This window comes from Sulfitobacter sp. M22 (assembly GCF_021736025.1).
In the GTDB taxonomy this organism is placed as follows: domain Bacteria; phylum Pseudomonadota; class Alphaproteobacteria; order Rhodobacterales; family Rhodobacteraceae; genus Sulfitobacter; species Sulfitobacter litoralis.
On sequence record NZ_WMEC01000001.1, the window covers coordinates 1,868,642 to 1,983,394 of the forward strand.

Below are 114,753 nucleotides of genomic sequence, written 5' to 3' on the forward strand. Positions count from 1 at the left end.
GCGCTGTCGGGCTCGTCATACACCTCGTAGAAGTTCATGTCCGCCACGGCGCTTTGCTGGTCCAGCTCTGTCACAAGTGGCGGCACGGTGCCTGCGGCGGCAAGTGCGGCATAGGCCTTGGCGCGTCCGGCATCGGTATCCAGCTGTGAGGTAGGAATGCCCCCGACCCGCCCGCCAACGACATGAGCAGCCAAGGCCTCGCGGATTGCAGCGGCGGAAATAATGGTCGGTGCAAGACCCGCTGCCACAAGCTGGGCATAGGCATCAGCCTGTGAAAGATCATCGCCTGACGTCAGCACCCGCGCGACATTGCCAGAGGGCGTTTGAGACGGGGTTGCCGTCTTGGTCGACAATATCTGGTTCATCACGGCCCGCGCTTCGATTGAGGTATCGGTCGCCATTGATGTGATCGCCGCGATGCGCTCCTCGGGTGTGTCGCCAAAGCTGGCAGATAGGAAATTGGTCAACTGTATTTTCCGCGCCTTCAATGCCGCGTCCGGCTCTGCCTCTATCGATGCGCGCAGGGGACCAAGCTGGTCGGCCTCGGGTCGGCGGGCGATGGAATCGACAGCGCTTTGGCGGCGCGCAAGATCGGGATCGGTTAGCTGGAATTGCACCAAAGCCGTCCCGATCAGCCGGCGCACACCGCCATTGGGCTTTAACTGCGAAAAGCCATTTGTCGGTGCCGAGCTTTCCGCACCGGTGTCAATATCGCGCAAGGTCAGATCATCGCCTGTCTCGGTCCCGAAAAAGAACACACCGTCGGCCTCGCGCTGCCAGACCCCTTTGTCCTGCCACTGCTCAAGAAAAACACTGACCTGTGGCGCGCCAGAGGCGGCCAGATCGTCCAGCGCGACAGACACAGAGCTGCGCGAGGGTTTGGCGATTTCTTCGGCATGGGCTTGAAGCACGGGCTGCAAATCTTGCGCCTGTGCCGCGCCCACGATGCCCACCCAACAGAGGAGCATTAACAGGTGGCGGAACATAGGAGACCCTTGTGGTAAATCTAGGAAATATGGTGGTGGGGGCGGCCAGACATGCTGCCGCCCCGACGTTCAGGATCAGTAGTTAGAGGTCAACTGAACGCATGTTTCCGTTTCGGTGTTGTACATGCCGCATTCCAGCTCTTTCCAGTCGGACGTGAGCACAGCGCTTTCGGGCAGGAAATCTGTCCACGCGTCGCCTTCGACAGGATCGGTCTGGCTGATGATGTCGAACTGCCCGTCGGCTGTGATCTCGCCAATGAGGACGGGCTTGGACAGGTGGTGGTTCACCAGCATCTCGGCGGTGCCGCCTGTCAGGTTCGGGAAGGTCTGCCCGTACATGGCGCTGCGCACGGCATCGACATCGGTGGTCCCGGCTTGTTCAACCGCGTTCACCCACATGTTAAAGCCGATGTAATGCGCCTCCATCGGGTCGTTCGTCACGCGCTTGTCGTCGCCGATAGATGTTTTCCACTGTTGGATAAATTCGGCATTCGCGGGGGTATCTGCTGACATAAAGTAGTTCCACGCTGCCAGATGCCCGACAAGGTTTGACGTATCGAGACCTGACAGCTCTTCTTCGCCGACCGAGAACGCAACAACCGGAATATCGTCAGCCGACACATCCGCCGCGGCGAGTTCCTTGTAAAAGCCGATGTTCGCGTCGCCGTTGATGGTCGATACAACGCCGACCTGCTTGCCGTCCTCGCCCAGTGCCACAACATCGCCCACGATCGTTGCCCAATCGGATTGACCGAATGGTGTGTAGTTCACAAAGATGTCTTCTTCGGCAATGCCCTTGGACATCAGGTAGGATTTGAGGATGTTATTGGTGGTACGCGGGTACACATAGTCGGTGCCGAGCAGTGCGAATTTCTCGACGCCCAGTTCTTCGAGGAAGTAATCCACCGCAGGAATCGCCTGCTGGTTGGGGGCGGCACCGGTGTAGAACACGTTCTTGGACGATTCCTCACCCTCATATTGCACGGGGTAGAACAGCAGACCGTTCAGCTCTTCGATGACGGGCAGCACGGATTTGCGCGACACGGATGTCCAGTTGCCAAAGATCACGTCGACTTCGTTCACGGTCAGCAGCTCGCGTGCTTTCTCAGCAAACAATGGCCAGTCAGAGGCAGGGTCAACCACGACCGCCTCGATCTGACAGCCCAGTACGCCGCCTTTTTCGTTCTGCGCGTCGATCAACATCAGCATGGTGTCTTTCAACGTCGTCTCGGAAATCGCCATGGTCCCCGACAGCGAGTGCAGCACGCCGACCTTGACCGGATCGGCACAATCCTGCGCCATCACCAGCGAGGTGGAGCCCATCAGCGCGGCAGTCGCGCAGGCAGCGAGTTTGGTGAATGTTGTCATTTTCTATCCCCTGTTGGCGCTGCTACCCCTTGCGTCAGAACGCACTTTTCTGGGGCCCCCAAGCACGTTAAACAGGAGGCGCAGCATATTGTTGTGATCGTCGCATGGCTTGTTACATCTGCCAGGATTGCTGGCCGTGCGACGGTGTTGCCTTTCTCGGCACAGAGCCAAGATGCCTAGGGCAGCGGCAGAGTCGCTAGAAAAAATGGCATGTCACCAGACACACCACCGCTCGCGCCTTATTTTTTGGCGATAGAGGTCAGGAACGCTTAAAATATAGCCTACGGGCGCACGCAGGTGCGGGCGTAGATGGGGGCGCACGCAACCTGCGCGCGCCCGAGGGCCATTGGCTAGGGCGCGACGCGCGCGGCAGAGGTCGCCTGCCACGCGCGCATCATGGGCAGCGCACACAGGGCGGCACCAAGGATAAAGGACAGGCTATAGCCCAAGCCGGCCAGATCATTCTCAGGCATGGCAATCAGCACGCCACCAAAGAACAGCGCGATCCGCATCGGCAGCGCGGCGCGGCCCTCTATCGGACCGACAAGGCTGATGTAGCCCTGCAACGCCGCCGAGATCAGCGTCACGCCGATCATCGCACAGCTCAACGCGACGACGACCTCCCACGCGGGGGCTTGTCCGATTAACGCAGGGTTCAGCACGAAGAAGAAGGGCGCGATATAGATCACCCCGCCAAGGCGCATCGCTTCGAACCCCGTTGCAATCGGGTTCGACCCCGCCATGGTAGAGGCCGCAAAAGCCCCAAGGGCGACCGGCGGCGTGATGTAGCTGACCATACCCCAGTACAAGATGAACAGATGCACCGCCAACTGGTTCAACCCGCCTGCCTCAAGCGCAGGGGCAAGCACCACGGCGAGGAAGATATAACAGGCCGTGACCGTCATCCCCATGCCAAAGATAAACGCGGTGATCGCGCCCATCAGCAACAGGATCAACGTGCTGTCGCCGGCGAGAAACACCAGCTCGTTCACCAAAGTCCCCGCCAGCCCCGTGGCCGAAAAAGACCCGACAATGAGGCCAACACCCAGCAGGATCGCCGTCAGCTCTGACAGACCCATGCCGACACCGACGATCATATTGCCAAGTCGGCTAAAGTTCAGACGATGGCTGGCGCGGAACTGATTCACAACCAAGAGCAAAGCCGTGGCATAGAACGGGGCAGAGGATTCCTTGCGCAGGCCGATCATCATATAGAGCAGCAGCGCGAAGACGAAGATATAGGGCCAGCCTTCGATCATCACCTGACGCAGGCGCGGAAGGTCAGGCTTGGGCAAACCCCGCAGCCCGCGTTTCGCGGAATAGGCGTCGATCTGGGCAAACAGCCCCCAGTAGAACAATACGCTGGGGATGGCCGCGGCCAAGGCGATTTCGACATAAGGACGTGACAGAAAGGATGCCATGACAAAGGCGGTCGCCCCCATGATCGGCGGCATCAGCACCCCGCCGGTAGAGGCGCAGGCCTCTGTTGCGGCAGCGGTCTTGGCCGAAAATCCGGTCTTGCGCATCGCGGGAATGGAGACCGCCCCCGTGGTCAGCACGTTGGAAATGACAGAGCCGGACATGGAGCCCATAAAGCCGCTGGCAAAGATCGACACTTTCGCCGCCCCGCCGCGGTAGCCGCCTACAAGCCCAAGCGCCAGATCGTTGAAAAACTGCCCGCCGCCGGTCCGTTGCAGCACCGCGCCGAACAGGATGAACCCGATCACGACGCCGCCAAACGCCTTCATCGGAATGCCGAAAGAGCTTTCGGCCGAATAGATATGGTAAGGCACGGTTTGCAGGAACGTGCTTTGGAAGCCCGAGAAAGGGTCCGGCACGTGGCCCGCGAAGGTTGGATAGAACGCAAAGAGCGTGACAATCAGGAACAGCACCAGACCGCCTGCCCGCCGCGTTGCCTCCAGAATCAGAAAGAAGAAGACGACCGACACATATTGCGCCGTATCAGGGGCTGCATATTCCCACCCTTGCGACAGGTTCTGCTGCGCAGTTTGCGACAGATAGACAGTGGTCCCTACCGACGCTGCGAAAAACACCCAGTCTAGCAATGATGGCTCTCCGCCTTTGCCGCCCCTCGCCTGAAAAATCAGAAACGTAAGCGCCAGAAACATGCCCCCAAGGATATAGAGATACCGCCCGTCAATCAGGACGATCCCCATAATCTGAAGGTTGAACAGCTGGTTTACCACCAACACCAGCGACAGCAGCGTCGTGATGACCACAACCCAACGCGCCAGTCCCGAGATGCGCTCGGCCGGGGTGGCACCGTCGATCGCCACTTCCTCAAACTTTGACTGCGGGGCACGCGATGTGTCGGGATTCGTCATAAGAGGGCTCTCTCGTTTGGGGATACGGGCCTGCAATTGGCATAGCAGGAACGGGCCGACACATTGGTCAGCCCGCCCTTAGCTTTGGCAAGGTTTAGAAAACGACGGAGAACCCGCCATCTTTCAGCGCCTTGCGGCGTGCCTCGGACCAGGCGGCTTCCCAGTCAGAAGGGTTTGCCGCTTTGGTCGCTTCCCACGCAGCCGTCAGCGCTTCTTGGCGTTGCACAAGCTTGTCGTTATGCGCCTGCGCCGTATCGGACCACGCATCTACCTCTTTGAAGTAGCGGATCGCCCCTTCGTGGTAGGGCACCACCCATTCCATATTCTGTTTGTCCAGCGCCCAGCCACCGATACCGGGGGAATTGCCGTCGTATTTCGGGAACAGCTCTACCATCGCTTTGGTCATGTTATAAACCAGTCCTTCGTCCGTGGCCGCAATCGCGGTCAGCACGGGATAGGCATAGCCGGCCCCCTGATAGCCGTCGGTGCCGTCAATGGTGGCCCCGACCTTGGCTTTGTTGATATTAAAGAAGGGTGCGACCTCTTGCATACGGGCAAAGCCGTCGGTGTCTTCGGGATCAATCGGGGGCCAGAACAGCCCGCGCGGACCGGCTTCGGCCTCATAGGCTTTGCCTGAGTTGGTGGATGCAAAGGCCGCATCGACCTGCCCTTCGATCAGACCGGTCCAGCTGGCACCAAAGCCACCGAAATCAACCCGCTCCACATCGTCCCATGTCAGGCCGCCATAGGCCAGATAGGCTTCGGTGTTCACGTTCAAAGCAGGTGCGCCAACGATATAGGACACGCGTTTACCCTTGAGGTCAGCGTAGGTTTCGATCCCCAGATCGCCCGCGACACCAACCGCGAGGTTAATCGCGCCACCGTTGTTCGCCAGCAGCACGCGGATGGGCTGCGGGCCCCAGTTTTCGGCACCGAAATCAAACACACCTTCCTGCGCCATAAAGCTGCCGCCCACGCCCGTGGCCGAGAATTCAACCCGCCCCTGACGCAGCGGCTCTGTGCGCGACACGTCATTCTTGCCAGGCAGAACCCGCAGGTTGACCTCTGTCGCATCTTGCAGCGCGGCACCAATCGCCACCGCTTGGTTATAGCCTGCAGAACCGGTGTCATAGGCCGTCCAGCTCAGCTGTTTGGGCAGATCAAAATCCTGCGCGGCCGCGATAGAAGCCGTAAGACCAAAGGCCACGACCGTCGTTGTTAATACGTTCATATCTTCCTCCCAGAAAATCCTGCCGCGCAAACCATTCGCGTTTGCGGCAGGGTTAGCGGCCCGTTTTCTTGTGAAACGTGGTTCCGCCCTGTGGAAAAGGATACGAGTGCAGCTTTCGTCCTGTCAACAAAAGACCGCGTGAAAAACGCTGCCGCCGGGGTGATGTCAATCTGGGGTAGAGGAAAGATGCGCGGCCTCGGGAACCCCCGCCTTACGCGCCGCCTCCGACAGCTGCGCCAAAGTGCCCGCATCAAGCGGGATCCCGTTTGCCAACCGCTCTGCTGTGCTGCGCCGCTCAGGGTCCCCCGGAAACTGCACGCCGGATGTATCAGGTGCCGCCGGCGACGCCTTGACCCAATCGGTATAGCTGTCCACATCCACGCCAAAGCTCTCTGCCAGACCAAAGACATTCGGATCGATCAGGATCGCCATCATGTTATTCACAATTCGGTCCGGCACTTCGCGGGTCGGCGCATAGGCCCCGCCCCCGCTGAATGATCCACCCAAGATATCCCCCAGCAAGGCCAAGCCAAACCCCTTGTGCTGTCCAAATGCCGTCAGCGCCCCGCCCGCACCGTCAAACACCACCGACGGATCACGCGTCGGAGCACCCTGCGCATCGATCAACGCCCCCTCGGGTGCCGGCTTCCCACTTAGCTGCGCAACACGTGCCTTGCCCATGGCAATGGTGCTGGTCGCCATATCCAGCACAAACATCGGGTGCTTTTCGGTCGCAGGTATCGCGGTACAATAAGGATTGGTGACAAAACGTGCGTCACTACCGCCAAACGGCGCCACAAGAGGCCTCGAGGACTGAACATTCGCGTACAGAATGCAGATAAACCCCGCCTCTGCCGCCATGGTGCCCCAATCTCCCAGCCGACCCAGATGAAAGCTGTTGCGCAAGGACAGCACTGCAAAGTGGCTGCTGTGGGCGCGGTCAATCGCAAGCGCCATCGCCTGCTCTGCGATGATATGACCAAAGCCCCGATGGCCGTCCACCAGCAGGAATGGCCCTTTGTCCTGCACCAGTTCAATGTCAGCCAAAGGGTCTAGCTGCCCTGCAAGGATGCCATCCACATACGCAGGGATCATCCCGACACCGTGGCTATCATGCCCCGCCAGATTGGCACCAACCAACCGTGCGGCAACCTGCTTGGCCCTGTCTTTATCCTTCCCTGCATGCGCCAGAATTGCCGTGGCAAATTCTCTTAACTGATCTGCATCAACCGTCATCAAAATTCCCTCCCGTTTATACCCTCAGCCGCGCCGCTTCTCCCAAAGCGCGTAACCGACACTGACCTGCAACCTCGCGCCAAGGCGGATGAACTGCAAGGACTAGCGATGATGGGGATGCGCGGTTGTGTGCGGGGGTGGATACAGAAGCGGGCCGCTGAACTGCTTGGGAACTGCCAAGGGTTCTGTTTATGGAGGAATACCGCGCGGGTTATGTTTTTGCGCACGGACGCTGTAAAAACCTCAGGTATCGTCCCGGCAGATTAGTGTCCCAGTCGGGCAGCCGTCAAGTTGACCTTCAAATGACCCAGAAGATCATCGCGCAGCTCTTCACGCGCCAAGCCGAAAGACACGGTCGCCTGCAGGAAACCGGATTTGGAGCCGCAGTCGAAACGCTGGCCCTTGAAACGGTAGCCATAGACATCATTGCCTTGGGTCAGTTCTGCCGCGATGGCATCTGTCAGCTGGATTTCCCCGCCCGAGCCGGACTTCAGCTGGTTCAGGTTCTTCAGTACGTTTGGCGACAGGATATAGCGGCCGATCACGGCAAGGTTCGACGGTGCGTCTTCGGCTTTGGGCTTTTCGACCATGCCTTTGACCTTGACCAAGGCCCCGTCAGATGGACCGTCATCAATGTCCAACATACCGTAAGAAGAGGACTTTTCAGGGTTCACTTCCATCGCCGCAACCATGTTTCCACCGGTTTCATTGTAGGCTTCGATCATCTGTTGCAGGCAGGGCTTGTCGGCAGCGATCACGTCATCAGGCAGCATCACCGCAAAGGGTTCGTTGCCGATCAGACGACGGGCGCACCATACGGCGTGGCCCAGACCAAGTGCTTTGTGCTGGCGGATATAGGCGATGGCACCGCTGTCCATATTGGTGTCTTTAAGGATCTCCAACAGCTCTGTTTTGCCTTTGGAGCGCAGTTCCTGTTCCAGCACGGGAGAGTGGTCAAAGTAGTCCTCCAGCGCACCCTTGCCGCGGGATGTGACAAAGATGAATTCCTTGATTCCGGCCGCGCGAGCTTCGTCGATGGCGTATTGCACCAGCGGGCGATCGACCAGGGTCATGATCTCTTTGGGAACAGATTTCGTCGCGGGCAAAAACCGCGTTCCCAAACCAGCCACTGGAAAAATCGCTTTTGTTATTTTCTTAGCCATGCTCAGCCTCGTAAAATCTTAGTGTAAAATAGATGAAAAACGCTTGTCGTGCAGCAAATGAACCTCGCGAGCGATCGCCAACAGCCTTCCATAGAAGGCTTACCCAATCATGAAGCCAAACCTGGTCAAAAAGCGGACAGCAGGCGCGCCACTTGACCTGTCCGCAGCAAGGCACCATGCGCCCAAACCTATGAATTTCGGAAAAACCTATGACGAACAGGTGAATATTTAATTCATGAGAGCCTTGTTATTCTTGGCATGACGCTCGACCAAGCGCTTTACCCATGCTCCCTTTTCCGGGATGTGCCGCACCGGCAGCAACGCTGTGCGCGTTGCAATATCCGGGAATAGTTCAAGAATTTCAGCGCGCGCATCTTCGGTCACAGCTTTCAAAGCTTCGGGCCCAGTGAACAGGCTTTCCGTTGCGGCGCTGTTGGAAAAGATGATTTCGTGTTGATCGAACAGTATGTGAAAATACTCCACACTATCGGCGTCTTCGACCACTTCGATCCCCGGCAGTCCAACTAGTTTGATAGCGGCTACTAGAATTTCCTGCACATCGAACATGCGCTCTGCGATCACTGAACGCACAAGGATTCTATGCTGCCGCGAAACGACCAGATCTTTCATCGGCGTGCCGTTTCCAAGCGCCCCTGCGGAAATTCTGATAGGTTTCAGCTTGGGGCGTGCAGCGAGCTCTTGCGGGCCAAGCGCCCTGCTTCCGATCCAACGCACAGGCTGCATCCCCCGATCCATTGTCAGCACCTGAGCACCGACCGCTAGGTCTTCGACATTTACTGGACCTTCTGACGTTATTATTTCCGTACCCGCCGCAAAACAGATAATTTCAATCCCGCTAAAGGTAAGCGTTTCGCCAGTGTCGAAGTTCACGGTGCCCTTCAGCGCGCCGCTGTCTGATGTATCCTCGGTTGCATTGATGGTGTAGCTGCCGCGATCCAGAGCGCTAAGGTCGATGCGGTCTTGATCGGTCGTATCATCAGGGCCCGTCCCACCGATGACAACATCGCCCTGAGCATCAGCGGCAGACTGCACAACGAATGTATCGTCCCCTGAACCTCCGCTTAAAATATCTGCGCCCGCACCCCCATCGATGATATCATCGTCATCCCCGCCATCAATTTGATCGACGCCTGCACCGCCGTAGATTTCATCTGCGCCTGCCCCACCGGACAGCGTGTCGTCACCGTCCCCGCCATCAAGCATATCGTCGCCACCGCCGCCGGATAGCTCGTCGGTACCGCCTGCCCCCCAAAGCTTGTTGGCTTCGGAGTTCCCTATAAGGACGTTGTTCGCGTCATTCCCTCGGATGTTTTCAAAGTTGTATAGTTCGGTTTGGAAATCCGTTGCGCCAACGGTTGTATCCGCTGCAGATCCATCGTCTGTCAGCGCAACACCTAGGTCAAATGACGCGACTACGCTGGCGTCTAGCGCGATTGTGTCGCTTCCAGCTCCGCCATCGATCGATTCCGGGCCGACAGAGGGGGTAAAGAACCCAACCTCAGCGATATCATCGCCATCTTCTAAAGATACAGTATCGCTACCACTGTCTGTGCCATCTGCCAGCCAAGTATCATTCCCGTCGCCGCCATAAACAATGTCGTGACCCGTCCCACCCGAGATGACATCGTCGCCTTCGCCGCCCGAAATGCTATCATTGCCAGCCCCACCAAAGATCGTATCCTCACCAGCGCCACCCGATATAGTGTCATCGCCGGCTTCTCCGGACAGGTTATCGTTGCCGGTGCCGCCATCGATGATGTCATCGCCGCTACCGGCGCGAATGGTGTCATTGCCGCCATAGCCGTAGATTGTGTCATCGCCTGATTGATATCCGCCAAATATACTGCCGGCATCGTAGTCAGTAATTCGGTCACCATCGCCATCTTCGTAGTCGCCGGGCCCCTCATAGACATCCATATTGTCATCGCCACTTGTACCATCGACGATGCCGGGGTTGCTTGGCGATAGATCAAACGACGCGGACGTATCTATCGATATGGTGGTCGCAAGACCGCTCGCTACGGGGAACCCGTCGGGCGCGTACAAATATAAACCGCTCGACGTTTCGAAAACAGCGGCTTCCGTGGATCCAAGCAGCGTACCCAGCACCCCACCCAATAGGCCTGAATCGTAACCGTTAAAGGTAGCAGTACCGACATAAGTCGCTGTTTCGTCGGAACCGTCGATGGAGATCGTGGTAACTTCAGACGGCGCGAGTGTGCCGTCATCATCTGTGATACTTATATCCCCGGACACGTTTCCGAAATTAGGCAGAACTGCAACGTCGCCGAGTGATATTAAATCACCGCTATAGGAATATAGGTTACTAGTGACATCAAGCGTTACAGACATTCTTCTTATCCTCGAGTTAATTCAGAAGTAGCGTTATTCCGTCGGGATACGCCGGCCGTAAGTATTCCACCCCACTCAGATATCTGAATATGGCAGTGCGTTCTTTATTAGGGCATTCAATTACATCCGTATGGATGCAGTTGAACCAAACGCGCTTTAGCGCTGTGAGGTTAAGAGAGAAAAAAAGACTATTGAAACCATACCCCTACAACCCTACTGACTCATGCGCGGCATAGTTTGTGCATTTAAATAGTTCAGATCTGACTATGCACTCAATTGCCGCACTATAAGTATTGTAGGGTTCAATTGATCTGTCTCGCAAAAAACCACGCAAATTAACGGCGAAACACTAGTATATGCCGAATTGCGATAGTAGCGTCCATAATCTGATAATGGGCAGCCATGGGGAAGATATGAGCGGCTAATATCTACAGGCAAGGTTCACTGGCTTCAGGCTACGCCCTGTAGACCTTGTCGCGAAAATGCATATCGCGCGCGAAAGAAGCTAGGAACTCAGCAGAGTTTCAAAATGACCGGATACCGTGCAAATCTCTGGACATGGCTCTACCCTAACGCAAGCTGTCGAGACCGCAGCACTAACGGTTCCATTTCGACAGGCACGCCGAGTGCACTCCAGACCACCCGTGCTTTTCGGGCTGTTGTGGCTGGCCTAGGTGTCGCAACCACAAGCGTAAAGCCTGCACCGGTAACATCCTCGGCGCGCACATTGCCTGCACAGCCCGGGAACGAAAAATTTATATCCGGGGGTGCTGAAAATCTCGTGATGAAGCACACCGGAAAGCGAAATTCTTGTTTTATTGGCAGCGTACCGTCATCCAGCGCCGCGTGAATGCCAAGATCGACATTGCCTTCAAAACAAAGCTCGACGGAACCGTCTGGCCTAAGATGCTCCTCCTGAAGCCTATTTAAAACTTGGGAGACCTCGCTCCGCGCAAACCAAACCGTTCTACGGATCGTCGGCGCGTCCGCGCCTATCTGCCTATTACGCAAGCGTCGAAGAGACCGGATCACGCACCTAGCTCCGAGAAATCAGCGGGCGACCGTGGTTTCGCACGCTCACACAAAAGGCTGAAAAAAGAAAACAGGCTAGCATTGCGCGTTTCTCTTACAAATACCCTGTGACGCAAAAAACAGTTCGCCACTTCAGGCACACCCCTCTCGAAATACCCATCTATTTCGCCAATTCGACAGCTATATCCAATAGTTTGATCAATAATATTGGATGGTGCACTCATAAACTCCGACCACGAAGAAAACGAGCATTGCCGAACATATTCGAGCCTTACTGCCAATCTATTTTTAAAATCCAAACAGCATTTTTCTACTGCAGGCAAGCGATCGGCCAAAAAAACATACAAACCCAAAGCGCACGGACTCCTGTAATGACAGCCGATCATTCTCTGATCGGCTAGAAAATCATATCCGGCTAATCGAAACCACATATCGCAAAGAAGTCGCTGACATCGGAAAACGGCATCAGTTTTAAAGCTCAGTTTTCCCTCACTCTCCCTACAACAAGAAATTCTTCAATGCGCCTTGAAAGATATTAACAGGTTGTTACATACTACTGATACGTGTGTAATTGATCGGAAGCGTTAGAGTTCAGTTTAGGCTACCAGGCGAGAAGATGCCATCATTGCCTCCCCGAATGCCACCAGAAGGATTTCTTATTGTTTACTAACGGTTAGCGATTTAACAAGTGCGGGGTTGCATAGGTGAATAGAGCGTCATTATTAGATATTACGGATACGCTGATCCACAGCATGGACGAAGTGCAGCTAGATCGGTGGGATGATCTATCCGAATGGGCAAGCGACCGCGTCGCACCAGTCGATGCAGTTCCCTTGGAAAAACTGCAGCCCCCGAAGGCGAACCTATATTCAGCAAGTTTGGGCCGTATTGGGCTCATGCGAACCTCATACGGCACGTCGACCCAAATTAGTGCGGATGAACTTAGCGGCGCTCCTGTGGTCGCTGCAACGAATTTGCAAGGTTATTCGGTTCCGAGCCTTAGCCGCAGTACGGCGCACCTAAATAAGGTCGACGATAGCTTCCTCTTTGATCTTGCCAAAACGGGCCATAGCTCTCGACTAAGCGACGATGCTGTCCAGCTGCATCTCGCGTTCGATCAAAAGCTACTCAACGAAATTAGCTACTCTTGGTTTGGCAACTTACCTGAACGCAGCACATGGTGCCCTAAAACACCCTTCGGCGGCGATAATACCTTTTGGAACTCCAGCCTGCGCTACATAATGCGCTTGGTCGCCGAAACGTCACAGCCGATTTCGGCGCAGAACATCCGACACATAGAAGAAACCCTTTGCTCCAATTTGGTCCGAAGTTGGGCAGCCCAGTCAGGTATAGATATCAGCGCAGGAAAAAAAGTTGTTGTTCTGCGCATCGTACGCACCGCAGAAGAATATATAATTGAATACGCTGCCGATGCGCCAACATTGACCGAAATAGCCAGTGCGCTTGATATCAGCGTTCGAAACTTGACGCTGAACTTCAAAAAGTTTCGCGGCTGCACGCCGGGCCAGTTCATTCGCGAGCAAAGATTACAGGCAACCCGCAAAGCGCTCCTTGAAGCGGATCAAGATCAAACTGTCAGTCAGATTGCAGCGAGTTTCAGCTACATTCACATGGGCGAATTTGCCAAGATATATCGCAATCGATTTGGCGAACTACCTTCCGAAACTTTAAATCGCTCTAAGTAACCGTAGTCAATCAACCGCCGTCGCCCATAGCTCTCCCCTAACCCATACTTTTCCGAATTGGGTACACCACGCTACCGATAGTCGCGGCGATCCAGCGCATGTGAAAGTGTCCCGAGATTCCGTACATATCTACAATGGTACACCCAGTCGGCACCATCGGCTTCAACCACTTATTTGATGCCGCACTGACTGAGTTAGCATTCGTTAGCTGGCCTCTGTTGTACCTGGGGAAGGCGTGAACTTGGCCCGCTGCATGAAAGTAGATACGCTGAGCGGCCCATAGCGCCTTACCGACAAGGGGAATTTCCCGGGAGCTACCAGCCGTTTTGAGGCGTCTCCAGGGGTGCTCTCGGATGATGACTTTCTTACAGTCGCCTTCCACCACCAGATCGGTCAAAGCTAGCCCTGTCGCTTCAGCTAAGCGCATACCTGTGTCAGAAACCAACGCCACAAGCCAACGTAGGTCGTCATCCAGTGAAACGCACTCCGCCTGCACAGTGTCGATTACTTCTCCCGCTAGCGGCTCACGCTCTTGCACCCCAGCCTGACGGTCGAAGTATACCCCGCTGAAAGGGTTGTTGAACGACACCCCTGCCTCGCTTGCTGCGAAGTTAGTGACGGACCGGACGGTGCCGAAGATGCGGGTGATACTGCTCCCCGACAGCCCGCGCTTAATCAGCGCATCACGGAAGGCATTGGCGTCCTTCTTCGTATAGCCTCGAAGGTCTTTATCTCCCGCGACGTCGATCACGTACCCACAGGAACGCTCCGCAGCCCTGTGAAAGGTCACAGGACGCCCATGACCCTTTTGTTTAAGATAGATAGACACGGCCTCAGATAGAAGCACAGCGTCGCCTATCGCCACCTCTGGCGCTGCCTGTGCGGAACTCGAGGTCATCCGCAAGCGGTGCTTGCCGGGCAGCTCCGCATCCTTGCAACGGAGGTAGTACCAGTATTCGTCGAGTTGATCAGCCGCCCGCCTAGCCCGAGTTGTAGCTACCTGCGCGGACCTCGTTCTCAAAGAATATGAAATTTTCCGTGTGTCGTAATGCCTCAAGAGGTCCGTTGGGACACGTCTCTCGAAATAGAATATGCCGTTCTTTGTGAACGAGAAAGGCACCAAATTGTCATACACCATGTCCTACGCCCGCGCGTTTCTCAAAGAAACCGAGGTATATCAGCAGGTTATGATAAAAAATGGTGCCCAGGGGCGGAATCGAACCACCGACACGAGGATTTTCAATCCACTGCTCTACCCCTGAGCTACCCGGGCACCGGAGACCACCGTAGTGGTCGGGTGTGCGCGTTCTAGGATTTTGCGGCGGGGGTGTCCAGAGGCTTTCGCCATGTTTGGCAAAGGTTTTTTCGGAAAGTTCTAATGTGGCTTGTCCGGAGCGTTCAAAGCGGCCTCGCTGGCCTCGATTGCGGCCTCGACATCCTCGGGATCGCGGCTTGGCGTGGCGTAGCTGCCGTTTAGCCACTTTGCCAAATCCACGTCCGCGCAGCGCCCCGAACAGAAGGGACGATACTTGAGGGAGGTTTCGCCATTACAGATCGGGCAAGTCACTTTAGCACCTCTGCCAGGGGCATACGGGCGCGTTTGCGCTGCAGCTCGTAGTGCCCAAGCGGTGTCCAACCCACCAAAGTGGTTTCCACATCATCAGCGCGAAACGCCTGACGCAAGGCGGTCTCGAAGGGGCGGCGGTCTTTCTTGGGCATGGGTGCAAGATCCAGCGTGATCTGCCCCCCCAGACCGCGCAGACGCAAGGCACGGGGCAAGGCGCGGGCGCAGGCCATGTTGGCCTTGATACCAGCGGCGAGCGACACATCCGCACCGGTGTTCACGTCAACGGCGACCAAGGCGCGTGTGGGTTCAACGAACATGGAGGCACCGCCGTCAAGAGCGACGCGCGGCTGCGAAAGACTATCGACGGTATCCAAAACGCCATGGGTCTCGAACCCGCCGGGATCGGTCACAATGTCTGCCGGCTCTACCCAGTCGCGCCACGCTAAAATGTGTGGGCCGTCGCCTTCGGACAACAGCTCCATCTCGGTGGACGGGTCATCAAGCACCTTGTCAGCCAGCGTCAGCATCGCGTCGATATCATCAGCGATGTCATCCGCATCGGCACCAGCGCAAGAGGACCGCAGAATCAGCCCGTGCGTGGCCCCGTCTGCGGCCTCATGGGCGATCTCGAGCAGCCGGTCACGTTCTTCCTCGTCCCGAATGCTGCGCGAGATATTGGTGCCGGGCGCGCCGGGGGTCACGATAGCATAGCGGCTTTTGAACAATAGCTTTTGCGTCACCGGAATGGCTTTGCCCGGTTCGGCATAGCCCGAAACCTGCACGAGAATTGGCTGTCCGGGTGCCAGCCCCTTGATCTGGCGCAAGAACGCAGAGCCATCAGGCGTCTTGAGGAACATCCCCCCCTGCCCTTTGACCGGACGGTCCGCAATGGCGCGGTAGATCGTGCCAGGGCGCGGCCCGTCACTGTCGATCAAAAGATCATCCAGCTTGCCGTCCACGATCAGCGCAGCGGCTTCGGTGTCGCCAAAATGGTCCAGAACGATCGTACGGCCCTTCATGAGGTCTCTCCTGCGAAAACATATCCTGCAGCACGCAGCAGGTTTGCGGTTTCGGCCAATGGCAGACCGACGATGCCGGTGAACGATCCGCTGATCCAAGGGATCAATGCGCCAGCCGGTCCTTGGATGCCATAGCCGCCGGCCTTACCCTGCCAGTCACCTGTTGCCAGATAAGCCGAGATTTCAACATCCGACAGGCGTTTCATGCGGACGGTGCTGACCACATCACGCTGCCATAGCTTGTCACCGCGCTTGACCGCGACAGCCGTGATAACTTTGTGACGACGCCCCGACATGAGACGTAAAAAGCGGGTCGCCTCGGCCTCGTCTTCGGGTTTGCCTAAGATACGGCGGCCGACAGCGACGGTTGTATCGGCACAGAGCACGATATCATCCCCCCCGGCCTGCACGGCGGCGGCCTTTTCACGGGCCATGCGCGCGCAATAGGGGCGCGGCAGTTCGGCAGCCAGCGGGGTTTCGTCAATATCGGGAGCGCGAATATCGTCTGGGACAACGCCAATTTGCGCCAGCAATTCCTTGCGACGCGGGCTTCCTGATCCGAGGATAAAGCTCATATGGGATCCTAGATCGCTGCCCGAAAACCACGAGGTGATTTTCGGATAAGCGTTTTATTTAAAGCGGTAATTGATCCGGCCTTTGCTCAGATCATAGGGGGTCATTTCCACCTGTACCTTATCGCCAGCCAGAACACGGATGCGGTTCTTACGCATCTTGCCTGCCGTATGCGCGATGATCTCATGGCCGTTTTCAAGCTCGACCCGGAACGTCGCGTTCGGCAGAAGTTCTTTCACGATACCGGGGAATTCGAGCGTGTCTTCCTTGGCCATGGTCTCTCCTTGAACACTTTGTCCTGCAATTTCAGGACGCAGGCTTAAATGGGCGCAATTTTCCCTTTTTTCAAGGGGTATTCACATCAAAGGCACGTTTATGGCCGTTGCGTCACGCCCGAACTGGTCCTCCCAGTGGTTTCGGTTCAAAACCACCCCATCTGCACGCACACGGCTGATCTGTGCGATGTCGACCTCGGCAAAGGTCCAGCCGGGCACGTTGATCTCTGCGGCGGCAAGGACGCCGGTGGACGGAAAGCCCACATCCGGCGGACAGAATATGCCGCCTGCCCCATAAGAATCACCAAGCGCGTCGGACCAATCCGCAGGCCCGACGCAGGATGACATGGCCGTAACGCATTGATTCTCCAGCGCGCGCGCCATTGAACCAATGCGGACGCGCCAGTAGCCTGCCAAGGCTTCGGTCACACTGGGGACGGCGATGATGTCGCAATCTGCCAAGGCGCGACCCAGCAAAGGGAATTCGCTATCATAGCAGATCAGGATGCTGATCTTGCCCAGTGCCGTCTCGAAGATGCGCAAAGGCTCTCCACCGACCACGCCCCAGACCTCGCGTTCGAATCGGGTCATGATCTGTTTGTCCTGCACCCCGATTTGCCCCGAAGGCGTGATCAGGCGGGCGCGGTTTACCGGACGGGGGGCTGCATCGGTGACCGCAGGCCCGGACGCTGCGACGATATGCACGCCATGTTCAGCTGCGAGTTTCTGATGTGTCGCATCTGCATCCGCCAGCCGGTCAGATACAGCGAACAATGACGCCTCCAGATTGCCAGCTACATCCAGCCCGGCGAGCGTGGCCAGTTCCATCGCGCCATATTCGGGGAACACCAGCAGCTCTGCCCCACTGGCCGCCGCAGTTGCGACCCAGCCTGCCAATTTGTCTTCGTAGTGCGCCCAGCTGGACAAGACGTCCAGCGGGTATGCGGCTGTTGCGATTTTCATGAAAGCCTCCGGTGCGTGATGAGCCATATGGTGCGCTGCGCACGGGGCAGCTTCAAGGGGAACGCGTGTTTTCCGCAGTTCATTTCAGTTTTGTGAAACCAATGCTTAGAAATACGCACGAACCTTGCCAAAATATTGGTCATGCTTCACTAAATCCGAAAGGACCAAGGGCGGGACATCATGATCAAAAAGGGCATCACCCTACGCGGCATAGAAGTGTTCGAGGCATTGGCCAGCCGTGGGTCTGTGGCGCAGGCCGCTGCGTTGACAGGGCTAAGCCAACCCGCCGTCAGTCAACAGATCAGCAACCTCGAAGCCGCTATGGGCGCAGCGCTTGTCGATCACAGTACGCGCCCGATGAAACTGACCGCTGCGGGCGAAAGCTTTCTGCGTCACAGCGGTGCAGCGCTTGCCCATATCCGCTTGGCGCAATCCGAACTGACGGTGATGGACCTTGCAAACCTCAGCGACCTGAGCCTCGGGGTGATCGACGATTTTGACAATGACCTGACCCCCCGCCTCGCAACGCTTCTGGCCGACAGCATGGCAGGCTGCCGCTTCCGGATGGTCACCGACGGCAGCAAGGGGTTGATCCAGGCGGTTCAGGACAAATCCCTTCACATTGCTATCGCCGCCACCAGCGGGGATGCCAAAAGCGGGCTCATCGAAATTCCGCTGGCACGCGACCCATTCGTGATCGTGACCCCTGCCGGTTTTGAGGGTATCAGCGCGGACCTAATGGCGGGGCGATCGACTTTGCCGTTCGTGAAATACGCCACCGACCAGCTGATTTCCGACCAGATCACCAACCACCTCACCCGCAGCAATATCACCCTGCCCTCCCAGTTCGAGATCGGCAGCCACCTTGCCTTGATGGCGATGGTGGCACGGGGGATTGGCTGGGCGATCACGACGCCCTTCGGTTATTGTCGCGCAGAGCGGTTCCACCAACAGCTCGCGGTGCATCCCCTGCCCGTACCGGGGCTGTCGCGTCAGATTTCCCTGTTCGCAGGGTCGGATTGGACGGGACCGGTGCCGCAGAATATCGCTGATACGATGCGCCAACTGCTCCGGTCGCATATGATCGCGCCGACGGTCGCGCAATTGCCGTGGCTCGCCCCCAGTTTCGAGACGCTCGCGGGCTGACCGCTTGCGCAAGACGTGCGGGACTGTTTCACTCGGGCGCAAGAAAGAGGGGCTGACATGAGCAAGATCGTAATTCTGACAGGCGCAGGCATTTCTGCGGAAAGCGGCATTGATACCTTCCGCGCCGAAGATGGGCTATGGGCGCAGCACCGCGTCGAGGACGTCGCCACACCCGAAGGCTTTGCCCGTGATCCTCAACTGGTCGTCGATTTTTATAACGGTCGTCGCAAGCAGACGGCAGAGGTAACGCCTAATGCGGCGCACCAGGCGCTGGCCAAGCTGCAGCAGCACTATGCGGGTCAGGTCGTCATCGTGACCCAAAACGTCGATGACCTGCATGAACAGGGCGGCGCGCGGGTGATCCATATGCACGGCGCGTTGAACTCGGCGCTCTGCGCCAGCTGCGATCACCGTTGGTCCGCGCCTATGGTGATGGCAGTCGGCGATCCCTGCCCCGCCTGCCAAGCCCCCGCCGCGCGACCTGACATCGTGTGGTTCGGCGAAATGCCCTATGACATGGATGCGATTTTTGATCATTTGGCCGAGGCCGATATTTTCGCGGCCATCGGTACATCGGGCAACGTCTACCCCGCCGCCGGTTTCGTCGCAGAGGCCCGCCGCAACGGGGCCCACACGGTAGAGATGAACCTCGAACGCTCTGCCGTCGGAAACCAGTTTGCCGAACACCGCACCGGTCCGGCGACACGTGTGGTCACCGACTGGGTGGAGGAATTGCTGGGCACCCCCGCAGAACAGCGGCCCACGTTCTAACAAACGCCGGGCCGCCGCCATTCGTGTTTGGAAAAGACGTTAGTCTTTCGGCATCTCGTGACCGGCGTGATCCATATCACCGTGGTCGTGCTTCATGTCACCGTGCTCGATCTTGTCGTGCTTCATCTTGTCATGCTTCATCTTGCCGTGGTTCGGCTTGCGGTCCTGATCGACCATCACCTCGATCTCGACCGCACCGGCTTTTTCGAACTCCAGCGTGACGGGAACCATCGCCCCTTCTACAAGCGACTCTTTCAGCCCCATGAACATCAGGTGATCGCCGCCGCGTTTAAAGGCGTGCATTTCATCCGCAGCGATGGCCACGCCGCCTTCGATCTCGCCCATGCGCATGATGCCATTATCGTCAGAACGGTGCGAATGCAGCTCGACCTTATCGGCCACGTCGGAAGACGCACCGATCAAACGGTCATCCGCGCCAGAGTGGTTCATCACCACCATAAATGCCGCACCGGAGGTAGATTTCGCGGTCGAGCTGCGGATGTACGCGTCATCCACCATGATACCTTCGGCAGCGAGGGGGGCAGAAAAGAGAAACAGTGCGCAAACGGCGCGGGTCAGCAAAGCAGGTGTCATTGGTATATCCTGTCGTCATATTCAAAATGTCTGTGAAAGTCGTATGTCAGGCAGCGACAGGCGGTGCTCTAGGGTCGTGGCGCATTTTGCGGCGCGGCACATCAGCTGTCGGGAAATACAACGATGGTGCAACAAAAACCACGATCCGCATCGGTGCAGCAACCAGAGCCACGGCATCTGTCATCGCAACGTTGAGCGCCGAATCGGGACATATATGCGGGGCCGACGTGGGCTTGCCCTGTGCATCTACATAGATCGCCACAGGGCCTGCACCGGTACACAGCACCATCTGACCCATCGCAGCAGACGCGCCACGTGCAACGGCCATGCTTTGCCCTGTCAGGGCAAGCATCAACGCAAGTACCAAAGCTGATAAGGAACGCAGGGTCATAGGCCGCACCCTAGCCAAAGCTGGTGACAATGCACCTGCCCAAAACGACGCAGCCCCGGCCAAGGGCCAGGGCTGCAACATCGTAACGATTTGAAAGTCTTACGACAGCGCTTCGGCTGTAGCGCTGGACTTTGCAATTGCTTTCTTAACTTTCAACGCGCTGACGGACAGCTCGGCGTCCTTTGCCTTCGCCATGAACTTGTCCAAACCACCGCGGTGGTCAACAGTGCGCAGAGCAGCTGCCGAGATGCGGAACTTGAAACCACGGCCCAGTGCTTCGGACTGCAGGGTAACATCGTTCAGGTTTGGCAAGAACCGACGACGTGTGCGGTTCTTGGCGTGGCTTACGTTGTTGCCCGTCATCGGGCCTTTTCCGGTCAATTCGCAAACGCGCGACATGGGTCTATCCTTTTGCTGCGGGGCATTTTCCGGCGATCCGGAGCAATACCCATATGGGCCGCGCTACGGCAAACCCTGAAATTGGTTTGCTGGCTTTAGGCGGAATCGAGAGCGGGGTCAACCCAAGCCTGCACGCCATCGCACGCTTTTCCTTTTGCATCCGTCGAAAAGATTTGCCATCTGTCGCGCATGAACATTCATTCCCGCGCCCTTCTTGTCCATCTGTTTACTGCAACGGGTGCGATTTTCGCCATGCTCGCCATGCTCGCCGCCGCCGAAGAACGTTGGGACATGATGTTCCTCTGGCTGGTGGTGGCTTTTTTCGTAGACGGGATCGACGGGCCACTGGCGCGTAAATATAATGTAAAGACCAACGCGCCCGAGTTTGATGGCGTCCTGCTTGATCTGATCATTGACTACCTGACCTATGTTTTTATTCCCGCCTTTGCGTTGTTCCAATCCGGCCTCATGGACGGGTGGAGCGGTTGGGTCATGATCATCATCGTCACCTTTGCCAGCGCCATGTACTTCTGCGATACACGTATGAAAACAAAGGATAATTCCTTTTGGGGCTTTCCGGGGTGCTGGAACATGCTGGTGTTGGTGCTATTTGCCCTGTCGCCGCCGTGGTGGGTATCGCTGGTGCTGGTGACGGTTCTGGCAGTGACCATGTTCGCCCCGCTCAAGTTCGTGCACCCTGTTCGGACAGAGCGTTGGCGCGCGGTTACATTGCCGATGGCGCTGGCCTGGACCTTCTTTGCAGGATGGGCCGCTTGGGTCGATTTCCACCCGCAAAGCTGGGCACATTGGGGTCTGGTCATCACCAGTCTATACCTAATGTTTGCCGGCGTGGCGCAGCAATACCTGTACGATCGCAAGGCCTGAACCGACGCCCCGCGATCAACATTACCGCACATAACTTTAAAATCTAGATCAGCAGCCCTGCGGCCCCTTCATGGCGCAGCAGGGCGACTTTCGTTTCTACGCCGCCGTCCCCCGAATATCCGGTCAGCCCCTTTGCCCCCATCACGCGATGGCACGGCACAATGACGGGAATCGGATTGTGCCCGCACGCCTGTCCCACGACCTGCGCGGGGATCGCCAACTTGGTCGCGATGTCGCCATAGGTCACCGTATCGCCAAAAGGGATCGCCGACATCTCGGCGCAGACCGCCTGCAGTGTGGCACTTCCGCCAATTCGCAACGGCAGGGTGAACTGCGTCAGCCGCCCCGCATCATAGGCACGCAGCTGCGCCTCTGCGTCATCCAGCACGCGGCCAGCGTCATCATGTAAGGAACCCTGCCCCCACTGCAGGTGGGTGATCGCGCCTGCATCCTCGGTTACGACCAAGGTACCAAACCGCGTGGGGATACTGCGCCGCTTCACCCGAGTTTCCGGATCAAGCGGCGCGGCGTCATCTTAGGACACGGCTTCGTCACACCGGGCACAAACGCCCGCGTGATCGTGGGTGCCGACATCCGGCAGCACCTTCCAGCAGCGTGCGCATTTCTCGCCCGAAGCTTTCTCGAACACCACGGCAACGCCGTCGGTCTCTGGCATACGGAACGCCTCTGCCGGGGCGTCATCGCCGGTGATGGCGATGGCTGAGGTGATACAGACATCCTCGAACGCAACGCTTTCAAGCGCGGCCCGCTGAGCGTCATCGGCAACAAACACCATAGGTGCGGCCTCAAGCGAGGCCCCGATGACTTTCTCGACCCGCTGCACTTCCAACGCCGAGGTCACAACCCGCCGCGCGGCACGCACCTTGGCCCATTTCGCCGCCAGATCAGCATCCAGCCACGCCTTGGGCGTTTCAGGGATATCCGTCAGGTGGACCGAGCTTTCGTCGCCGGGGAACCGCTCAAGCCAGACTTCCTCCATGGTGAACACCAGCACGGGGGCCAGCCATGTCGTCAGACGGTGGAACAGGATATCCAGCACAGTGCGCGCAGCACGGCGGCGCAGCGTGTCGCCGTCGCAATACAGCGCATCCTTGCGCACGTCGAAATAGAAGGCCGACAGATCAACGGTGGCGAAGGTAAACACCGCCTGGAACACGCCTTGGAAGTCGTAGCGCGCATAGCCTTCGCGCACGACCTGATCCAGCTCAGCCACACGGTGCAGCACCCAGCGTTCAAGCTCTGGCATGTCCGCGGGTTCGGTCCGGTCGGCATCGGTAAAGTCCGACAACGCCCCCAGCATATAGCGCATGGTGTTGCGCAAACGGCGGTAGCTGTCGGCGGTCCCTTTCAGGATTTCCGGCCCGATCCGCTGGTCCGCGGTATAGTCCGTCTGTGCAACCCAAAGCCGCAGAATATCCGCGCCATATTGTTGGACAATCTTTTCGGGCACGACGGTGTTGCCGATGGATTTGGACATCTTCATGCCCTTCTCATCCAATGTGAACCCATGCGTCACCACGTTGCGGTAAGGCGCGCGGCCAGTGGTGCCTACGGATTGCAGCAGCGACGAATGGAACCAACCGCGGTGTTGGTCGGTGCCTTCCATATAAACGTCTGCGATACCGTCCTCAGAGCCGTCTTCACGGTCGCGCAGCACGAACGCATGGGTTGAACCGGAATCGAACCAAACGTCCAGAATGTCGAAGACTTGGGTATAGTCGTCGGGGTTCACAATCCCACCCAGGAAACGCTCTTTTGCGCCATCTTCGTACCAGACATCCGCACCGTCAGCTTCGAACGCGTCGACCACACGCTGGTTGACTTCGGGGTTGCGCAGCAAGAAGTCTTCATCCGTTGGCAGCGCGCCGTTTTTGGTAAAGCAGGTCAGCGGCACGCCCCATGCACGTTGACGCGACAGCACCCAGTCGGGGCGTGCCTCCATCATCGAATGCAGACGGTTGCGGCCCTTTTTGGGCACCCAGTTGACGTTGTCGATCTCGGTCAGGGCGCGTTCACGGATGGTCTTGCCGAATGTGTCCTGACCGTCGCCAACGGGCCGGTCGATCGCGGCAAACCACTGTGGCGTGTTGCGATAGATGACCGGTGCCTTGGAGCGCCAGGAATGCGGATAGCTGTGCTTGATCTTGCCCCGCGCCAGCAGCCCGCCAACCTCGACCAGCTTGTTGATCACGGCGGTGTTGGCGTCGCCTTCCTTGCCGTTGGGTTTGAGGATCTTCTTCCCACCAAAGAACGGCAGATCCGCGCGGAAGGACCCGTCTTCGACCACGTTATAGGTGATCACCTGATCCAGCATCCCCAGCCCGCGGTAGAGCTCATATTCCTCAAGACCATGGGACGGCGCGCAATGCACAAAGCCCGTGCCTTCGGTGTCGGTCACAAAATCGGCGGCGCGGAAGTCGCGCAGATCATCCCATTCGCCATTGCTGCCTTCGGCCCCCGCCAGCGGGTGCTGCAACGAGATATTTGCCAGCTCGTCCTGCGTCACATCCCGCAGACGGCGCACCATGGTTTCGTCCAGACGCGCACGCCCGAACACATCCATCGCCATGCTGTCCGACAGCAGATAACGGTCGCCGATGGTGACCCAGGATTCCTCGGGGCGGCCGATGACTTCATACAGACCGTAAGAGATATCCTCGCCATAGACGACAGCCTTGTTGGACGGCATGGTCCAGGGCGTCGTGGTCCAGATCACGACGTTTGCGCCGTCAAGAGATTTCACATTTTCGATGTATTCTTCAGTTCGCTCCGGAGAAGCTAGATCAATAATTTGTTGATCATTTAGCGCCCCCAAATAATCAGAGTTTGGACCTTTGTTTCCGCCGCTCTCCACAACCTTAAACTTCACCCAGATCGTAAAGCTTTCTTTGTCGTGGTATTCGACCTCGGCCTCGGCCAGCGCGGTCTTTTCGACCGGCGACCACATCACGGGCTTGGACCCTTGATACAATGTGCCGTTCATCAGGAACTTCATGAATTCTTCGGCGATCACACGTTCCGCGTGGAAATCCATCGTCAGATAGGGGTCTGCCCAGTTGCCGGTGATGCCCAGACGTTTGAATTCCTCGCGCTGCACATCAACCCAGCCGGCGGCGAACTTGCGGCATTCGGCGCGGAAATCATTGATCGGCACATCGTCCTTGTCGCGGCCCTTCTGGCGGTACTGTTCCTCGATCTTCCATTCGATGGGCAGACCGTGGCAATCCCAACCGGGGATATAGCGCGCGTCAAAACCCATCATCTGGTGCGACCGCACGATCATGTCCTTGATCGTCTTGTTCAGCGCGTGACCGATGTGCAGATTGCCGTTCGCATAGGGGGGGCCATCGTGCAGCGTAAAGGGGGTGCGCCCCTGCTTTTCACGCAGGCGATCGTAGACGCCGATCTTTGCCCACCGCTCCAGCCATTCGGGTTCGCGTTTGGGCAGGCCCGCACGCATCGGGAAATCGGTTTTCGGCAGGTTCAGCGTGGATTTATAGTCAAGCGTTTCGGGGGTGTCGGCGCACATGGCGGGCGTCCTTTGGCAACGGAATTTCGGAATGGTGAATGTTCGGATACGGTGCGAAGAACTCAAGCACCTCTGCCCGGCGTCTCGTCAATCAGAGCGCCGGGAAAATAATTCGTATAATGATCGCGGAGTTCCGGGTCATATTCAGCCTTATAGGCCGCAGCAGATCGACCGACAAGCCCCCTCGCCCGGGCACTTAGCTGGTCTTGGAAAACAGCCCCGACAGGGCCCGTTTGATGATGCTGCGCACCTTAGGCCGGCGCGCCTCAGAGAACGGCATGGGGCGGCAGACCTCCATCGCGGCGACACCGACACGGGCGGTCAACGCGCCGTTTACCAGCCCCTCGCCAAAGCGGCGCGACAGTTTCGCCAGCATCGTCCCGCCCAAGATAGGTTCCAGCATGTCGTCGCCCACGGCCACAGCCCCCGTCGCCACCAGATGCGACAGCACCACCCGCGTCAGACGCCACGACCCGAAAAAGCCCGACCGCCCACCATAGACTTCGGCCACACGGCGGATCATCCGCAGGTTGCTGGTCATCGCCGCGACCACATCGGCCAACGCCAAAGGCACCAGCGCCGTCACCGTTGCAACCTGACGGGCGGCGGCTTCGACCTCGCGGCTAGCGGCAATATCCAGCGGCCCCAGCAGCTCTGCCTCGGTCAAGGCCAGCAACGCCTGTGCATCCAGTTGATCGCCGCGCAGCTCTGCCAGACGGTCGCGTCCCCATCGGGTATCCTCGCGTCCCTGATACAGCCCAACCAGCCGATCAGTGACCGCCCGAGCGGACTTGAGGTCATTCTGTGCCAGCGCCTCGCCGACGTCGTGATGCAATCCGTCAAGCCGCGCCAGACGGCTAAAGGCCGCAAGTTCGCGCAGGCACAAAAGCACTAAGACGAGCAGCACCGCACCAATCAGGACGGTCATCACCATCCCCAACAAAGGATAGCTCGCCAGCAGCCCCATGACGAAATTCCACGCCGCAATCGACACCAGCGCGCCGATCAGCGTGGTCAGCAACCACCAGAACAGCCGCAGCAGCTTTGACGGCTTGCGCGCTGCCAGCCGTGCCGCGATCTGCATTGCCTGCCCCTGCGGTGCGGGTGCCCCGACATCCGGCACCGGCGGCGCATCCGAGACAGAGGGCCGCGTGGCCGCGTCTTCTTCGAGATCAAATAAAACCGGACCCTTGGCCATCACGCTGCCCCTTTCACCCATTCGAACCGCACATCCGGCAGCCCGAAATCATTGCCTGCGCCGTCGCTACGCGTCACCTCGACAAAGCCTGCAGCGCGGTAAAACCGTGTGGCACGCAAGTTCGCCTCAAAACTCCAGAGCGCAAGACGGTCGCTTTGCGCCTTGGCCCCGTCCAGCAAGCGCTGCGCAATACCTTTGCCTTGCGCCTTGGGATGCAGATACAGCCCGTGAATCTCCGCCACGCGACGTGCCAAAAAGCCCACGACATGCCCCTCGGTCCGTGCCACCTGCACCCAGCCGACGTCGATCATATCGCCCAAGGTGCCGATCTCTTCTGCGCGACTGTGGGCCTGAGGAAGCCAATCGTGATCTGCATTGGCACAGGCCATCACCTCTGACAGACGGCCGGCATCCAGCACCCGTGCGGGCGCAATGGTCACGGCATCAACGGTCACAGACGGTCCCCGATCAGGAATTCCGCAGCACGGTCCAGTCGGATATGGGGCGGGCCGTCACCGGGGCGCAGGTTCAGCCGCGCCGGTGCAAAGCGCATGATCTGATAGTCCTGATCCAGCCATTTAGCGGCCCCCGCCCGCGCCGGGCTCAGCAGATGCGCGGGGTCTTTTGGCAATTCGCCGGGATAGAACGCCGCCTCTTTGCCCGTGTCCAGCAAGCTGCCGCGCACGACATCCAGCGTCTCTCCGTCGTGGGTCATCGTGGCCTCGGTCGTGGCCCGCAACGATGCCAGCGACATTGCCGATGTCCCCGCACCGGCAAAGCGGGCGCGGTCGCGGGCATCACGGGTCAATGCCTCCATGATGGCGGTCAGACTGGCATGCTGGCTGTGGTGCAGATGGTCGGCCTTAGTCGCCGCGAACAGGATTTTCTCGACACGTTTGCCACGCAGTAGCTGGGTCATAAATCCGTTGCGCCCGGGTTTGAAGCTGCCAAGAATATCGCTCATCGCAGCGCGCAAATCCTCGACGGCGCGGGGGCCTTGATTGATCGCGCCAAGCGCGTCTACCAGCACGACCTGACGATCGATTCGTGCAAAGTGATCGCGGAAAAAGGGTTTCACCACCCGCCGTTTATAGGCCTCGAACCGCCGCGCCATTTCCCGCAAAAGCGACCCGCGCGGCCCCTCGCCACCCGGCAAGGGCGCGAAAGTCAGCACCGGCGATCCGGCCAGATCTCCCGGCAGCAGGAACCGCCCTGGCGTGCAGTCGGAATAGCCATTTGCCCGCGCCGTCTGCAGGTAATCGGCAAAGCTGGCTGCCAACGCTTGGGCGACGGGTTCGTCCAGCGGTCCGTCGGCGTCAGTCCCCGCCACCAGCGCGCGGTAGCCCGTCGCCTCTTCGCGATCCGCGATACGGGCCAGCACCTGCGCCGACCATGTGGCATAATCCACATCCATCAGAGCCAGATCCAGCAGCCATTCGCCGGGGTAATCCACGATATCCAGATGCACCGTGCGCGGCCCCTGAAATCCGGCCAGCAAGCCATTGGGCCGCACCCGCAAAGACAGACGCAGCTCTGATATGGCGCGGGTGCTTTCGGGCCAGTGCGGCGTCGGACCGGTCAGCGCGGCAAGGTGGTTTTCATATTCGAACCGCGGCACGGTATCGTCGGGCTGGGGTTGCAGGAACGCCGCCTCGATCCGGCCTTCGGATGCGGCCAGAAGCCCCGGCATCCGGCCCCGGTCCAGCAAGTTCGCCACAAGCGAGGTGATGAATACGGTTTTGCCGGACCGCGCCAGTCCGGTGACACCCAAACGGATCACGGGTTCGAAAAACGTCTCGGACACACCGTCCTGAACATTTTCAACCTGCCGCCAAATTCCATCGGCAATTCTTGAGAGTACCAAAGCCCGTGCCCGCCTTAACTTTTCGATAAGGCTTAACATAGGTGCGCGGGTCAGGGATTGCCAGATCAGCCGCCCCCATGTAAATGCCCGCCATGCAACGCTATGCCCTTAAAATCGAATACCACGGCGCGCCCTTTGTCGGTTGGCAACGCCAGATCGGCCTTGCCTCTGTGCAAGGGGCGATCGAAGACGCCTTGGCCAAGATCGAACCCCGCGTTCATAATATCGCCGCCGCAGGGCGCACCGATGCAGGTGTTCACGGGCTCGCGCAGGTCGCCCACTGCGATATGGAGCGGGACTGGACCCCGTTCCGCCTGTCCGAAGCGATCAACTATCACCTGAAGCCCCTGCCGGTTGCGATCGTCGATTGTGTGGCTGTGGATGACGACTTTCACGCCCGTTTTTCCGCCCAAGAGCGCCGGTATCTCTTTCGCGTGCTGGTGCGCCGTGCGCCGGCCACCCATCAGGCGGGTCTGGTCTGGCAGGTCAAAAAGCCGCTTAATATAGACCTCATGCGTGAAGGCGCATCCCATTTGATCGGCGAGCACGATTTTACCACCTTCCGTTCTACCATCTGTCAGGCACAGACGCCGGTCAAAACGCTTGACCGTCTTGAGATGAAAGAGGTGCCGGTGAGCGGCGGCGTAGAGGTGCATTTCGACGTGCGTGCGCGGTCTTTCCTGCACAATCAGGTGCGCAGCATCGTCGGCACGTTAGAACGTGTCGGCGCGGGGTCTTTTGCGCCCGATGATGTCAGAAAGATTCGCGATGCCCGTGAACGCACCGCCTGCGGGCCGGTGTCACCGCCGCACGGGCTTTACCTGTCGCATGTGACCTACAAGACCGACCCTTTTGCGCAGTCAACACTGGGGCAGCAATAACCCCGCGCCATCAGTCTCGAAAAATCGCGTTCCACGTCCCGTGATGTGCCCCCGCAATATCGCCCCGTTCAAATCCGTGCGCCCCGAAAAAGTCGCGCTGCGCCTGTATCAGATTGGCCGATCCGCGTGCCGTGCGGATCGTATCGTACCATGCAAGTGACGCGCTGAGCGCAGGCATCGGAATACCCAAAGACACCCCTGCCGCCACCGTCTTGCGCAGCCCCGCCAGATGATCGCCGAGCATCTCGCGCAGTGCTGGCGCGAGGATCAAGGCCCCCTCTGGCAACCCCGCGTGAAAGGCGTCGGCCAGATCATCCAGCAAAGCAGAGCGGATGATACATCCCGCGCGCCAGATCTCTGCGATGCGGGCCATATCAAGGTGCCAGTTGAATTCATCGGACGCGGCAGCAAGCACGCGAAACCCTTGGGCGTGGCCCAGAATACGCGCGGCCAGCAGGGCGGAATGCAAGTCCGCGTCTGAAGGTAGATCGCCGCCAATCACCGCATCCGGCAACAAGGGGGCCGCCGCAACCCGCAGCGCCTTTTCGCTGGACCAGCCCCGTGCGCCGACTGCCGCCTCGATCGCGCTGGCGGATTGACCGAGCTTCAGCGCCTCTATCAAGGTCCAGCGGCCGGTGCCCTTCTGCCCCGCCTTATCAAGGATCAGGTCCACCATCGGGGTACCGCTGTCTGCATCGACGGTTTGCAATGCCGCGGCAGAAACCTCGATCAGATACGAGCCGAGAGGCCCGTTCTGCCAGCGCTCGAACAGGGCTCCGATCTGCGGCGCGCTTTGCCCGCCCGCATCCCGCAGCAGCCCGTAAACTTCGGCGATCATCTGCATGTCGGCATATTCGATCCCGTTGTGCACAGTCTTGACGAAATGCCCTGCCCCGTCCGGCCCCAGATGATCGACGCAGGGCGCGCCCTGAAACTTTGCCGCAATCGCGCTAAGCATGGGGCGCAGCTGGGTCCAGCTGTGATCCGTCCCGCCCACCATCATCGATGGGCCGTGCCGCGCACCTTCTTCGCCGCCCGAAACCCCCATACCGACGAAATGCCGGCCCGTGCCGTTGAACGCGGCCGACCGACGGCGTGTATCGTGGAAATCGGCGTTGCCACCGTCGATGATCGTGTCGCCCTCGTCCAGCAATGGCATCACGGCGTCGATCATCGCATCCATCGGTGCCCCCGACGGGATCATGAACAAGATACTGCGCGGCAGCGCGATGCTATCGACGAACTCCTCTAGCGTCTCGTGGCCCGTCAGGTTTGCAGCCAAGGTGCCGGCTTCGTCGATAAACGGCGCAATCCAGTCTGCCTCGCGGTTGCTGACCGCCACACGAAACCCCTGCTCTGCCAGATTAAGCGCCAGCGCACTGCCCATTGTGCCCAGACCATACACGCCAATATCAGCGGCCTTTATATCTGCGTCCATCGGCTTATCTCCTGTGGGTGAAGGGTTCATCAAACTTAGGGATGCGCACCGGTGCTGCACAAGGGTGCGGGGCGGCGAAATTGATTATCGTATCCTTTTCAGTTAAGATCTCCGGATAAAAGCAAGAACAACATATTTACAGGTTAACGGTATAGAAATGCTACAAGAACTAAAACGCGCTTGGGAGGGCATGATCCTCCCCATCTGGCGCCGCCCGAAACGTATTCAGGTCGCCGCATTGTGCTACCGCGAAACACCCGATGGCAAAGAGGTGCTGATGATCACAAGTCGGGATACCGGCCGCTGGATCGTGCCGAAAGGCTGGCCGATCGATGGGCTGGACGGCGCTGGCGCTGCCCTGCGCGAAGCGTGGGAAGAAGCCGGCGTATCCAAGGCCGATATCGAGTCCGAGCCGATGGGGTATTACGATTACGACAAAGGCCTGTCCGAGGGTCTCACCACGCCCGTGATCGCTCAGGTCTATCTGACGCGTGTGCGCCACATCGAGGATGAATACCCCGAGGTCGACGTCCGCACGCGCCGCTGGATGCCCCCGAAAGAAGCAGCAGAACTGGTTGCAGAACCCGATCTTCGGGAAATCCTTCTGAAACTATAGCCGCTCTGCGGCCTTGCGTAACCTTTTTCGCTGTGCCACGAGCGCATGGTTCAAGAGAATGAGGCAGCAATGACCGACGGACCCAAAGGCCAACAGTGGAAAACACTGGATTCTGACCTGAACCGCATCTCGCGGGTGGAACAAGCAACGACGTATGTCGCGCGGCCTATGGTCGGACTTGGCATTGCGCTTGCCTTTATCGTCTTGGCGGCACTGGTCGCCGGCCTCTTCCTCGGTGCGCAACCGTCGAACTTTGTGGTGATCGCCGCGGCGGCCTTCGGGGCCTATATGGCTGTGAACATCGGTGCCAATGATGTGGCCAACAACATGGGCCCCGCCGTCGGTGCCAAAGCGCTAAGCATGGGCGGTGCGATTGTCATCGCTGCGATCTGCGAAAGCGCGGGTGCATTGCTGGCGGGCGGCGACGTTGTATCGACCATCTCGAAGGGGATCATCGATCCCGCGTCGGTCGCAGATTCTCAAGTGTTCATCTGGGCGATGATGGCCGCGCTGATTTCATCCGCGCTTTGGGTCAACCTGGCGACATGGGTGGGCGCGCCTGTATCGACCACACACTCTGTCGTGGGGGGGGTTATGGGCGCGGGCATCGCGGCTGCGGGGATGGCAGCCGTCAACTGGCCTTCCATGAGCATGATCGCCGCCAGCTGGATCATCTCGCCCGTGCTAGGTGGCGCTGTCGCGGCGATGTTCCTCGCGCTGATCAAGTCGCAAATCCTATACCAAGAAGACAAGATCGCCGCGTCGCGCCGGTGGGTGCCGATCCTGATCGGGGTCATGTCCGGCGTTTTCGCCACTTATCTGGCCCTCAAAGGCCTTAAGAAGATCATCGAGATCAATATGGGCTCTGCCCTGCTGATCGGTCTGGCCTGCGGTGTTCTGGCCTATGCCATTTCCTACCCCGCGATCCGCCGCGCCTCCGAGGGGATGGAGAACCGCAACAAATCCGTCAAAGTGTTGTTCGGCCTGCCGCTGGTGTTCTCTGCCGCGCTGCTGAGCTTTGCGCATGGGGCCAATGATGTGGCCAACGCGGTCGGGCCACTTGCCGCGATCGTTCACGCCTCTGAATTTGGCGGCTTCGAGGCGAAGGTCTCTATCCCGATGTGGGTGATGGTGATCGGAGCCTTCGGGATCTCCTTTGGCCTTTTCCTGTTCGGACCCAAACTGATCCGCATGGTAGGCAGCCAGATCACCAAGCTGAACCCGATGCGCGCCTATTGCGTCGCCCTCTCGGCGGCGATCACTGTGATCATTGCCTCGTGGCTGGGCCTGCCCGTCAGCTCTACCCACATCGCTGTGGGGGGCGTTTTTGGCGTGGGCTTCTACCGCGAATGGCATATGGAGCGCCGCCTGCGCCGCCCCGGTGCCAAGGCCGGCCAAGTCAAACGCATCGCTGTAGAGGAACGCCGCCGCCGAAAACTCGTGCGCCGGTCGCACTTCATGACCATCGTCGCGGCCTGGGTCATCACCGTCCCTGCGGCAGCAACAATGTCAGCGATGATCTTTCTGGGTCTGAACGCGCTGGTCAACTAAGCGCCTTTGCGAATGGCCTTGCCGCCTAGCGAAAGTCCGAGGGGTCCATATCGGGCAACCCCGGACCGCGCGCCTGCGCCTCTTTCACCAGATCAGAGACCCGCCGACAAAGCGGCGTGGCGACACCTTCCTGCGCCCCCATCGCGATGATCCGCCCCTGAAGCGCGTCGATCTCGGTCGGTTTACCCGCCTCTAGGTCATAGGACATCGACGTCCGCGCCATCGGGTCAATCGTCAGCATCTTGGCCGCAACGCGCGAGAACAGCGGCGTCGGCAGGCGCAGCACCCAAGGGATCAGCCGCGCGGGCAATGGCGTGGAGGATGCAGGGTGGATGCCATGAGCCTTTAGCACGGCAAGCGCCTCGGCCATCTGGGCGGCCATCACGCGGCGCCAGCGCCGGTCAAGCAGTTGTTCTTGCAACGTCAACCCAGACAGGGCGTTCAGACCATTGTTCAGGTTCAGCAGCAGCTTGCCCCATTGTACACCATTAATCGCCCCCGTTCCGATCATGCGCAGTCCCGGCACCGACAGGTACCCCGACAGCGGCATCCGGCCTGTCTGGACAACAATATCGCCGCTTGTCGCACGGTGATACCGCCCGTCCCCATGGGGCACGACGTTGAACGGGACCATGCCAGCGCGCACATCATGCAGCGGCAGGGCCTCCCGCAGAAACTCTGCCGCGTCGAGACCGTTTTGCAGGCTAACAATGGTCGACAGCGCCGGCGTGTGCTGCGCCACCAGCCGCGCGATGTCGGCGGTGTCGTCGGTCTTGACCGTGACCAGCACGATCCCCGCCCCGGCAAGACAGGCAGGGTCCTGTGACAGGGTCAGACCTGCGGCAGGCACCTGTTGGTCGAGCCCGTCAAAACCCGTCAGCCGCAGACCATGCTTGCGGATCTGACCCGCCACGCCCGGGCGTACCAGCAGCGTTACGTCATGGCCGTGGGCGGCCAGCATGCCACCTACAAAGCAACCAATCGCCCCCGCACCTGCGACAACGATCGGCCGCCGGTCGCTCATTTCCCCAAGCACCAGCGCATGACGGATTTCTGCGCGTGCAGACGGTTTTCAGCCTCGTCAAAGATAACCGAGCTCGGGCCGTCCATGACAGAGCTTGTGACCTCGTCATCGCGGTGCGCTGGCAGACAGTGCATGAACAGCGCGTCGGGCTTTGCTTTGGCCATCAGCGCGTCATTCACCTGATAGCCGCGCAGCTGGTTGTGTCGACGTTCGCGCGCCGATTGGGGGTCATGCATCGACACCCACGTGTCCGTGACCACCAGATCAGCGCCCTCGACCGCTTTGTTCGGGTCACGTTCGGTGGTGTAAAGGCCATTCAGCGCGCCCTCGGGGCCCAGCGTTTGCGGGCCGGTGAAGACCAGTTCAAAGTCGAACGCCTTGGCGGCATGGGCGAAGCTGGCAAAGACGTTATTGCCGTCACCGGACCAGACAACTTTTTTGCCTTTGATCGGGCCGTTATGTTCTTCGAAGGTCATAATATCGGCCATGATCTGGCACGGATGCGTGCGGTTGGTCAGACCGTTGATCACCGGCACAGAGGCGTATTCCGCCATTTCCAGCAGGGTCGCCTCTTCAAAGGTGCGAATCATGATCAGATCAACATAGCGGCTGAGCACGCGTGCCGTATCGGCGATGGTCTCGCCGTGGCCCAGCTGCATATCCGCGCCGGATAGCACCATCGTCTGCCCGCCCATCTGACGCACGCCCACGTCAAAGCTGACCCGTGTCCGTGTCGAGGGTTTTTCGAAGATCAACGCGACCATGTGATCCTTGAGCGGCTGGTCATCATCCGGTGCACCGCGCGGACGACCCAGGCGGGACGCTTTCATCGTGGCGGCGTTGTCGATGATGCTGCGCAGATCAGCCGGGTCGGTTTGGTGAATGTCGAGAAAATGTTTCATAGGTATTCTTTAATTTTTTGGGAAGTTAGGGGGGCCAGCCCCCCCGGCCCCCCGGAGTTTAAAAGGCAAAATGAAGGTTAGCCGGCAGCAAGGCTGCTGGCGGCCTGATCAAGGCGGGAGACGGCCTCTGCGATGTCTTCATCGGTGATATTGAGAGGGGGCAGTAAGCGGATCACGTTGTCCGCCGCCGGTACAGTGATGACTTCGTGGCGGTAGCCCGCCGCGACAACGTCGCTGTTGGTGGCGATGCATTTCAGGCCCAGCATCAGCCCGCTCCCGCGCACGCTTTCGAAAACATCGGGATGGCTGGCGACCAACCCTTCAAGCTTTTGCCGCATCAGGCCGGCCTTGCGGTTCACATCGTCAAGAAAGGCGTCTGTGCCGATGATGTTGACCACCGCATTGCCCACGGCACAGCCCAGCGGGTTGCCACCATAGGTCGACCCGTGGGTGCCCGCCGTCATGCCAGAGGCTGCGGTTTCTGTGGCCAGCACCGCGCCCAGAGGGAAGCCGCCGCCGATGCCTTTGGCGACCATCATGATGTCGGGTGTGACCCCTGCCCATTCGTGAGCGAACATCTTGCCAGTCCGGCCCACGCCGCATTGTACCTCATCAAAGATCAGCAACAGACCGTTTGCTTCGCACAGCGCGCGCATCTGCTTGAGATCAGCATCGGGAACCGGACGGATACCGCCCTCGCCCTGAACCGGTTCGATCATTATGGCGGCTGTGGTATCGGTGATCGCCGCGCCAAGCGCCTCCATATCCCCAAATTCGATATGTTTGAAACCGGGGAGCAGCGGCCCGAAGCCTTTGGTCATTTTCTCGGATCCTGCCGCCGCGATCCCGGCAGATGACCGCCCGTGGAACGAGCCCGAGAAGGTGATGATCTCGGTGCGTTCAGGCTGGTCCTTGTCGTAGAAATACTTGCGCGCCATCTTGACCGCCAGCTCGCAGGCCTCGGTGCCGGAGTTGGTGAAAAACACCGTATCGGCAAAGCTGAGCGTGACCAGCCGGTCGGCCAGTTCCTGTTGCTGGGGGATCTCGTAGAGGTTCGAGGTATGCCAAAGCTGCCCCGCCTGTTCGGTCAGCGCCGCCACCAGCGCGGGGTGCGCATGGCCAAGCGCGTTCACCGCGATGCCTGCGCCCAGATCCAGAAATCGGCGACCGTCCTGTTCAATCAACCACGAGCCTTCGCCTTTGACAAAGCTCAGGGGGGCACGGGAATAGGTCGGCAGAACAGATGGGAACATCAGGATCATCCTTATAGGTTGGCCGCATCAAAGGCACAAAAGGCCATGAGTGACGGAGAGGGTCAATATGATTTGAAGGGGAGCGACGCACTTTATGTCGCAAATGATCAAAGCCGCGCCCCGTGTCGGGGGCCGGTGCCGCCAATTAGCCTTGGCGTCGTCGTAAAGAAGATGTTGAACGGTTGATCATGTCATTTGCATAGGCAGATTTTTACATCTTGCAAAGCAAAAACATGCCCGTGATGGCCGCAAACCGTGGCGCGGGCTGTGCTGCAGGTCTTTTGCTGTGGTTTTAAAGGAGCGTTTGCCGCCGCTGCCGCCCCAATTGCCCGTTCCCGCCTTGCACCCAAGCTGTCAGTGATTAGTATAGGGACTTGAGATTTTTCCAAGGCGGTCCTGAGAAGGGCCGCTTGTTAGCTAAGGACGCCAAATGTCTTGGACCGATGACCGCGTAGAGATCCTGAAGAAAATGTGGGGCGAGGGCCAATCCGCAAGCCAGATTGCAAAGGAGTTGGGCGGCGTGACCCGCAATGCCGTAATCGGCAAGGTGCATCGTTTGGGCCTGTCTAACCGGACCGCAACCGCTGCGCCCGCGGCCGCCCCTGCTACCGCCGCAAAGCCCGAAGCCAAGGCCAAGCCAGCAGCCAAACCTGCTGCCGCTAAGCCAAAGGCAGAACCTGCCCCTGAAGCGGCAGAGCCCGAAGCAGTAGAGGCCGTTCCAGCAGTCCGCCCCAACCTGCCCGCGCGTGCCAAGATCATTCCCGCAGGCCAGCCCTTGCCGCCGCAGCCTTCCGCGAACGAGATCAGCCCCGAAGCGCTTGCCAAAGTAAGCGAGGTCGAGAAAAAGTCGAAGAAGATCGGCCTGATGGACCTGACGGAGCGGACCTGCAAATGGCCCGTCGGCGACCCTGCAACGGATGATTTCTGGTTCTGCGGCCTGCCTGTGCAGCAAGGCAAGCCCTATTGCGAGGCCCACGTCGGCGTGGCCTTCCAACCGATGAGCGCACGGCGCGACCGCCGCCGCTAAGCCGCCAGTAAGCCGCCGCGGACAAGCAGAGCAACGGAAGGCCAGACAGCGATGTCTGGCCTTTTTCGCATCAACGCGTCGGCGCAGTGGGCGGATCATCCCTGCCCGGCTCTGCCGGATTATCAGAGAACAAGGCGATCTTGTTGCCTTGGGGGTCACGCAGGTAGCTGACGTAGAAGCGCGGACCATAGGTGGCGCGAAACCCCGGCTGGCCCTCATCGCTGCCGCCAGCGGCCAGCGCTGCGGCGTGTAACACGCGCACCTGCGCCTGGCTGGTTGCTTCGAACGCGATCATGGACCCGTTGCCAGCAGAAGCCGGCGCGCCATTATAGGTCGGTTTGACGTAGAAATCTGGCATGGCCGCGGGCTGCCCCGCAGCCTGCGACAGCACAAAGCTCAAGCCCTCGGGACCTTCGGTCAGCGCATAGCCCAAGGCTGGCAGGAAAGCGGTATAGAAGCGTTTGGCATGTGCTAGGTCGTCGGCCCCGACGGTGACATAAGCGATCATAGCCCCCTACCCCGCTGCGGTCTTGCCCCGACGGTCCCCGCGCAGCTGCGCATAAAGCACATGGGTCCGCCAGCGCCCGTCGATTTGCAGATAGCTTTGCGCGACACCTTCGTATTTAAAACCGGTCTTTTCCAGCAACCCGCGCGAGGCGATGTTCTCGGGCAGGCAGGCGGCCTCGACCCGGCTGATGTCCAGACGGGTGAACGCGTGATGCACGGACGCCTCTATAGCTTCGCGCATATAGCCACGGCGGGCGAATTGTTCGCCGGTCCAATACCCCAATGTCCCCGCCTGCGCCGGACCCCGGCGAATGTTATCAAGCGTGATCGCACCGATCAGCATGTTGTCTTTGCGCCGGATCAGGAACAACGGCAGCGCCGTGCCCGCAGAGACAGACCGGTTGGCCCAGTACACACGATTGGTAAACGCCTTGCGCGACAGGTGGTCTGGTGCCCAAGACGGCTCCCACGGTGAAAGATAGGTGCTGCTGTCCGACCGCAAGGTTGCCCAAGGGCGGAAGTCAGCATGCACCGGCGGGCGCAACGTCAGCCTTTCGGTTTCAATGGCCAGCTTTCGTTTCAGCAGTTGCATCAGGCAGCGCGACGCTCCTGCAGCTCTTCCAAAGTGGGGGCCCCATCCACCGGACCATAAAGCGCCAGAGCGGCAGGTGCGCTTGCAGCCATGTTCTGGGCAAAATCACGCACGTCACCGGTGGTCACGGCATCAATCTGTGCGATGGTTTCTTCCAGCGGAGGCACGCGGTCCCAAATCTGGATCAGGCGCGCCAGTCGTTCGGCACGGTTTGACGGGCTTTCCAGCCCCATCAGCAGCCCTGCTTTCATCTGTGCCCGTGCCCGCGCGACCTCGGCTGGGGACATGTCAGAGGCAGCACGCTTCATCTCGTCAATAGTGATGCCGGCCAGTTCGGGTAGCTGTTCGCCACTTGTGCCGGCATAGACCGTCATCATGCCTGTATCGGCATAGGCCCCTGCCTGCGCAAAAATCGTATAGCATAGCCCGCGATTCTCGCGGACCTCTTGGAACAGGCGGCTCGACATGCCGCCCCCGAGCGCGGAGGCATAGATTTGCGCGACATAGATATCATCAGCGCGGTAGCCGGGGGCCTCGAAACCGAGGGCGAAATGCGCTTGCTCTAGCGGTTTCAACTGGCGCACTTCGCCGCCGCTGAACTTGGCCGCGTCGACGTCGAACAAGGGTTTGGGTGGCATATCACCAAACAGCTGTTCGGCCAGACGCACGATCTCATCATGATCGACGGCACCGGCTGCGGCGAGGATCATCTGGTCGGGACCGTAGTGCTGGCTGATAAAGCCTGACAGGTCCTCGCGGGTGAAGTTCGACACGCGCTCGGACGGGCCAAGAATGGTGCGTCCGATGGGCTGGTTGGGATAGGCCTTTTCCTGCAACCAATCGAAAATCACGTCGTCCGGCGTGTCTAGCGCTTGGCCGATCTCTTGCAGGATCACGCCGCGCTCTACCTCTATCTCACCGTTATCAAGCACCGGATTGCGCAGGATATCCGCGATCACATCCAGCCCCAGCGACACGTCGTTTTCCAGCACGCGCACGTAGTACGCCGTCACTTCACGCGAGGTATAGGCGTTGATATAGCCGCCCACATCCTCGATCGCTTCGGCGATCTGCAACGACGTTCGCTTGGCCGTGCCTTTGAATGCCATATGCTCAAGAAAATGCGCGATCCCGTTTTGCGTGGCCGTTTCATGCCGCGCACCCGCCGAGACCCAAACCCCGATAGACGCCGACGCGAGCCCCGGCATATGTTCGGTTACAATGCGAAAGCCGTTGGACAGGCGGTGTTGTTGCAAGCTCACTGAGCAATGCCCCCTTTGATAATGTCTTTGAGCGCCTCAAGATCGTTCGGCACGCGGGTTACGCGTTCTTCGCGGTCAAACAGATCAGCCATGTGTTCCGGCAGCGGCGGGCGCACCCCAGTGGCGGCTTCGACGGCATCGGGGAACTTGGCCGGATGCGCAGTGGCCAGCGTGATCATCGGCGTCGCGGGATCGCGCAATGCGGCCCCCACGCGCACACCGATGGCGGAATGCGGACACAGCAGCTCGTTTGTGTCGGCGTACAAAGCCTTGATCGTTTCGCTGGTTTCGTCTTCGGAAACGCGGCCCGATTTATAGGTGTTCTGTAGATCGCGCAGGGCGTTGTCGCCGACGTCAAACCCGCCCTTGGCCAGATCGTCCATCAGGGTGTTGATTGCGTCACTGTCCTGCCCATAGGCAAAATACAACGCGCGCTCAAAGTTTGAGCTCACCTGAATATCCATCGACGGGCTGATCGAGGCATGAACCTCGCCCTTCTGGTATCCACCCGTGGTCAGGCAGCGGTGCAGAATATCGTTCTGGTTTGTGGCGACAACCAGATCAGCAATCGGCAGGCCCATTTCACGCGCGATATAGCCCGCGAAGATATCGCCAAAGTTGCCCGTAGGCACGGTAAAGCTGACTTTGCGGTCCAGCGCGCCCATGGCGAGACCTGCAGTAAAGTAATAGACAACCTGCGCCAGCACGCGGCCCCAGTTGATGCTGTTGACCCCTGCCAGTTGCACCCCGTCGCGGAAGGTGTGGTCGTTGAACATATCCTTCAGGCGCGCCTGACAATCGTCGAAGTCCCCATCCAGCGCCAGCGCGTGAACGTTGCTTTCTGAAGGCGTGGTCATCTGGCGCCGCTGCACTTCGGACACCCGGCCATGGGGGAAGAGGATAAATACATCGACGTTGTCCAGCCCGCGAAACGCCTCGATTGCGGCCGATCCGGTATCGCCGGACGTCGCACCGACGATGGTCACCCGTTCGCCCTTGCGAGATAGCACGGCCTGGAACATGTGGCCGATCAGCTGCATGGCGAAATCCTTGAACGCCAGCGTGGGGCCGTGGAACAGCTCTAGCAAGAAGTGGCCCTGTTCAAGCTGTACCAATGGGGCGCGAACGGTGTGGTTGAACCCGGCATAGGCCTTGGTGATCAGCGCCATGAATTCCTCGTCACTGAACGTGTCACCAACAAAGGGTTTCATCACGCGAAAGGCGACATCCTCGTAGGACATCGTGGCCATCTCGCGCAGGTCATCGGTGCTGAGTGTCGGGATCGTTTCGGGCACATACAGACCGCCGTCGCGGGCAAGGCCGGTCAGCAGCGCCTCTTCGAACGACAAAACGGGGGCGGAACCACGGGTAGAGACATAACGCATAGGGTTGGTCAGCTTTCGGTTTTGGGTGCGCGGCGGCGGCGCAGGAAGAAAAGGCTCATCCCAAGCCAGATCGCGGCAAGAGAGAACCAAGTGATCGCATATTGCAAGTGATCGTTGGGAATTCGGGCGGTATCGACGGGCAACGGGCTGATCCCCGCTGCCGGCGGGGTGCTGCTGCGTGTGACCAGCAGCACAGGCTGCGTCCCAAGTGTTCGGGCCATGGCTGGCACATCGCGGGCAAACCAGATGTTCCCCTTCAGGTCGGCCTCGGGGGTGAAGCTATCGGTTTCCTGCGGCCATTGCAGATTGCCCGTGACGGTTGCGGGGCCATCGGAGCGGGCGGCGTCCTTGGCGCTGGCCACCGCGAAACCGCGATCCACCATGATCCGGCGACCATCCTCAAGCACGAAGGGTGTGATGATCCGGTAGCCTGCACCGACGTCCTTTTGGGACACGAGCACATGCACCTCGCCCTGTTCGAACGTGCCCGACACGGTAACGGGCAGATAGGCGTCAAGGTCGCGGTTCACCGACGCAGGCAAGTCGACCGGTGCGGCAGCAATGCGGGTGTTGATGTCGGCGATTATCGCTTCTTTCCAGGCTAGCCGCTGAATCTGCCAAACGCCCAGCCATATCAGGATAGCAGCCCCGCCAAGGCCGACAATCAGCAGGAATAGCGTGCGACGCATAAAGCTCTCTTGAGGTTGGCACCCGTGGACAGGTGGCGGCAATGCAAAGGCGCGCAAGGTCCCCCTCGCGCGCCTGTTGCTTTTAGTGATTGCGGCCCGATTTGCAAGCCGACTGCGGGCTTAGATGCCCCACATGTAGACGGCGAAGAAAAGGAACAGCCAGACCACATCCACAAAGTGCCAGTACCAGGCTGCGGCCTCAAAGCCGACGTGCTGCTCTTGGGTAAAGTGCCCTTTGATCGCGCGGACCAGACAAACCGCCAAGAAGATCGTACCGATTGCAACGTGGAAACCGTGGAAGCCCGTCGCCATAAAGAAGCTGGAGAAGAACAGGTCGCCCCCGAAAGTCCAATCGTCGTGGACCAGCAGTTCGTAATACTCATAGGCTTGGAACGCGGTGAACAGCATGCCCAAAACGATCGCGATGGACAGGCCGGCGATCAGGTCTTTGCGGTTGTTCTCGTGGACCAGCGCGTGGTGCGCCCAAGTCACGGCACAGCCCGACAGCAGCAGGATCAGCGTGTTGATCAGCGGCAAGTGGAAGGCGTCAACGGGAATGATATCCGGCTGCACATAGGTGGAGCCTGGGAATTCATCCATCGGGTAGAGGGCTTCTTTGAAGAAGGTCCAGAACCACGCGACAAAGAACATTACTTCGGACATGATAAACAGGATGAAACCATAGCGCAGACCGATGCGCACAACGTTGGTGTGATCACCGACGTGGCTTTCAGCAACAACCTCGGACCACCATCCGAACATGCAATACAGCACGGCAACCAGACCACCCAAGAAGACGAAGGGGGTTACATCGTGCATCCAGAAAACACCACCAACCAGCATGACGCAGCCGGCAATGGAGCTGAGCAGTGGCCATGTGGACGGCGGCAGAATGTGGTAATCATGGTTCTTTTCATGGGCCATTGGTTCAGTCCCTCACCTTTTTCTTAATTCAGGTTTATCGCGCTGTCCTGATCGGGGGCTTCATAGTCCTCGGGCAGGTCAATTTCATAGAACGTATAAGACAGTGTGATCGTATGTACATACTTGCCATCACGGTCTTCGACGATTTCGGGGTCAACAAAGAAGCTGACGGGCATTTGAACACGCTCACCGGGGGCGAGCACCTGTTCAGTAAAGCAGAAGCATTCGATCTTTTCAAAAAACGCCCCGGCGGCATAGGGCGTAACATTATAAGACGCCTGCCCCGCAACTGGGTGATCGGTGGGGTTATAAGCCTCGTAGAAGGCTAGCCCTGTCTCGCCGATGCGCAGCGTCATCTCGGTTGCAACAGGTTTGAATTCCCACGGCATATTGTCGTTCAGGCTACCGTCAAAGCGTACGGTGATCGTCTGGTCAAGAACGCCACCTTCTGCGCTTGCAACCTGCCCCGGCGTCCCGCCAAAGCCGGTGACGCGGCAGAACCAGTCGTAAAACGGAACAGACGCCCACGCGAGGCCGCCCATCAGAACCACAACAGTGACGGTCTGCATGACAGTCTTGGCGGGTCCGGACAAAGCCATCAGTTGCTCTCCTGCGTTTGGATGTCCCCACCCGGCAGATCGTTGAAATCGATGTTGGTGATTTTAACGAAAGTCAGCGCCATGACCAGTACAACAAAGCCAGCCAAAAGCAGACCAACGCCCAGATTGCGCCCGCGACGACGGGTGTGAATTTCGTGTTCTGCGCGAATGCCCATTACCAGCCTCCCATGCCATAGCCGCGCAGGGTCGCCTCTGCGAGAATGGCCCCGAAGTGCAGGAAAAGATACCACAGGGACAGACGGAAGAACTTGCGCTCTACGCGGAAATCATCAGCTTCGCTGTCATCTTCGTCACGCTTCCAGATACGGAACGCGCCAATCAGGAACAGCAGGTTCAAAACGCCGGCGGTGACCAGATAGATCGGCCCACCGATCGAGGTGAAGCCGGTGCCGACAGCCAGAATGACCAACAAAACAGTGTACGCCAGAATGTGACGACGGGTAGAGCGACGCCCGTGCGTCACGGTCAGCATCGGCACTTTTGCATCGTCATAGTCATTGCGCATGAACAGCGCCAAAGCCCAGAAGTGCGGCGGCGTCCACATGAAGATCAGCGCGAACATCAGCCATGCTTCGACAGAGAAGCTACCGGTGGCGATGATCCAGCCGATCACAGGCGGGAACGCACCTGCAGCGCCGCCGATAACGATGTTCTGCGGTGTCGCGCGCTTGAGCCACATGGAATAGAAAACAGCGTAGAAGAGGATCGTGAACAGCAGCATGCCTGCGGCCAGCAGGTTTGCGGCCAGCCCGAGCATCACAACCGACATCCCCGACAGCGCGACGCCAATCGCCAACGCTTCGCCCGGCTGGACGCGGCCCGACGGGATCGGGCGGCCTTGGGTCCGGCGCATGATCGCGTCGATGTCAGCGTCCCACCACATGTTCAGCGCACCAGAGGCCCCTGCCCCGATAGCGACGAACAGGATAGACGCAAAGCCAACAACCGGATGAACAGAATTCGGCGCGGCCAACATGCCGACAAGCGCGGTGAAAACCACCAACTGCATGACGCGCGGCTTCATCAGGGCAAAGTAATCCCCGAACTGCGCTTCGTACTCGCCCGCAGGTGTCGTGCTGGTATCAGTCATGCGATCTCTCATACAAAAGGAACCCGGGGCGCGCACGTCGCGCACCCCGCATCAGCAATTGTGCCTTACTTGGACGCAACGGTCAGAGCTTGCGGAATGCCCGCATACTCTTCTTTCGCGTTACCCAGCCACTGTGCGTAAACCTCTTCCGAGACGACTTTCACAGTGATCGGCATATAGGCGTGGGCGTTGCCGCACAATTCGGAGCACTGGCCAAAGTACACGCCTTCTTTCTCGGCGGTGAACCATGTTTCCGCCAGACGGCCAGGTACAGCGTCTTGCTTTACGCCGAAGGCAGGCATTGCCCACGAATGGATCACGTCGGAGCCGGTGACCTGAACCACGATCGTTTTGCCCACGGGGATCACGACAGCGGTATCGGTCGCCAGCAGGAACTGCCGCTCGGTATAGCCGGCGGCTTCGAGCTGGGCGATGACCTCGGGTGTTTTGCGGTTTTCACCACCAACAGCAGGCGCACCGATCATGTAGCTGTCAAAGCCAAAGCCTTCGTCGACATAATCATAGGACCAGTACCACTGGTTGCCCGTCGCCTTGATCGTCAGATCAGCTTGGGGAATTTCCTGTTGGCGGAACAGGATTGGCAGCGAATAGGCCCCGATCAGTACCAGAATCAGGATAGGTGCAACGGTCCAAAGGATCTCGACCGGCGTGTGGTGCGTAAAGGAAGCGGCAACAGGGTTGCGCTTCTTATTGTAGCGGAACGCCACCCAAAGGATCAAACCGGTGACGAAGATGGTGATCAAGGTGATGATGATCAGGATAAGATAGTCCAGATCGTGGATGTCTTGCGCCACGCGGGTGACGGCTGGCTGAAAGCCCATCTTGCCGTCAATCGGCTCACCAATGATTTCCAGCCCGTCGATGCGAAGGTTTTCCTGCGCCATTGCTGGCACGGCGGAAAAAGCGGCCATGAGACCCGAAAAAGAGAGAAGATGTTTCATATGTCGTCCTGATCTTGTGACCATTGATAAGCGAATCCCAGCACCACCCCGCAAATGGAGTCAGCTGTCCCGTTGTAATCTTTACGCTTACAATCATATTCTAACTTCAAGATAAAGACTTCTGCTTGCGTCAAACGGACGCGAAGCGATTTTTATGACACGATTCAAGGAACATTTTTATGAGCCAGCCGCCTTTCAACCCCTTTGAGGCGCAGCTTGACCGTGACGCCGCACTGTCCATCCTGCGTGACGCTGTTGCAGGTGCCGATGACGGGGAACTGTTTTTCGAGCGCCGCCGCTCCGAAGGGTTGGTGTTTGACGACGGACGCCTGAAAACAGCGAGCTACGACGCTTCCGAAGGGTTCGGGCTGCGCGCCGTGCGCGGTGATGTGTCTGGGTACGCCCACTCGACCGAGATCACAGAGGCCGCTTTGCGCCGCGCAAGCGAGACGGCGCGGCTGGCCGTGGGTGCGGGCGGTGGCACTTGGGCGGATGCGCCTGCTGCGACCAATCAAAAGCTTTATACCGACGAAGATCCGATCGCTGGCGCGGCCTTCCCCGTCAAGGTCGACACCCTGCGCGAGATCGATGATTTCGCCCGCAGTCTGGATTCCCGTGTCGTGCAGGTCTCTGCCTCGATCTCTGCCTCCATTCAAGAAGTCGAGATACTGCGCCCCGAAGGAACATCCGTCCGCGATGTGCGCCCCATGACGCGGGTCAACGTGTCGGTGATCGTAGAACAAGACGGACGCCGCGAAAGCGGAACCGCGGGCGGCGGTGGCCGTGTTGGGCTGGACGGGCTGCTGGACCCCGTCGACTGGCAAGCCAAAATCCGCGAGGCTTTGCGCATCGCCTGCGTGAACCTGCGCGCCGTGCCTGCTCCTGCGGGGATGATGGATGTGGTGCTTGGCCCCGGCTGGCCCGGTATCTTGCTGCACGAGGCCATTGGTCACGGGCTGGAAGGCGACTTTAACCGCAAGGGATCAAGCGCGTTTGCAGGCCTCATGGGGCAGCGCATCGCGGCCAAAGGTGTGACGGTGCTGGATGACGGCACGCTGCCTGATCGGCGCGGGTCTATCTCTATTGATGACGAAGGCACGCCCTCGGCCAAGAATGTGCTGATCGAGGACGGCGTGCTGGTCGGCTATATGCAGGACCGGCAGAACGCGCGCCTGATGGGCGTTGCCCCGACCGGCAATGGCCGTCGCGAATCCTATGCACACGCTCCGATGCCGCGCATGACCAATACCTATATGCTGGGTGGCGACGTAGCCCCCGGTGATATCGTCGCCGATCTGAAGGACGGCATCTATGCGGTCGGCTTCGGCGGCGGGCAGGTGGATATCACCAATGGCAAGTTCGTGTTCTCCTGCACCGAAGCCTACCGTGTGCGCAACGGGGTGGTGGGCGATCCGGTCAAAGGGGCCACTCTGATCGGCGACGGGGCCACCGCGCTGCAACAGATCCGCGCCATCGGCAATGATCCCGCGCTGGATCCCGGCATGGGCAATTGCGGCAAAGCGGGCCAATGGGTGCCCGTTGGTGTTGGACAGCCGACATTAATGATCGGCGGGTTGACCGTCGGCGGTGCCGCCGCCGCATAATGGGCTAAGGGGCAACCGGATGGGCGGGGGTGACGCGCTCCATCCGGTTGATCCAACATGGCCGTGAAATCAGCGGCGTGAGATCAGGGGCGTGAAGGTCCACAAACTCTATTCAAGTCAAATTAGTTCGACGCCGTTCATACTCTGTTAAGCTGCTTTCCCTAAAGCTGGTGGAGCAACGGACGGAGATACGGGATGACTGACAGGAACAACGCTCCTTCCTCTTCCACGCCCCCCATGGTCCCAGCCACCTTGGAAGACGACAGCTTTGCCCAGCTTCGTCTGTTGCGCTCGCGCCGCGTCGGCGTCGTGACATATTACCGGATGCTGCGTGAATACGGCACAGCCCGCGCCGCGCTGGAGGCTCTGCCCGAGGTTGCACGCGCCGCAGGCGTGAAAGACTATCGCATCTGCCCCGAGAACATCGTGCAGGCAGAGTTGCGCGCGGCCAAAGGCGCTGGCGCGCGGCTGGTCACCCACGACAGCGTAGCCTACCCCCCTCATTTAGCAGAACTCGACGACGCCCCCCCCTTTCTATGGGCCATCGGAGATATCGACCTGCTGCACCGCCCCTTGGTGTCGATTGTGGGCGCGCGGAATGCCTCCTCCCTCGGGACGCGCATGACACGCGCCTTGGCGCGCGGCTTGGGAGAGGCGGGGTTTGCTGTCGTTTCAGGGCTGGCGCGGGGCATCGACGCCGCGGCGCATCAGGCCGCGCTGGAGACAGGCACCATCGCCGTTCAGGCGGGTGGCGTCGACGTGCTCTATCCGGTCGAGAATACCGATCTTGCCCACGATATTGCCACCCAAGGCCTGCGCCTTTCGGAACAGCCCATGGGCTTGCAACCGATGGCGCGGCATTTTCCCAGCCGCAACAGGATCATCGCAGGGCTGGCCCGCGCAACCGTCGTGGTCGAGGCGGCGGCGAAGTCAGGCAGCCTGATCACCGCCCGCGATGCGCTGGACCAGGGGCGCGATGTGCTGGCGGTGCCCGGCCACCCGTTTGATGCACGTGCCGCGGGCTGCAACATGTTGATCCGTGACGGGGCCACGCTGGTGCGCAATGCCGCAGATGTGATCGCGCTTTTGGGCCCGACTCGGCAAGAGCAGCCCGTTGCGCCACCCCTCCACAGCCCACCACCGTCATCCGACCGTGACACTGAATCCCTGCACATCGAGATCTTGTCCCGCCTCGGCCCCAGCCCCGTCGCCGAAGATCAACTGTTGCGCGATTTGGCCGTGGCACCGGCTATTGCCACCCCTGTTATGGTAGAACTTGAGCTGAACGGCCGCATTTTGCGCCATGCGGGCGGGCTCGTGTCCCGAGCGGGCTGAACACCGCGCAGCCGCCGCTTGGGGGCCAGCCCCCGCTTTGGATCTCATCCAAAGCTCCCCCGGAATTTTAGACCATTTGGAAGGTGGCGAAGAGGCGCGTTCAGGTCGTCAAATCGGTGCCATGAGCTGCTTCAAACCCCGTATTTCAAAGGGGTCGCGCTGTTCTGCGGATTGACAAACTTCGCTTCACGCCACATGTCACAGCATAAGCCACGCGAATTAATTTGATCCAAGGTGCCGAATTTTATGCCAGTTGTCGTCGTCGAATCACCTGCCAAAGCCAAAACGATCAACTCGTATCTCGGCAGTGATTACACCGTGCTTGCGTCCTACGGCCACGTCCGCGACCTGCCCCCAAAGGACGGATCGGTCGATCCCGACAACGGGTTTGACATGACTTGGGAAGTCGCCGCAGCGAGCAAAAAACACGTCAAAGCCATCGCTGATGCGCTGAAAGACGACAATGCATTGATCCTCGCGACTGACCCCGACCGCGAAGGCGAAGCGATCAGCTGGCACCTGCAAGAGGCGCTGACCAAACGCAAATCGATCAAGAAGGACACGCCGGTCAGCCGCGTGGTGTTTAACCAGATCACTAAAAAGGCCGTGACAGAAGCGATGGCGAATCCGCGTCAGGTGGATATGCCGCTGGTCGAGGCCTATCTGGCACGACGTGCGCTGGATTATCTGGTGGGGTTCAACCTGTCGCCTGTTCTTTGGCGCAAACTGCCCGGCGCAAAGTCGGCGGGGCGCGTGCAATCGGTCACGCTGCGGCTGATTGTCGAGCGCGAGATGGAAATCGAAGCCTTTCGCAACCGCGAATACTGGAGCGTGAAAGCGCTGGTCGCCACGCCACGCGGACAGGAATTCGAGGCGCGGCTTGTGACAATGGCCGGCAAGAAGCTGGACCGATTTGATCTGGCCAACGAAACGCAGGCCGAAATGGCTGTGCAAGCCATAACCAGCCGCGATCTGACCGTCACCAGCGTCGAAGCGAAACCCGCCAGCCGCAACCCCTCGGCCCCGTTCATGACCTCGACCTTGCAACAAGAAGCCAGCCGCAAGTTCGGCATGGGTGCCCGCCAAACCATGAGCACGGCGCAGCGCCTGTATGAAGCCGGTCACATTACTTATATGCGGACCGACGGCATCGACATGGCCCCCGAGGCGATCACGATGGCGCGGGATGCAATCGCGGACCGGTTTGGCGCGGAGTACGTTCCATCGGAGCCACGTATCTACAAGAACAAGGCAAAGAACGCCCAAGAGGCGCACGAATGTGTGCGCCCGACCGACATGACCAAAGATGCCGCGGCGTTGAAACTGACGGAATCGGATCAACGCAAGCTTTATGACCTGATCTGGAAGCGCACACTCGCCTGCCAGATGGAAAGTGCCCGTCTGGAACGCACCACGGTCGAAATCGGTAGCAAGGACGAACAGGTCGGCCTACGCGCCACCGGTCAGGTTGTGAAATTCGACGGTTTCTTGCGCGTCTATGAAGAAGGTCGCGATGACGTTGTGGACGAAGACGACAAGCGTCTGCCGCAGATCACTCAAGGCGACAAAATGGACAAACGCGCTGTCACGCCAGAGCAGCACTTTACCCAGCCTCCCCCCCGCTATACCGAAGCGACATTGGTCAAACGGATGGAAGAGCTTGGTATCGGGCGCCCGTCGACCTACGCCAGCGTTGTCACCACCATTCAAGACCGCGAATACGTCCGCAAGGAAGGCAACCGCCTGTTCCCCGAGGACAAGGGCCGTTTGGTCACCGCATTCCTCGAAAATTATTTCCGCAAATACGTGGGCTATGATTTTACCGCCGATCTGGAAGACCAACTGGATAAGGTGAGCGCTGCAGACGCCGACTATAAAGATGTGCTGAGCCGCTTTTGGCAGGATTTCTCGGCTGCGATTGCCGAAACGGCGGATCTGCGTATCACCGAGGTGCTGGAAAAGATCAACGAGGTCCTCGAGCCGCATCTTTTCCCGCAAAACGAAGACGGTAGTGACCCGCGTTTGTGTCCCAACTGCGAAATCGGGCGCCTGTCGATGCGCACGGCACGGTCCGGCGGCGCGTTTATCGGGTGCTCGAACTACCCTGAATGCCGCTATACCCGCCCCTTCGGCCCGCCCGACCCCGAAGCAGAAGCCTCGGCGATCCCGCCGGATGGCAAGCTGTTAGGCGAGGATATGGGAGACGAGATTCGTGTGTTCAAAGGGCGCTTTGGCCCTTATGTGCAGCGCGGCCCCGTCACGGAAGAAAACAAGAAGCCGCCGCGCCAATCGGTGCCCAAGGACTGGCCCGCCGAAGAGCTGGAACTGGAACGCGCTGTCATGCTGCTATCGCTGCCGCGTGAAATCGGGCCGCACCCCGAGGATGGCATCATGGTCTGGGCGAACATCGGACGCTACGGCCCCTATATCAAACACGCCGACAGTACGTCGAACCGTGGCGGGACCAACGCCAACCTTGAAGGTCTGGACGAGGTGTTCACCGTCGGCATGAACCGTGCTGTACAGTTGCTGGCTGAAAAAGTCGCCAGCCGTGGTGGCCGTGGTAAAGCTGCTTTGCCGATCCGCGAGATGGGGGAACACCCTGATTTGGGCGGCGAGGTGAACATCATGGAAGGCAAGTACGGGCCGTACGTAAAATGGGAGAAGGTCAACGCCACCATCCCCAAAGAGGTAGAGCCTGCTGATCTGACCATGGAACGGGCCGTTGAGTTGATCGAGGAAAAGCTGGCGAAATCCCCTGCCAAGCGTAAAGCCGCGACAAAAAAACCGGCGGCGAAGAAAACTGCCGCAAAGAAACCGGCTGCGAAGAAGGCGGCACCTAAGAAAGCAGCGGCAAAGAAGGCTCCGGCCAAAAAGGCGACCGCCTCTAAAACTGCGGCCAAAGCGGCCTCGACTCCAGACGCGTAAGAGTGCAACTCACATATATGTCATTTGATGAATATGTGAGTTGCCACACCCTGCCCGCGATGCTTTTACCATTGGCAATCGCCACGGTAGAAGGAGATCAAGATGGCAGAGCAGACATTTTCACGACGCGGGTTGATCCTGACGGCAGGTGCGGCGCTCTTTACGCCCGCCGTGTTGCGCGCGCAGACGCCGACACCTGAAGTCATCGACGTGGTACGCCACAACACAAACGGGTTCTCCAGCCAGAACTGGCAGGACCACTTTGACACCCTGGGCAAGGCCGCCATTGTCGCCGATACCTCGTCACGCGCACTGCATTATTGGGGCGGCGATGGTGACACCTACAAAATATACCCGACGTCAGTCCCGCGCAGCGATGACCTGACCAAACGTGGCTACACTAGTATCGTGCGCAAACGTGTTGGCCCGGACTGGACGCCGACCCCCAGCATGATCGAACGCGATCCGGACCTGAAATACATGCCTCCGGGGCCGGACAATCCGCTTGGGACCCACGCGATGTACCTCAGCTGGCCTGCCTATTTGATCCACGGTACACATGATACGCGCAAGATCGGGCGGCAAAGCTCTGACGGGTGCATCGGTCTTTACAACCACATGATCGAGGCCCTGTACCAGATTGCCCCCATCGGGACGCAGGTCCGTATCGTCTGACACGGTCACTCCCCCCCCTTTGAATAGAGGTGCCTGCCCTACGCTGGGGCGGGCCACCGAGATTTAGCAAAATACCAGCAGGCTCCGCTGGTAGCGCTGACAACCGGTGCGCCGGTTTGACACGTTCGTTACGCCACGTCATAGAAGTCGTATAAATATAAACGACAGGGCCGTGAGCCTCTCGTGAAAGGAGCCGGAATGAAAAAAATCTATGGAAGCGCTGCCGAGGCGCTGGAGGGCGTGTTGCACGACGGCATGCTGATCGCAGCGGGGGGCTTTGGCCTGTGTGGTATTCCTGAATTGCTGCTGAATGCGATCCGCGACGCGGGCACCAAGGATTTGACCTTTGCCTCGAACAACGCCGGCGTCGACGACTTCGGAATCGGCATCCTTTTGCAGACTAAGCAGGTCAAGAAAATGATCAGCTCTTATGTCGGCGAGAACAAAGAATTCATGCGCCAGTATCTGGGCGGCGAGCTTGAGCTGGAATTCAATCCCCAAGGTACATTGGCCGAACGCATGCGCGCCGGTGGTGCGGGCATCCCCGGCTTTTATACCAAGACCGGCGTCGGCACAGTGATTGCCGAAGGCAAAGAGCACAAGGATTTCGACGGCGAGACCTATATCCTTGAACGCGGTATCGTTGCGGATCTGGCGATCGTCAAAGCGTGGAAAGCGGATGACACCGGCAACCTCGTGTTTCGCAAGACGGCGCGCAACTTCAACCCGCCTGCGGCCATGTGCGGCAAGATCTGCATCGCGGAAGTCGAAGAGATCGTGCCACGCGGCAGCCTTGGCGGCGACGCGATCCACTTGCCCGGCATCTATGTGCACCGCATCATTCAGGGTGATCACGAAAAACGCATCGAACAGCGCACAGTGAGGACTGCATAATGGCTTGGGATCGCAATCAAATGGCGGCACGTGCCGCGCAAGAACTGCAAGACGGTTGGTATGTGAACCTCGGCATCGGGATTCCGACGCTGGTGTCCAACTACATCCCCGAAGGCATGGACGTGACGCTGCAATCGGAAAACGGCATGCTTGGCATGGGTGCGTTTCCGATCGACGGCGAAGAGGACGCAGATCTGATCAACGCCGGCAAGCAGACCATCACCGAGCTGGATCGCACTTCGTACTTTGACAGCTCGACCTCTTTCGGGATGATCCGCGGCGGCAAGATTGCCATGGCCATTCTGGGCGCGATGGAAGTGGCCGAGAACGGCGACCTTGCCAACTGGATGATCCCCGGCAAGCTGGTCAAAGGCATGGGTGGCGCGATGGATCTGGTCGCGGGTGTTGGCCGCGTTGTGGTGGTCATGGACCACGCCAGCAAGCATGGCGACAGCAAAGTGTTGAAAGAATGCACGCTGCCGTTGACCGGCAAAGCTGTCGTCGACCGCATTATCACCAACCTTGGTGTGCTGGATGTCGTCGAAGGCGGGCTGAAGATCGTGGAATGCGCCGAAGGCGTGACCGAAGACGAACTGCGCGCTGCGACCGAGGCGACAATCGTCTAATGCACTGACACGATGAACGACAAGGGGCGCCGCCAGCGATGGCCGCGCCCCTTTTTTACATCCGGCCCCGAACTGGGGTCAGTTCATCGCCGCAAAGACGCATCCGTCCGAGATCAGCTCGGGCGGGGTCTGGCAAAGCCCCTTGGCGACCTGAAAAGCAGCCAGCACCTTGGGCACATAATCGCGTGTTTCTGCAAAGGGGGGGACGCCGGCGTGTTTGCGCACCGATCCTTCGCCCGCGTTATACCCGGCCAGCACCAGTATCGGGTCTCGGTCAAATTCACCCATTAGCCAATCAAGGTATTTCACCCCGCCCGCGATGTTCTGCGTCGGGGCCATGCTGTCAATCACGCCAAAGCGCGTCGCCGTATCCGGCATCAACTGCATCAACCCCTGCGCCCCTGCCCCACTTATGGCATCAGCACGCCCGGCGGATTCCACAGTGATCACCGCCAGCACCAAAGCGGGCGAGACCTGCGTGCCGATGGTAGAGCGAAGAATGTCGATACCGTTTGCTTTCGCGATCTCTTGCATCTGTTGCATGCGCGGCGCGGGGATTTTGCTGCTGGCCGTGGCAAGCGTCACCATCGCGGTCTCCAGCCGACCCGGGCCGGATTTCTCGACCGCCGGAGACACCCGATCCCAGAACCAGTCATATTGCCCCGGTGAGGCTGGCACGATCGCCCCGGACGCGGTTGCCACGACCTCGGGCACATCAGCGGCCTTGGGTTCGATAAAGACGTTGATGCGATTGGTGCTGCCCGCCTTGGGCGGCTTCACCCGCTTGGCCTCGAATTTGGGAAACGGTTTGGGCACGTCAGCCCAGGCAGCCGAGGCCGCCAGCATCCCCACCATCAAAGATACGGTCAATCGTCGAAACATCACTGCCTGCACTGGTTTTTTGATTGCTCTTTTTCAGCAACCTCGCACGGAATCTGCTGTCAGACCAACCAAACATGGCGAGGAACATGGCGATTTCGCCTTAATTGATGCAATCCTGCCCCGCTTTGAGACTCGGTGAAGAAAAAGCACACGGGAAGAACCCTTTCAGATCAGTCGCCTAAGTGAATTTTTCAGGAAAGTGACGGCAATAGGCTAAAAGTCACATTTGCCGCCAAATTCGTGCCCCAATCGCAGGGCTATATAGGCTCATACCAAGTCAGCCAGATGCGGAATTGAGAGAGAAGCATCGAAACGGACGACACGGTTGAGATTGAAAACTTTATGATCCTTGGAGGGACATACCATGATGAACTTTATCAAGAACTTCAAAAATGACGAATCCGGTGCCGTGACTGTTGACTGGGTTGTTCTGACCGCCGCCGTTGTCGGCCTGGCCGTCGCAGCCTACTCCTCGATCGAAAGTGGCGCGACAAGCCTGACAGCGAATACTCAGTCCTTCATGGCAACACAGAACCCTAGCCAATAAGCTGTCGACAATGACGGTAGACCTGGCCGCATTCTGCTCGACAGGATGCGGCCAGTCTTTTTAGACCTTCATCAAGCAAGGCAACACAATGCTTTCGAAGTTCATCACATTCTGGAAAAGCCCAAGTGGCGCGGTCACGGTTGACTGGGTCGTTCTATGTGCCGCCGTCGTATCGCTAGCCGTATTGATGGTCGTCACCATGACCACGGGCACCATCGAACTGGCCGACAAGCTGATGACCCAGACGCCGGGCGACATCTAATCCCCCTATAATGACCCAGCTTGGTCGCGGATTGTTCATAGTCTGAACACAATCACCGCCTATCCATCAGCATAGGTTTTACGCCGTGTCCCGGACCGGCACCCACTCAAGAGAGGTAAGTAACATGCGGATGGTTTTTGGACTGGTCTTGCTCGCCGGTATCGCCTTGGCAGGTGGTGCTGTGTATCTGGCAAAGGGCCGTATCGGTGAATATCAAATGGCGCACCAGCAGGCACAAGAAGCCCTGGCGCAAATCGTGCCAACCGTGGGCGTCTATATCGCCACCGGACCGCTGAAATACGGGCAGCGCCTGACCCGCGAAGATGTGCGGCAGGTCAGCTGGCCTGAAAACGCGATCCCCGAAGGCTCCTTTATCGAAGAAGCCGCGTTATTCCCTGAAAACAGCGATGACATGCGGGTCGTGCTGCGTGCCATGGAAAAAGACGAAGCCATCATGGCCGTGAAAGTGACCGAGCCCGGTGCCGACATTGGCCTCACCTCCCAGTTGGAACGCGGCAGCCGTGCGTTTGCCATCCGCGTTGATGTGTCCAGTGGCGTGTCGGGCTTCCTGCGCCCTGGTGACCGCGTCGATGTGTATTGGACGGGCCGGATCAACCGGGGCGGTAACGACCGGGGCGACACGGGTGACGTCACCAAGCTGATCGAGGCAGGCGTCAAGATTATCGCAATTGACCAAAGCGCCGGCGGGGAACGCAGTGAAGCCGCGATCGCCAACACCGTGACTGTTGCAGTTCAGCCCTACCAAGTTGCAGCATTAGCACAGGCACAATCTACCGGCAATCTGTCCCTGTCGCTTGTCGGGGCAGAGGATGACACGGTTGCCGCAGAGATCGAAGTCGACCAACGTAGCCTTCTGGGTCTCGCCGAAGAAACCGTCAAGGTCGAGACAACGACGCAGAAAGTCTGCACGATCCGGACACGCCGTGGTGCCGAAGTGCTCGAAATTCCGATCCCCTGCACCAACTGATGCGCTCTTGAACAGGGCCTTCCAAAATTATGTCCGCGCCGCGCAGCCCTCTGTGCGGCGTTTGGCATTGCGCGGGCATGTTGCCACGAATCCACAGGTAACTGCGGCCTGACGTCATTGATTCTTGCAAAAAAGCGAAAAGAACCGCAGAGTGTCGCAAACGGCGGGCGCAAAGACCCTATTTTGAGGCGTGATCACAAAGGCAGGTCACATGAAAATTGATAAATTTATCAAAGCAGTCCTATTGGGACTGACGATTGGCGCGATGCCGATTGCATTGACCGCCCCGCTTGACGCTCAGGCAAACACGCTGCGCGTGGTCAAAAAAGGCACCAACCGCGTGTTGGAAGTCCCGATGAACCGCGCCGTGGTGGTTGAAAGCGACATTCCCTTTGCCGAGCTGAGCATTGCCAACCCCGGTATCGCAGATATTTCGTCGCTCTCGGATCGCACGATTTATGTTCTGGGCAAATCCCCCGGACTTACAACGCTGACGCTGCTTGATGCCGCGGGGCAACTGATCACGAACGTTGATGTGCGCGTCGCAGCGGATGTCTCCGAGTTCAAGGAACGCCTGCGCCAGATCCTGCCCGGTGAAAAGATCGAAGTCCGCACGGCGAACGACGGTATCGTGCTGTCGGGCATCGTGTCCTCGACCCAACGCTTGCAGCGGGCCCTTGATCTGGCCGAACGCTACGCCCCTGAACGCGTGTCCAACCTGATGAGCGTCGGTGGCATCCAGCAGGTGATGTTGAAAGTCCGTTTTGCCGAGATGAGCCGATCCGTCTCTAAGTCGCTAAGCGCATCACTGGCGCTAAACGGCCTTGTGGGCAGCGATCTGGCATTGAATGGCGGCACCAATTCGACGAACACATCCGGCGCAATCGCCAATTCGCTTGGCGGGTCGACCCCGGCATCGAATGGCAACGCAGGGGCCGTTTTGTTTGGCTTCAACGCCGGATCGACGCAGGTCGGTCTGCTGCTTGAGGCGCTGGAGCAAAAAGGCGCGGTGCGGTTTCTGGCTGAGCCGAACCTCGTGGCGCTGTCGGGGCAAGAAGCGACCTTCCTCGCGGGGGGCGAATATCCTGTTCCCGTGGCGCAAACCGGCGACCAGATTTCGGTTCAGTATAAACCTTTCGGCGTAGAGATGAGCTTTATTCCCCGCGTCGTGGACAAAGACCTGATCAACCTCGAACTCAAAGCGGCCGTATCGGCGATTGATGCCAGCAACAGCGTGTCCTTGGGCAACGGATTTGATATTTCCGCATTTACCCGCCGCGAGACATCGACCACGGTTGAAATGCGCGACGGCGAAAGCTTTGCGATCGCTGGTCTGCTGACCGATGATTTCACCGACACTTCCACACAATTGCCCTGGATCGGCGACGTGCCTGTATTGGGCGCGTTGTTCCGCAGCGCAAACTACCAGCGCAGCCAAACCGAGCTGGTGATTATTATTACCGCACACCTTGTGACCCCGACCCGTGGCGAGGCCTTGGCCCTGCCGACCGACCGGATCAAGCCGCCCACTGAAAGCGAATTGTTCCTGTCTGGGCGTACGTCCAAAGGCAGCACAGCCCCCACCAAAGGGGCCGCTGGCGAAGTTGCCAAGCAGGACTTTAGCGGGTCGTATGGCTATGTATTGGATTGATCAGATGACTTCAGCGATCGCTTCGACAGGCAAAATCACCGGGTTGTGCGTCGCCTTGGCCATGACTGTTACAGGCTGTGTCAGCAGCCCTGATCCGGTCTTTACCCAGTTCCACCGCGAAGCAGGGTCGCTGACCGATTTGGGCACCTTTGGAAACGCTACCCTGAACAACCGCTTGGTGATGACCGGTGAGCGCCAGTATACATTCGATCTGGCCAACCGCTTTGCCGGCGAAGTCGAATCGACCGTCACCTTTGCTTTCAACTCTTCACAGTTGGACGGGGTCGCGCAGTCGGTTCTGCGACGTCAGGCCGGATGGATCCGCCAGTTCCCCGAAGTCCGCTTTCGCGTCTATGGCCATACAGATGCCGTCGGATCGAACAGCTATAACAAAACACTGGGCCTGCGCCGCGCGCAATCCGTTGTGGCCTTCTTGTCCACACAAGGTATCAGCCGCAGCCGCCTAGAAGCCGTTGTTTCCTTTGGCGAAACACAGCCCCTGATCGTGACCCAAGGTCGCGCACGTGCAAACCGCCGGACTGTGACCGAAGTTAGCGGTTTTGTCGGGCGTCATCCGACTGTGCTGGACGGGAAATATGCCCAGATTATCTATCGCGACTATGTCGCCAGCGCCGTGCCGCCGACCCTACTGACAGGCGGTGCCGCACCCACCGGTGCTGTGGGAGAATAACCGCTTTTTAAACTTTTCGAGTGGGCCTGATCGTCGCTGACGGTCGGGCCCTTTTCGTTTCAATCCGCCTAAACGGTGCGGATCGTTTCAAAAGACCAAACAATAGAAACTATTTGGCCCCAATCTTGCCCCAGTTAGCAGGGATATTCACTGCAATAGGACAGTTGCGTCCGGCCATTGTGGTCTGGATGCAGGGGACCGCAGGGCAACAAAGGGTAACACCCGATCAGCCCTAGCCAGCGCCCGCATAGAAGAAGGGGAAGTTTAGGTATGAGCAGCCATATACCACAGATTGACGCGCCACAGATCGTTGCGTGCACCGTCAGCCGGGATGTGCAGAACTTTGACCTGCTGATCGAAGATATGGAATCGGCTTTGGGCGAAGCCTGGGGCGACCTGGGCTTTTCTGAAAGTCTTGCATTTTTCAGCCAACCCGAGGCGGCGACGCTTGAACTTATCGCGCTGGCGCTCGATTCCGAAGATGAAGACAACCTGCCAATGATGACCGAGATCATCGCGCAGGCAAAAGCACGTCATATCAAAGTGATCTTGATCGCCGAAGACATGTCCCCCGCCTCGCTCCATTCGTTGTTGCGTCAGGGCGCGAATGAATTTGTCCCCTACCCTCTGCCCGAAGGTGAACTGGCCTCGACCATAATCCGTCTGCGCGCCTCACCCGAACCAATAGTGGCACCCGCAGAGACAGGCCCCAAGCTGAAACCCGGCACCCAGAAGGATGGTGCTGTGATCGTGGTGCACGGACTGGCCGGCGGCACCGGTGCCACCAGCCTTGCGGTGAATTTGGCATGGGAACTGGCGACCTCTGACAAAAAGAACCCGCCCAAAGTGTGCTTGCTTGATCTTGACCTGCAGTTCGGGGCCGTGGCGACCTATCTGGACCTGCCCCGTCGCGAAGTGGTCTATGATATGCTGATCGAGACCGATGCGATGGACGAGGAAAGCTTTGGCCAGGCTCTGCTGACCTACGAAGAGAAGCTCCAGGTTCTGACCGCCCCTGCCGACATGCTGCCACTTGATTTGATCACCTCGGAAGATGTGACACGGATCCTGGATATGGCGCGCAATCAGTTCGATTATGTGGTCGTCGACATGCCTTCGACACTGGTGCAATGGACCGAAACCGTGCTGACCAACGCACATGTCTATTTTGCCATGCTCGAACTGGATATGCGCTGCGCCCAAAATGCCCTGCGTTTCAAACGCGCCCTGCAATCCGAAGATCTTCCTATCGAAAAGCTGCGCTATGTCATGAACCGCGCGCCGAAGTTCACCGATCTGAACGGCAAAGCGCGGGTCAAACGGATGGCAGAGAGCCTCGGGATTTCGATCGATGTGCAACTGCCCGATGGCGGCAAACAGGTAACCCAAGCCAACGACCACGGTCTGCCGCTGGCCAACACCGCCGCGAAAAACCCGCTGCGTCGCGAGATCGCCAAGCTCGCTAGTTCGATCCACAACCTCAAGGCTGACGAAGCCAAAGCCGCCTGATCCGGCCCAAGCGCCAGATAATTTAGAAAGAGTAATCAGATGTTCTCGAAGTATAAAAAGCCAGGTGACGTTGCCGCAGCCACAGCCGTTCCCATGTCGAAGGCCCCCGCGCCCCAGCACCAGCCAGAGGCCGCAGTCGCCCCCAAGCCCGTCAGCATGCGCCGCGTGGCACAAGCCGCAGCGGTCGCGCCACAGGACCGCGACGTAAAGCGCAAACAACGCATGAGCGAGATCAAGCTTGAACTGCACCGCGCTCTGCTTGAGAACCTGAACCTCGCGGCTCTTGAACATGCGTCTGAACAGGATCTACGCAGCGAGATCAACGAAATCTCGGCTGAAATTCTAGCCGAGAAATCCATCGTCCTGAACCGTGAAGACCGGATTCAGTTGAACTCCGAACTCTATGACGAGGTGACTGGCCTTGGCCCACTGGAAACGCTGCTGAAAGACGATAGCATCAACGATATTCTGGTGAACGGGCCTCAACAGATCTTCGTTGAACGCGACGGCAAACTGCAGCTGACGGACGTGACCTTTAAGGATGAAAAGCACCTGCTGCGCATCATCGATAAAATCGTATCGGCCGTGGGCCGTCGGGTCGACGAAAGCAATCCTTACGTCGATGCGCGCTTGAAAGACGGCTCGCGTTTCAACGCTATGGTGCCGCCGATTGCCGTCGACGGCAGCCTGGTGTCTATTCGTAAGTTCAAAAAAGATAAGCTGGGCATCGATGATCTGGTGAGCTTTGGGGCCTTCTCGGAAGAGATGGCCGCCTATCTTCAAGCCGCCGTGGCCACCCGCCTGAACATCATCGTATCGGGTGGTACAGGGTCCGGCAAAACGACCACGCTGAACGCGCTGTCCTCTTTCATTGCGAACGACGAACGCATCCTGACCATCGAAGACACCGCCGAACTTCAACTGCAACAGACCCACGTGGGCCGCATGGAAAGCCGCCCGCCCAATGTCGAAGGCAAAGGCGAAGTATCGCCGCGCGATTGTCTCAAGAACGCTCTGCGGATGCGCCCGGACCGGATCATCGTCGGCGAGACACGTGGCGAGGAAGTCATCGACATGCTGCAGGCCATGAACACCGGCCACGACGGGTCGATGACCACGATCCACGCCAACTCTGCCCGCGACGGTGTGAGCCGTCTGGAAAACATGATTGCAATGGCCGGGATCGAAATGCCGTTGAAAGCGGTGCGCAGCCAGATTTCATCGGCTGTAAACCTGATTGTTCAAGCGTCGCGCTTGCAAGACGGCTCGCGTCGTATGACGTCGATCACCGAAATTACGGGCATGGAAGGTGATGTCATCTCGATGCAGGAAATCTTTCGGTACCAACGCGTCGGCCTGACACCCGAGAACAAGATCATCGGCCATTTCACCGGCACCGGCGTGCGCAGCCACTTCTCTGAACGCTTCAAAATGTGGGGCTATGACCTGCCGTCGTCCATCTACGAACCCGTTGTGGTCAAGTAAGGATTATCAATCATGAGCGCAGAACCCATTATTTATGGCCTGATCTTTATCGGTGTCCTCGTGCTGGTCGAAGGGCTGTACCTGGTCGCCTTCGGTAAATCCATCAGCCTCAACAGCAAGGTCAACCGCCGGCTGGAAATGTTGGAAAAAGGAGCCGGCCGCGAAGAGGTTCTGGACAAGCTGCGCAAGGAAATGCAGCAGCATATGGATAACAAATCCATTCCCATCTATTCGATGCTCGCCGCGAAAGCGCAGAAAGCCGCGATTGCCTTTGCGCCGAAACAGCTGATCATGATTATGGCCGGGCTGTCCGTTGTCGCCTTTCTGGGCCTGACCATCGGGACCAGCACCGAAGTTCCCGTGCGTATCCTGATCTCTGTGGGGATCGGGGTCGGGGCGGTCTATTTCTGGATCTCGTCCAAAGCTAAAAAACGCATAGACCTGATCGAAGAACAATTGCCTGATGCGGTCGAACTGATGGTGCGGTCGCTGCGTGTCGGCCACCCGTTCACAAGTGCCATCTCTATTGTCTCCAAGGAAATCCAGGACCCGCTTGCGTCGGAGTTCGGGGTGATCGCGGATGAAACCGCCTATGGCCGCGACATTGGAGAGGCGCTCAAGGATATGGCCGAACGACTTGATATGCAGGATTTGCGCTTCCTTGCGGTTGCGGTGACCATCCAACAGCAATCCGGTGGTAACCTCGCCGAAATTCTTGCGGGGCTGGCCAAGGTGATCCGCGCCCGTTTCCGCCTGTTCCGCCGCGTGCGTGCCATCACAGCCGAAGCGAAATGGTCGGGCAAGTTCCTGTCGGCCTTCCCCGTTGTTGCGCTGATCGTGATCAAACTTGGTGACCCGCATTACTATGACGAAGTCATGACCCACCCGCTGTTCATCCCCGGCTGCATTGCCGTGGTCGTGTTCCTGTCGCTTAACCTCATCGTCATGCGCAAGCTGACCGATATCAAAGTCTAAGGGGGCTTCATTGTGAATTTCCTGACCACTCTCGACACCACACTTGGTCCCATCGGCTGGATCGCCATTCTAGGTGCACTTGGCCTGACCATGGTCGGTGCCACGCTTATCATGATCCTGCGCCAGCCCGAGGATCCGCTGGCCAAGCTGAAACGCAGCCAATCCGAATCCTTCGACGGAGGCAAACAGCAGCGCTTGCGCCAGTCAGACCGCAACGAACAGCTGCAAAAATTCGCCAAGTTCCTTGAACCCGAAAACATGGAAGAGCTCAGTGCCAAGGCACTTCTTCTCCGGCAGGCCGGCTATGGCTCGCGCGATGCGGTGCGGTTTTTCCACTTTGCGCAAATGGCTCTTGGTATTGCAGGTTTGGTAATCGGCACCGTTTACGTCAACTTTCTTGGCGGTGGCGAAGGCCTGAGCACCAATAAGATGATGCTCTATACCGTCGGCCCCGGTGCGATCGGGTATTTCCTGCCCCGCTATTGGGTGACCCGACGCGTCGAGGAACGCAAAGAAGAAATCACCCGTGGTTTCCCCGATGCGCTGGATATGATGCTGGTTTGCGTCGAGGCAGGACAATCGCTGGACCAATGCATCGTCCGTGTCGCTGCCGAATTGCGCGCCTCTTATCCTGCTTTGGCTGAAGAATTCGAAATCGTCGCCCAAGAGATGAAGGCCGGCAAGGACAAGGTCAGCGTATTGAACGCCATGGGCGAACGCTGCGGCGTGCAAGACGTATCGTCGTTTGTCACGGTGCTGGTGCAATCGGCGGCCTTCGGGACATCCATCGCCGACGCCCTGCGGGTCTATGCCGACGAGATGCGCGACAAACGTGTTATGCGCGCCGAAGAGGCCGCAAACAAGTTGCCAACCAAGATGACACTTGCCACAATGATGCTGACCGTTCCACCGCTGCTTATCATTCTGGTCGCACCCTCGGTGATGAACATTACCAAACTAGGTCAGTAAGGCCCCGCATGTTCCACAGCTTCAAGCGCGCGTACCCCGCTAAGCTCGCGCTTTGTATGACCCTGATCGCCGGATTGGCCGCTTGCTCTGCAGGCGGTCTTTCCGCGTTGGGGGGCAAACGCACCACATCTGACAGCCCCTTTGCCCCCGGCGTAAACACCCGCAAAGACGCCGAAGACGGGGTAGAGGTCGCCCACCGTTTGATGCACGCCGGGGAATACGAACTCGCCATCCGCGCCTTTAACCGTGCCGCGTTGGCTTCTGAACTCAACGCCGAAATCCTGTCGGGTCTGGGCAGCGCCAATCTGGGACTGGGGCGTTTGGGCCAGGCCGAAAGCCTGCTGCGCGATGCCGTCAAAAAGGATGAAACCCACCCCGAGGTCTGGAATAATCTTGGCGTTGTGCTGATGGAAAGCGGCAAACTCGCCGAAGCCCAACTGACCTTCCGCAAGGCCTATGCGCTCGACAATGGCGAAAGTGACGCAATCCGTGACAATTTACGCTTAGCACTCGCAAAATCGGAAAATTCTGTTACGATCCCAGATCAAGAAGACAGTTATAAATTGGTGCGGCGCGGCTCGGGGGACTATCTGGTTCGGCCAGCATCATGACGAGGCAGAGCAGTAAAAGGACGCAAAAATGCGCCACCCTATCCTATCGGCCGTCTGCATCGCAGGCGTCGTCGCACTAGCAGGCTGCGGCAAAAAATCCGGCGAGGACACCGTGACTCGCGCGTTCCAAGACGTAAATGTCGTGGATGAAAGCAACCTGAATGATGTGATGTTGACTGTCGCGGACCCGAACGAGGCCGTGAGCTACTTCACCCGCACCGCACAGGAAAAGCCCGATCGCATCGACATCCAGCGCAGCCTTGGCAAGTCGCTGATCCGCGCCAAGCGCAACCAGGAAGCAGCCGTTGTTTGGGGCAAGGTCGCGGGCGCAAAAGATGCCACCGCCGATGACAAGATCGATTACGCCAATGCGCTGATCCGTGCAGGCGATTGGGCCAAGGCCGAAGAGACACTGGATTCTGTCCCGCCAACCCATGAAACCTATAATCGCTACCGGCTCGAGGCGATCGTCGCCGACAGCAAGCAGGAATGGGACAAAGCCGACAGCTTTTATGAAATCGCCATCGGACTGACCACCAAACCCGGTTCGGTCATGAACAACTGGGGCTATTCCAAGCTCACTCGCGGCGATTATCAGGCGGCAGAACGTCTGTTTGGCGAAGCCGTCAAACAGGATCCGACCCTTTTTACAGCCAAGAACAACCTGATCCTCGCCCGTGGCGCGCAGCGCGAGTACAGCCTGCCGCCGATTGAGATGGACCAGACCGAACGTGCGCAGTTGCTGCATACGCTTGCTTTGTCCGCGATCAAAAAGGGCGATGTTGAAACGGGCAAAGGCTTGCTGCGCGACGCCATCAGCACCCATCCACAACACTTCGAAGCCGCTGTCCGGTCCCTGCGCGCACTCGAAAACGCAGCCTAGCCCCGGTGGAGATCACCAGCTATGCCGCGCTTTGGTTTTTGCCCTTCGCGCTGCCGCTTTGCGCCTATACGATCTATACCGATCTCGCCTTTATGCGGATTACCAACGTCACGGTGATCGCGCTGGCGGCCGTGTTTGTCATCATCGGCCCCATCGTCCTACCGTTTGACAGCTATCTTTGGCACCTGCTGGCGATGGTTGCGGCCCTCGTTGTGGGCATCTTTATGAACGCAGGTGGGCTGATGGGTGCAGGCGATGCGAAATTCATTGCTGCGGCCACCCCGTTCTTCGCGCTCGGGGATCTGCAGTTTCTGATGGCGCTTTTCATGACCACGCTGATCGCGGCCTATATCATTCATCGCGCTGCCAAATATTCACCCCTACGCAAGCTCGCGCCGCAGTGGGTCAGCTGGCACGAAGCCAAGAAATTCCCCATGGGTCTCGCGCTTGGCACCGTGCTTGGCGCATATTTAATGCTCGGTGCCTACTTCGGGGCCTGAATTTGCCATATTCGGCCGCTAAGACGTGGGGCAGCCCTGTACCTCCATGAAAGTAGCCCTTCGTGAATATGCAAAAGAGCGCCGTCATGGCCCCTCCTCCGCCACGCACCATCCAAGAGATGAAGCTGCCCGTGGTGATGATGCGCGACATCATGATCAAGACGATGTTTCGCAAGAACGTCACTATGGTCAGCGAGATGGCCAAGGCCATATGCCTGCCTTTGCAGGTCACGCAGGAATTGGTGGACCTGTCGCGCGAACAACGTCTTCTCGAAGCGACGGGCACGCTCAACGCGAATAGCGGCAATGAAATGGGCTATCAGCTGACCGATCTGGGGAAGAACCGCGCGCTGGATGCATTGGCGCAATCAGAATATTTCGGTCCGATGCCAGTTCCGCTTGAGGTGTACCGCGAACAGGTCAAACGCCAGTCGGTACGCAACATGCAGATCACCCGCGCCCGCCTCGAAGCCGCGATGGGCCATCTGGTGCTTCCTCCGGAATTGATTGGCAATCTGGGCCCGGCTGTTACGGCAGGCCGATCCATCCTGATGTACGGCCCTCCCGGCAACGGCAAGTCCAGTATTTCAAACGGTATCCGCGATGCGCTTGGCGACAAGATCTACGTCCCGCGGGCGATCGAATATGCCGGACAGGTGATCACCGTCTACGACCCAATCGTCCACTCCGCTGCGATCGAGGAAGAACAAGACCCGACATCGTTGCGCCGCGTGACCCGCTTTGACACCCGCTATGTCAAATGCGAACGCCCCACCGTGATCACTGGCGGCGAGCTGACGCTTGATATGCTCGATCTGGTCTATAATCCCACCGCACGCACCTATCAGGCACCGCTGCAGCTGAAATCCACGGGCGGCATCTTTATCGTCGACGACCTTGGCCGCCAGTCCGAACCACCGCAGGCACTGGTCAACCGCTGGATCGTGCCGCTGGAAGAAAACAAAGACATCCTGGCCCTGCAATCAGGCGAGAAATTCGAAGTGCCCTTTGATACGCTGGTAGTGTTTTCGACCAACTTTCACCCCAATGAAATCTTTGACCAAGCCGCCCTGCGCCGGATCTTTTTCAAGATCAAGATCGATGGCCCCAATCAGGAAATCTTTCTCAAGATTTTTGCCATGGTCGCCAAAAAGCGGAACATCAAGCTCGACGAGGCGTCACTGATCCACCTGCTAAAAACCAAATACCCCACCATCGACAACACCTTCGCCAACTATCAACCGATTTTCCTGATCGACCAGATGATCGCGATTTGCGACTTTGAAGGCATCCCCCACCAGATGCGCCCCGATCTGGTTGACCGCGCATGGGCCAATATGTTCGTCGCGGATGAAACCATCGTAAGGTAACACGGCGCGAAAAACCGGCGCGGGAATCTGCTTCATTTTGCCCGATAAACTCCGGGGGTGCGGGGGCTGGCCCCCGCGGGCAAACACCCTATCTTGCACCCCATGCAAACCCTGCCCCCCAAATTCACTGACTGGTTCGCCAACAAAGGCTGGGCTATTCACCCGCACCAGCAGGATATGCTGGATCGCGCCGACGCCCCCGCGTTGCTGCTGATCGCCCCCACGGGCGGCGGCAAGACGCTGTCAGGCTTTCTGCCCACGTTGGTTGATTTAGCAGAGGGCGAGCATGACGGGATGCACACACTTTATATCTCACCGCTCAAGGCACTGGCGGCGGATATCAAACGCAATCTCACCACCCCCGTGACCGAGATGGGGCTTCCCATCCGGATCGAGGACCGCACCGGCGACACCTCGCAGACCCGCAAGCGCCGGCAACGCGCAGATCCGCCTCACATCTTGCTGACCACCCCCGAAAGCCTCGCGCTGCTGACCTCCTACGAGGACGCGCCCCGCATGTTCAAAGGGCTCAAACGCGTGGTGATCGACGAGATCCACGCGCTCGCCGACAGCAAACGCGGCGACCAGCTGATGCTGGCGCTGGCACGGCTGCAATGCTTATGTCCGGGTCTGAAACGGGTGGGCCTGTCGGCCACGGTCGAAGACCCTGCGGCCATCGCCCACTTTATGGCACGCCACCCCGATCCCTGCCCGATCCTGATGGCCGACCCCGGACCGCCGCCGGATATCCAAATGCTGCATACAGACGCGGCCCCGCCGTGGTCCGGCAACGGCGCCGCCTATGCGATCCCTGCGGTGCTCGAACAGGTACGCCAGCATAAAACCACCCTGATCTTCCACAACACCCGCGCCCAAGCCGAGATTTTCTTTCACAACCTCTGGCTTGCCAACGAAGACAGCCTGCCCATCGGTATCCACCACGGCTCTCTTGACCGTCAGCAACGCGAACGGGTCGAAGCCGCGATGGTGCGCGGCGACCTGCGGGCCATTGTCTGCACCGGCAGCCTCGATCTTGGGATCGACTGGGGCGACGTCGATCTTGTGATCCAGATCGGTGCCCCGAAAAATGTGAAACGTCTCGTGCAACGCATCGGGCGCGCTAACCACCGCTACAACGCCCCGTCCAAGGCGCTGCTGGTGCCCGCGAACCGGTTCGAAGTCGTTGAATGCGTGGCCGCGCTCGACGCCGTATTGGCCGGAGAGCTTGACGGCGACCCGCGCGGACCCGGCCCACGAGACGTCTTGTGCCAGCATATCCTGATCACCGCCTGCGCCGGTCCCTTCGACGCCGATGCGCTATATGCCGAGGTGACCTCGGCCGGTGCCTACGCGGGCCTTACCCGCGCCGCGTTCGACGCCTGCCTCGATTTCTGCGCCACGGGTGGCTACGCGCTGCGGGCCTATGACAGGTGGCAACGGCTGCTATATACGGACGGTAAATGGCACCTGCGCGACCCCCGCAGCAGCCAGCGCATCCGCATGAACATCGGCACCATCCAAGATACCGATACGCTCAAGGTACGGATGAAACGCAATCGCGGCGGCAAACCACTGGGCGAGATCGAAGAGGGCTTTGCAGCCACGCTGAGCGCGGGCGACACATTTCTAATTGGCGGGCAGATTGTCAAATACGAAGGCCTGCGAGAAATGACCGTCGAGGTCAGCCGCTCTGCCGCCAAGAAACCACGCGTTGCCACCTTCATGGGCACGAAATTCGCCACCTCCACCCAGCTTTCGGCCCGGGTGCAACGCATGTTCACCCAAGACAGCTGGCCCGACCTGCCGCGTCACACTGCCGAATGGCTTGCGCTACAGCGCGACGTCAGCCAGCTCCCGCAACCGGGGCGCTTGCTGATCGAAAGCTTCCCCCACGATGGCCGCGCCCAAACGGTGATCTACGGCTTTGCCGGTCGCAACGCACAACAGACCCTCGGCTTGCTGCTGACCAAACGGATGGAAGAGCTTGGCCTCAACCCCTTGGGTTTTGTAGCCACTGACTATGCCACGCTGATCTGGGGTCTTGATCCCGTCGATGATCCGACCCCGCTGGTTGATGCCGCGGCGCTTCACGACGGGCTTGACCTTTGGCTGGCAGGCAACGCCGTGATGAAACGCACCTTTCGCGCTGCCGCCACGATCGCTGGGTTGATTGAACGCAACACTCCACAGGCGCACAAGTCGGGCCGTCAGGCGACCTTCAGCTCGGATATTCTCTACGATACACTGCTGAAATACGAACCAGATCACCTGCTTCTCGACATCACCCGCGAAGAGGCGCTACGCGGCTTGGTGGACTTTGGCCGCATCGAAGAGATGCTGCACCGGATCAAAGGCCGTATCGATCACCGCACCCTCGACCGTGTCAGCCCGCTGTCAGCGCCACTGTTTCTGGAAATGGGACGTGTGCCGGTCAAGGGGCAAGCTGAAGAGCGACTGCTGGCCGAGGAATCCGCCCAGCTGATGGAGGCCTCCGGTCTGGCACAGATCACCCCTGCACCTGACAATATCCCTCTCAAGCGACGCTAAACCCGGCAACCGTCCGGCATATGAGTATTTTTAAAAGGGTGAATTAACCTTGGATAAAGGTATCTCTGGCAAACATACCTCGCGGTACAGGCTGGAGAGCCGATGACCGTAAAGGGTGAAGATGCCCCCGACCCGCTGCCTCTGGGCGTGTCGAGGGTGTCTTCCGCTTCACCCTTTTACAAATACTCCTGCGCCCCTGCGTCGCACCAAAACTTCGGCCCGCGCCCCTTGCGCCTGCCGGTAAACTTGGTGATGAACGCAGCATGAACATCGGGTATGAATTCGACTTTTGCGGCGCGCGGCTGACGGCGCTTGGCTCTGGTGCCTTGTGGTGGGCAGATCACGGGCTGCTCTGCGTGTCCGACCTGCATCTGGGCAAAGCCGAACGGATCGCGCGGCGCGGCGGCACGGTGCTTCCCCCTTACGAGACGATGGACACGTTGACCCGGCTTGCGGCGGCGCTTGACCGTGTGCCCGCGCGCGTCGTGATGTGTCTGGGCGACAGTTTCGACGATCTGCACGCGGCCCATGCGTTGCCCGAAGCAGCGCGGCTGACGTTGACCCAGCTTCAAGCAGGGCGGCAGTGGTTGTGGATCGAGGGCAACCATGATCCCGGACCTGTCGCATTGGGCGGAGAACATCTGGCCGAGGTCACCATCGGCCCCCTGCGGTTTCGCCATATTGCGCAGCCGGATACGCAGGCCGAAGTTTCGGGGCATTACCACCCCAAGGCACGGCTGCGCCTGCGTGGGCGGGCGGTGACGCGACCGGCGTTCCTGTATGACGACCAGCGGCTGATCATGCCTGCCTTTGGCACCTATACTGGAGGGCTGTTTAGTGACGCGCCGGTGCTACAAGCATTGATGGGTCCACAGGCCTGCGCCATACTGACCGGACCGCAGCCCACCGCGATCCCAATGCCGCGCTAGTCGCAGTCACGGGGCCGGATATCGACGTTGAAAGAGGCCCCATGACACCGCAAGAAATCGCCCGCATCCGCGACAGCTTTGCCGCACAGACCATGATGCAGACCCTCGGCGCTGAGCTCAGCGATGTGTCGAAGGGGCTGATCCGGATCGAAGCCCCGATCCTCCCCGGCACGCGGCAGCAGCAAGGGTTCGGGCATGCGGGGCTGACGTTCTCTATCGGGGACAGCGCTGCGGGCTATGCCGCGTTGACAACGCTGCCCTTGGATACCGAGGTCGTCACCGCCGAAATCAAGATCAACCTGCTGGCCCCCGCACGCGGAGATCGGCTGATCGCGATTGGCAAGGTGGTCAAACCGGGCAAGCGGCTTTGTGTGGTCACGGCGGAAGTCTTTGCGCAAAGCGGCGACCAGCAGGTGCTGATCGCCTTGTTGCAGGGCACGATGGTGCCGGTGCCAGCGACGGTGGACTAGGCCGTCAGCCCTTCGGGTTCAGGCAGATCATGGGCGCGGCAGCAGGCGGTGACCGTATTGGCCAGCAGGCAAGCGATGGTCATCGGACCTACGCCTCCCGGCACCGGGGTGATCGCACCGGCCACCGCGACGCAGCTGTCAAAGTCGACATCCCCCACCAGACGGGTCTTGCCTTCGCCCCGCTCTGGCGCGTCCAGGCGGTTGATGCCTACGTCGATGACGGTCGCGCCCGGTTTGATCCAGTCGCCGGGCACCATCTCGGGTCGGCCCACGGCCGCAATCACGATGTCAGCGCGGCGCACGACGGCGGCGAGGTCCTTGGTCCGTGAATGGGCAATGGTGACGGTGCAGCTGTCGTTCAGCAGAAGCTGTGCCATCGGCTTACCGACGATATTGCTGCGCCCGATCACGACCGCATCCATCCCTGACAGGCTGCCGTGGTGGTCGCGCAGCATCATCAGACAGCCAAGCGGCGTGCAGGGCACCATGGACTTCTGTCCTGTACCCAAAAGCCCTACATTCGAGATATGAAACCCGTCGACATCTTTGGCCGGATCAATCGCGCTGATCACGAGGTCTTCGTTCAGGTGATCGGGCAAGGGGAGCTGTACGAGAATGCCGTGGATCGTATCATCGTTGTTCAGGGCGTCGATCAGGGACAGCAGTTCCGCCTCTGATGCTGTGTCCTCAAGCCGGTGTTCGACCGACTTCATGCCCACTTCCTTGGTCATCTTGCCCTTGGATTTGACATAGACCTCTGAGGCGGGATCGGCACCGACCAACACCACAGCCAGCCCCGGCGTGATCCCATGATCGTCCTTCAGCCGCGTGACATGCTGGGCGACCTGCCCCCGCACCTGTGCTGCAAATGCCTTGCCGTCGATGATCGTCGCTGTCATAGGGACCGTCCTTTGTCTGTAGGGGCGCTGGTATCACCTGCCACAGCAGATGACGGCGCGAAGGGGCGACCCTCCGCGCCCTGTTCATACGCGCTTAGAACAGACCTTCAACATCGCCGATGTCATTAAGGCGAATATTTTCAGCAGAAGGCACCCGTGGCAGGCCCGGCATGGTCATGATCTCGCCGCAGATCGCCACGACAAAGCCGGCACCCGCGGACAGACGGACTTCGCGCACGGGGATGGTAAAGCCGGTTGGCGCACCGCGGGCTTCGGGGTCGGTGGTGAAACTGTATTGCGTCTTGGCCATACAGACCGGCAGATCGCCATAGCCCTGCTCTTCCCAGTCCTTCAGCTGATTGAGGATTTTCTGGTCCATGACCGCCGCGTCGGCACGGTAGATCTTTGTGGCGATCGTGTTGATCTTTTCGGCCAGCGGCATCGCGTCGGGATACAGCGTGGTGAAATTCGATTGCCCCTTCTCGATCGTCTCGACGACCTTTTGCGCCAGATCAGCGGACCCTGCGCTGCCCAATTCCCAATGGCGTGACAGCACGGCCTCGGAGCCTTGCGAAGCGACGTAGTCCTTGACCGCTTGCACCTCCGCCTCAGTATCCGTGACGAAATGGTTGATCGCGACGATCACCGGCACGCCAAAGGATTTTAGGTTCTCGATGTGGCGACCAAGGTTGGGGCAACCGGCCTGCACGGCGTCGACGTTTTCAGCGCCCAGATCGGCCTTGGCCACGCCGCCGTTCATCTTCATCGCGCGCACGGTGGCCACGACCACGACACAGGACGGTGCAAGCCCCGCCTTGCGGCATTTGATGTTCAGGAATTTTTCAGCCCCCAGATCGGCCCCAAATCCGGCTTCGGTCACCACGTAATCTGCCAGTTTCAGCGCGGTGGTCGTCGCAATGACAGAGTTGCAGCCGTGGGCGATATTCGCAAAGGGACCGCCGTGCACAAAGGCTGGGTTGTTTTCCAGCGTCTGCACAAGGTTCGGCTGCATCGCGTCTTTCAGCAGCACGGTCATCGCGCCGTCCGCCTTGAGATCGCTCGCATAGATGGGTTTACGCTCGCGGGTGTAGGCTACGATCATATCGCCAAGACGCTTTTGCAGATCGCTCAGGTCTTTGGCCAGACAAAGGATCGCCATGACCTCGGATGCGACAGTAATGTCGAAGCCCGTTTCGCGTGGGAACCCGTTAGAGACACCGCCCAGCGATGCCGTGATCTGACGCAGGGCGCGGTCATTCATGTCGACGACGCGCCGCCAGACGACACGACGCAGATCGATCTCAAGCGCGTTGCCCCAGTAGATGTGGTTGTCGATCATCGCGCTCAGCAGATTGTGCGCCGAAGTGATCGCGTGGAAGTCGCCCGTAAAGTGCAGGTTCATTTCTTCCATCGGAACGATTTGCGCATACCCGCCCCCCGCAGCACCGCCCTTCATGCCAAAGTTCGGCCCAAGCGATGCCTCGCGGATGCAGACAGCAGCATTCTTGCCGATGCGGTTCAGCCCGTCACCCAGACCAACAGTCGTGGTCGTCTTGCCCTCGCCCGCGGGGGTGGGGTTAATCGCTGTCACCAAGATCAGCTTGCCATCTGGCCGTTCCTGCACCGAGTTGATAAACTTCTGCGATACCTTTGCCTTGTCGTGGCCGTAGGGCAGCAGATCATCGCTGCTGATCCCCAGCTTTTGTCCGATCTCTTGGATGGGGCGTTTGCTGGCTTCGCGTGCGATTTGGATGTCGGATTTAAATGTCATATATGCTCCCTGATGCGCCGTCGGCATTCTGTGTTTGTTATTGCCTCAATATGCCTGTGGGGCCATGGGCAGAGGGCGCAATTCCGACATATCCGGCTCTTGATGCGGCGAGACGGTCGGACGGGCTGCCGTTTTGCCCGCTGAGGGCGCGATGATACGCCGCAAACGGGCTTAGCCGTGCTGCCAGGCGGGTTGATCAGGGATGAACAGGCGCAACGTATCCCCGACCCTCAGCAGCCCCTCGCGTTCGATCCAGGCGGTCACGCCCCGCCGGTTAGCAGCGGCAGTCTTGAACTTGGGGCCATGGCCGGGGCTGTCTTTTTCGATCTCGCGACCGGGCAACACGCAGGGGCGGTTTTCCGTATCGACGGTAATCGTCGCACCAGAGGTCGCTTGCAGCCGCGCATTGGGCGGCACATGGGTGAAATCGGGTATGCCCTTGATGACCATCGACGTGCCTAGGTGTACGGGGTCCAGTGCCTCCATCCCCATATCTGCGGCGATCAGGGCCATTTCTTCAGCAGACAGGATAGACAACTGGCGCACGTTCCGGATCTCGGTGCCCTTGGGATAGAGGTTCGTGACCCGCACGCAGGACGCGCGGGTCAGCCCTGCGTGCACGTCATCCTCGAAACCGGCGTAGCTGGCAAAGGCCGCGTCGACGGGTTCTGCGCGGCGACCCTTGGCGAGTTTCGGCACCACGCCAAGCCACGTAATCGTAGCGGTAAATTTCGTTTCTTTCATCGTGGGCATTGCGCACGTCCTTTGTGATGCGTTGTCGGCAATCTGCGCAAAGCTGCACAAAAAGAAAAGGCCCCGCGGGTGCGGGGCCTTTCGTTTCGTTCAAACTAACTCAGCGCGAAAGTGTCAAACGCTTGGCTCAGGCTCCATCCCGCTTGGCGGAGGCGTTTTCTTGCCTTTGGCCTTGGGGATCGCGGTCAGGCTTGGCTTGTCCATGCCGCTGGTGTCGTCGCCGTCGGGGTCTTGCGGCGGTTTGCCTTCCATGACGCGTTTGATCTCTTCGCCGGTAAGGGTTTCGTATTCCAGCAAGCCTTGTGCCAGACGTTCGAATTCTTCCTCATGGTCAGTGATCATTTTAAAGGCACGGTCGTAACCTTCGTCGATGATGCGCTTCACTTCGGATTCGATCAGTTCCTTGGTGGCCGCAGAAACGCTGAACCCACCTGCGCCGCCATTGGCCTGATAACCGGCTGCTGCTTCGGAATAGTCGATGTTCCCGACCTTGTCCGACATGCCCATACGCATCACCATGCCGCGTGCCAGTTGGCTGGCCTGCATGATATCGCCCATCGGGCCAGAGGAGACAGTCTCAGCGCCGTACTTGAAAATTTCTGCCGCTTTGCCCGCCATGGTCATGGCGATCTTTTGTTCGGCTTCGTCCTTGAACATCTGCAGCTTGTCCATTTCGGGCAGGCTCATCACCATGCCCAAAGCACCGCCACGCGGAATGATCGTCGCCTTATAGACCGGATCACATTTCGGCAGCTTGATCCCGACGATGGCGTGACCGGCTTCGTGGTAGGCGGTCTTTTCCTTCTGGTCCTGCGTCAGGACCATAGAGCGGCGTTCCGCCCCCATCATGATCTTGTCTTTGGCGGATTCGAAATCCATCATCGCGACAAAGCGACGGCCCACGCGTGCCGCGGTCAGGGCGGCCTCGTTCACAAGGTTCGCCAGATCGGCACCAGAGAAGCCGGGCGTGCCGCGTGCGATAATGCGCAGGTCCACATCAGGCCCAAGCGGGGTTTTGCGAGCGTGCACCCCAAGAATCTTTTCGCGACCCTTGATGTCGGGGTTGCCCACGGTGACCTGACGGTCAAAGCGGCCAGGACGCAGCAAGGCAGGGTCCAGCACGTCTTTGCGGTTGGTCGCGGCGATGATGATCACGCCTTCGTTCGCCTCAAAGCCGTCCATTTCAACCAGCAGTTGGTTCAATGTCTGTTCGCGCTCGTCGTTGCCACCACCGTAGCCCGCGCCACGGGACCGGCCCACGGCATCGATTTCGTCGATGAAAACGATACACGGTGCGTTTTTCTTGGCCTGTTCGAACATGTCGCGCACGCGGGAGGCACCGACACCGACGAACATCTCGACAAAGTCAGAACCAGAGATGGTGAAGAACGGCACACCCGCCTCACCCGCAATCGCGCGTGCCAGCAGTGTTTTACCGGTACCGGGAGGGCCCTCGAGCAAGGCACCTTTGGGGATCTTGCCGCCCAAACGGCTGAACTTTTGCGGGTTGCGCAGGAATTCAACGATCTCTTCCAGCTCTTCTTTGGCTTCGTCGATGCCCGCAACGTCGTCAAAGGTCACGCGGCCATGCTTTTCGGTCAGCATCTTGGCCTTGGACTTGCCAAAGCCCATCGCCCCACCTTTGCCGCCGCCTTGCATGCGGTTCATGAAATAGATCCATACACCGATCAGCAGAAGGATCGGCAACAGCGACATCAGGAATGTCTGGAAACCGGATTGTTGCTGGGGTTCGGCGCGCACCGGAATGTCCTTGGACATCAGCAGGCTGGTGACTTCGGCGTCTTCGGGCCGGATCGTGACATAGTCACTACCATCGGCACGGCGGAAACGAACTTGTTCGCCATCTAGCGTGACGTTGCGCACATCGCCTGCCTCTACAGCGGTCACAAATTCAGAATAGCTGATTTCGCGGCTTTGCATCCCGCCAGTCGAACCGCTGAACAGGTTGAACAGCGCCAAAACCAAAAGCATCAATACAACCCAAAAGGCGAGATTGCGCATATTACCCAAAGGAAAGTCTCCTACATCCGGGGGACGGCACCAAACACAGCGCCCTATGTCTGTAAGATAGACACGATCGGCACATGTTCAATGCGTCATATGTGCGGCGAAAAAAGCATCTTCACCGCGTTCGAGCACTGCTTGCCAGTTTTGCGACCCACCGACAAGGGGGGCAGCGACCAGTTCCACGCCCTGCCACACCGCCGGAGAGGACAATAGCACCCCTCGCGGCACCGCCAGATCGCGCCAATTCGCAAAGTGGTGCAACCCTTCTGCACCTAAGGGCCTAATGATGGTCTGGTCCGTAGGGGATGACATGCCCGTGCAAGGCTTCATGCGCCAGCGCCCATCCCAAAGCGTATTAGCAGGGCAACTGAGCGCACGCACAGCCTGCAACTCTCTGAAAATCCAAAGTTTATCGCCCTTTAAGCGCAATTCGCAGCCCTGTACCGTCGCCGCCCCTGCTGCCAAAAGCGCTGCCATCACGTCGGCCAAGGCGCTGCTGCGGGGGGCGTAGGGTGCCCCGTTGACCCAAGCGATGGCATGCGTGACCAGACGGCGGCGGGTCTCTGTCGGAAGGTCGCGCAAACCCTGCCATTCGATTGCCACCGCGCCACACTCTATTGTGGCAAGGGCACGTGCAGCGGCGCACATCTGCACATCAAGCGCCCTGCGGGCATCCGAAAGGTTACCCGAGACATCAGCGAGTGCTGCAGAATCAACGCCCAATTCGGTTAATACGGCAAGCGCCTTGCGGATGCGGACCCGCGCGTAACTGTCGTCTTCATTGCTTGGGTCTTCAGCCCACGCGATCCCGCGCTGCCTGAGAAAATCGCGCAAATCATCCCGCCGTGCGTCCAAAAGGGGCCTGTGCCAGCGCATGCCGTGGCGGTCAAAGACGGCAGGCATCCCCGACAACCCGTCGACCCCTGCACGTCGGCCCAAACGCATCACGAATGTCTCGGCCTGATCGTCAGCCGTGTGGCCGATGCAAACGGCACCGATACCATGCCCACGCGCCCAATCAGCCAGCAGCTGGTACCGAGCTTTGCGGGCTTCGTTCTGGAGATTTCCGCTGCCGTCCCAATCTGACCACCGCAGTGTTTCATGGGAAACGCCAAGCGCGTCGCATTGATCGGCAACCATCGCGGCCTCTGCGGCGGCTTCGGGGCGCAGGCCGTGGTCGACAGTGGCCGCGAAAAGGGGAATGCCCCGCGGGGCAGCATAGTCATGCAACAGATGCAAAAGCGCAATTGAATCGCCGCCCCCCGACACCGCCACACCAAGGGCGGCGGGCGGCGCGGGATCAAAGCTGGCGGCGATCCTTTCCGCCAACCCGACAGTCATAAGATCACTGGCAGGCAAGCACGCTGCGTTCGGATTGGGCTTGGGCGACGAAGGGGCTCGTTGGGAAACGGGACGCGACTTCGCCAAGCGTAACACAGGCTTCTTGGGTTTGACCCAATGCGCCAAGGGAACTGCCAAGCTGGTACAGCGCCTCTGCCGCGACGGGGCCGTTTGGATCGGTGCTAAAGCTCGCAAGATAGGCCCGAGCAGCTTCGCGCGTGTCGCCTAACCCGTCCAAAGCATCGCCGCGCCGCAGATCGGCCTCGGGGCCTAGCGGCCCGCCTGGGTAGGTCTGATTAAAGGCCGCAAACTGGTCCGCGGCGGTGCGAAAGTCACCGTCAGCGAGCGCCGCCTTCGCCCGCTCAAAGTCTGTTTTCTCACCGACAGCAAGTTCCGCGGTGTTGGTTGTGGTAGAGTTGGAGGTCAAAGGATCAACCGGTGCCGGCACGGGCGTGGCCGGTGCCATAGTCGCAGGCATCTCGCCCCCGCCAAGGGTAGAGGTCTGACCAAGGTTCCCGACGTCACCGCCTTCTAGTTCGACGAGCCGGAATTCCAGATCACCGATCCGGTTGGTCCCATCTGTGACCACCCGGTTAATCTGGTTTTCCAGCTCTTCTGTTTTAGAGGTCAGGCGTTGCAGTTCGCTTTCCATTGCGTTGACACGCTCAAGCACCGATCCACCCGTAACCGCAACGCTTGCGCTGCCACTAGTAGAAAGTTCCCGGCGCAGTTTTTGCACCTCGACGTTCAGCACAGTCAGTTCCTGACGCACATCCGCCAAAGTCTGCGCGTCCTGCGCTTGCGCTGTCACCGGCCCAAAGGCCAGCCCAAGCGCGACAATCAAAGCAAACCGCATATTAAATTCCTAACCTAACGTAGACGACTTAGCTGGTCAGACCGCCCGCAAGTACGGTCACGGCCCGACGGTTCTTGGCATAGCAGGCCTCGTTCGAACAAATCTCGATCGGACGTTCCTTACCATAGCTTACAACGCGCAGACGGCTGGCTGCGATCCCGCGAGAGAGCAAATATTCGCGCGCAGCATTGGCCCGGCGTGCCCCAAGCGCAAGGTTGTATTCCCGCGTGCCCTGCTCGTCCGCGTGACCTTCGATCACGGCCTGATAGTCGGTGTTGGTGTTCAACCAAGCGGCCTGACCGTCCAGCGTCGCCTGTCCTTCGGGGGTCAGGGTAGATTGGTCGATCAAGAACAAGACGCGGTCACCGATGGCTTGTTGGAAATATGCGGTGGACGCAGGGTCGTTCACGCTGCCAGGAACGATGCCCCCGTTGAGGCCCGCGCCGTTCGCGGCCCCGTTGTTCATGCCGTCCGCACCAAAGCGGTCAGGGTTGGTACAGGCCGAAACGGCCAGGGCTGCGATCAATAGAGTTGCGGTAAGAATGCGGTTCATGGACTTTGCCTTTTTGACGATAGCATTTTGTGTGTCAGTTGTGACGGTGGTACCACAGCGCCTTGGCATTGGGAAACACCAAGGCACTATGGCTCATTTTTACTTCTGAAGCGGCGACCAAGATGGATCGGAGCCGCCCTCTTGGGTGCGCACAGGCTTGAGGTTCCGGCCAGAGATATCGACCGAATACAGCGACGACGCTCCGCCTGCCCCTTGGGTTTCGCGCGCAAACATAATGACCCGTCCGTTTGGTGCCCATGTCGGGCCCTCATCCAGGAAGGACGCGGTCAGCAGACGTTCCTCGGACCCGTCCAAACGCATCACACCAATGTGGAACCGGCCCTTGTTCTGCTTGGTAAAGGCCACCAGATCGCCGCGCGGCGACCAGACCGGCGTGCCATACCGCCCTTCGCCGAACGAGATCCGCGTCGCCTCCCCGCCTGACGCAGGCATGACGTAAAGCTGCTGCGACCCGGAACGATCGCTCTCGAACACAATCCGGCTGCCGTCGGGCGAATAGCTGGGTGCGGTTTCAATCGCGGGCGTATTGGTCAGACGGGTCGATTGGCCGGTGCCGATATCCATCGTAAAGATATCCGTGTTCCCGCCTTGGGTCAGCGAATAGACCACGGTATTCCCGGACGGAGAGAACCGCGGCGCAAAGCTCATGGTGCCTTCGGCGCTTTCCAGCACGCGGCGCTGCACCGATCCGATGTCCAACACATAGATCCGCGGAAAGCCGCTTTCATAGCTGGTGTACAAAATACGATCCCCCGACGGCGAGAACCGCGGTGCCAGCACGATGGACGAGCTGTCCGTCAGATAGCGCACATTGGCCCCATCATAATCCATTACAGCCAGACGTTTCGCGCGGTCATCCTTGGGGCCCGTTTCCGAGACATAGACGACGCGGCTGTCGAAATAGCCGCCCTCGCCGGTGATGCGCGAATAGACAGCGTCCGCCACCTTATGCGCCATCCTGCGCCAGCCATCGACAGTCCCCGCAAATTGCAGACCCGATCCCAGTTCGGCACCGGAAAACACATCATACAAACGGAACTTCACGTTCAGCGTATTGCCCGACACGCTGACGGCACCGGTGATCAGCGCTTGCGCGTTGATCGCCTTCCAGTCGGCGTATTGGATTGGCGCGTTAAAATCGCTCACGGTCGAAATATAGGCGCTGGCTGGCACTTCGCGGAACAGACCGGAGCCAACAAGATCCTCGGACACGACACGCGCCAGATCGACCGCCATCTGCCCTGCGTCACCGCTTTCGGGCTGAAAGCTGGGCACGGCAAAGGGCAAGGGTTCAATGACACCTTCGGTAATCTCGATCCGCAAAGGTCCGTCCTGCGCCTGCGCAACCGAGGCAACACCGCCGATAAGCGCGAGACATATGCTCAGAATTCGTACAATCATTTGATGCGCATCCTTTCAGGATTAAAGGTCATCTCAATATTCTGCCATTGACCGAATTTTTCTACAGGAAGCTGGTAGCCGCGCGCACCACAGCGGATAATCGCCCGCCGTGCAGCTTCGAATGCCTGATCGGCGGCCCCCTGCGACCCGCCTGAACTGCTGGTCAGCTTGATCGAATTGGTCTGTGGCGTGCCATCCTGATTCATGGCGACGCTTACCACAACAGTAGTGCGCAATGCCTCCGAGGAAAGCGAACCGACGTTCCAGCACGAAGATACCGCCACGCGCAGCGATTCCTTCTCGCCCGCAGACAAGGGTGGACCGGACGGGGCCGACGGCGCGGGTGACGCGTCAGGTGTGCCCATGGCTTCTGCGAGCGCTGCCGCCACGGCGTCTTTGTCCGTTGTCGGCTCGGGCTTGGGGGCCTCGGGCTTAGGCGTTTCCGGTTTTGGGGTTGCAGGCTTGGGCGTTTCTGGCTTCGGCGTCTCGACAGGTTTCTCCGCCACCTGCGGCGCGGGTGGTGTCGGGCGACGTGCGGGTGGGCGGGCCGATTGATTCGGCGACGCTTTAGGTGCTTCCGCGGCTTCGGTCACGATCTGTGTCGTCGCCTCCTCGGGAGCGGTGGCTTCTTGCGCTTCTTCCACGACCTTCTCTGCCGGTGCGTCCGGTGTCGCCGCTTCGCGCAGAACTTCATCGGTGCGTGCCTCGGGATCCGGAGCCTCGACGGGTTCAGGGGCCACACGCTCTACGGGGCGCGGCACGGCGACGGGGGCCTCTTCAGGTGCGAGAACGGCGACATCTGCCGGCGGCTCGGGCAGTTCCGGTGCCTGCTCGCTCACCTCTTCAGAGGGCGGCGGCGCGACGGGTTCCGGCACGGGCTCTGGTTCCGGCGCTGGTTCTGGTTCGGGCGCAGGCTCCGCCTCGGGTGCGGGCTCGGGTTCAGGGGTGGGCTCCGGCTCGGGTGCAGGTTCGGGCGCAGGCTTCGCTGCTGCCTCTGCCTGCGCAGACTGCGCTGCAGCGACCATCTCGTCATATTGCGCGGCCGAAATGACCGAAACTTCCTGCATCTCCACAGGTTCGGTGCGCGAGGTAAAAATATTACCCAGCAACAGCCAGCCAATGAGCCCCAGGTGACCCGCGCCAGAGATGTAATGCCCCTTGTGCATACTTACCCGCCTGACGCGCCTGTGCCGTCCAACTTTGGTCCGCCGGTTTCAGTGACCAGACCAATGTTGCTAAAGCCACCTGCGTTCAACGCGCCCATGACTTCCATGATCGACGCATAAGGCACAGTCCCGTCAGCCCGCAGAAACACGCGGTCGCTGGCACGCTCTGCCGAAATGGCACGCAGCTTGGACACCAGATCATCGCGGCCGGTTTCGGTCTTCTGTATCTGCACAGAGCCGTCCGCGAGAACGGTCACGGTCAAAGGCTCCTCCTGCTCGGACGGCAGGGCCGTTGCCGCCGTCTTGGGCAGTTCAACCGGCACACCGACCGTCAACAAAGGCGCCGCGACCATAAAGATAATCAAGAGCACCAACATCACGTCAACAAACGGCGTGATGTTAATCTCTGCCATCGGCTGCGCCCGACCGCGACGGCGGCCACGGCCACCCCCGCCTTGTTTTTTCATCACACCACCTGCCATGGCTCAGCTATCCAGCTGACGGCTAAGAATGGTGGCAAATTCATCGGCAAAAGCTTCGTAGCCGCCCAGAATGCGGTCTGAATCCGCGCTCAGCTTATTGTAGAAAATAACCGCCGGAATAGCTGCCAAAAGGCCGATCCCCGTGGCCAGCAATGCCTCGGCGATACCGGGGGCGACGACAACAAGACTGGTATTTTGTTGTGCGGCGATCTCGATAAAGGAGTTCATGATCCCGAACACGGTCCCGAACAGACCGATGAACGGCGCAGTGGACCCTGTGGTTGCCAACACGGGCAAGCCTTTTTGCAGACGCTCTGCTTCTTTGGCGATGGCCACGTCCATGCTGCGGTCGATCCGCGCGGTGGCACCGGGGATCAGCCCGCCATCCTCGCGATGCGACCGACGCCATTCCGTCATACCGGCGGCGAAAATCTTTTCGGCAGCCCCATCGGGGTTCGAACCGATTGTGTCATAAAGCCCATCCAAAGGTTCGCCCGACCAGAACGCCTGATCGAACCGTTCGGCTTCGGCTTTGGCATGGCGATACTGGATCATCTTCTGGACAATGATCGACCACGACCAGAAGGACGCAGCGATCAACATGATCATCACGAGTTTTACGGTAATTGTCGCGCGGAGAAATAGGCCCAAGAGCGAGAAATCAATCTCGCTCGCCGCCGCCAGCGTTTCTGCTTCCATCGGTCCTGCTCTTTTCGTTGCGCCCCTTAGGGGCTTCATCTGCCTCAACGGCCCTGTTTTCCAAGGCGCTATTTGGCACAAGCTTAGCCGAAGGCAACATCTATTGCTAGGATTATGGGGGCTATCCGCCGGCTAGACAGGGATTGAGCGAAGTTTCGCTGGCAACCGACAGGGTTTACCGGAGGCCGCGATACAAACGATCGTGACCACCGCCCGAAACAGGACCACATCGCCGCGTTTGACCTCTTGCTGCATGACCATGCGTGCGGGCGTGATCGACGTGGGCCACGTCACGACATTCAGCATGTCATCAAAGACGGCGGGCTGGATATAGTCGCCTTCTACCCGTCGCACAGCAAAGACCACACCTTCGGCCTTCATCGCCAGCTGGTCGATCCCCATCTCGCGCACCCAATCACTGCGCGCCCGTTCTATATAGCGCAGGTAGTTCGCGTAATAGACGATCCCCGCCATGTCGGTATCTTCATAGTAAACGCGAATGGGTAGATGGTGGGTCACTGTACGGCTCCGATCCGGGCGAACAGGCGCAATGCGTGGGACGGGTCCTGTGCCACAGCGGGCATCACAGGGTCATAGGCTGCGCGCAACAGCGCTGCGATCTCGGGCTTCAGGATCGTTGCCCCATCGTGCAGCGCCAGCGGCGATGCCTCACGAAACGCGGCATCAGACCAAAGCACAAACGATTGCACGATCTGCCCAAGCGCCAGAGCCTGCGCCGGCATCGCGCTCAGCTGGGCATCCATGCGCAGGAAAACGAAACAGGCCTTGATCGCTCCCGCCTCGTCAAATCGGAACAGACGGTATTGATTGGCCCCCGCCGCTTCCAGCTTTTGGACCAAGGGGGTAAGGTCGGGGACCAGCCGGTCAAGATCAGGGACCTCTGTCAGCTCTGACCACTCCTTAAAGAAGAACATCATCAGATTGCTACCAAGCTCCGGATCCGTTTCGGACATGCTATGCCCCGCCAGCTGGCATGTCGCCTCTATCGCGCTTTTGACCACGATCAGCGTCGTATCATCAACGCCAAACACGACAGGCGCCAAGGGGCGGCCCCACCGGGCAAAGGCGTAGGTGTCGTCGCTTCGGGTAAACAGCGCTTCGATCTCTTGTGGTGTCATCTCAACTTCCAAATGGTCTTAAATCCTCGCCGAAGGCATTCCCGCCCTCAGCCAAACAAATCCGCCCGCGGCTTGGGCGGGGCCATCCCCAGATGCGTCCAGGCCTTCTGCGCCAGCATCCGGCCCCGCGGGGTCCGCTGGATCAGGCCTTGCTGAAGCAGAAAGGGCTCGATCACCTCTTCGAGCGCGTCGCGCGATTCAGATAGCGCTGCCGACATCGTCTCGATCCCGACCGGACCGCCCTGATAATTTTCGGCGATCAGGCGCAAATAACGGCGGTCCGCGCCGTCCAGCCCCAGCTGATCGACCCCCAAACGCGTCAGCGCCATATCGGCAAGCTCGCGTGTGACACGACCATCGCCCTCGACCACGGCGAAATCCACGACGCGGCGCAGCAGCCGGCCCGCGATGCGCGGCGTGCCACGGGCGCGTTTGGCAATCTCGCGTGCGCCGCCCTCATCGGCAGGGGCCCCCAGCTTGCGGGCGTTGCGGTCCACGATGATGAACAATTCATCCTCGGTATAGAACTGCAAACGCGTGGGAATGCCGAAACGGTCGCGCAGCGGCGTGGTCAACAGACCCATCCGCGTCGTCGCCCCGACCAGCGTAAAGGGCTGCAGCTCGATCCGCACGGTGCGCGCGGCGGGGCCCTCGCCTATCACTAGGTCTAGTTCAAAGTCTTCCAGCGCGGGGTACAGCACCTCTTCAACGGCTGGGTTCAGACGGTGGATTTCGTCGATGAACAAGACATCGCGGGCCTCGAGATTGGTCAGGATCGCCGCCAGATCGCCCGCCTTGGCCAGCACAGGTCCAGAGGTCATCCGAAAGCCGACCCCCAGCTCGCGCGCCATGATCTGCGCCAACGTCGTCTTGCCCAGACCGGGCGGGCCGTGGAACAGCGTGTGATCCATCGCCTCGCCGCGCTGCTTGGCCGACTGAATGAACACCTTGAGGTTCGCCCGCGCCTCTGCCTGACCGACGAATTCATCCAGCATCTGCGGGCGCAGGGCGCGGTCAAAATCACCGGGCAGCGGGTCCGGCCGCAAAGTTGGGTCACTGTCGATCATCAAATATCCAAGCAAAATTCATCAGGACGGCCACGCGCCTATGCGCATCCTATCCTTTAGGGGCAAGCAGTTTCAACGCCGCGCGGATCAACTGCGGGGTGTCGGCCTCGGGGTTCTCTCCGGCGGCTTGCGCCACCGCCCCTGCTGCATCCCCCGGCCCATAACCCAGATTGGCAAGCGCCGACAGCGCCTCTGCCTGGGCGGACTGGTTGGGCGGGGCGACGGGGCGACGTTTGGGTGACGCCGGTTCGATCACCTCCGCCGCCTCTACCTCGCCATGCGCTTCGGCCAGCGAACCGGTCATCGCCATCACGCCCGGAGCCTTATCCTTGAGGTCCAGAACCACACGCTGCGCAATTTTGGGGCCGACGCCCTTGGCCACTTTGACCGCGTTCCAGTCGCCAAGCGCGATGGCGCGGCTGACACCATCTGGCCCAAGCGCGCCCAGAATGGCCAGCGATGCCTTGGCCCCCACCCCCTGAACAGAGGTCAGCAGCCGGTGCCATTCTTTTTCCACCAAGGTTTGAAAGCCGAAAAGCTGCATGAGGTCTTCGCGGACCACAAGATCGGTGAACAGGGCTACGACCTCGCCCACGCCGGGCAACGCGGCCATCGTCCGGTCTGAACAATACACCAGATAGCCCACACCGCGCACATCAATCAGCAGATGGTCCGGCGCGCGGTAGTCGATGCGTCCTGTGATCTTGCCAATCATGCGCTTGCCCTTGCGACGGCCTGCGCCAGCGTGCTGGCCCCACCATGATGCGCATGACAAATCGCAATTGCCAATGCATCCGCCGCGTCCGGTCCCGCGATTTCTGCCCCTGGAAGCTGCATGCGCACCATATGAAGCACCTGCCCCTTATCCGCGTGACCAACCCCAACGACTGTTTTCTTGACCGTGTTCGGCGCATATTCACCCACAGCCAGCCCCGCCTGTGCGGGCACCAACATCGCGATCCCCCGCGCCTGCCCCAGCTTGAGCGTCCCCGCGCCATCTTTATTCACAAACGTCTGTTCCACCGCGGCAGAACCGGGACGGTAGGTCACCATGACGCGGGTCAACTGCGCGTGCAGCGACAGCAGGCGCGCGGCAAGCTCAGCCCCTTCGGACTGGCAAATGCCATTTGCGACATGCGTAATCCGGCTTCCGGCGACGTCGATCACGCCCCAGCCCATATTGCGCAACCCCGGATCAATACCGATTACCCGTATCATGTGCCCATTATCCTCACGTATTTTGTTTTGCCAAGGCAGTAGCACGAAACGCGAACATCCACCAAGGGTTTTGCACAGCGCCACACAAAAGTCACAATTGGACCAGAAGCCGCGATTTTGCGGCGGTTAGCGACGCTCGGATCGTCGAAAGCGACCTGCCTTCGCATCGACCCAAACCCCCTATCTATAGGCGCGAAACCGCCAAATGCTGCTATGCAGCAAACGCAGAACACACATGCGCCGGTGGGTGTTGTGAAGTGTTTTTATTCTGCCTAATTGCACAGCACACCGCCGGATAATCCGGCTTTCTTTATTCAAGGATGGCTCTCATGGCTGTTTACTATAATACCCCAACCACCTACGGCACCGCCGCTGCTGTAAATCGTTTTTTCGCGCGTCTTGGTGATGTTGCTGGCAACCTGACCAAATGGAACGATGCCCGTGTGACACGCAACGCCCTGTCCGCTCTGTCCGACCGTGAGCTCGACGATATCGGTCTGGTCCGTGGTGACATCGAACGCGTCGCACTGAACCACTTTATCCGCTAAGGTTCGATGACTGATTGCGCCCAAGGGGCTGCCAACCCAAAGCACAAGCCACGCACATCTGAATGATCTGCGTGGCAGACTATATTTTACGTCACTGAAACACGACGGTGCAGATCACCGTCCCCCAGGGATCCTATCCGCGAAAGACCGGGCCCAGCTTACGCGCCAACGCTTGCGTCACCGGATCGGCCTGCAGAACCCACGCCCCCGCCTGTTCGACAATTGTGCCCTGCGCCAATGTCGCCAGACGCACATCATAGGTCGTGGGGCCGATGGCCGCCAAAACAAACCCTTTGAAGCAGACGAAAAGTACCACCAGCCCAACCAGCAGTTTGGTCGGCACCCGAAGGCCGCGCCGCGCCGGATGCGCGACCACCAGCCCGTCGGCACGAATGGTGGTGTAATAGCCCTGAGCGAGCCTGATTTTCTTACTCTCTAAACTCTTTACGCGTGATCCAAATTGTTGACGAGCATCAACCATGGCAGCCTCTATTTGCTAAAGGCCCCCACCTCTCGCAGGATCACAATAAAGCAAGAATGTGTCAAATTCTCTGCATTTCGACCTTGTTCGTGGCGAAAATTGACAACGATTATGGCATTTTCTGGACAGTCAGCGTGGTCCAGTCGCCAATCACCTCGCGGTTGACCAGATTGATGCCGGATTGTGCATAAACCTCGACTACGTCGTCAGCCTGTTCATTTAAAATGCCAGATAGAATCGCATAGCCCTCGGGGGCCAGCGCCTCGGCCATATCGGGGGCCAGTGCTACCAGCGGCCCTTTTAGGATATTGGCGAACACCAGATCGAAGGGCGCGCGTGAGGCCAGTTCGGGATGGTCAAACCCCGCCGCCTCGACGCAGATCAGACGGTCGGTCAGATTATTCGCGGCAGCGTTGGCGCGGGCCACGTCCACTGCGACCTCATCAATATCGCTGGCCAACACCGGGTTCGGCCAGATGCGTGCCGCCGCCATGGCCAGAACCGCCGTCCCGCAGCCGATATCCGCCACGTTCTGCCCGACCATGCCGCCGTTCGCCAGCCGGTCCAACGCACGCAGGCAGCCCAACGTCGTGCCATGGTGCCCCGTCCCAAAGGCCATCGCCGCCTCGATCAACAGCGGCTCGCACCCTTCGGGCACCCTGTCAGCATCATGGCTGCCATAGACAAAGAACCGGCCCGCCTCGACCGGCGACAACTCGCGGCGCACATGCGCAACCCAATCGGTTTCAGGCAGTTCCGACACGACGAATTCCTTCGACCCCATAGAGGCCGCCAGAACCGCCAGCGCGGTTTCGTCCGGTGCCTCTTCGAAATAGCCGCCGACCTCCCACAGGCCCGATCCGTCTTCGATCTCGAACACGCCGACGCCGGTAGGTTCGGGCACCAGCCGCTCCATTGCTTCGCCCAAAGCATAGGCGGGCTTGCGTCCTTCGAGGGTCGTCAAAGCTGTGAATGTTGGCATGGGAAACTCCGTCAGGATCGCCGATATCGCCGCGCGACATCAGGCAGGGTCAATGAATGCTACTCGGCCGGGGCGGGCAGCGGATTGGAAAAAATCGTCTCGTGGCCCGGCACGGGATGGCGCGGGATCATCAAGGACAGCAACAGCGACACCAGCGCCATCCCCGCCGCGAGAAAGAAGACCGCCGCGGGCGACACCAGCCACAACAGGCCCAGCCCCACAGGCAGGAACACCGCCGCGATATGGTTGATGGTAAAGGCCACCGCCGCCGTAGGCGCGATATCGGCAGGGTCGGCAATCTTCTGAAAATAGGTCTTGAGCGCCAGCGCCAGTGCAAAGAACATGTGATCCAGCACATAAAGGGTCGCAGCCACCACCACGCCCCACCCCAGATAATAGACACCACCATAAGCCAAAAACACCATGATCAGACCGATATATTCAAAGCTCAGCGTGCGGCGTTCCCCAAAGAACCCCACAGCCCGCCCCATCAGCGGGGCAAAAATCATATTGGCGATTAGGTTGATCAGATACAGCATGGTGATCTCGTGCACATCAAACCCGAACCGTTCGACCATCATGAAACCCGCAAAAACGACAAAGATCTGCCGCCGCGCGCCCGACATGAATTGCAGCGCATAGTAAAGCCAATACCGTTTGCGCAGCACCATCTTCTTGATCTGCGGTGTCGGGGCCTCGAACTGAGGATAAGCCACCAGCGCCACCAGCGCGATCACCGCCGTCACGCCGCCGCCGATCAGATAGACGATGTTATAAGACAGCGACAACGTCTCCCACAGCCCCATGATCGCCAGATAGGCCACAAGCGTCGCCGCCGATCCGGCCGCCATCAGCCAGCCGATCATCCGCGGCGCATCCTCGATCTTCAGCCATTGTAGCTGCAGCGACTGGTTTACCGTTTCGTAATAGTGAAACCCGATAGAGCTCAGCATCGTGATGGTCAGGATACCGCCCATCGACGGGAACCACGCGGTCAGCGCCGTCGCGACCCCCAGCAGCACCAACGACACCAGCCCCAGAACCTGTTCGCGTACAAAGAGGATGATCGCAATCACTCCGACCGCCAGAAAGCCCGGAATCTCGCGCACTGTATGCAACAACCCGATGTCCGAGCCATCAAACGCCGCGACCTCGATCACAAAGTTATTCAACAGCGCCGACCACGTATTGAACGCAATCGGCATGGCCAACGCCATGAGGAACAGCAGCGCCACAGGGCGTCGCCAGAACGGCTGATGCTTGGCATCTTCAAGGGTCACATATTGGGTCATGGGCATTTCCTTACCCCTGTTCCCACCCCTTGACGAGATCAAATCACCCAGCCCGGCCGGACGCCGTCAGCAACGGCAGCTTCCAAATGGCCCAAAATCCTCGCCGAAGGCAGTCTTGCCCATCGGGCAAGAAAGAGCCGCGCCTAGTAAAAACTCTGCGGGTCAATGTCGACAGCGATGCGCACGTCGTTCTTCAACCGCAACTGTGCGACCCATTTCGCCAGCGCCTCTTGCAAGGGGGCGGCCTTTTCGGCCTTGACCAGCAGCCGCACGCGGTGGCGCCCGCGCACCCGTGCGATTGGCGCGGGGGCCGGGCCATAGACCTGGGCCCCTACGGCACGCAGCGGCCCATCTTGCCGCGCCAACTGGTTGCCCGCATCGAACAGCGCGGCGACATCCGGCCCACTCAGGATAATCCCCGCCATCCGGCCATAGGGCGGCACGCCCGCGTGACGTCGCTCTCCGGCCTCGGCTTTCCAAAAGCCCTCTTCGTCGCCCACAAGGATAGCACGGATCACGGGATGGTCAGGTTGAAACGTCTGCAGCAGCGCGGTGCCCGGGGCCTCTGCCCGTCCGGCACGCCCCGCGACCTGCCGCATCAGCTGATAGGTCCGTTCTGCCGCGCGCAGGTCCGACCCCATCAGGCCCAAATCGGCGTCGATCACCCCCACCAGCGTGAGATTGGGAAAGTTGTGCCCTTTGGCGACCAGCTGCGTGCCGATGATGATATCCGCCGCCCCGTCGGCAATCCCCGCGATCTCGGCCTTCAGCGCGCGGGCCGATCCGTACATATCCGAACTCAGCGTCGCGACCCGCGCCTCTGGCCAAAGCGCTGCGGCCTCTTCGCCCAACCGCTCCACCCCCGGACCCACGGCAGCCAGCTTGCCTTCGACCTCGCACGACGGGCAGGCCTCGGGCATGGATTTGCTTTCGCCGCATTGGTGGCAGACCAGTCGTTTGAGGTAGCGATGTTCGACCATCCGCGCATCGCAATGATCGCAGCCTATTTGATGCCCGCAGGCGCGGCACAGGGTCACCGGCGCATAGCCGCGGCGGTTGATGAACAGCATTGCCTGTTCGCCCCGTTCCAGCCGCTTGTCGACCTCGACCTTCAACGTGGGCGACACCCATTTGTCGCTCGGCAGGCCTTCGCTTCGCATATCAATCGCGCCCATCGTTGGCATCACCGCCGGCCCAAAGCGCGAGGTCAGCTCGACCCGCGTATATTTCCCAGCCTCGGCGTTGGCCCAGCTTTCCAACGACGGTGTAGCCGAGGCCAACACCACCTGCGCCCCGCAGATCGACGCGCGCAGAACGGCCATGTCACGGGCGTTATACAGCACGCCCTCTTCTTGCTTGTACGAGGTGTCATGTTCCTCATCGACAACGATCAGACCAAGGTTCTGGAACGGCAAAAACAGCGCCGAGCGCGCGCCAATCACCACCTGAGCCTGCCCCTGCCCGACCATTTTCCAGATGCGACGCCGCTCTGTCATGGTGGCACCCGAATGCCACTCGGCAGGTTTCGCGCCAAACCGCGCCTGCACACGGTGCAAGAACTGCTCAGTCAGCGCAATTTCCGGCAGCAGCACCAAGGCCTGCCTGCCGGACTTTAGCGCGGCGGCCACGGCCTCCAGATAGACTTCGGTTTTGCCCGATCCAGTCACACCGCGCAGCAAGGTGGTCCCGTATTTGCCCGAGGCCACCCCCGCCGCCAGCAGCGCCGAGGCCGAGGCCTGATCGTCTGTCAGCTCTTTGCTGGGCAAGCTCGGGTCCATGCGCATGAACGGCAAATCGCGCGGGCTGTCCTGTTCCAGCACTGCACCTTGGGTCACCAGGCCCTTGATCACCGACGCCGTTACCCCCGACATCTCGGCCAGTTCCTTTAGCGTGAAGGACAGATCGCCATACTCCGCCAGAGTTTCCAACACGCGACGGCGCGCGTCGGTCATCCGGTCAGGATCCCCCTCGCCGCGCCGGTAAATTTTGCGCATCGATGGCGGGTCACCCAACCCCGGCGCACGCGTCGCCAGCCGCAGCATCGCGGGCATCGGCGTCAGCGTATATGCGGCAGCGCGAGTCAAAAAACTGCGCAGTTCTTCGCGCATGGGGGCCGCATCGAGCACGCGGATCACCGACCGTATTTTGGACAGCTCATAGTCCCCCTGCCCAGCGCCCCAGACAACACCGATCACCTTGCGCGGGCCCAAGGGCACCTCGACGAAGGCACCCATATGGCAGCCGCCTTCAGGCGCCTTGTAATCCAGCGCACGGCCCAGTGGCTGGGTGGTCATCACGGCCACCAGCTCGTTTGCATGAAAAAATTCTGGCGGTTTCACCAACTGCTCCGGGCCGGGGTTACGGGAATTAGGGTTCCAGCTTGTCGGATGATGCGCTAAAGCCCTAGGCGACAGACATAGCCATTCCTGCTGCCTATTCCAACCTGAAGGACGTAACATGAAATTCTTCGTAGATACCGCCGAAATCGATGCCATCGCCGAACTGAACGATCTGGGGATGGTAGACGGGGTCACAACAAACCCGTCGCTGATCCTGAAATCCGGCCGCAACATTCTGGAAGTCACAAAAGAGATCTGTGATCTGGTCGACGGCCCCGTCTCTGCCGAAGTTGTCGCCACCAAAGCGGACGACATGATCGCCGAAGGCCGCAAGTTGGCCGAGATCGCTGAGAACATCACCGTAAAACTGCCCCTGACCTGGGACGGCCTGAAAGCGTGCAAAGTGCTTTCGGACGAGGGTAAGATGGTTAACGTCACGCTCTGCTTCTCGGCAAACCAAGCGTTGATCGCCGCCAAAGCGGGTGCGACATTCATCTCTCCGTTCATCGGGCGTTTGGATGATATCAACCTTGACGGTATGGACCTGATCCAGGACATCCGCACCATCTATGATAACTACGGCTTTGAAACCGAAATCCTTGCCGCGTCGATCCGCACCGTGAACCACGTGCTGGATGCCGCGCGTATCGGTGCCGATGTCATGACCGCCCCGCCAGAAGTGATCAAGAAACTGGCGTCGCACCCGCTGACAGACAAGGGTCTTGAGACCTTTATGGCAGACTGGGCAAAGACAGGTCAGAACATCCTCTGATCGCCTGATCAAGCCCAGACAAAGGGGTACGCGCCACACTTCTGCGCGTGCCCACCCCACCCCGCATGTCACGCGGCAGTGCCACATGCGCCCCGGATCAAAGCCGCGCCGACGCTGCCTTGCCTCCGCCCCGCCGTTGCATCGCAAACGGGCGGTTTGACGCCGAAATACCACCCCTATACCAAAAGAAAAAAGCAGATTTAGCCTGACGCGCATGCTATGTCAGTGCCAAATATAAAAAAGAGACCCGCATGAGCAGTAACCACAAAATCGAAGATTCCCTTCGGGAAGCGATTATTTCACAGCCCGACGTCATCCTTGACGACAACGACGTGATGCAGGCCCTGATCGCCGCGAATGAACGCGCGATGGGGGGCAATATCGTCGATCTGCGCGGCATCGCCATGGACCGGCTGGAAACCCGTCTGGACCGGCTTGAGGACACACACCGCAACGTGATCGCCGCGGCCTATGAGAACCTTGCGGGGACCAACCAGATTCACCGCGCGATCCTGCGCATGCTTGACCCTGTAGATTTCGAACCCTTCCTCAAGGATCTCGGGGGCGAGGTTGCCGATATCCTGCGGGTCGACGCTGTGCGACTGGTGTTGGAATCTGCCGAGAATGACGATGATCCCGCGATCAAGCGTTTGGGCGATGTGCTGAACGTAGCAGAGCCGGGGTTCATCGACGACTATCTGTCAAACGGGCGCGGCGGCACGGTGCGTCAGGTTACCTTGCGCGGTGTCCAGCACAGCCCCGAACATATCTACGGCGGATCTGCCGACTGGATCCGGTCCGAAGCCTGCCTCAAGCTGAACTTTGGTGCGGGCCGTTTGCCGGGCCTGCTGATCCTCGGGTCGGAAGACCCCCATATGTTCAGCCCGCAACAAGGCACCGACCTGCTGGGGTTCTTCGCCGGCGTGTTCGAGCGGACAATGCGCCGCTGGCTGTCTTGAGCGGCGCAAACGCGATTCTGATCAGCCCCGCCGCGCGGGACGCCCTGCAAAACTGGCTGGACCATCAGCGTGCGCTCAGGGGCGCGGCTGAAAATACGATTACTGCCTATCGGGGAGATTTGATCGATTTCCTCGCTTTCATGACCCTGCACAAAGGCGACAGCCAAGGTCTGGGCGCGCTGTCAAAGATCACCATCACAGACATGCGCGCTTGGATGGCGCAGACGCGCAGCGCCGATGTCGGACCGCGGTCGATGGCCCGCAAACTGTCGGCGGTCAAGGCGTTCTACCGCTGGCTGGCAGAGCGTGAGGGGTTCGAGCCCACCGCCGTGCTGTCGACCAGATCACCGAAATTCCCCAAAAAGCTACCGCGTCCGCTGGCGATTGATGCGGCGCAAGCGATGATCGACAGCGTTGAAATGCAATCGCGCCATGCGTGGGTGGCCGCGCGGGATGTGGCGGTGCTGACCCTGCTGTGGGGCTGCGGGCTGCGCATATCCGAGGCGCTTGGCCTCAAGGGTGCCGACGCGCCCCTGCCAGAGGTGCTGCGCATCGTCGGCAAGGGGGGCAAGGAACGGGTGGTGCCTGTCCTGCCCGCGGCACGCGATGCGGTGGACGCCTATTTGCAGGTCTGCCCCTATGGTCGGGAACGGGACGCGCCGTTGTTTCGCGCGGTGCGTGGTGGCCCCTTGGCCGCGCGGGCAATATCGCAGGTCATGGCGGACGCACGGATGCAGCTTGGCCTGCCCGCCAGCGCCACACCCCACGCGCTGCGCCACAGCTTTGCCACGCATCTGCTGGATGCGGGCGGCGATTTGCGTGCGATCCAAGAGCTATTGGGCCACGCGTCGCTCTCCACCACCCAAGCCTATACCGCCGTTGATACCGCCCGCTTGATGGATGTCTACAACCGCGCCCACCCCAAGGCGGGCGGCGGCAATTAACGATCCAGCTGGGTGACGAAATCCTGCGCCGCTTTGGTCGGGTCGGCCAGTCCCTGCGCCACACGGTCGCTCAGCTCGGTCAGCGCGGCCTTGGCTTTTGGCTTTTCCAACTGCGCCAACAACGCTTGTTTTACCGCCTGCTCGAACCAATAGCGCGCCTGAGCGGCACGGGCGTGCTGCCAGAACCCCTGGGCACGCCGCCAATCTGTCAGCGTCTCTACCTCTGCCCACGCTTCGTTTAGCCCGTTTTCCTGTAACGCAGAGACCATCATCGCTTTGGGAAATCCCTTGGGATCTTGAGGCCGTTTGCGCAGCAAGCGCAGGGCACCGGCATAATCGGCGCAGGTGCGCGACGCGGCGGGTTTCAGGTCCCCATCGGCTTTGTTGATCACGATGATATCCGCCATCTCCATGATGCCACGCTTGACACCTTGCAGTTCGTCCCCGCCTGCGGGGGCCAGCAACAGCAAGAACACATCTGACATCTCGGCCACCACAGTCTCGGACTGGCCGACGCCGACCGTTTCGATCAGCACCACGTCAAAGCCAGCTGCCTCGCAGAGGGTCACCGCCTCGCGGGTGCGGCGGGCAACGCCGCCCAGATGCGTTTGGCTGGGCGACGGGCGGATGAAAGCATCGCGCTCGCGTGACAAGAGATCCATGCGAGTCTTATCCCCCAATATCGACCCGCCGGACCGCGAAGAGGACGGGTCGATCGCCAGCACAGCCACTTTAAGCCCGCGCCGGATCAGCATCATCCCAAAGCTTTCGATAAACGTGGATTTCCCAACCCCCGGCGTGCCAGAAAGACCAATCCGCAGCGCCTCGCGTCCTTTTGGCAAAGCTGCGAGCAGTTCCGTTGCCTGTGCGCGGTGATCGTCACGCCCGGATTCGACCAGCGTGATCCCCCGTGCCAACGCACGGCGTTCGCCTGCTGCTATGCCCTTGGCCAAATCATCGTTGTTCATAGGTTCTGCCCCCTCGCGCCTCTTGCCCCATATTTTCAATCCCACAGGCGCAAATGTCCAGACCGCAGGCCGGCCCTTGGCCCCGCCGCGGCTTTCGCCCATAACCACCGATATGGCTTTTACTCTTCCCATAGACCACGTCATGCCACAGGTGATCGACGCGCTGCGCAGCAGTGGCCGCGTTGTGCTGCAAGCGCCCCCCGGTGCGGGCAAGACCACCCGCGTCCCACTGGCAATGCTGGACGCAGGGCTGACCGCTGGCCGCATCCTGATGCTGGAACCGCGCCGCCTTGCCGCGCGTGCAGCCGCCGAACGTATGGCCGCGACCTTGGGCGAAGATCCGGGGCAAACTGTGGGCTTTCGTGTGCGCGGTGCCAGCGCCATCAGCAAGGCCACGCGGATCGAGGTCGTGACCGAGGGCATCCTGACCCGCATGTTGCAAGACGACCCCGACCTGCCCGGTGTCGGTGCGGTTATCTTTGACGAATTCCACGAAAGGTCCCTGAACGCGGATCTGGGCCTCGCGCTTTGCCTAGAGGTGGCCGAAGCGCTGCGCGATGACCTGTTGATCGTCGCCATGTCCGCCACGCTGGACGCCGCCCCCGTCGCCGCCCTGATGCAGGCCCCGGTGGTCACCTCCGAAGGGCGCAGCTTTCCGGTCACATCCCATTGGCTGGACCGGCCAGTGGGCAAGCAACGGTTTGAACAGGCCGCTGCCGACCTGGTGCTGCATGCGCTGGACACCGCCCCAGGCTCGGCGCTGGTGTTCCTGCCCGGCGAAGGCGAGATACGGCGGGTTGAGAGCGCGCTGACCGGGCGGCTGCCTGCGGATTGCACGCTTGCTCCGCTCTTCGGCGCGATGGATTTCAAAGCGCAGCGCGCTGCGATTGCCCCCGCCAAAACGGGACGCAAAATTGTGCTGGCGACCTCTATCGCGGAAACCTCCCTGACCATCGAAGGGGTGCAAATCGTGGTGGACGGGGGTCGCGCACGGCGAGCGCAGTTCGATCCGTCTTCGGGCATGTCGTGGCTGGTCACCGACCGCGTGACCCGCGCCGAGGCGACGCAGCGCGCGGGCCGTGCGGGGCGTGTATCCGAAGGGGCCGCGTTCAAGCTTTGGACACGCGGCGAGGAAGGTGCGCTTACCGCCTACCCCCCCGCCGAGATCGAGGCGGGCGATCTATGTGCCTTTGCGTTGGAACTGGCGGTCTGGGGCGCACAGGCCAGCGATCTGAAATTCGTGACCCCGCCCCACGAAGGCCGTCTGGCCGAGGCGCAAAGCGTGTTGCATATGCTTGGCGCGCTGGATGTGACGGGCCGCATCACCGACCATGGCCGCGTTTTGGCCAAGATGCCGTTGCACCCGCGACTGGCCCATATGGTTGCCAAGGGCGGACGCAGCGCCCCGACCCTTGCTGCGATCCTGTCGGAACGTGACCCTTTGCGCGGCGGCTCTGTCGATTTGGGGCTGCGTCTGGAAGCAGTCGCGGGCAAACGTGTTCCCGCCGAGGTCAACCACGCCGCCCTTGCCCGCATCAAACAAGACGCCAAACGGCTGGCACGCGGCCAAACTGGCACCGGCCCCGACACGTTGGGGATGCTCGCCGCACTCGCCTATCCCGACAGGATCGCGCTGCGGCGCAAAGGGGACGCGCCGCGGTTTGTGATGTCCGGTGGCAAGGGCGCGATCCTGTCCGAGAGCGATCCGCTGGCGGGGGAACGTTTGCTGGTGGCGACCGACCTTGATGGCGACCCGCGCGAGGCGCGCATTCGCCAAGCCGCGCGCCTGTCCGACAGCGATCTGCGCGATACCTTCCCCGATCAGATTGCATGGCATCAGGTCTGCATTTGGTCCCGACGCGAGGGCCGTGTTCTGGCGCGGCAGCAGGAACGTTTTGGGGCGCTGGTGCTCGACGACAGGGCATGGTCCGACGCCCCCGCCGAAGACATCGCGCAGGCCATGCTCGACGGGGTGCGGCAGCTGGGGCTAATGCCCGGCAAAGCGGCGGCACTGTTTCTGGCACGGGCACGGCTGATGGGCGATGGTTTCCCCGATTTCAGCGAGGATCATCTGCTTGGGACCTTGGAGGATTGGTTGCCCGGTCACCTGGCAGGTGTCCGCAGCACCGCCGACTGGAAGGCGTTTGATTTACTGCCCGCCCTGACCGCGCGGCTCAGCTGGGACGACCAGCAGACGCTCGACCGCGCCGCCCCTGCACATTTCACCACGCCGCTGGGGCGCAAGATCGCGATTGATTATAGCGAAACGCAGCCCCAGATCGCCCTGCGTCTGCAAGAGGTTTTTGGCACCACCCGTCACCCCATGATCGCAGGCCAGCCCTTGCAGATCACGCTGCTGTCCCCCGCGCAGCGACCCGTGCAGGTGACCACCGATTTGCCGGGGTTCTGGGCGGGGTCCTATGCCGACGTGCGCAAGGATATGCGCGCCCGCTATCCGCGTCACCCCTGGCCCGAAGACCCGACGCAGGCTGACCCCACGCTGCGGGTCAAGCCACGCGGCACCTAAGGAGCTGGTTTTGTCGCGGCGTGGCCAGCAAGGACCAGCAGCCCGCCCGCAATCGCCCAGTTCTTGACAAAGATCGACATCTGCCATGGATCATCGGGGATAAAGTGGAAGACGCTGGTCGCCATACAATACAGCGCCAACGCAAAGCTCATCGGGGCAAGCCAAAGGCCGAAGATCAGGCTGATCGCCGCCACCCCGTTGAATAGCATCGCGGGCCAGACGAGGAACACGGGCAATCCGCGATCCGCCAGCAAACCCTGCGCCGCAGCGGGGTCAACGAGCTTTTGCACACACCCCGCAACAAAAAGGGCCGCCAAAAGCAGGCGGCCCACGTAAATTACAACAGACGAAACTCGCAGCATCAGGCAGCGGCAGGCGCAAAGGTCATCGCCAGACCGTTAATGCAGTGGCGTTTGCCCGTGGGTGCGGGGCCATCATCGAACACATGGCCCAGATGGCCGCCGCAGCGATCGCAATGCACCTCGGTCCGCGTGGTAAAGAACCCCTTGTCCGGCATCGTTTCGACAGCATCGTCCAGCGGGGCGAAGAAGCTGGGCCAGCCGGTGCCGCTTTTGAACTTGGTCTTCGAACTATAAAGCGCCTGATCACAACCTTTGCAGTGGAACACGCCTTTGCGGACCTCATCGTTCAGCGGGCTGGTAAACGCGCGTTCGGTATCACCCTCGCGCAGGACGGCATATGCGTCATCGCCCAGTTGCGCGCGCCATTCGGCAGGGGTGCGGCTGACTTCAAAGTCGCCCTGCGCCACGGTCCCCGCCTGCGCCGCCGCGCCTACGCCAAACGGCAAGGCCGCCATCGTCATCGTTGTGCATTTCAGAAAATTCCGGCGTTTCATAATACCCCCTTAAGGTCGCGGTACTGCGGATAGATTGGATGTCTGTTGAAAGGGCCGCCGGATGTTGCGCAGGGCGCAGACATCCGGCGGTACTCGTTACCTGACACAAAGGTGCCGTTACTGGATAAACCCGTTGGCGGAACACAAGGTTCCGCGACAACAAACTTGTTACCAAACCACGCCAAACAAAAACGGCGCGGACCCTCAGCGACATGGGCGCGTTGCCTGTGTCGACCTGAGTTGATGAGATACACGGAAGACGGAAATAAGAAGTTTCGCTGCGAAGGTAAAAAATCGCAGCTTTTAGTAAACTTTCTTGAAAACCGTTTAGAAACAGAAGTTTCGCCCGCTCAAAAGCGCGCGAAACCCGAATACATACAGTGGTTAGCCCGTTAAATGCGGGTCAAAGCTCAGACATGGCACCTGCGGCCAGCACAGCGCCGGTAGGTGCACCTGTAGGCGAGCCGCCGACGGGTTCATCCGAAATCGCCAGCGTGATCTGTGCCGCCTGGCTGCGTAGCTCTGACGGTACAAGGATCCGCGTCGTCTCGCTGTCAGGCAGAACGCCCAAGGAAACCGGGGCCTGATCGGGCAGGATCGCCCAAAGCTCTAGCACACGACCCTCGTTCGCGGTGCCCGCGACGCGGCGCAGCGCGATCTCGTGCTTGACGGGTTCGACCACGGCCAACACCTGCAACGGGCTGCTCTCACTGACCAGCTGCGCCGCCAGAACGGTCGGCTGACCACCAGGTTGTGTTTTGACCTCAAGCAGTTGCACCCCTAGGTAGCCTGCAAAAAGCAGCGATGCCATCGCCACACCTTGCCACAGCCACAGGCGTTGCAGGATCGTAACCCGCTGTTTCGGGAAGACCTGTGCCATCAGCTTTTTCTTGATCCGCGCAGGCGGCGCGACAGGGTCAATCCCGTCGGTCATCGCGGTCATGCGTTCCTGCCAGAACACAACGCGGTCAGCGAAATCGCGTTCGGTTCCGATGCGGCGGCGGGCAGCGATCATATCATCGTCAGAGGACAGACCCAGCACCATTTCAGCGGCGAGCAGATCGTCATCGGGCATTTCAGGCGTTTGGGTCATTGGCTCATACACTCCCGCAGGGCGATCAGGCCACGGCGCAGCCATGTGCGCATCGTGTTCAGCGGGACACCAAAGCGTTCAGCCAGATCCGAATAGGTATCGCCGTCCAGATAGGCCCCGCGAATGGCGCGGCCGCGGTCTTCTTCCAGCGTATCAAGACACCCCGAAAGGCGCGACGCCTCGGAGGAGGCCACAGCATATTGTTCCGGCGTGGGTCCGGGCGACACAAGCTCAAAGCCGGGCGTGTTCACATCCTGATGGCCTTTCTTACGCGCGCGCAGCCGGTCAATCGACGTATTCCGCGCAATCGTAATCAACCACGTCATCGGGCTAAGACCATTGGCGTTGTACTTGTCGGCATTGTTCCAGATTTTGACGAAACTGTCTTGCATGGCGTCCTCTGCTGCGGCGCGTTTGTTCAACACACGCAGACAAACCCCGAAAAGTTTCGAGGAAACGCGATCGTACAGTTGGTCAAACGCTGCGCGATCTTTCAACGCGACACGGGCAATCAAGTTTTCGATCTCTTGTCGGTCCATTTGCACGGGCCATCTCTCCACCAGAACGTGTTTTCAGCGTTACGCCGAAACCTACGGCACTCAGTACATTTGTCCAGCACCACCTTAACACCGGACAGTTTTGTGTACCCCAGCTTCAGCGGATTGGCCAATGCGTAATCGGTGCACCGGCGCGAGGCCGCAGAAATGGATGCCCATGTTCACAAGCTATGGACGCAGCGCAATCTTGCGCGTTTAGTCGGGTCATGGCTGGCCAGCGGCGCATCGCGCCAAGGCTGCTTGCAGGTCACGAAAGGAGCATCGCGATGCCGCACCCGACACACCACACCTACGACGTTGTCATCATTGGTGGCGCGATCTTTGGATCATCGGTCGCATGGTGGCTGACGCAGATGGCAGGTTTTGACGGTAGGGTTCTGGTGGTCGAGCGCGACCCGACCTATGAATTTGCCGCCACCAGCCACACCAACAGCTGTATCCGGCAGCAGTTCAGTTCATCAATTAACGTGCAGGTGTCGCAGTTCGGCGCCGAGTTCATCAAGAATTTCCGCCGGTTTATGGGCGATGATCCAGAGGTGCCGCATCTGGCGCTGCAAAGCTTTGGCTATCTGTACCTTGCAGACACGCCTGAGTTTGCAAAAACCTTGCAGCAGAACCAGAAAATCCAAATGGCACTGGGGGCTGGCACGCAACACATGACCCCCGCCGAAGTCGCCGCCGCCTATCCTTTCTACCAACTTGATGACATCCTAGCCGCCAACCACAACCGTGTGGACGAAGGCTATTTTGACGGCGGCACCATGTTTGACTGGTTCAAACGCATGGCCCGCCGCAACGGGGTGGAATATCTGCACGACGAAGTGACGGCGATGACCAAAGCCCCCGGTGGCAAATCCGTCACCCATGTGAGGCTGAAATCCGGCGCGACCGTGGCCTGCGGGACGGTGGTCAATGCCTCTGGTCCGCGGGCGGCTGCGACGGCAGGCATGGCTGGGATCACCCTGCCGGTCGAGCCGCGCAAACGCTACACCTTTGTGTTCGATGCCGCCAAACCGCTGGACCGCGACCTGCCGCTGACGATTGACCCCTCGGGCGTACATTTCAGAACCGAAGGGAAATACTATATGGCCGGTTGCCCCCCGTACGAAGACCCTGCGGTCGCCTATGATGACTTTGCCTTTGACCACAGCCTGTGGGAGGACAAGGTTTGGCCCGCCATCGCGACCCGCGTCCCGCAGTTCGATCAGGTCAAGGTGATCAACGAATGGGTAGGGCACTACGATTATAACACGCTGGATCAGAACGCGATTGTCGGTCCGCACAGTGTGGTCGAGAATTTCCTGTGTCTGAATGGCTTCTCGGGTCACGGGCTACAGCAGGCCCCTGCGTTGGGGCGCGGGATCGCCGAATGGATTGCCTATGGCGCATACCGCACGCTGGACCTAAGCCCCTACGCCTACCGCCGGATCGAGCAAAACCAATCGCTGATTGAAAAGGCGGTGATTTGATCCCCCTGCCCCGATGACATACCCATACCAGGCAACACCCCTTTGTGCGGGCGCGCAGCCTTGCTTGGCCTCGCAAAACGATAGTGGAAGGAAAACGACATGATGAAGAAACTGGTTCTGACGGGGGCCGCAGGGCGGCTTGGGTCTTACCTGCGTGAACCCCTGTCCAAGATGTGCCAAGAACTGGTCAGCACCGACATCGTCGATGATATCGGCACGCTCTACGAAGGCGAAAGCTACGCCAAGGCCGATGTCGCCGTCTATGACCAGATCGCGCCGCTGCTGGAAGGTGCCGATATGGTTGTCCACTTCGGTGCCATCGTCGACGAGAAACCCTTCGAGGAACTGCTGGGGCCGAATTTTGTCGGGTCTTACAACGTGTGGGAAGCCGCCTATCAGCACGGGTTGCAACGGGTCGTCTATGCCTCGTCAATCCACGCCGTAGGCATGCACAAGAAATCCGACTTCATCGGCATCGACGCGCCCCACAAACCCGATACGTTCTACGGCCTCGCCAAATGCTTTAGCGAAGACCTTGCGTCGATGTATTGGGACAAACGCGGGCTAGAGGCCGTGTGCCTGCGTATCCTCAGCTGCGCACAGGTCAACAACACCCGCGCTTTGGGGTCTTGGCTGTCCTATGACGATCTGATCCAGCTGGTCACCCGCGCCGTTGATACGCCGTCGGTCGGCTTCAGCGTTGTCTACGGCGTGTCCAACAACGACCGCGCCCCCGTGGACAATGCCAAAGCGTCCTTCCTCGGCTACCGCCCGAAAGACAACGCGGAACAGTTCGCCGCAGAAATCCTTGCCCAAGCACCACCGGTCGATCTGAAAGACCCCGGCCAGATGCACCACGGCGGCCCCTTTGCCGCCGTTGATCTGGGCGAAAGCGGCGTGGCGTCGATGAACATCGTCAACGACAAGAAAACCACCTGAGGTCTTAGAAACGGGGCAGCTGATTGCCTGCTGCCCCGTGCGCCATGCGTCCAGATGCGGTTTGATATGTACCGCGTCGAGAAACGGATCGTGATCCGCCCACATAACGTAAGGGCAAGTGGCATACCACTTGACGGCACGCACCACCGCACCTACCTACCGACCGTCGGTTTGTAAGGTTGATCATGAACACCACTGAGCAAAAGCAGAAACCCAGCGTGCCCAAGCGGCAGCGTATGGCACCGAACGAGCGTCGCGCGCATATCCTGAACGCGGCGCAATCGCTGTTTTTTGCCCATGGCTGGGACAACGTGACCATCGCAGATGTGCTAAAACAGGCGGGCATTTCCAAGGGCGGATTTTACCACCACTTCACCGCCAAGGAAGATTTGCTTGACGGTATCGTGCAGCATTTCACCGGCGAGGCTTTGAAAACCGCGCAGGCCGTGCGGGCCGCAGCAAAAGGGGGCGCGCTGGACAGGTTCAACGCGTTTCTAGCCGAGACGAACCGCTGGAAAGTTCAACAAGGCGCGCAGCTCAAGTTCTTTATTGATATGATGCTACGTCCCGGAAACGAGATGCTGTCACACCGGATCACCGCATCGGTCGATGCAATTGCCCTTCCCGTATTGCACGACATTATTTCCCATGGGGTCGATGAAGGTGCCTTTGACGTGCCTGACATAAACCTCGTCGCTGGCACGATCATCGCCATGTCGCACGACCGGCGCAAGGCGCTTCAAAGCGCGGTGCAGACGGCTCAGGAGGGCGACATTGCAGAGGCCACGACCCGTCTGAATGATCGTATGACTGCCGAAGCTGCGCTTATGGATAGGATGCTCGGCCTGCCGCAGGGCAGTATCCTGCTGTCCAAACCCTCTGATTACCGGCTGATGCTGGAGGCGATCGTGCACGCATAGCACGTCCTCGCGCCCCCATCGCCGCATTACCCCATCGCCGAATGTGACACCCGCCGCGATCACATCAGTCGGCACTGCCTAGGAACGACATAGATGAACGAGACACTTAAAACCGACCGCCAGACGCTTCGCTTTGAAAGCGATGCGGGCTCTAGCCGCTCCCGCTGGGTTGCAGGCGGGCTTGCGGTCGCCATCATCGGGTGGATGGGCAGCGGGTATATCCTGCCGTCCGAAAGTGCAGAGCCCGTCGCCAAGTCCGCGACACCGGTCAAGGCTGTCTCGGTTGCGGTGCGCCAGTCTCGGGCGCAGCAAATCGAACAGGTGTTCGTGGCCGAAGGTCAGGCCCTACCCGACCGCGACACCGCCATCCGCGCCGAGATTTCCGGCCAGATCAAAGAGGTGTTGGTCGCCAAAGGGGCCGATCTTGAGGCCGGCCAAGTCATCGCGCGCTTTGATACGACCACGCGCCAATCCGACCTCACCCGTGCCGAAGAAGAGCTGAACCGCGCGCAACGTGAATTCGACAATGCCCAAGCGTTGCTGAACCGTGGCGTGTCCACTGTGGATCGGGTGGCACAGGCCCAAGCCACGCTAGCCGCCGCCCAAGCAGGTGTTGCCTCTGCGCAGGACGCCATTGAAAACACCGAAATCCGCGCCCCCTTTGCCGGACGCCTAGAGGCGTTGGACATCAACGAGGGCGAGATTGTGCAAACCGCCAGTGACATTGGCCGCATCGTGGACAACACGCCGCTGTCGATCCGCATCCAGATCCCGCAACAATCGCTACAAGATATCAAGGTCGGTCAAACCGCCGAAGTGTCCTTTATCACCGGCATAACCAGCACCGGCACCGTGTCGTTTGTCGGCACCAGTGCCAATGCCGAAACCCGCACCTTTACCGCCGATATCGACGTGCCCAACGCCGACGGCACGATCCCCGCCGGCATCAGCGCGCAGCTGCGCATTCCCACGGGCACCTTGACCGCGCATTTCGTGTCGCCTGCGATCCTGTCGCTGGATACCGACGGGACGCTTGGGATCAAGACGGTGGACGACGCCAATAAGGTCACCTTTCACGAGGTCGCCATCGTGCGCGCACAAACCGATGGCATCTGGATTTCGGGCCTGCCGGAAGCCGCGCAGATCATCACCATCGGTCAGGGCTTCGTGAATGACGGCGAAACCGTTGTCCCCACGATCCAGAACGACGACGCGAAAACGGACGACGCCCCCGCACAGCCGTCCGTTCAAAGCGTGTCAAAGGCTGAGGCCCCCGCCAAGGGCAACGGCCAGATCATCAGCGGTGACGCCGACACAGCGCCAGCCGGTAGCACACAGGAAGCCAAACAATGAACGCTCTGATCCAGGCGGCCTTCAGCCGCTCGCGGGTGGTGGTGATGGCCCTGCTGATGATCCTCACCGTGGGGGCCTATGCCTATATGTCGATCCCCAAGGAAAGCTCTCCGGAGATTCCGATCCCGATCTTCTATGTCTCCACCGGGCTTGATGGCATCTCTCCCCAGGATGCCGAACGGCTGCTGGTTGAACCGCTAGAAACAGAGCTCAGCGCGATCACGGGGCTCAAGCAGATGACCAGCAACGCGGGCGAAGGTTATGCCAGCGTACAGCTTGAATTCGAACCGGGCTTCGATTCCGAAGCGGCGCTGGACAAGGTCAAGGAAGGTGTCGACCGCGCCCAACCGGACCTGCCCGAAGACGCCACCGACCCCACTGTGACCGAAATCAACACGGCGCTTTTCCCGATCCTGACGGTCCTCATGTCCGGCCCTGTGCCCGAACGCACGCTCAACACACTGTCCGAAGACCTTTCGGACCGCATCGAGGGGCTGGAAGGTGTGCTTGAAGTCGATGTTGGCGGGGCCCGCACCGAGCTGCTGGAGGTCCTGATCGACCCCACCGTGTTCGAGACCTATAACATCAGCTTCGAAGAGCTGATCGGCCAGATCAACCGCAACAACCGCCTGATTGCCGCTGGGGCCATCGAAAACGGCGCGGGCCGTATCGTGCTGAAAGTCCCGGGTCTGATCGAGGATGTCAAAGACGTTATGGCCCTGCCCGTCAAAGTGCGCGGTGATACGGTGGTGACCTTTGCCGATGTGGCCACGATCCGGCGCACCTTCGAAGACCCCACCGGCTTTGCCCGCATTGACGGCCAACCCGCGCTGGCGCTTGAGATCAAGAAACGGTCCGGCTCCAACATCATCGAAACGGTTGCAGCCGTGCGCGCGCTGATCGAAGAGACCCGCGCCGACTGGCCCGAAAACGTGACTATCGACTATATGCAGGACGAAAGCGAGCAGGTGGAAACCATGCTCAGCGATCTGGAGGCGAATGTGATCGCCGCCGTCATCCTCGTGATGATCGTGATCGTTTGGGCGCTTGGGATACGGTCTGCGCTGCTGGTGGGTCTTGCGATCCCCGGTGCATTTCTCGCGGGTGTGACCGCGCTGCTGGTCATGGGCTATACAATGAACCTTGTGGTGCTGTTCTCGCTGATCCTCGTGGTGGGGATGCTGGTGGATGGTGCCATCGTGACAACCGAGCTGGCCGACCGGCGGCTGCAAGAAGGGGATACACCCAGGGCCGCCTACCGCTTTGCCGCTGAACGCATGGCATGGCCGATCATCGCGTCCACCGCGACCACGCTATCGGTGTTCTTCCCGCTGCTGTTCTGGACCGGTACCGTTGGCGAATTCATGAAGTTCCTGCCGATCACCGTGATCCTGACCCTAACCGCGTCGCTGTTCATGGCGCTGATCTTTATCCCCGTTGTTGGCGGATTGATCGGCAAAAAGCCTCCGCAATCGGCGGCGGCGAAACAGGCGCTCCATGCGGCTGAAAACGGGGACCCCCGTACGCTCAAAGGCTTCACTGGCGGCTACGTCCGTGTGCTGCAATTCGCGATCCTGCGTCCTTGGGCGACGTTGATCATGGCGGTGACCTTTCTGCTGGCGAGTTTCGGTGCCTATGGCCAATTCGGCAACGGCATCAGCTTTTTCCCGTCGGTAGAGCCCGACTTTGCCCAAGTACAAGTCCGGGCGCGGGATAACTTTTCGATCTTTGAAAAGGACGCGCTGGTGCGGAAGGTCGAGGAACGGCTGTTCGACTATGATGAAATCGCATCGGTCTACGCGCGGTCGGGCGGGGGCAATCAGGATGCGGCTGACCTCATCGGCACCATCCAGATCGAGTTTACCGAATGGGACACCCGACGCACTGCCGCCGAGATTGGCGAGGATATCCGCACCGATATGGCAAGCATCCCGGGGATCAATGTGCAGGTTCAAACGGCCTCTAGCGGGCCGTCGGCGGGCAAGCCGATCAATCTGCGCGTCCGGTCAAGCGACCCGGACGCGCAGGCCGCAGCGGTCGAGAATATTCGTGTAGCGATGGACAGGATTGGCGGGTTCACCGATGTCACCGACACACGCCCCCTGCCCGGCGTCGAATGGCGGCTGGCCGTCAACCGCTCAGAAGCTGCGCGTTTCGGGGCCGATATCTCTACCTTGGGGCAAGCGGTGCAACTGCTGACCCGCGGCATTACCGTGGCGGATTACCGCCCCGATGATGCTGACGGATCGGTCGATATCAACGTGCGTTTCCCGTCACAGGAACGCACCCTCGAAGAGCTTCAATCCCTGCGCGTGCCCACCTCTGCGGGACTGGTCCCGATCTCGAACTTCGTGACCTTCGAACCAGCCCCGCGCAGTGGCACCATCACCCGCGTGGACCAGCGCCGCGTCATCACGATCGAAGCGAATGTGGCACCGAATGTGTTGGTTAACGATCAGGTGGTCGCACTTCAGGCCGTGATTGACGGAATGGACCTGCCTTCGGGCGTCGAAGCGTCTTTTGCTGGCGAAGCACAGGACCAGCAGGATTCGATGGTCTTCCTCGTCGGGGCCTTTGCGACTGCAATATTCTTGATGTTCGTCATCCTCGTGGTCCAGTTCAACAGCTTCTACCAAGCCTTCGTGGTGATGAGCGCGATCGTCTTTTCGGTAACCGGTGTGCTGTTCGGACTGATCGTCACAGGCCGCCCGTTTGGCGTCGTGATGGGCGGTATCGGGGTGATTGCGCTGGCCGGTATCGTGGTGAACAATAACATCGTTCTGATCGACACCTATAACGACCTCAAGAAGATGGGCCTGTCCCCGCTCGAGGCAGCGCTGCGCACAGGCGCACAGCGTTTGCGGCCTGTGGTGCTGACATCTGTGACCACCGCGCTTGGGCTGCTGCCTATGGTGATCGGCGTGAACCTGAACTTCTTCACCCGAGAGATCGTTTATGGCGCGCCCTCGACGCAGTGGTGGACCGAGCTGAGTTCGGCCATTGCCGGCGGGTTGGTGGTTGCAACGGTGCTGACCCTGATCGTCACCCCCGCCATGTTGATGCTGGGCGAAAAGAAAGCGCAGCGCGCCCAGCCGGCGGGCGGCGCGGCCTAAGCCGCAGCCCCCGCCATCCGGTCGAACATGTCCTGCACCGCGACCTGTGCCAGCTCGGCGCAGTTCGGCAGGCCTTGGGAAAACGGATGCTGCGTCAAGATTTGCGGCATCGCGAGGCAGTAGATTGCGCCGCGATCCTGCGCTGGCACCTCCAGCCGAAACGGGGTTTTCAGATCATCCTTGGCCGACAGCCCCTTGGTCAACGTCGGGAAAGGCAGCTTGCCCAAAGCTGCCGCAGCCTGCCCGCGTGCGTCGATCATCGCGTCAAAGCGTAGCTCGCCGTCCAGCGTTTGCGCGCAGACGCCCCCGTCTTGGGTGTTGCGGAACGTAGATTCCTCGCCCGTTGGCACGATCCGCAGCACACCCGCATCATACAGCGCCAAGACCCGCTTGACCGAAATATGCGGGATCGCGGCATAGCAATCACCAAAGACCGGCATCAGCTTATCATAGAACCGCGCGCGGTCGTCCTGCGTCAGATGTTCAAGGATCAGGTCAAAGTTCTCGTGCCCGCGCAGCAAGACATATCGGTGCGGCTGGGTCTCCTTGTTGCGCATCGTATCCACTGCGCTGTTCAACGTATCGCGCAACGCCCGAAGCCCCCCCATCGTCACACGGTGATCGAAATAGGCGTCGGCAAAGCCGTCAATCGTCTGCCCCTGCGGACCAAGTGCATCGATATACGCGGGGGCATCGGCGTTCAGCTCTGCGATCAGCAGATCAAACACCCGTTGCAGCAGCCCGTCTGACCCTTTCGCAATCTCTGCCTCTACCGCCTCAGCATTGATATGGCGCAGAGGCGCGTAGGGATAGGGGTAGAAGAAATCCGGTTCTGGCATGATGCCTTTATGCGATACCATCGTGATCAGCGGCACGTTGCAATCAGTTTTGGGGAACCAGCGCACATCGTCGCCTTTGTGAATGAAGGTCCCATGGGTTTGACCCAGGGTCACAATCACATCAATCGCCGACAAGGACGACCCGAGAATGCCAATCTCTCCGGCGGGCAGTGCGGTGATGTTGGTATAAGGCCAAGGCGACACAAGATCAGCCTCGCCAATATTCGGTGCCGCGGGCCAGTCATGGCCTGTCGCGATGACGACCTCGTCGAACTCCGCTGCCTGACTGTCACCGGCGGCTGTGAAGTGCAGACGCGCGCCCGTTGCAATCGGTTCGATATCTGTCACCTCGTGACGTGGATAAAGCCGTATGTCATGCCCCGCCGTGCGCCCTGCCTCGCACAGATCAAGAAACGCATCACTAAAGAATACACCCAGCAACACCCGTGGGTAAAAGTCGCGCGCGTCAATCTCGTCCCGTGTCAGCCCCAAGCCGCGCAGAGCGTCGTCGTCCTGTTCATGCAACCATGTGACCAGACCGCGGGTGATCGGGGGGATCTCGCGGCTGAACGCGTTACAATACATGTAGTCCGCGTTCATGCCCGACCGATACGGCATCCCGCAGCCCATTTCTTGCTCTTTGTCGTAGATCGACAGACACAGCGGTGTTTCGCTCTTGATCAATTCCTTGACCGTATAGATCGCCATCGGCCCCGCCCCGATGATCGCAATGTTCTTGGCGCTTTTCATTGGTTTTCCATCTCTCAAAAGGCAGCCCTCGCGCTATGTCGGGCTGACTGACTATTTAAACCGTCACGGCAGAAAGCAATGTGGTACACGCAAAAGACCTGCTGTCGCGGGATTGGTCGCGCGCCCGTCCCAAGAAAATCTTGAGCATGGTGACAATGCGGCCTATGCAATTTGCAGTTCTCTCCAACCATTGGTCCCCTCCATGAGCAACCTGTTCCACCGTGATCTGAACGCCGATCTGCCCCGTATCGTTTCCGCCCAAGGCAATTATCTGATCGATGACACCGGCAAGCGCTATCTGGATGCCTGTGGCGGGGCTGCGGTGTCCTGCCTTGGCCATGATCACCCCACCGTTCGGGCCGCCATCAAGGCGCAGGTCGACACGCTTGCCTTTGCCCATACAGGGGCCTTTACCAACCAACCTGCCGAAGACCTCGCCAAATTTCTGATCGACCGCGCCCCCGAGGGCACCGGTCAGGGCCGCGTGATGTTTCTGGGCAGCGGGTCCGAAGCGATGGAGGCCGCGCTTAAGCTTGCCCGCCAGTACCACGTGGAACGCGGCGACACCGCGCGCAGCAAGGTTATCGCGCGCAAGCCCAGCTATCACGGGAACACGCTGGCAGCGCTGGCCACAGGCGGGCACGCCGGACGCCGCGCCCCGTTCGCACCGCTATTGATCGACGTCAGCCATATCGATGCGGCCTATGACTACCGCATGCGCAATGAGGGTGAATCTGAAGGCGATTTCGCCCTACGCATGGCCAATCTGCTGGACGCCGAAATCCTTGCCCTAGGGCCTGAAACCGTGATGGCCTTTGTGGCAGAGCCTATCGTCGGGGCATCGCTCGGCTCACAGCCCGCCCCTGCCGGATATTTCAAACGCATCCGCGAGATATGCGACGCGCATGGTGTGCTTTATATCGCGGACGAAGTGATGTGCGGCATGGGGCGCACCGGCACGCTGTTTGCACTAGAGCAAGAAGGCATTGCCGCCGACATCACCACTACCGCCAAGGGATTGGGGGCAGGCTATCAGCCCATCGCCGCCGTCATTGCCGCACAAAAGGTGACGTCGGTCATCGAACAGGGCAGCGGTAAGCTGTGGAACGGGCACACCTATATGTCGCACGCCATCGCCACCGCCGGCGCGCTGGCTGTGCAGCAGGTCATTGAAAATGATGATCTGCTTGCCCGTGTCTGCGAGCTGGGGGCGCAGCTGTTCGCCGCGCTCAGCGCCCGCTTCAAAGATCACCCTCACGTGGGCGACATCCGAGGCCGCGGCCTGTTCTGGAGCATCGAACTCGTCGCCAACCGCGCCGACAAGGCCCCCTTCCCCGCTGCTGACACCATCGCCCCCCGCATTGGTGCCGCCGCACAGGCACGCGGCATGATGGTCTACCCCTCGCAAGGCTGCGCCGATGGCACAAACGGGGACCACGTGCTCCTCGCGCCCGCCTACACCTCATCCCCACAAGAGATAGATATCATCGTTCAAACCCTCGCAGACGCTGTTGCAGACGTGATCACGCCATAGCGCGTGATGTACGGCAGACCCCGCTTTACTGCGACGGTCAAGGCCGCCTTGCCGGTCAAGACGAAAGGGCTAAAGCGACGGGTAGGCTTAGTGAAACGCGTCCTCACTAAACCAGCGCACAAAGGCGTCGACAGAGGCAGAGGGTCGGCCTCGTTCAGGCACGAGAGCATAGTGGCGCTCTTCCGGTCTTAGGCGGGGCAGCTCTAGTTCAACCAGACGGCCATCCGCAAGGGGGCGGTCCAGAAGGCCGGTCCAACCAAGAAGAACGCCTTGTCCTGCCATGGCCGCATAGGCCGCGTCCGAATAGCTGGTAAAGTTCAACCCTGCTTTGACAGAGGGCTTGGTCACCCCGATCCGCGACAACCATTGCGACCAGTTGAGCCAGCTTGGCTCCGGCGCGTCGCTTTCAATCAGCGCCACATCCCCTTGGAGCATCAGCGCGTCAATCGAGACACCCGCAAGCCGTGCCGCGATCTCGGGGGCGCACACCGGCACAACCGTTTCGCGCAGCGATCCGACGATCGACATGCCGTCAAACGGGGGCCTTCCATACCGGATGGCCATGTCGATCGTCCGATCAAGCGGGGCGCGCCAGTCATCCTCTGAAATGACCCGAACACCGATCTGCGGCGCGGTTGCACGGAAGGAGGACAAGATCGGCAAAAGGCGGAAATGCGCAAACGCGACGGACACGCTGACGGTCAAATCGATGTGGGTTGTGCGCAGTTCGCCAATGGCATCGGCGATCCCGTCGAACCCGCCTTTCACCGCATCATGAAGCGACTTGCCACCGACGGTCAGGCGGACGCGCCGGTTCGCCCGCTCGAACAGCGCGACGCCAAGGTCCGTCTCGAGCGCGGCAATCTGGCGGCTAACGGCGGCCTGGCTTACCCCAAGCTCTGCCGCCGCCTGTGTAAAGCTTTCGCGTCGACCCGCTGCTTCGAATGCCACAAGCGCGGTCAGCGATGGTACACTGCGTCGGATGGGATGGGGCATTACACTCTCCGATAGACGACACCTAATCCATAACTTGACCGTATGAATTGGCGTTCATTTGTGCGGTTGTCGGCTTCCCCTGTCAAGCGCAGCATAGCTTGCATGACATCCCGTAACGCGGCGCGCCTGACGCCGAGGAGGCATAATGCTGGATCATGGTTCCCCCCGCCCCGAAGACATCGCCACACTGCTTGCATCCCGTCGTGCGGGCCATAGCCTTCCCGCGGCTCTGTATACGTCGGCAGCGGTTTGGCAGGCGGATTGCGACGCGATATTCGGGCGGCACTGGATTGCCGTGGGCGTGACCTGCGATGTGCCCGAAGCGGGCGATGTCATGGCCGTCGATATCGGGCCTGTATCGATCGTGATCCTGCGCGATGACGACGACATGCTGCGCGCCTTTCACAACGTGTGCGCGCATCGCGGTGCGCGTCTGGTGCCACCGGGCCGGTCGGTGGTTGGCAAGCTCGTCTGCCCCTATCACCAATGGACCTACGATCTTGACGGGGCGCTGGCGCGGGCACCGCATATGGGCATCGACTTCGACCGGTCCCTCCATCACCTCAAGCCCGTCGCTCTGCGTGATATAGGGGGGATTTTGTATGCCTGTCTTTCGGATGATCCCCCCGAAGATATCGCGCAGTTGGCGGCGGTAGTTGAACCGCGTCTGGCAGCATATGATCTTCGCAACGCCAAGGTCGCCTTTGAACAGGACCTTATCGAGGAAGGGAACTGGAAGCTGACGATGGAGAACAACCGCGAGTGCTATCATTGCGCGTCGAACCATCCCCAGCTCAGCCTGTCGTTCCACGCTGCGGATTTCGGCTATGATCCGGAAGGGCTGACCGAGACCGAAAAGGCCGAGACGAATGCGCTTCTGGACGCCTATGCCAGCTATGAAAAATACTGGCGCGACGAGGATATGCCCTTTGAGGCGGTAGAGCATACCGTGGGCTGGCCCACCAACTTCCGCACGCAGCGCTTGATTATCGCAGGGCTTGGCGAAAGCCAGACACCGGACACCCGCGCCGCCGTGCAGATCCCTTTGGGCCAGGCGCACAGACCGTGGATGGGCGATGTACATCTGTGGGGGATCAATTCCTGGAACCACGTGATGTCTGATCATGCCGTCGTCTTCACCGCCTTCCCGCTCGGGCCAGACAGGACATTGGTGCGCACAAAGTGGCTGGTCCATGCAGACGCCGTCGAGGGCGAGGACTACGACCTTGAAACGCTTACCACGGTCTGGAAAACGACCAATGCCGAAGACGCGCATCTGGTCGGGCTGGCCCATCGGGGTGTCTGTTCGCCCGGGTATCGGCCCGGGCCCTATTCGCCCTACACCGAACGTGCGCTGGACGAATTCGCGGGTTGGTACGTCGCCCGTATGCAGGCAAGCGGGTACGGAATATGACCGAGGTAGATCTCGCAGATTGGGGCGCACGGCGGCGGCGGCGGTTCGCCCCTGACCGCTGGGGCACGCTGGTGTGCCGCGCGGTCTGGGACGAAACAGCGGACATGCGCAGTTTCTTTCTGACGCCGCAGGACGGCAGCCGGATCGAACACGCCTCCGGTCAGTTCATGACGTTTCGCATTGATACGCCAGAGGGTCGAATAGAGCGGTGCTATACCATCGCCTCGTCTGCCGCGCGCGACGGCGGGATAGAGATCACGGTCAAGCGACAGGCAGGCCCGGGCGCCCGCTGGCTTCACGAGATGCTGGTGCCGGGCGCAGAGATAGAAGCCCTCGGCCCGTCCGGCCGCTTTGGGCCGGCCACATGGCACGGGTCAGCCTATGCGCTGATGGCGGCTGGCAGTGGGATCACTCCGATGCTGTCGATCTTGCGCACCGCCGCTGATCGGGGACTGGATCTGGATGTCGTCCTGATGCAGGTCGTGTCGACGCCCCAAGACCTTGTGGCACTGACCGAGCTTGACAGTCTCGCGCGTCGGCTGCCCCGGTTGGTGCATCTCCCCACGATCACCCGCGGCCCCGGCGGCACACGCCCTGATGCCGATTTTCTGACCCGTGTCATGCCGGACCTCGCAACGCGCACAGTGCTCTGTTGCGGGCCCCAGCCTTTCATGGAGATGGTGCGCGTCGCTGCACAGGCCGCAGGTGTCCCCGATGACCGCTACGGCGAGGAAAGCTTTGATTTCTCCGCCCCCCCACCCGAGGCTCTTGGCGGGGGTGATACGCCGCGCCGGACCGTGACCTTTGCGCGGACGGGCCACGCGTTCGAATGTGCTGAAACCACCACGATCCTTGCTGCACTCAAGCAGGCAGGGCTGCCACTGCCGTCTTCTTGCGCACGCGGCATGTGCGGCACCTGCAAAACGTTCAAACACGCGGGCGAGGTCGTCATGGCCCACGAAGGCGGCATCCGCCAGCGCGAGATCGACCGCGGTTTCATCCTTCCCTGTGTCAGCCGCCCGCTC

At 59.8% G+C, this 114,753-nt stretch carries 108 protein-coding genes, 1 tRNA gene and 1 pseudogene (2 of these 110 only partly in view); 44 read left to right on the forward strand and 66 right to left on the reverse strand.

All coding sequences use genetic code 11. From position 1 onward, the window contains the following. The 7 genes from urtB to GLP52_RS09230 form a co-directional block, all read right to left on the reverse strand. Positions 1-986 carry the 5' portion of an urea ABC transporter permease subunit UrtB gene (gene urtB, locus GLP52_RS09200; protein ID WP_237272229.1) on the reverse strand. Its footprint begins 949 nt before the window's first position, so only the first 986 of its 1,935 coding nucleotides appear in the window; its start codon is at positions 984-986; its stop codon lies off the left edge, out of view. Between the two features lie 75 nt (positions 987-1,061). Next, on the reverse strand, positions 1,062-2,354 hold the full coding sequence (urtA, locus tag GLP52_RS09205) for an urea ABC transporter substrate-binding protein (protein ID WP_093734303.1): 1,293 nt from the start codon (positions 2,352-2,354) through the stop codon (positions 1,062-1,064). A 350-nt stretch (positions 2,355-2,704) separates the two neighbouring features. Continuing rightward, the gene (locus tag GLP52_RS09210) at positions 2,705-4,699 is read right to left on the reverse strand and encodes a TRAP transporter permease (protein WP_093734304.1); all 1,995 of its coding nucleotides are present in this window, start codon (positions 4,697-4,699) and stop codon (positions 2,705-2,707) included. A gap of 94 nt (positions 4,700-4,793) precedes the next feature. Continuing rightward, positions 4,794-5,930 carry a TAXI family TRAP transporter solute-binding subunit gene (locus GLP52_RS09215; protein WP_093734305.1) on the reverse strand — a complete coding sequence of 379 codons (1,137 nt, stop codon included), beginning with the start codon at positions 5,928-5,930 and terminating at the stop codon, positions 4,794-4,796. 165 nt (positions 5,931-6,095) lie between these two features. After that, the gene (locus tag GLP52_RS09220) at positions 6,096-7,166 is read right to left on the reverse strand and encodes a malate/lactate/ureidoglycolate dehydrogenase (RefSeq protein ID WP_093734306.1); all 1,071 of its coding nucleotides are present in this window, start codon (positions 7,164-7,166) and stop codon (positions 6,096-6,098) included. Positions 7,167-7,429: 263 nt separating this feature from the next. Then, on the reverse strand, positions 7,430-8,329 hold the full coding sequence (galU, locus tag GLP52_RS09225; RefSeq protein ID WP_093734307.1) for a UTP--glucose-1-phosphate uridylyltransferase GalU: 900 nt from the start codon (positions 8,327-8,329) through the stop codon (positions 7,430-7,432). 228 nt (positions 8,330-8,557) lie between these two features. Further along, complete coding sequence (locus GLP52_RS09230; RefSeq protein ID WP_237272230.1) at positions 8,558-10,702, reverse strand: Hint domain-containing protein; 2,145 nt, start codon at positions 10,700-10,702, stop codon at positions 8,558-8,560. 1,736 nt (positions 10,703-12,438) lie between these two features. Between GLP52_RS09230 and GLP52_RS19605 the strand changes: the two genes are divergently transcribed. Beyond that, positions 12,439-13,440, forward strand: coding sequence for a helix-turn-helix domain-containing protein (locus GLP52_RS19605; RefSeq protein WP_237273519.1), 1,002 nt, complete (start codon positions 12,439-12,441; stop codon positions 13,438-13,440). A gap of 37 nt (positions 13,441-13,477) precedes the next feature. Here GLP52_RS19605 and GLP52_RS09240 read toward each other — a convergent pair whose 3' ends face one another. From GLP52_RS09240 to GLP52_RS09270, 8 genes and pseudogenes are all read right to left on the reverse strand, one after another. Beyond that, positions 13,478-14,269 (reverse strand): integrase, encoded by a 792-nt coding sequence (locus GLP52_RS09240; RefSeq protein ID WP_237273520.1) that lies wholly within the window; start codon positions 14,267-14,269, stop codon positions 13,478-13,480. A 120-nt stretch (positions 14,270-14,389) separates the two neighbouring features. Then, positions 14,390-14,578: pseudogene (locus GLP52_RS19610) on the reverse strand (DUF6538 domain-containing protein); the annotation flags it as partial. A 60-nt stretch (positions 14,579-14,638) separates the two neighbouring features. Then, a tRNA-Phe gene (locus GLP52_RS09245) sits at positions 14,639-14,713 on the reverse strand. 102 nt (positions 14,714-14,815) lie between these two features. Beyond that, positions 14,816-15,007, reverse strand: a complete 192-nt coding sequence (locus GLP52_RS09250; protein WP_237272233.1) for a DNA gyrase inhibitor YacG — start codon at positions 15,005-15,007, stop codon at positions 14,816-14,818. Next, complete coding sequence (locus GLP52_RS09255; protein WP_093733330.1) at positions 15,004-16,026, reverse strand: ribonuclease E/G; 1,023 nt, start codon at positions 16,024-16,026, stop codon at positions 15,004-15,006. The genes GLP52_RS09250 and GLP52_RS09255 overlap by 4 nt, the downstream gene beginning before the upstream one ends. Beyond that, positions 16,023-16,601: a Maf family protein gene (locus GLP52_RS09260; protein WP_237272234.1), complete on the reverse strand. Its 579-nt coding sequence runs from the start codon at positions 16,599-16,601 to the stop codon at positions 16,023-16,025. The genes GLP52_RS09255 and GLP52_RS09260 overlap by 4 nt, the downstream gene beginning before the upstream one ends. Before the next feature lie 54 nt (positions 16,602-16,655). Continuing rightward, the gene (gene infA / locus GLP52_RS09265; RefSeq protein WP_005851736.1) at positions 16,656-16,874 is read right to left on the reverse strand and encodes a translation initiation factor IF-1; all 219 of its coding nucleotides are present in this window, start codon (positions 16,872-16,874) and stop codon (positions 16,656-16,658) included. A gap of 81 nt (positions 16,875-16,955) precedes the next feature. Beyond that, positions 16,956-17,837 (reverse strand): carbon-nitrogen hydrolase family protein, encoded by an 882-nt coding sequence (locus GLP52_RS09270; RefSeq protein WP_237272235.1) that lies wholly within the window; start codon positions 17,835-17,837, stop codon positions 16,956-16,958. Positions 17,838-18,017: 180 nt separating this feature from the next. On the opposite strand from GLP52_RS09270, the gene GLP52_RS09275 reads away from it, so the two are divergent. Then, a complete protein-coding gene (locus tag GLP52_RS09275; RefSeq protein ID WP_237272236.1) occupies positions 18,018-18,983 on the forward strand; it encodes a LysR family transcriptional regulator in 966 nt (321 codons plus the stop codon). A 57-nt stretch (positions 18,984-19,040) separates the two neighbouring features. Next, positions 19,041-19,754 (forward strand): NAD-dependent deacylase, encoded by a 714-nt coding sequence (locus GLP52_RS09280; RefSeq protein WP_237273521.1) that lies wholly within the window; start codon positions 19,041-19,043, stop codon positions 19,752-19,754. Between the two features lie 39 nt (positions 19,755-19,793). Here the strand turns inward: GLP52_RS09280 and GLP52_RS09285 are convergent, their stop codons facing one another. The 3 genes from GLP52_RS09285 to rpmB all read right to left on the reverse strand — a co-directional run bounded on the left by GLP52_RS09285 (position 19,794) and on the right by rpmB (position 21,138). Further along, on the reverse strand, positions 19,794-20,348 hold the full coding sequence (locus GLP52_RS09285; protein ID WP_237272238.1) for a copper chaperone PCu(A)C: 555 nt from the start codon (positions 20,346-20,348) through the stop codon (positions 19,794-19,796). A 46-nt stretch (positions 20,349-20,394) separates the two neighbouring features. Continuing rightward, positions 20,395-20,739 carry a hypothetical protein gene (locus GLP52_RS09290; RefSeq protein ID WP_237272239.1) on the reverse strand — a complete coding sequence of 115 codons (345 nt, stop codon included), beginning with the start codon at positions 20,737-20,739 and terminating at the stop codon, positions 20,395-20,397. Positions 20,740-20,838: 99 nt separating this feature from the next. Continuing rightward, the gene (gene rpmB, locus GLP52_RS09295) at positions 20,839-21,138 is read right to left on the reverse strand and encodes a 50S ribosomal protein L28 (RefSeq protein WP_237272240.1); all 300 of its coding nucleotides are present in this window, start codon (positions 21,136-21,138) and stop codon (positions 20,839-20,841) included. Positions 21,139-21,327: 189 nt separating this feature from the next. Between rpmB and GLP52_RS09300 the strand changes: the two genes are divergently transcribed. Beyond that, positions 21,328-22,023, forward strand: a complete 696-nt coding sequence (locus GLP52_RS09300; RefSeq protein WP_093733338.1) for a CDP-alcohol phosphatidyltransferase family protein — start codon at positions 21,328-21,330, stop codon at positions 22,021-22,023. A 43-nt stretch (positions 22,024-22,066) separates the two neighbouring features. Here the strand turns inward: GLP52_RS09300 and GLP52_RS09305 are convergent, their stop codons facing one another. The 5 genes from GLP52_RS09305 to GLP52_RS09325 all read right to left on the reverse strand — a co-directional run bounded on the left by GLP52_RS09305 (position 22,067) and on the right by GLP52_RS09325 (position 28,635). Continuing rightward, positions 22,067-22,525: a methylated-DNA--[protein]-cysteine S-methyltransferase gene (locus GLP52_RS09305; protein ID WP_237272241.1), complete on the reverse strand. Its 459-nt coding sequence runs from the start codon at positions 22,523-22,525 to the stop codon at positions 22,067-22,069. A 33-nt stretch (positions 22,526-22,558) separates the two neighbouring features. After that, the gene (gene ileS / locus GLP52_RS09310) at positions 22,559-25,573 is read right to left on the reverse strand and encodes an isoleucine--tRNA ligase (protein ID WP_237272242.1); all 3,015 of its coding nucleotides are present in this window, start codon (positions 25,571-25,573) and stop codon (positions 22,559-22,561) included. 196 nt (positions 25,574-25,769) lie between these two features. Then, positions 25,770-26,771: a YcjF family protein gene (locus tag GLP52_RS09315; protein WP_237272243.1), complete on the reverse strand. Its 1,002-nt coding sequence runs from the start codon at positions 26,769-26,771 to the stop codon at positions 25,770-25,772. Continuing rightward, positions 26,771-27,226, reverse strand: a complete 456-nt coding sequence (locus tag GLP52_RS09320) for a GNAT family N-acetyltransferase (RefSeq protein WP_237272244.1) — start codon at positions 27,224-27,226, stop codon at positions 26,771-26,773. Before GLP52_RS09320 ends, GLP52_RS09315 begins: the two co-directional genes overlap by 1 nt. Further along, positions 27,223-28,635, reverse strand: a complete 1,413-nt coding sequence (locus GLP52_RS09325; RefSeq protein ID WP_237272245.1) for a YcjX family protein — start codon at positions 28,633-28,635, stop codon at positions 27,223-27,225. The genes GLP52_RS09320 and GLP52_RS09325 overlap by 4 nt, the downstream gene beginning before the upstream one ends. A gap of 92 nt (positions 28,636-28,727) precedes the next feature. On the opposite strand from GLP52_RS09325, the gene truA reads away from it, so the two are divergent. Next, positions 28,728-29,516: a tRNA pseudouridine(38-40) synthase TruA gene (gene truA, locus GLP52_RS09330; protein WP_093733419.1), complete on the forward strand. Its 789-nt coding sequence runs from the start codon at positions 28,728-28,730 to the stop codon at positions 29,514-29,516. 10 nt (positions 29,517-29,526) lie between these two features. On the opposite strand, the gene gndA is transcribed toward truA, so the two are convergent. Beyond that, complete coding sequence (gndA, locus tag GLP52_RS09335; RefSeq protein ID WP_237272246.1) at positions 29,527-30,954, reverse strand: NADP-dependent phosphogluconate dehydrogenase; 1,428 nt, start codon at positions 30,952-30,954, stop codon at positions 29,527-29,529. A gap of 157 nt (positions 30,955-31,111) precedes the next feature. Between gndA and GLP52_RS09340 the strand changes: the two genes are divergently transcribed. Then, on the forward strand, positions 31,112-31,570 hold the full coding sequence (locus GLP52_RS09340; protein WP_093733345.1) for an NUDIX hydrolase: 459 nt from the start codon (positions 31,112-31,114) through the stop codon (positions 31,568-31,570). A gap of 69 nt (positions 31,571-31,639) precedes the next feature. Next, positions 31,640-33,121, forward strand: coding sequence for an inorganic phosphate transporter (locus GLP52_RS09345; RefSeq protein ID WP_237272247.1), 1,482 nt, complete (start codon positions 31,640-31,642; stop codon positions 33,119-33,121). 25 nt (positions 33,122-33,146) lie between these two features. Here GLP52_RS09345 and GLP52_RS09350 read toward each other — a convergent pair whose 3' ends face one another. From GLP52_RS09350 to GLP52_RS09360, 3 genes are all read right to left on the reverse strand, one after another. After that, positions 33,147-34,145 (reverse strand): 2-dehydropantoate 2-reductase, encoded by a 999-nt coding sequence (locus GLP52_RS09350; RefSeq protein WP_237272248.1) that lies wholly within the window; start codon positions 34,143-34,145, stop codon positions 33,147-33,149. Beyond that, on the reverse strand, positions 34,142-35,047 hold the full coding sequence (gene argF / locus GLP52_RS09355) for an ornithine carbamoyltransferase (protein ID WP_237272249.1): 906 nt from the start codon (positions 35,045-35,047) through the stop codon (positions 34,142-34,144). The genes GLP52_RS09350 and argF overlap by 4 nt, the downstream gene beginning before the upstream one ends. A 77-nt stretch (positions 35,048-35,124) precedes the next feature. Continuing rightward, positions 35,125-36,300: an aspartate aminotransferase family protein gene (locus tag GLP52_RS09360; protein ID WP_237272250.1), complete on the reverse strand. Its 1,176-nt coding sequence runs from the start codon at positions 36,298-36,300 to the stop codon at positions 35,125-35,127. Between the two features lie 430 nt (positions 36,301-36,730). Here GLP52_RS09360 and GLP52_RS09365 point away from each other — a divergent pair, with 430 nt between their 5' ends. Continuing rightward, the gene (locus GLP52_RS09365) at positions 36,731-37,327 is read left to right on the forward strand and encodes a GcrA family cell cycle regulator (RefSeq protein ID WP_093733350.1); all 597 of its coding nucleotides are present in this window, start codon (positions 36,731-36,733) and stop codon (positions 37,325-37,327) included. 70 nt (positions 37,328-37,397) lie between these two features. Here GLP52_RS09365 and GLP52_RS09370 read toward each other — a convergent pair whose 3' ends face one another. The 10 genes from GLP52_RS09370 to coxB all read right to left on the reverse strand — a co-directional run bounded on the left by GLP52_RS09370 (position 37,398) and on the right by coxB (position 45,358). Next, on the reverse strand, positions 37,398-37,835 hold the full coding sequence (locus GLP52_RS09370) for a VOC family protein (protein WP_093733351.1): 438 nt from the start codon (positions 37,833-37,835) through the stop codon (positions 37,398-37,400). A 6-nt stretch (positions 37,836-37,841) separates the two neighbouring features. Further along, positions 37,842-38,426 (reverse strand): GNAT family N-acetyltransferase, encoded by a 585-nt coding sequence (locus GLP52_RS09375; protein ID WP_093733352.1) that lies wholly within the window; start codon positions 38,424-38,426, stop codon positions 37,842-37,844. Next, positions 38,426-39,688, reverse strand: a complete 1,263-nt coding sequence (locus tag GLP52_RS09380) for a M16 family metallopeptidase (protein WP_093733353.1) — start codon at positions 39,686-39,688, stop codon at positions 38,426-38,428. The genes GLP52_RS09375 and GLP52_RS09380 overlap by 1 nt, the downstream gene beginning before the upstream one ends. Continuing rightward, positions 39,685-41,073, reverse strand: coding sequence for a threonine synthase (thrC, locus tag GLP52_RS09385; protein WP_237272251.1), 1,389 nt, complete (start codon positions 41,071-41,073; stop codon positions 39,685-39,687). The genes GLP52_RS09380 and thrC overlap by 4 nt, the downstream gene beginning before the upstream one ends. Positions 41,074-41,081: 8 nt before the next feature. Further along, the gene (locus GLP52_RS09390) at positions 41,082-41,762 is read right to left on the reverse strand and encodes an SURF1 family protein (RefSeq protein WP_237272252.1); all 681 of its coding nucleotides are present in this window, start codon (positions 41,760-41,762) and stop codon (positions 41,082-41,084) included. 120 nt (positions 41,763-41,882) lie between these two features. Beyond that, positions 41,883-42,686, reverse strand: a complete 804-nt coding sequence (locus GLP52_RS09395; protein WP_093733356.1) for a cytochrome c oxidase subunit 3 — start codon at positions 42,684-42,686, stop codon at positions 41,883-41,885. A gap of 23 nt (positions 42,687-42,709) precedes the next feature. Next, complete coding sequence (locus GLP52_RS09400; protein ID WP_093733357.1) at positions 42,710-43,285, reverse strand: cytochrome c oxidase assembly protein; 576 nt, start codon at positions 43,283-43,285, stop codon at positions 42,710-42,712. After that, positions 43,285-43,461, reverse strand: a complete 177-nt coding sequence (locus tag GLP52_RS09405) for a cytochrome C oxidase assembly protein (RefSeq protein WP_093733358.1) — start codon at positions 43,459-43,461, stop codon at positions 43,285-43,287. Before GLP52_RS09405 ends, GLP52_RS09400 begins: the two co-directional genes overlap by 1 nt. Then, complete coding sequence (gene cyoE / locus GLP52_RS09410) at positions 43,461-44,396, reverse strand: heme o synthase (protein WP_093733359.1); 936 nt, start codon at positions 44,394-44,396, stop codon at positions 43,461-43,463. Before cyoE ends, GLP52_RS09405 begins: the two co-directional genes overlap by 1 nt. A gap of 65 nt (positions 44,397-44,461) precedes the next feature. Then, a complete protein-coding gene (gene coxB, locus GLP52_RS09415) occupies positions 44,462-45,358 on the reverse strand; it encodes a cytochrome c oxidase subunit II (RefSeq protein WP_093733360.1) in 897 nt (298 codons plus the stop codon). Positions 45,359-45,537: 179 nt separating this feature from the next. Between coxB and tldD the strand changes: the two genes are divergently transcribed. The 6 genes from tldD to GLP52_RS09445 all read left to right on the forward strand — a co-directional run bounded on the left by tldD (position 45,538) and on the right by GLP52_RS09445 (position 53,420). Then, positions 45,538-46,962, forward strand: coding sequence for a metalloprotease TldD (gene tldD, locus GLP52_RS09420; RefSeq protein WP_093733361.1), 1,425 nt, complete (start codon positions 45,538-45,540; stop codon positions 46,960-46,962). Positions 46,963-47,157: 195 nt separating this feature from the next. Then, positions 47,158-48,297: a DNA-processing protein DprA gene (gene dprA / locus GLP52_RS09425; RefSeq protein ID WP_237272253.1), complete on the forward strand. Its 1,140-nt coding sequence runs from the start codon at positions 47,158-47,160 to the stop codon at positions 48,295-48,297. 246 nt (positions 48,298-48,543) lie between these two features. Next, complete coding sequence (gene topA / locus GLP52_RS09430) at positions 48,544-51,225, forward strand: type I DNA topoisomerase (protein WP_237272254.1); 2,682 nt, start codon at positions 48,544-48,546, stop codon at positions 51,223-51,225. A gap of 102 nt (positions 51,226-51,327) precedes the next feature. Continuing rightward, entirely contained in the window at positions 51,328-51,900 is a 573-nt protein-coding gene (locus GLP52_RS09435) for a L,D-transpeptidase (protein ID WP_237272255.1), read from the forward strand. Positions 51,901-52,098: 198 nt separating this feature from the next. Then, positions 52,099-52,794, forward strand: a complete 696-nt coding sequence (locus tag GLP52_RS09440; protein WP_005851680.1) for a CoA transferase subunit A — start codon at positions 52,099-52,101, stop codon at positions 52,792-52,794. Then, a complete protein-coding gene (locus GLP52_RS09445) occupies positions 52,794-53,420 on the forward strand; it encodes a 3-oxoacid CoA-transferase subunit B (protein ID WP_237272256.1) in 627 nt (208 codons plus the stop codon). Before GLP52_RS09440 ends, GLP52_RS09445 begins: the two co-directional genes overlap by 1 nt. A gap of 78 nt (positions 53,421-53,498) precedes the next feature. On the opposite strand, the gene GLP52_RS09450 is transcribed toward GLP52_RS09445, so the two are convergent. Together GLP52_RS09450 and GLP52_RS09455 are read right to left on the reverse strand one after the other, a co-directional pair. Then, positions 53,499-54,275, reverse strand: coding sequence for a lytic transglycosylase domain-containing protein (locus GLP52_RS09450; RefSeq protein WP_237273522.1), 777 nt, complete (start codon positions 54,273-54,275; stop codon positions 53,499-53,501). Further along, positions 54,238-54,390 carry a hypothetical protein gene (locus tag GLP52_RS09455; RefSeq protein ID WP_237272258.1) on the reverse strand — a complete coding sequence of 51 codons (153 nt, stop codon included), beginning with the start codon at positions 54,388-54,390 and terminating at the stop codon, positions 54,238-54,240. Before GLP52_RS09455 ends, GLP52_RS09450 begins: the two co-directional genes overlap by 38 nt. 276 nt (positions 54,391-54,666) lie before the next feature. Here GLP52_RS09455 and GLP52_RS09460 point away from each other — a divergent pair, with 276 nt between their 5' ends. The 16 genes from GLP52_RS09460 to GLP52_RS09535 all read left to right on the forward strand — a co-directional run bounded on the left by GLP52_RS09460 (position 54,667) and on the right by GLP52_RS09535 (position 70,689). Next, entirely contained in the window at positions 54,667-54,849 is a 183-nt protein-coding gene (locus tag GLP52_RS09460) for a hypothetical protein (RefSeq protein WP_237272259.1), read from the forward strand. Positions 54,850-54,937: 88 nt separating this feature from the next. Beyond that, positions 54,938-55,111 (forward strand): hypothetical protein, encoded by a 174-nt coding sequence (locus GLP52_RS09465; RefSeq protein WP_237272260.1) that lies wholly within the window; start codon positions 54,938-54,940, stop codon positions 55,109-55,111. Between the two features lie 124 nt (positions 55,112-55,235). After that, complete coding sequence (cpaB, locus tag GLP52_RS09470) at positions 55,236-56,099, forward strand: Flp pilus assembly protein CpaB (protein ID WP_237272261.1); 864 nt, start codon at positions 55,236-55,238, stop codon at positions 56,097-56,099. Positions 56,100-56,310: 211 nt separating this feature from the next. Further along, a complete protein-coding gene (locus GLP52_RS09475; RefSeq protein ID WP_138924194.1) occupies positions 56,311-57,750 on the forward strand; it encodes a type II and III secretion system protein family protein in 1,440 nt (479 codons plus the stop codon). Next, positions 57,737-58,441: an OmpA family protein gene (locus tag GLP52_RS09480; RefSeq protein ID WP_093733369.1), complete on the forward strand. Its 705-nt coding sequence runs from the start codon at positions 57,737-57,739 to the stop codon at positions 58,439-58,441. The genes GLP52_RS09475 and GLP52_RS09480 overlap by 14 nt, the downstream gene beginning before the upstream one ends. Before the next feature lie 270 nt (positions 58,442-58,711). Then, positions 58,712-59,950: an AAA family ATPase gene (locus GLP52_RS09485; protein WP_093733370.1), complete on the forward strand. Its 1,239-nt coding sequence runs from the start codon at positions 58,712-58,714 to the stop codon at positions 59,948-59,950. A gap of 39 nt (positions 59,951-59,989) precedes the next feature. Beyond that, positions 59,990-61,435 carry a CpaF family protein gene (locus GLP52_RS09490; RefSeq protein WP_093733371.1) on the forward strand — a complete coding sequence of 482 codons (1,446 nt, stop codon included), beginning with the start codon at positions 59,990-59,992 and terminating at the stop codon, positions 61,433-61,435. A 12-nt stretch (positions 61,436-61,447) separates the two neighbouring features. Then, positions 61,448-62,410: a type II secretion system F family protein gene (locus GLP52_RS09495; protein WP_237272262.1), complete on the forward strand. Its 963-nt coding sequence runs from the start codon at positions 61,448-61,450 to the stop codon at positions 62,408-62,410. Between the two features lie 12 nt (positions 62,411-62,422). Further along, positions 62,423-63,379, forward strand: coding sequence for a type II secretion system F family protein (locus GLP52_RS09500; protein WP_237272263.1), 957 nt, complete (start codon positions 62,423-62,425; stop codon positions 63,377-63,379). Positions 63,380-63,435: 56 nt separating this feature from the next. Beyond that, positions 63,436-63,990: a tetratricopeptide repeat protein gene (locus tag GLP52_RS09505; RefSeq protein WP_093733422.1), complete on the forward strand. Its 555-nt coding sequence runs from the start codon at positions 63,436-63,438 to the stop codon at positions 63,988-63,990. Positions 63,991-64,018: 28 nt separating this feature from the next. Further along, the gene (locus GLP52_RS09510) at positions 64,019-64,873 is read left to right on the forward strand and encodes a tetratricopeptide repeat protein (protein ID WP_237272264.1); all 855 of its coding nucleotides are present in this window, start codon (positions 64,019-64,021) and stop codon (positions 64,871-64,873) included. Positions 64,874-64,878: 5 nt separating this feature from the next. Next, positions 64,879-65,373 carry a prepilin peptidase gene (locus GLP52_RS09515; protein WP_093733374.1) on the forward strand — a complete coding sequence of 165 codons (495 nt, stop codon included), beginning with the start codon at positions 64,879-64,881 and terminating at the stop codon, positions 65,371-65,373. A 62-nt stretch (positions 65,374-65,435) separates the two neighbouring features. Then, positions 65,436-66,743 (forward strand): ATPase, encoded by a 1,308-nt coding sequence (locus GLP52_RS09520; protein WP_237272265.1) that lies wholly within the window; start codon positions 65,436-65,438, stop codon positions 66,741-66,743. A 102-nt stretch (positions 66,744-66,845) separates the two neighbouring features. Further along, positions 66,846-69,290, forward strand: coding sequence for a ligase-associated DNA damage response DEXH box helicase (locus tag GLP52_RS09525; protein ID WP_237272680.1), 2,445 nt, complete (start codon positions 66,846-66,848; stop codon positions 69,288-69,290). Between the two features lie 263 nt (positions 69,291-69,553). After that, a complete protein-coding gene (pdeM, locus tag GLP52_RS09530; RefSeq protein WP_237272266.1) occupies positions 69,554-70,219 on the forward strand; it encodes a ligase-associated DNA damage response endonuclease PdeM in 666 nt (221 codons plus the stop codon). A gap of 41 nt (positions 70,220-70,260) precedes the next feature. Beyond that, on the forward strand, positions 70,261-70,689 hold the full coding sequence (locus GLP52_RS09535) for a PaaI family thioesterase (RefSeq protein ID WP_093733377.1): 429 nt from the start codon (positions 70,261-70,263) through the stop codon (positions 70,687-70,689). On the opposite strand, the gene folD is transcribed toward GLP52_RS09535, so the two are convergent. The 16 genes from folD to ruvC all read right to left on the reverse strand — a co-directional run bounded on the left by folD (position 70,686) and on the right by ruvC (position 86,083). Then, positions 70,686-71,588 carry a bifunctional methylenetetrahydrofolate dehydrogenase/methenyltetrahydrofolate cyclohydrolase FolD gene (gene folD / locus GLP52_RS09540; protein ID WP_237272267.1) on the reverse strand — a complete coding sequence of 301 codons (903 nt, stop codon included), beginning with the start codon at positions 71,586-71,588 and terminating at the stop codon, positions 70,686-70,688. The genes GLP52_RS09535 and folD overlap by 4 nt on opposite strands. Before the next feature lie 94 nt (positions 71,589-71,682). Beyond that, positions 71,683-73,359, reverse strand: coding sequence for a formate--tetrahydrofolate ligase (locus GLP52_RS09545; protein WP_237272268.1), 1,677 nt, complete (start codon positions 73,357-73,359; stop codon positions 71,683-71,685). A 171-nt stretch (positions 73,360-73,530) separates the two neighbouring features. Then, entirely contained in the window at positions 73,531-74,112 is a 582-nt protein-coding gene (locus tag GLP52_RS09550; protein ID WP_093733380.1) for an MOSC domain-containing protein, read from the reverse strand. 114 nt (positions 74,113-74,226) lie between these two features. Continuing rightward, positions 74,227-76,143, reverse strand: coding sequence for an ATP-dependent zinc metalloprotease FtsH (gene ftsH / locus GLP52_RS09555; RefSeq protein WP_093733381.1), 1,917 nt, complete (start codon positions 76,141-76,143; stop codon positions 74,227-74,229). Positions 76,144-76,221: 78 nt separating this feature from the next. After that, positions 76,222-77,481, reverse strand: coding sequence for a tRNA lysidine(34) synthetase TilS (gene tilS, locus GLP52_RS09560; RefSeq protein ID WP_237272269.1), 1,260 nt, complete (start codon positions 77,479-77,481; stop codon positions 76,222-76,224). Positions 77,482-77,485: 4 nt separating this feature from the next. After that, the gene (ybgF, locus tag GLP52_RS09565) at positions 77,486-78,337 is read right to left on the reverse strand and encodes a tol-pal system protein YbgF (RefSeq protein ID WP_093733382.1); all 852 of its coding nucleotides are present in this window, start codon (positions 78,335-78,337) and stop codon (positions 77,486-77,488) included. A 28-nt stretch (positions 78,338-78,365) separates the two neighbouring features. Continuing rightward, the gene (gene pal / locus GLP52_RS09570; RefSeq protein ID WP_093733383.1) at positions 78,366-78,890 is read right to left on the reverse strand and encodes a peptidoglycan-associated lipoprotein Pal; all 525 of its coding nucleotides are present in this window, start codon (positions 78,888-78,890) and stop codon (positions 78,366-78,368) included. A 99-nt stretch (positions 78,891-78,989) separates the two neighbouring features. Next, complete coding sequence (gene tolB / locus GLP52_RS09575; RefSeq protein ID WP_093733384.1) at positions 78,990-80,312, reverse strand: Tol-Pal system beta propeller repeat protein TolB; 1,323 nt, start codon at positions 80,310-80,312, stop codon at positions 78,990-78,992. Continuing rightward, positions 80,309-81,478 (reverse strand): energy transducer TonB, encoded by a 1,170-nt coding sequence (locus GLP52_RS09580; RefSeq protein ID WP_237272270.1) that lies wholly within the window; start codon positions 81,476-81,478, stop codon positions 80,309-80,311. The genes tolB and GLP52_RS09580 overlap by 4 nt, the downstream gene beginning before the upstream one ends. 2 nt (positions 81,479-81,480) lie before the next feature. Next, positions 81,481-81,960: a protein TolR gene (tolR, locus tag GLP52_RS09585; protein WP_093733386.1), complete on the reverse strand. Its 480-nt coding sequence runs from the start codon at positions 81,958-81,960 to the stop codon at positions 81,481-81,483. 3 nt (positions 81,961-81,963) lie between these two features. Next, complete coding sequence (tolQ, locus tag GLP52_RS09590; protein ID WP_093733387.1) at positions 81,964-82,659, reverse strand: protein TolQ; 696 nt, start codon at positions 82,657-82,659, stop codon at positions 81,964-81,966. 132 nt (positions 82,660-82,791) lie between these two features. Beyond that, on the reverse strand, positions 82,792-83,178 hold the full coding sequence (ybgC, locus tag GLP52_RS09595) for a tol-pal system-associated acyl-CoA thioesterase (protein WP_093733388.1): 387 nt from the start codon (positions 83,176-83,178) through the stop codon (positions 82,792-82,794). Continuing rightward, a complete protein-coding gene (locus tag GLP52_RS09600; RefSeq protein WP_237272271.1) occupies positions 83,175-83,798 on the reverse strand; it encodes a hypothetical protein in 624 nt (207 codons plus the stop codon). The genes ybgC and GLP52_RS09600 overlap by 4 nt, the downstream gene beginning before the upstream one ends. A gap of 47 nt (positions 83,799-83,845) precedes the next feature. Beyond that, positions 83,846-84,865: a Holliday junction branch migration DNA helicase RuvB gene (ruvB, locus tag GLP52_RS09605; RefSeq protein ID WP_093733425.1), complete on the reverse strand. Its 1,020-nt coding sequence runs from the start codon at positions 84,863-84,865 to the stop codon at positions 83,846-83,848. A 49-nt stretch (positions 84,866-84,914) separates the two neighbouring features. After that, entirely contained in the window at positions 84,915-85,580 is a 666-nt protein-coding gene (ruvA, locus tag GLP52_RS09610; RefSeq protein ID WP_237272272.1) for a Holliday junction branch migration protein RuvA, read from the reverse strand. Then, positions 85,577-86,083, reverse strand: a complete 507-nt coding sequence (ruvC, locus tag GLP52_RS09615; RefSeq protein ID WP_237272273.1) for a crossover junction endodeoxyribonuclease RuvC — start codon at positions 86,081-86,083, stop codon at positions 85,577-85,579. The genes ruvA and ruvC overlap by 4 nt, the downstream gene beginning before the upstream one ends. 329 nt (positions 86,084-86,412) lie before the next feature. Here ruvC and GLP52_RS09620 point away from each other — a divergent pair, with 329 nt between their 5' ends. Next, on the forward strand, positions 86,413-86,631 hold the full coding sequence (locus GLP52_RS09620) for a DUF1127 domain-containing protein (RefSeq protein ID WP_093733392.1): 219 nt from the start codon (positions 86,413-86,415) through the stop codon (positions 86,629-86,631). A gap of 133 nt (positions 86,632-86,764) precedes the next feature. Here the strand turns inward: GLP52_RS09620 and GLP52_RS09625 are convergent, their stop codons facing one another. The 4 genes from GLP52_RS09625 to GLP52_RS09640 all read right to left on the reverse strand — a co-directional run bounded on the left by GLP52_RS09625 (position 86,765) and on the right by GLP52_RS09640 (position 91,725). Continuing rightward, positions 86,765-87,112: a hypothetical protein gene (locus GLP52_RS09625; RefSeq protein ID WP_093733393.1), complete on the reverse strand. Its 348-nt coding sequence runs from the start codon at positions 87,110-87,112 to the stop codon at positions 86,765-86,767. 109 nt (positions 87,113-87,221) lie between these two features. Beyond that, positions 87,222-88,094 (reverse strand): 50S ribosomal protein L11 methyltransferase, encoded by an 873-nt coding sequence (locus tag GLP52_RS09630; RefSeq protein WP_237272274.1) that lies wholly within the window; start codon positions 88,092-88,094, stop codon positions 87,222-87,224. A gap of 59 nt (positions 88,095-88,153) precedes the next feature. After that, on the reverse strand, positions 88,154-89,386 hold the full coding sequence (locus GLP52_RS09635) for an MFS transporter (RefSeq protein WP_237272275.1): 1,233 nt from the start codon (positions 89,384-89,386) through the stop codon (positions 88,154-88,156). A 143-nt stretch (positions 89,387-89,529) separates the two neighbouring features. Continuing rightward, a complete protein-coding gene (locus GLP52_RS09640) occupies positions 89,530-91,725 on the reverse strand; it encodes a primosomal protein N' (protein ID WP_273052083.1) in 2,196 nt (731 codons plus the stop codon). 118 nt (positions 91,726-91,843) lie between these two features. Here GLP52_RS09640 and fsa point away from each other — a divergent pair, with 118 nt between their 5' ends. The 3 genes from fsa to GLP52_RS09655 all read left to right on the forward strand — a co-directional run bounded on the left by fsa (position 91,844) and on the right by GLP52_RS09655 (position 94,400). After that, the gene (gene fsa / locus GLP52_RS09645; protein WP_037943306.1) at positions 91,844-92,497 is read left to right on the forward strand and encodes a fructose-6-phosphate aldolase; all 654 of its coding nucleotides are present in this window, start codon (positions 91,844-91,846) and stop codon (positions 92,495-92,497) included. A gap of 251 nt (positions 92,498-92,748) precedes the next feature. After that, entirely contained in the window at positions 92,749-93,456 is a 708-nt protein-coding gene (locus GLP52_RS09650) for a DUF484 family protein (RefSeq protein ID WP_138924223.1), read from the forward strand. Beyond that, positions 93,453-94,400, forward strand: coding sequence for a tyrosine recombinase XerC (locus GLP52_RS09655; protein WP_237272276.1), 948 nt, complete (start codon positions 93,453-93,455; stop codon positions 94,398-94,400). The genes GLP52_RS09650 and GLP52_RS09655 overlap by 4 nt, the downstream gene beginning before the upstream one ends. Here the strand turns inward: GLP52_RS09655 and meaB are convergent. Next, positions 94,397-95,368 carry a methylmalonyl Co-A mutase-associated GTPase MeaB gene (gene meaB, locus GLP52_RS09660; RefSeq protein WP_237272682.1) on the reverse strand — a complete coding sequence of 324 codons (972 nt, stop codon included), beginning with the start codon at positions 95,366-95,368 and terminating at the stop codon, positions 94,397-94,399. The two genes, GLP52_RS09655 and meaB, sit on opposite strands and share 4 nt — an antisense overlap. Positions 95,369-95,480: 112 nt before the next feature. Here meaB and hrpB point away from each other — a divergent pair, with 112 nt between their 5' ends. Continuing rightward, the gene (gene hrpB / locus GLP52_RS09665; protein WP_237272277.1) at positions 95,481-97,895 is read left to right on the forward strand and encodes an ATP-dependent helicase HrpB; all 2,415 of its coding nucleotides are present in this window, start codon (positions 95,481-95,483) and stop codon (positions 97,893-97,895) included. Here the strand turns inward: hrpB and GLP52_RS09670 are convergent. The 4 genes from GLP52_RS09670 to GLP52_RS09685 all read right to left on the reverse strand — a co-directional run bounded on the left by GLP52_RS09670 (position 97,892) and on the right by GLP52_RS09685 (position 100,383). Next, entirely contained in the window at positions 97,892-98,257 is a 366-nt protein-coding gene (locus GLP52_RS09670) for a DoxX family protein (RefSeq protein WP_237272278.1), read from the reverse strand. The genes hrpB and GLP52_RS09670 overlap by 4 nt on opposite strands. Further along, on the reverse strand, positions 98,257-98,751 hold the full coding sequence (msrB, locus tag GLP52_RS09675; RefSeq protein WP_237272279.1) for a peptide-methionine (R)-S-oxide reductase MsrB: 495 nt from the start codon (positions 98,749-98,751) through the stop codon (positions 98,257-98,259). Before msrB ends, GLP52_RS09670 begins: the two co-directional genes overlap by 1 nt. Positions 98,752-99,154: 403 nt before the next feature. Beyond that, positions 99,155-99,844: an anti-sigma factor gene (locus tag GLP52_RS09680; RefSeq protein WP_237272280.1), complete on the reverse strand. Its 690-nt coding sequence runs from the start codon at positions 99,842-99,844 to the stop codon at positions 99,155-99,157. Beyond that, positions 99,841-100,383, reverse strand: a complete 543-nt coding sequence (locus GLP52_RS09685; protein ID WP_093733403.1) for a sigma-70 family RNA polymerase sigma factor — start codon at positions 100,381-100,383, stop codon at positions 99,841-99,843. The genes GLP52_RS09680 and GLP52_RS09685 overlap by 4 nt, the downstream gene beginning before the upstream one ends. Before the next feature lie 284 nt (positions 100,384-100,667). Between GLP52_RS09685 and GLP52_RS09690 the strand changes: the two genes are divergently transcribed. From GLP52_RS09690 to GLP52_RS09710, 6 genes are all read left to right on the forward strand, one after another. Next, positions 100,668-101,870, forward strand: a complete 1,203-nt coding sequence (locus tag GLP52_RS09690) for an NAD(P)/FAD-dependent oxidoreductase (RefSeq protein WP_237272281.1) — start codon at positions 100,668-100,670, stop codon at positions 101,868-101,870. A 102-nt stretch (positions 101,871-101,972) separates the two neighbouring features. Continuing rightward, positions 101,973-102,809 (forward strand): NAD-dependent epimerase/dehydratase family protein, encoded by an 837-nt coding sequence (locus GLP52_RS09695; protein WP_208596054.1) that lies wholly within the window; start codon positions 101,973-101,975, stop codon positions 102,807-102,809. Positions 102,810-102,863: 54 nt separating this feature from the next. Further along, the gene (locus GLP52_RS19500) at positions 102,864-102,986 is read left to right on the forward strand and encodes a hypothetical protein (RefSeq protein ID WP_272903618.1); all 123 of its coding nucleotides are present in this window, start codon (positions 102,864-102,866) and stop codon (positions 102,984-102,986) included. A gap of 8 nt (positions 102,987-102,994) precedes the next feature. Then, positions 102,995-103,729, forward strand: a complete 735-nt coding sequence (locus tag GLP52_RS09700; protein ID WP_237272282.1) for a TetR/AcrR family transcriptional regulator — start codon at positions 102,995-102,997, stop codon at positions 103,727-103,729. 93 nt (positions 103,730-103,822) lie between these two features. After that, positions 103,823-105,082 (forward strand): efflux RND transporter periplasmic adaptor subunit, encoded by a 1,260-nt coding sequence (locus tag GLP52_RS09705; protein WP_093733407.1) that lies wholly within the window; start codon positions 103,823-103,825, stop codon positions 105,080-105,082. Further along, the gene (locus tag GLP52_RS09710) at positions 105,079-108,195 is read left to right on the forward strand and encodes an efflux RND transporter permease subunit (protein ID WP_237272283.1); all 3,117 of its coding nucleotides are present in this window, start codon (positions 105,079-105,081) and stop codon (positions 108,193-108,195) included. Before GLP52_RS09705 ends, GLP52_RS09710 begins: the two co-directional genes overlap by 4 nt. Here GLP52_RS09710 and GLP52_RS09715 read toward each other — a convergent pair. Further along, the gene (locus GLP52_RS09715) at positions 108,192-109,784 is read right to left on the reverse strand and encodes an FAD/NAD(P)-binding protein (RefSeq protein ID WP_237272284.1); all 1,593 of its coding nucleotides are present in this window, start codon (positions 109,782-109,784) and stop codon (positions 108,192-108,194) included. The genes GLP52_RS09710 and GLP52_RS09715 overlap by 4 nt on opposite strands. A gap of 202 nt (positions 109,785-109,986) precedes the next feature. Between GLP52_RS09715 and GLP52_RS09720 the strand changes: the two genes are divergently transcribed. Further along, complete coding sequence (locus GLP52_RS09720) at positions 109,987-111,318, forward strand: aspartate aminotransferase family protein (protein WP_237272285.1); 1,332 nt, start codon at positions 109,987-109,989, stop codon at positions 111,316-111,318. Between the two features lie 87 nt (positions 111,319-111,405). Here GLP52_RS09720 and GLP52_RS09725 read toward each other — a convergent pair whose 3' ends face one another. Next, positions 111,406-112,314: a LysR substrate-binding domain-containing protein gene (locus tag GLP52_RS09725; RefSeq protein ID WP_237272286.1), complete on the reverse strand. Its 909-nt coding sequence runs from the start codon at positions 112,312-112,314 to the stop codon at positions 111,406-111,408. A 145-nt stretch (positions 112,315-112,459) separates the two neighbouring features. Between GLP52_RS09725 and GLP52_RS09730 the strand changes: the two genes are divergently transcribed. Together GLP52_RS09730 and GLP52_RS09735 are read left to right on the forward strand one after the other, a co-directional pair. Further along, the gene (locus GLP52_RS09730; RefSeq protein WP_237272287.1) at positions 112,460-113,728 is read left to right on the forward strand and encodes an aromatic ring-hydroxylating oxygenase subunit alpha; all 1,269 of its coding nucleotides are present in this window, start codon (positions 112,460-112,462) and stop codon (positions 113,726-113,728) included. Next, on the forward strand, positions 113,725-114,753 hold the 5' portion of the coding sequence (locus GLP52_RS09735) for a flavin reductase family protein (RefSeq protein WP_237272288.1). 24 nt of this gene lie beyond the right edge of the window; 1,029 of the gene's 1,053 nt are visible here — the first part of the coding sequence; the start codon lies at positions 113,725-113,727; its stop codon lies beyond the right edge, outside the window. The genes GLP52_RS09730 and GLP52_RS09735 overlap by 4 nt, the downstream gene beginning before the upstream one ends.

Excerpts from the sequence above, each read along its gene's own strand:
- GLP52_RS09545 (WP_237272268.1), bottom strand. The coding sequence starts at position 73,359 with ATGACATTTAAATCCGACATCCAAATCGCACGCGAAGCCAGCAAACGC.
- GLP52_RS09260 (WP_237272234.1), bottom strand. The coding sequence starts at position 16,601 with ATGAGCTTTATCCTCGGATCAGGAAGCCCGCGTCGCAAGGAATTGCTG.
- GLP52_RS09285 (WP_237272238.1), bottom strand. The coding sequence starts at position 20,348 with ATGACACCTGCTTTGCTGACCCGCGCCGTTTGCGCACTGTTTCTCTTT.
- GLP52_RS09360 (WP_237272250.1), bottom strand. The coding sequence starts at position 36,300 with ATGTTCCCATCTGTTCTGCCGACCTATTCCCGTGCCCCCCTGAGCTTT.
- infA (WP_005851736.1), bottom strand. The coding sequence starts at position 16,874 with ATGGCCAAGGAAGACACGCTCGAATTCCCCGGTATCGTGAAAGAACTT.
- GLP52_RS09405 (WP_093733358.1), bottom strand. The coding sequence starts at position 43,461 with ATGGGCATTCGCGCAGAACACGAAATTCACACCCGTCGTCGCGGGCGC.
- tolQ (WP_093733387.1), bottom strand. The coding sequence starts at position 82,659 with ATGGAAGCAGAAACGCTGGCGGCGGCGAGCGAGATTGATTTCTCGCTC.
- argF (WP_237272249.1), bottom strand. The coding sequence starts at position 35,047 with ATGAAACATTTTCTCGACATTCACCAAACCGACCCGGCTGATCTGCGC.
- folD (WP_237272267.1), bottom strand. The coding sequence starts at position 71,588 with ATGACAGCGACGATCATCGACGGCAAGGCATTTGCAGCACAGGTGCGG.
- GLP52_RS09350 (WP_237272248.1), bottom strand. The coding sequence starts at position 34,145 with ATGAGCGACCGGCGGCCGATCGTTGTCGCAGGTGCGGGGGCGATTGGT.
- GLP52_RS09340 (WP_093733345.1), top strand. The coding sequence starts at position 31,112 with ATGCTACAAGAACTAAAACGCGCTTGGGAGGGCATGATCCTCCCCATC.
- GLP52_RS09720 (WP_237272285.1), top strand. The coding sequence starts at position 109,987 with ATGAGCAACCTGTTCCACCGTGATCTGAACGCCGATCTGCCCCGTATC.
- GLP52_RS09505 (WP_093733422.1), top strand. The coding sequence starts at position 63,436 with ATGACCCTGATCGCCGGATTGGCCGCTTGCTCTGCAGGCGGTCTTTCC.
- GLP52_RS09635 (WP_237272275.1), bottom strand. The coding sequence starts at position 89,386 with ATGACCCAATATGTGACCCTTGAAGATGCCAAGCATCAGCCGTTCTGG.
- rpmB (WP_237272240.1), bottom strand. The coding sequence starts at position 21,138 with ATGTCGCGCGTTTGCGAATTGACCGGAAAAGGCCCGATGACGGGCAAC.
- GLP52_RS09315 (WP_237272243.1), bottom strand. The coding sequence starts at position 26,771 with ATGGCCAAGGGTCCGGTTTTATTTGATCTCGAAGAAGACGCGGCCACG.
- GLP52_RS09290 (WP_237272239.1), bottom strand. The coding sequence starts at position 20,739 with ATGACCCTGCGTTCCTTATCAGCTTTGGTACTTGCGTTGATGCTTGCC.
- thrC (WP_237272251.1), bottom strand. The coding sequence starts at position 41,073 with ATGCGTTATGTCTCTACCCGTGGTTCCGCCCCCGTTTTGTCGTTCGAA.
- topA (WP_237272254.1), top strand. The coding sequence starts at position 48,544 with ATGCCAGTTGTCGTCGTCGAATCACCTGCCAAAGCCAAAACGATCAAC.
- GLP52_RS09365 (WP_093733350.1), top strand. The coding sequence starts at position 36,731 with ATGTCTTGGACCGATGACCGCGTAGAGATCCTGAAGAAAATGTGGGGC.
- hrpB (WP_237272277.1), top strand. The coding sequence starts at position 95,481 with ATGGCTTTTACTCTTCCCATAGACCACGTCATGCCACAGGTGATCGAC.
- GLP52_RS19500 (WP_272903618.1), top strand. The coding sequence starts at position 102,864 with ATGCGGTTTGATATGTACCGCGTCGAGAAACGGATCGTGATCCGCCCA.
- GLP52_RS09620 (WP_093733392.1), top strand. The coding sequence starts at position 86,413 with ATGGCTGTTTACTATAATACCCCAACCACCTACGGCACCGCCGCTGCT.
- GLP52_RS09495 (WP_237272262.1), top strand. The coding sequence starts at position 61,448 with ATGAGCGCAGAACCCATTATTTATGGCCTGATCTTTATCGGTGTCCTC.
- GLP52_RS09700 (WP_237272282.1), top strand. The coding sequence starts at position 102,995 with ATGAACACCACTGAGCAAAAGCAGAAACCCAGCGTGCCCAAGCGGCAG.
- GLP52_RS09715 (WP_237272284.1), bottom strand. The coding sequence starts at position 109,784 with ATGAAAAGCGCCAAGAACATTGCGATCATCGGGGCGGGGCCGATGGCG.
- gndA (WP_237272246.1), bottom strand. The coding sequence starts at position 30,954 with ATGGACGCAGATATAAAGGCCGCTGATATTGGCGTGTATGGTCTGGGC.
- tldD (WP_093733361.1), top strand. The coding sequence starts at position 45,538 with ATGAGCCAGCCGCCTTTCAACCCCTTTGAGGCGCAGCTTGACCGTGAC.
- tolB (WP_093733384.1), bottom strand. The coding sequence starts at position 80,312 with ATGATTGTACGAATTCTGAGCATATGTCTCGCGCTTATCGGCGGTGTT.
- GLP52_RS09210 (WP_093734304.1), bottom strand. The coding sequence starts at position 4,699 with ATGACGAATCCCGACACATCGCGTGCCCCGCAGTCAAAGTTTGAGGAA.
- GLP52_RS09630 (WP_237272274.1), bottom strand. The coding sequence starts at position 88,094 with ATGCCAACATTCACAGCTTTGACGACCCTCGAAGGACGCAAGCCCGCC.
- GLP52_RS09275 (WP_237272236.1), top strand. The coding sequence starts at position 18,018 with ATGATCAAAAAGGGCATCACCCTACGCGGCATAGAAGTGTTCGAGGCA.
- ileS (WP_237272242.1), bottom strand. The coding sequence starts at position 25,573 with ATGTGCGCCGACACCCCCGAAACGCTTGACTATAAATCCACGCTGAAC.
- GLP52_RS09510 (WP_237272264.1), top strand. The coding sequence starts at position 64,019 with ATGCGCCACCCTATCCTATCGGCCGTCTGCATCGCAGGCGTCGTCGCA.
- dprA (WP_237272253.1), top strand. The coding sequence starts at position 47,158 with ATGACTGACAGGAACAACGCTCCTTCCTCTTCCACGCCCCCCATGGTC.
- GLP52_RS09550 (WP_093733380.1), bottom strand. The coding sequence starts at position 74,112 with ATGCCCACGATGAAAGAAACGAAATTTACCGCTACGATTACGTGGCTT.
- ruvA (WP_237272272.1), bottom strand. The coding sequence starts at position 85,580 with ATGATTGGCAAGATCACAGGACGCATCGACTACCGCGCGCCGGACCAT.
- coxB (WP_093733360.1), bottom strand. The coding sequence starts at position 45,358 with ATGAAACATCTTCTCTCTTTTTCGGGTCTCATGGCCGCTTTTTCCGCC.
- GLP52_RS09445 (WP_237272256.1), top strand. The coding sequence starts at position 52,794 with ATGGCTTGGGATCGCAATCAAATGGCGGCACGTGCCGCGCAAGAACTG.
- GLP52_RS09680 (WP_237272280.1), bottom strand. The coding sequence starts at position 99,844 with ATGACCCAAACGCCTGAAATGCCCGATGACGATCTGCTCGCCGCTGAA.
- tilS (WP_237272269.1), bottom strand. The coding sequence starts at position 77,481 with ATGACTGTCGGGTTGGCGGAAAGGATCGCCGCCAGCTTTGATCCCGCG.
- ybgF (WP_093733382.1), bottom strand. The coding sequence starts at position 78,337 with ATGCGGTTTGCTTTGATTGTCGCGCTTGGGCTGGCCTTTGGGCCGGTG.
- GLP52_RS09370 (WP_093733351.1), bottom strand. The coding sequence starts at position 37,835 with ATGATCGCTTATGTCACCGTCGGGGCCGACGACCTAGCACATGCCAAA.
- GLP52_RS09650 (WP_138924223.1), top strand. The coding sequence starts at position 92,749 with ATGAGCAGTAACCACAAAATCGAAGATTCCCTTCGGGAAGCGATTATT.
- GLP52_RS09400 (WP_093733357.1), bottom strand. The coding sequence starts at position 43,285 with ATGGCTTTGTCCGGACCCGCCAAGACTGTCATGCAGACCGTCACTGTT.
- GLP52_RS09705 (WP_093733407.1), top strand. The coding sequence starts at position 103,823 with ATGAACGAGACACTTAAAACCGACCGCCAGACGCTTCGCTTTGAAAGC.
- GLP52_RS09600 (WP_237272271.1), bottom strand. The coding sequence starts at position 83,798 with ATGACACCACAAGAGATCGAAGCGCTGTTTACCCGAAGCGACGACACC.
- GLP52_RS09440 (WP_005851680.1), top strand. The coding sequence starts at position 52,099 with ATGAAAAAAATCTATGGAAGCGCTGCCGAGGCGCTGGAGGGCGTGTTG.
- GLP52_RS09725 (WP_237272286.1), bottom strand. The coding sequence starts at position 112,314 with ATGCCCCATCCCATCCGACGCAGTGTACCATCGCTGACCGCGCTTGTG.
- GLP52_RS09460 (WP_237272259.1), top strand. The coding sequence starts at position 54,667 with ATGATGAACTTTATCAAGAACTTCAAAAATGACGAATCCGGTGCCGTG.
- GLP52_RS09580 (WP_237272270.1), bottom strand. The coding sequence starts at position 81,478 with ATGCACAAGGGGCATTACATCTCTGGCGCGGGTCACCTGGGGCTCATT.
- msrB (WP_237272279.1), bottom strand. The coding sequence starts at position 98,751 with ATGAAACGCCGGAATTTTCTGAAATGCACAACGATGACGATGGCGGCC.
- GLP52_RS09230 (WP_237272230.1), bottom strand. The coding sequence starts at position 10,702 with ATGTCTGTAACGCTTGATGTCACTAGTAACCTATATTCCTATAGCGGT.
- galU (WP_093734307.1), bottom strand. The coding sequence starts at position 8,329 with ATGGCTAAGAAAATAACAAAAGCGATTTTTCCAGTGGCTGGTTTGGGA.
- cpaB (WP_237272261.1), top strand. The coding sequence starts at position 55,236 with ATGCGGATGGTTTTTGGACTGGTCTTGCTCGCCGGTATCGCCTTGGCA.
- GLP52_RS09690 (WP_237272281.1), top strand. The coding sequence starts at position 100,668 with ATGCCGCACCCGACACACCACACCTACGACGTTGTCATCATTGGTGGC.
- GLP52_RS09435 (WP_237272255.1), top strand. The coding sequence starts at position 51,328 with ATGGCAGAGCAGACATTTTCACGACGCGGGTTGATCCTGACGGCAGGT.
- GLP52_RS09450 (WP_237273522.1), bottom strand. The coding sequence starts at position 54,275 with ATGGTGGGGATGCTGGCGGCCTCGGCTGCCTGGGCTGACGTGCCCAAA.
- GLP52_RS09215 (WP_093734305.1), bottom strand. The coding sequence starts at position 5,930 with ATGAACGTATTAACAACGACGGTCGTGGCCTTTGGTCTTACGGCTTCT.
- fsa (WP_037943306.1), top strand. The coding sequence starts at position 91,844 with ATGAAATTCTTCGTAGATACCGCCGAAATCGATGCCATCGCCGAACTG.
- GLP52_RS09375 (WP_093733352.1), bottom strand. The coding sequence starts at position 38,426 with ATGCAACTGCTGAAACGAAAGCTGGCCATTGAAACCGAAAGGCTGACG.
- ruvB (WP_093733425.1), bottom strand. The coding sequence starts at position 84,865 with ATGATCGACAGTGACCCAACTTTGCGGCCGGACCCGCTGCCCGGTGAT.
- GLP52_RS09535 (WP_093733377.1), top strand. The coding sequence starts at position 70,261 with ATGACACCGCAAGAAATCGCCCGCATCCGCGACAGCTTTGCCGCACAG.
- tolR (WP_093733386.1), bottom strand. The coding sequence starts at position 81,960 with ATGGCAGGTGGTGTGATGAAAAAACAAGGCGGGGGTGGCCGTGGCCGC.
- GLP52_RS09485 (WP_093733370.1), top strand. The coding sequence starts at position 58,712 with ATGAGCAGCCATATACCACAGATTGACGCGCCACAGATCGTTGCGTGC.
- truA (WP_093733419.1), top strand. The coding sequence starts at position 28,728 with ATGCAACGCTATGCCCTTAAAATCGAATACCACGGCGCGCCCTTTGTC.
- GLP52_RS09685 (WP_093733403.1), bottom strand. The coding sequence starts at position 100,383 with ATGGACCGACAAGAGATCGAAAACTTGATTGCCCGTGTCGCGTTGAAA.
- GLP52_RS09255 (WP_093733330.1), bottom strand. The coding sequence starts at position 16,026 with ATGAAGGGCCGTACGATCGTTCTGGACCATTTTGGCGACACCGAAGCC.
- GLP52_RS09280 (WP_237273521.1), top strand. The coding sequence starts at position 19,041 with ATGAGCAAGATCGTAATTCTGACAGGCGCAGGCATTTCTGCGGAAAGC.
- GLP52_RS09710 (WP_237272283.1), top strand. The coding sequence starts at position 105,079 with ATGAACGCTCTGATCCAGGCGGCCTTCAGCCGCTCGCGGGTGGTGGTG.
- GLP52_RS09465 (WP_237272260.1), top strand. The coding sequence starts at position 54,938 with ATGCTTTCGAAGTTCATCACATTCTGGAAAAGCCCAAGTGGCGCGGTC.
- GLP52_RS09475 (WP_138924194.1), top strand. The coding sequence starts at position 56,311 with ATGAAAATTGATAAATTTATCAAAGCAGTCCTATTGGGACTGACGATT.
- GLP52_RS09395 (WP_093733356.1), bottom strand. The coding sequence starts at position 42,686 with ATGGCCCATGAAAAGAACCATGATTACCACATTCTGCCGCCGTCCACA.
- GLP52_RS09455 (WP_237272258.1), bottom strand. The coding sequence starts at position 54,390 with ATGTTCCTCGCCATGTTTGGTTGGTCTGACAGCAGATTCCGTGCGAGG.
- GLP52_RS09220 (WP_093734306.1), bottom strand. The coding sequence starts at position 7,166 with ATGACGGTTGATGCAGATCAGTTAAGAGAATTTGCCACGGCAATTCTG.
- GLP52_RS09390 (WP_237272252.1), bottom strand. The coding sequence starts at position 41,762 with ATGCGTCGCACGCTATTCCTGCTGATTGTCGGCCTTGGCGGGGCTGCT.
- GLP52_RS09300 (WP_093733338.1), top strand. The coding sequence starts at position 21,328 with ATGAACATTCATTCCCGCGCCCTTCTTGTCCATCTGTTTACTGCAACG.
- urtA (WP_093734303.1), bottom strand. The coding sequence starts at position 2,354 with ATGACAACATTCACCAAACTCGCTGCCTGCGCGACTGCCGCGCTGATG.
- GLP52_RS09345 (WP_237272247.1), top strand. The coding sequence starts at position 31,640 with ATGACCGACGGACCCAAAGGCCAACAGTGGAAAACACTGGATTCTGAC.
- GLP52_RS09730 (WP_237272287.1), top strand. The coding sequence starts at position 112,460 with ATGCTGGATCATGGTTCCCCCCGCCCCGAAGACATCGCCACACTGCTT.
- pal (WP_093733383.1), bottom strand. The coding sequence starts at position 78,890 with ATGAACCGCATTCTTACCGCAACTCTATTGATCGCAGCCCTGGCCGTT.
- GLP52_RS09490 (WP_093733371.1), top strand. The coding sequence starts at position 59,990 with ATGTTCTCGAAGTATAAAAAGCCAGGTGACGTTGCCGCAGCCACAGCC.
- meaB (WP_237272682.1), bottom strand. The coding sequence starts at position 95,368 with ATGAACAACGATGATTTGGCCAAGGGCATAGCAGCAGGCGAACGCCGT.
- GLP52_RS09670 (WP_237272278.1), bottom strand. The coding sequence starts at position 98,257 with ATGCTGCGAGTTTCGTCTGTTGTAATTTACGTGGGCCGCCTGCTTTTG.
- cyoE (WP_093733359.1), bottom strand. The coding sequence starts at position 44,396 with ATGACTGATACCAGCACGACACCTGCGGGCGAGTACGAAGCGCAGTTC.
- ruvC (WP_237272273.1), bottom strand. The coding sequence starts at position 86,083 with ATGATACGGGTAATCGGTATTGATCCGGGGTTGCGCAATATGGGCTGG.
- GLP52_RS09695 (WP_208596054.1), top strand. The coding sequence starts at position 101,973 with ATGAAGAAACTGGTTCTGACGGGGGCCGCAGGGCGGCTTGGGTCTTAC.
- GLP52_RS09625 (WP_093733393.1), bottom strand. The coding sequence starts at position 87,112 with ATGGTTGATGCTCGTCAACAATTTGGATCACGCGTAAAGAGTTTAGAG.
- GLP52_RS09525 (WP_237272680.1), top strand. The coding sequence starts at position 66,846 with ATGCAAACCCTGCCCCCCAAATTCACTGACTGGTTCGCCAACAAAGGC.
- GLP52_RS09480 (WP_093733369.1), top strand. The coding sequence starts at position 57,737 with ATGTATTGGATTGATCAGATGACTTCAGCGATCGCTTCGACAGGCAAA.
- GLP52_RS09270 (WP_237272235.1), bottom strand. The coding sequence starts at position 17,837 with ATGAAAATCGCAACAGCCGCATACCCGCTGGACGTCTTGTCCAGCTGG.
- pdeM (WP_237272266.1), top strand. The coding sequence starts at position 69,554 with ATGAACATCGGGTATGAATTCGACTTTTGCGGCGCGCGGCTGACGGCG.